We start from the raw sequence: 97,445 nt of genomic DNA on the forward strand, positions 1-97,445 counted from the left end.
TTCTCGTCGGTCGCGGGCGTACCCACCTCGCTGGGTTTGCGCAGTTTCACCAGTGTGGAGTTCGCGGGTCCGCTGGAGCCGGCGCTGGGGCTGCTGCGCGCGGTCGTGGGCCAGCTGGCGACCTTCCACGCCCCGGACGAGCTGCGGATCGCCGTGCTCGCGGCCGGGGCGGCCCGCGACGAATGGGACTGGGTGAAGTGGCTGCCGCACAACGCGCACCCGACGCGGCAGGACGCCTGCGGCATGGTGCGGTTGTTCTCCGACGACCACGACGAGCTCATGGAGTTGCTCGGCCCGGAGGTCACCGACCGGGGCGACCACGACCGCGGCGCCCGGCCGACCGCATTGGAACCGCTGGTGGTGATCGTCGCCAATCGCGCCGAGATTCCCGACGGTTCGCGCCTGCTCGGCGTCGGACTGCGCAACGTGGTCCTGCTGGACGCCACCGGGCAACTCCCCGGCGGACCCAAGACGTTGCGGCTCACCATCTCCGACGACGAGGTGGAATTCCCCGCCGGTGACTCGGTCGGCCGCGCCACCCGGGACAACCTGGCCGTCGCGCAAGCGGAAGCGCTGGCCCGCATCCTCGCCCCGAAGCGGACCAGCGGCACCCTGGAAGTGGTGGACGAGCCGCTGACCTCGGACTTCGAGCTGACCACGCTGCTCGGCATCCGCGACGCCCGCGGCTTCGACGTCGCCGCGCTCTGGCGCCCCCGGCAAACCCAGCGCGCCCGCATGTCGGTGCCGATCGGCGTCACCGAGGACGGCGAGGTCATCGAGCTGGACCTCAAGGAGTCCGCCCAGGGCGGCATGGGACCGCACGGCCTGATCATCGGTGCCACCGGGTCGGGCAAGAGCGAGTTGCTGCGTACGCTCGTCTGCGCCCTCGCCGCCACCCACTCGTCCGAGATCCTCAACCTGGTGCTGGTCGACTTCAAGGGCGGCGCGACCTTCCTCGGCATGGACAAGCTGCCGCACACCTCAGCGGTCATCACCAACCTGGCCGACGAGCTGCCCCTGGTCGACCGCATGCAGGACGCGCTCAACGGCGAGATGAACCGCCGTCAGGAACTGCTACGCGCCAGTGGATACGCCTCCCTGTTCGAGTACGAGAAGGCCCGCGGCGCCGGCGCGCAGCTCGTGCCGTTCCCGGTGCTGCTGGTGATCGTGGACGAGTTCAGCGAGCTGCTGTCCAGCAAGGCCGAGTTCATGGACCTGTTCGTCTCGATCGGCCGGCTGGGCCGCAGCCTCGGCGTGCACCTGCTGCTCGCCTCGCAGCGCCTGGACGAGGGCCGGATCAGCCGGGTCGAGGGCCACCTGTCCTACCGGATCGGTCTGCGCACCTTCTCGTCGATGGAATCGCGGGCCGTCATCGGCGTCGGCGCGGCGTACGAGCTGCCGTCCGAGCCGGGCAACGGCTACCTGAAGATCGACATGACGAACCTGGTGCGGTTCAAGAGCGCCTACGTGTCCGGCCCGTACAGCCGGCCGGCGGTGGCCGGCAGCGCGGAAGAACAGCGCCGCGCGCTGGCCGAGATCGTGCCGTTCACCACCCGAACCGTCGACGGCACCGACGTGGACCGGGGGGCGGAGCAGCAGCCGGGAGCCGCGCCCGCGGAACCGGCCGAGGAAGCCGCGGACGCCACCCCGCCCAACCTGATGGACGTCCTCATCGACCGGCTGGTGGACGCCGGCCCGCCGGCCCGCCAGGTCTGGCTGCCGCCGCTGGGGGAGGCGCTGACCCTGGACACCCTGCTGCCCAGCGTCGTGCCCGACCCGGAGCTCGGCGTCACCGTCGCGAACCCCCGGCTGCGGGGTGGGCTCAAGGTGCCCGTCGGCGTGGTCGACCGGCCGTACGACCAGAGCCGGGAGCTGCTGACCGTCAACCTTGCCGGGGCGGACGGGCACGTGGGCATCGCCGGTGCGCCACAGAGCGGCAAGTCCACTTTGCTGCGTACCCTCGTGCTCTCCTTGGCTTTGACCCACACACCGCGTGAGGTGCAGTTCTACGGTCTCGACTTCGGTGGCGGCGGCATCATGTCGGTGGCCGGGCTGCCGCACGTCGGCTCGATCGCCAACCGGATGGAGCACGACCGGGTGGTTCGCACCATCGAAGAGGTGCGGCAGGTCATGGAATATCGCGAGGCGATGTTCAGCGAGCACGCCATCGACTCCATCGGCACCTATTTCGCCGCCTGCGGTCGGGGCGCGATCGAGGACCCGCACGGCCACGTCTTCCTGCTGGTGGACGGCTGGTTCACGCTGAAGCAGGACTTCGCCGACCTGGAACCGCGGGTCTCCGAGATCGCCGCGCGCGGCCTGTCCTTCGGCATCCACCTCGTCATCACCGCCACCCGTTGGTCGGAGATCCGGACGTCGCTGCGGGACCTGCTCGGCACCAAGCTCGAGCTGCGGCTGGGCGACGCCATGGAGTCCGAGGTGGGCTCCCGCAAGGCGTCCGGCGTGCCGAACCAGTCCGGCCGCGGCATGACCGCCGAAGCCCTGCACTTCCTCGCCGCCCTGCCCCGGCTCGACGGCATCGACAGCACCGACGACCTGGGCGAGGTGACGAAGTCACTGGCCGAGGAGATTCGGACGTTCTGGCCCGGCGACCCGGCGCCGCCCGTACGGATGCTGCCGGCCCGCCTCGCCATCGAGGAGCTGCCGCCGCCGGCCGAGCCGTTCAAGGTCTGCCTCGGCCGGGACGAGCAGCGGCTCGCCGAGGTGTGGCACGACTTCCGGGCGACCCCGCACCTGATCGTCATGGGCGACAACGAGACCGGCAAGACGAACCTGCTCCGGCTCATCATGCACGGTGTCACCCAGCGCTACCGTCCGAACGAGGCGAAGATCGTGGTCGGCGACTCGCGCCGCGACCTGGACAGCGCCGTCGACCCGGCGTACCGGGCGGGCTACGGCATCACCTCGGACGCCCTGTACGAACTGGCCGCTCAGGGGCAAGTGTCGCTGAAGGGCCGGGTGCCCGGGCCGGACATCAGCTCCGACCGGCTGCGCCGCCGCGACTGGTGGACCGGTCCGGAACTGTTCGTCGTCGTCGACGACTACGAACTGCTGGCCCGCGGCCCGGGGCAGTCGTCGGCGTTGGAGCCGCTGCTGCCGCTGCTCTCCCAGGGCGCCCACATCGGACTGCACGTCATCATCGCCCGCAGCACCGCGGGCGCGATGCGGGCGATGATGGACCCGGTCATCCGCCGCATCTGGGAGTTGGGCAACCCCGGCCTGCTCTTCTCCTATCCCAAGGACGAAGGCCGCTTCCTGGGCGACGCGCCGCCCCGGCGGCTGCCGCCCGGCCGGGCCCAGCTCGTGACCCGCCGCAGCGTCCGGCTTGTGCAGACCGGCGCTGTCACCCTCGCAGACCATGGAGGTGGGTCATGACCACCGCGATCAGTGACGACCTCTGCCGGATCACGGTGAATGGCCCGGACAAGCGGGTGGACCTGGTGGTCCCCTCGTCGACCACCGTCGCCGCCCTGCTGCCGGTCCTGCTCTGGCACACCGTCGAGCTCAACGCCTCCGACGGGCACCGGCCGGACGGCTCCTGGGTCCTGCAGCGGCTGGGCGGGAAGCCGTTCGACCCGAGCGGCACCCCGGAATCGCTCGACTGGCTGGAGGGCGAGGAGTTCCACCTGCGGCCGGCGGCCGAGCCGCTGCCCGACCTCGACTTCGACGACATCTCCGACGGCATCGCCACGACAGTCAACCAGCGTCCCGACCGTTGGCAGCCGCACTACCGGCGTTACCTGTTCCTCGCCCTGGCACAGCTCGCTCTCGCGCTGCTGACCGGCGTCGTGGTCGGTGGGTTCACCGGGGGAGCACTGGCCGGGGTCGGGTTCGGCTTCGCGGCGGCCTTCGCCCTGGCCGCGGTCGTGTTCGGTCGGCAGCTCGGCGACGCGGGGCTGCCGTTCGTGTTCGCCACCTCCGCGTACGGCTGTGCCGCCGTGGTCGCTCTCACCCTGGCTGACGGGGTTTCCGGGGCGCCGCAACTGCGGGAACAGGGCATCGCCCTGGCGGCGGTGGCCGGAATCGCCGTGGCGCTTCCGTTGGTCGTGGTGCAGCGGTTGTGGGTGCGGGCCATGCCGTACCCGGTGCTGCTCGGCCTGCTGGTCCTCGCCGTCGAGACCGTCGTGATCAGCTGGCTGCACCGGACCTTCGAGCTCTCCTGGCCGGGTGCCGCCGGCCTCGCGGCAAGCGCACTCTTCGGCCTCATCGTGTACGCGCCGAAGATCGTCCTGCGGTCGGCGCACCTGCGTGGCCCGCAGCTGCCGAAGACCGGTGAAGAGCTCCAGTTCGACATCGAGCCGCACGAGGCGCAACACCTGCACCGCCGTGCCGACGAAGCGGACCGCTACCTCAGCGTCGCTACGGTCACCTCCGCCCTCGTCCTGGTCTTCCTGTTCCGGCTGGCGATGACCGAACCCGGCTGGGCCGGCTGGGTGTTCGTGCTGGTGGTCTCCGGCGCGCTGCTGCTGCGCGCACGGGTCTTCGTCGGTGTGTGGCAGCGGGTCTCGCTGACCCTCGCCGGGTCGGCCGGCCTGGTGCTCGTCATCTCCTCGTGGGCACGCGCGGCCTCACCCGGCTGGCTGGTGGTCGTGCTGTGCGGGCTCGCCCTGCTCGTCGCAGCGTTTGTCATGGCCGCACTGCGGCCCTGGCCGCGGCGGCTGCTGCCGGTCTGGGAGTTCACCGCCACAGTCCTCGACGTCGCCACCGGCCTGGCGGTGCTCCCGCTGGCCCTGCAACTGATCCATGCGTACGCGTGGGCGCGCGGCTTGGCAGGCTGAGCCGTGCAGACTCAACGCGACCACGTCCACGCCCACCAGTTCCTGATGGGCAGGATGAGCAACGCCCTCGTCCTCGGCGACCCGGACACGGTGGAGAACCCGTTCAGCCGCGCGGTCACCGGCCTGCTCGCCGGCATCCTCATCGCGATCCTGGTGGTGGCGGGCTTCGGCATCTACGGCTGGCTGGTGCCCGGTGGCAGCAAGGCCTGGCAGCAGAAGGACGCGATCGTCGTCGAGAAGGAGAGCGGCACCGCGTACGTGTACCTCGACGGCGCGCTGCACCCCACGATGAACATGGCTTCCGCCCGGCTGATCCAGGGCGCCGGCGCCAAGATTCAGCTCACCGCCCGGCGGTCGATCCAGGACGTGCCGCGCGGCGGTCTGATCGGCATCCCCGGCGCGCCGCAGGTCCTCCCCGACGCAAAGGCGATGCTCTCGGGTCCGTGGTTGACCTGCCCGGACGCCACCGGCACCAAGTTCGGCATCAACCTCGACGCGCGCGCCCCGGCCGACCCGTTCACCGACGACCGGTTCGCGATGGTCGCTGCCGGCGGGTCTTCGTACCTGATCTGGCGCGGGCGGCGGCACCAGCTCACCGACCAGGCCGCACCCGCCGCATTGGGGCTGGCGAACGTCGTGCCCGTTCCCGTACCGCCGGTGTGGCTCAACCTGTTGCCCGAGGGCGAGCCGGTGCGGGCGCCGCAGCTCGACGGTGCCGGGCAGGCCGGTGCCACGATCGCCGGGAAGCGCCGTACCGTAGGCACCCTGTTCCGGCAGCCCGTCGCCGGCGGCGCCGAGCAGTTGTTCGTCCTCCGCCAGGACGGCCTGTCGCCGATCAACGCGACACAGTTCGCCTTCGTGCAGGCCGATCGCGGCGATCCAGCTGTCGACCTCGTCGCGGCCGACGTCGTAGCGGCACCCCGATCCACCGACCGGTCGCTGCAGAACCTGCTACCGGATCTGGCCGCGGCCCGCTGGGAGGACCCGCGCGGCCGGGCGTTGTGCCAGCGTCAGCGGCCCACCGGCCCCGAGACCCTGGCCGCGACCCTCGTCTTCACCGGGATGGAACACGCCGCGCGCAAGGCCGACGGCACCGCACGGGTCCGCGTGCCACCCGGGTCGGCGCTGGTCGCCTACCCGGTGCCGCTGGCCCAGCCGGGCCAGATCCCGGACCCCTATCTCATCTCGGACGCGGGCCTGCGGCATCTCCTGCCCAAGGGCGAAGCGCTCGGAGCTCTCGGCATCGGCGGGGACCGGCTCCCCATGCCCGAAAGTGTGCTGACGGCGATCGGCAGCGGACCAGATCTTTATCGCGATGCGGTCGTCGTGGCCGGAAATGGAGGCTGACATGAGCGAGGGAATGCGGTGGCCCCGGCGCCGCGGCGGAGACTCCGCCATCATTCGCCACACGGTCGGCAACGCCGTCGTGCTCCGCGCCCGCTCGCGGATCAGCCCGGAGGCGCGTGACATCGCCCTCGCGGTGCAGGAAGACGCCAAGAACGACATCGTCCTGCTCGATCTGCAGGGCGAAATCCCGATGGGCCTGTGGGAATCGGTCGCCGCCGAGCTGCGCCGCCGCCGCCGCGGCATCCGCCTCGTCGTCTGCGGGCAACGGCAGGAAACCGCGGCGTTGGCGGGGCAATGGCTGTCAGACCGCTTGCACCGTACGGTCATCGCCCCGTACGGCCACCTCTGGCAGGGCGTCGCCGGCTCGCTGTTCGTGCACGCCACCGACGGCGGCGGCTGGGTTCGGCACCGGCCGGGCAAACCGCCCGCGCTGGAGGCCAAACGGTTCCCGCAACCCGAATGGGACCTGGCCGTCACCGCCCCCCGGCCAACCAGCTCGGTCGGCGTGGCGGAACCCCTGCCCGGCGGCGTCTGGATCCACGACACCGAGGACAGCCCGACCGTCCAGCAGTACTGGCGCTGGCTCGCCGCGGCCGTACCCTGCCAGCCGCGCGCACTGTCCATCGTGCTGGGCTGCCCCGGCACGGCGCCGCTGTCCCTCGACGACGTGGCCCGCTTCTGGCGCGAACTCGACGACGACGGCCGTCGCTACGCCCGCTTCATTCACTTCGGCCCGATCGCACTGCCCAAGGGCGACGCACTCGGCCAAGCCCTCGCCGACACGCTGCGCTCCCGCGTCGTCTGCTTCGGCGGCCTACCCGTCGGCGAACCCGAGCACCCCGACATGTACACGGTGGAGGCCACGGGCACGTTGGGCTGGCAGGTGTTCGCACGGGAACTCGCCTACGAGCCCCGCGAGAAGCCCACGTCCACCGCCACCACCCCGCAGGTCCTCAGCCACCAGGCCCCACCGGTCCTCGGCGAACCGGTCGGCCCGATGACCTACTGGTACGCCCCCGACGCGGTCGTCGAGGTGATCCAGGCCGGCCTGTGGATGCGACCCGCCACCGAACCCAAAACCGCCGATTCCGTACGCGCGGTCAAAGCCCGCCCCGACCGCAACACCTTCGTCTTCGACGACTCCACCGAGCACCTCGCCCAACGCATGCGCGACCTCGCCGAAGACGCCATCGCCCGCCTCGACCCCGCCACCCGCCAGCGCAGCCTCCTCTGCGCGGCCTCCCAGCTCGCCAACGGCACCCCCATCAGCACCACCGCCGGCTCCACCCTCGCCGACGACCTCGCCCCCGCCGCCGTCGTGGCTACCCTGCAGGAACAGACGGCCGCCATGCCCGTCCTCGGCTACACCCCGCCCCCGGCAACCTCGATCGCCACCCCCGTCGCCAGCAACGCGATCGACGCCCCGGTGGCCTCAGCTCTGCCCGCAGCGACCTTTTCGACCTTGGCTCTCCCTGTTTCGGTAGCAGCTGCCCCCGCTGCGCCCGAGGATCGCGAGCAGCTCGCTCCGACCGAGCTCCTTTCCTCCAGCGTGCTGCCGCATTTCCCCGCCGTCGACACGGCGCTGGTGGAAACTCCGGAGGTCGCGGAGGTCGCGGAGGTCGCGGAGGTCGCGGAGGTCGCGGAGGTCGCGGAGGTCGCGGAGGTCGCGGAGGTCGCGGAGGTCGCGGAGGTCGCCGCCGACGGAGCCCCGGCCACTCCCAACACCACGCCGCCCCCTCCCGTCGCTCCACCAACCGCACCCACGGAGCCTTCGCTTTCCGCCCTTTCCTACCTTTCACCGTCCCCGCCGTCCCCGTCGGCTCTCCCACCCGCGACGTCCTCTCTGGTCGCTGCCGAATCCTCCGTCTCCGACAAATCACCCATCCCGCCGTCTCCGCCCACGCAGCCGTCTCCGCCCACGCAGCCGGCGATCCCGCCCGCCGTGTCGGTTCCCTCGGTGCAGAGCCCCTCCGTCGCGGCCCCCACGCAGCCTCAGGAGATGTCAGCCACCGAGCCCGCCGCGCCCACCCAGCCGGCTAAGCCCACCGAGTCCGCTTCGCGCTCCGCACCCACTCCGGCCGTCAAGAAGACTGGACCGCGCCTGCAGCCGACCCCGGACGCTTCAGCGTCGGCGGTGCCGTCCGGTAAGGCGCTCGATGAGGAGCGCGCCTGGATGCGGCGCAGCCTGAGTCGGGAGTTTGACGTCGTCGCGAGCTCGATCGCCCGGGTGTTGTCGCAGCATCCCGGCATGCAGGGTGGCCCGGGCCGGGCGACCGACGAGATCGTGAATGACTCGGTGGCGGTTCGGCTTTACCTGACGGCGAAGGGCGCCGCGATCGATGACGGGCTGCGGTCGGGTGCGAAGGGGCCGCATGTGCCGTTTGCTCGGTGCGTCGCGGCCGGGCTGGGCCTGCTGCCGTCGCACCGGGGGGCGACTGTTTTCGCGGTGACTCCGACGAAGGACCAGTGGGAGCTGTTGAAGCGCCGCCGACTGCTCACGGAGTGGGGTTTCCTCGGCGCGCTGACCGGCCCGTCCGCCGACCTGACCGGTACGGCCGACGTGCTGTTGTGGTCGATGACGGCCCGGCGTTCCCGGCTGCTGGAACCTGAGGGGGAGGACCGCGCGGAGGACCGGGTGCTGTTCACGCCGGGCACCAGTTTCAAGGTGTTGGAGCTGGTGGAGCCCGAGCGCAACGGGGGCCGGGCGCAGATTCTGCTGCGCGAGCTGGCCTCGAACGAGATCGATGCTGAGGGCCGGGTCGCTACCGACCGGGCGTCGCTCGACGAGCTGGCTGCGGCTTCGCTGCGCAGGTCGGCGGAGCGGTGGGCTGCGACGGCGCCGGCCGCGCGGGTGGGTTCTTCGGCGGCGCTGCGCTTCGGCGCACTGCCGGGCCTGGTGTAGACGGCGGGGAGGCGCAGATGAATCGGCAGGTTTTGGTGGTGGCGCATGGCCGCCCGGGTGCGTACGGCACCATCGCGGCTGCGCTCGCCCAGGCGGTTGACGGTGCCACGATCACGGTCGGCCCCGGCCGGTACGAGGAGAGTCTGGTCCTCGACAAGCGGGTCACGATCGTGGCGGAAGAGGATCTGGGCTCCGCCGTGGTGCACGTGCAGAGCGGCAGTGTGTTGACTGTCGGTGGGCCGGGGGCGCAACTGCGCGGCCTTGAGCTGTCCAGCGCCGACGCCGACCTCGCCGCGATTGACATTCACCGCGGCCAGTTGGCGTTGGACGCCTGCCGGGTGTCGGGCGCTTCGTGGGCGACGGTGTTGGCCCGGCTGAGTGGTTCGGTGGCGATGCGGGACTGCGAGGTGGGCAGCAGCTCCGGGGCGGGTGTGGTGGTGATCGGCGCCCAGCCCAGCAGTGTGGAGGACACGTCTTTCCGGGAGATTGCCGGCTCGGCGGTGCTGGTTGGTGACTCTGGCGTGCTGACCATGCGCCGGTGCCAGGTGCACGAGCCGGCGGCGAATGCGATCTGCGTCAACGGCCAGGGCAGCTGTGTGGTCGAGGACTGCGAGATCGTCGGCGCGGGCAAGCCGGCCCTGGCTACCGAGCAGAGTGGTGTTCTGGAGGTGCGCCGCACGACCGTACGCGACAGCCGTAACGTTGACCTGTTTCTGCGCGGAACCGGCGCACTGTCCTTTTCGGATTGTTCTTTCTCGGGGGCCGCCGTGCAGTCGGCGCACATCGCCGAGCAGGCCGCCCCGGTGCTGAGCCGTTGCACGTTCGCCGGTGCCGAGCACGTCGGCGTGCACGTCACCGACGAGGCGGCGCCGCGGCTGCTCGGCTGCACGGTGGAAGGGTCTCCGTTGGGGGTCCGGGTGGACGGGGCCGCGCATGCCACGTTCGAGGATGTGACCGTACGCGGGACAACGACGCGGATTGCCCTCGTAGCCGGCACCGCGACGGCGGGTTTTGCGGGTTTGCGGGCGTCCGCGCCCGCGGGTTCCGGGATCCGGGCCGAGGGTGCGGGTCGGTTGGACATCGCGGATCTGCGGTTGACCGTGGCCGCGGCGCCCGCTTTCGAGCTGGAAGGTGACGCCGAAGCGACCGTGAGCACCGCCGTGATCGACACGACAGCGGAGGCGGGGGTCACGGTTGCGGGCTCGTCGCACGCGTCGATGAGTGGCGTGACCTTGCGCGGCGGCGGCATGCTCGTTTCTGCCACCGCGGTGGTTCGGGACAGTGAGATCAGCGGGGCGCCTGCCGCCGGAATTCGGGTGACCGGTTCGGGCAGGCTTACTGCCACTCAGTGCCGGGTCCGCGAATCCCACGGGTACGGCGTCCACGTCGAGAGCGGCGCCCACGCCACGTTGCGCCAGTGCGAGCTGCTGCACAACGGCGACGAGGGCGTCCACGCGGACAGTCCCGACGCGGTGCAGCAGACCGACTGCGTGGTGCAGGCGGAGCGCAGTGCCCCAGCGCCCGCTCCGGTTCCCGCTGCGCTGCCGGAGGTGGAGCGGCCCGACGATCAGGACGGCGACGACGCGGCCGGTGACATCAGCGGCACCCTGGCGGAGCTGCATTCGCTCATCGGTCTGAACGGCGTGAAGAAGGAAGTCACCGGCCTCGTCAATCTCATCAAGATGTCCCAGCGGCGGCAGCGGATGGGTCTGCCGATGCCCCCGATGAGCCGACACCTGGTCTTCGCCGGCCCACCCGGCACGGGTAAGACCACGGTGGCCCGCCTGTACGGCTCGGTTCTCGCCGAGCTGGGCATCCTGTCCAAGGGCCACATGATCGAGGCCGCCCGCGCGGACCTCGTCGGCCAGTACATCGGTTCGACGGCGATCAAGACGACCGAGCTGGTCACGAAGGCTCTCGGTGGCGTGCTGTTCATCGATGAGGCGTACACGTTGACCGCGTCGACGGGTGGCTCCGGGCCGGACTTCGGGCAGGAAGCCGTTGACGCGCTGATGAAGATGATGGAAGACCACCGCGACGAGCTGGTCGTGATCGTCGCCGGGTATTCGGGGTTGATGGAGAAGTTCCTGGCGTCCAACCCCGGTCTGGCGTCCCGGTTCACCCGCACCATCGAGTTCCCCAATTACAGCGTCGACGAACTGGTCACCATCACCTCGAACCTGTGCCGCAAGCACTACTACGAGCTGACCGACGACGCGTTGCAGAACCTGGTCCATTATTTCGAGCGGGTGCCGAAGGACGACACGTTCGGCAACGGTCGGGTCGCCCGCAAACTGTTCGAGGCGATGGTGAACAATCAGGCCTCCCGGCTCGCCCTGTCCCGCCCGGCCCGCGACACGGAACTCAACCGGCTGACCGGCGCGGACCTGTCCGGCGAGCTCGCCCAACTCGACGCCCTACCCACCCCGGCCGCGGCCGGGGTGGGCAACGCCACCGACCCGGCCGCGGCGCTGACCGCAAGCCGTGCGTGGTCCCGGCTCGCGGACACGGTGGGCACCGACCAGTTCCGGCAATCCATGGGTACGGCCGTTCTCGAGCTCGCCGCGGCCCGGTCCTCCCGGCGCCCGGTCGGCCGTGCCGGCAACGCCATCCTGACCGGCCGCCGCGGCACCGGGCGCCGACACTTCGCCCACCTCTACGCGCAGGCGCTCGCCGAGCTCGACGTCCTCCCGACCGGCCACGTCACGTACGCCCGTCTTACCGAGGAGCTGTGCCCGCAATGGCCCGGCCAAGGCCGCATCCTGGCCCGCCAAGCCGTCCACGACGCTGCGGGCGGCCTGCTGATCCTGAACTGCGACGGCGCCGAGGACAGCCGGGGCGACCTCGCCGAAGGCCTCCCGGAAGCCCTCGCCGAGGCACCCGCCGACCTGGTCATCGTCCTGACCGGCGACCACGCCGCCATCAACGAGGTCCTGACCGCCGCCCCGAGCCTGGCCGCCCACTTCCCGCACCGCTGGGACCTGCCGGACTATTCGGCGCCGGACCTTGCCGAGCTGGCGCTCCGCCACCTGCTGCGCCGCGGCCATGAGGTTCCCGACGAGGTCCGCGCGGCCATCCGGGCACGGGTCACCCAGCTTCCCGACCGTACGGTCGCCGCCGCCCACCGCCTCGCCGCCCACCTCGCCCGGACGGCTTCGGCCCGTACCTTGACCATGGCCGACCTGGGCGAGGACGCCGCCGAAGCCCGCGGAGGCCTCGCCGCCGTCGGCTGAGCCCGGCCGCCCGGCGAAGAGACGGCCGGGCTCAGCAGACCTACCGCCGTACGGTGATGGGCAGGGTCAGGGTGTGCGCGACGATGCGGTCGTCGTGCACCGTGCGCCCGATCGCGATGAGCGTGTGCTTTCCGAGCAGCCCGGCGGGGATCCGGACTGTGGCGGACATCATGCCCTGCTCGTCGGCCTTGGCCGTGGCGAGCAGTTTGCGGCCGGGGTAGACGGCGATGCCGACCTCGGAGTTCGGGCTGAACCCGGAGCCCACCACCGTCGTGCGCCGCTTGGTGTCCGTGAAGGTGGTGCCGTTGCTACTGGTCAACGGGCTGCCGGCGGGCACCGCGGCGGGCAGCACCCAGACGACGCGTGTCGCGCCCTGCGATGCGAAGTCGCCCCACTGAGTCGGACCTGATTCGGGGTGCTTCGGCGTGAAGTCGTGCCAACCCAGATCGTCGGCGCTGACCACAACCCGGAACATGCCCCGGGAGTCGGTGCGGTACGGCCCCATTTCCGCGCCCTTGCCGTCGCGCCGCATCGAGTGCCACCACACTCTGATGTCGCGGCCCGCGAGCGCCCGGCCGTTCTTGCCGGTCAGCTTGCCGGTGAGCGTGATGGGCTTTCCGGCGATCGCGACGGCGGGCAGGGCGGAGGTGAAGGTGAGCTTTGTGGCGGCGCACGGCCCGCTGTCCAGCGCGAACCTGCTGGTCGCGGGATTCCAGGACCGGTTGACGGCAGCTCTTGCGGCACCGGTGAACTTCACCGCGCTTGTCGTCTCGAATCCGGCGACGCTGCCGCTGAGGCTGGTCCGCTTGACGGTGGCGGTGCTGCCGTTCGCGCGCCGGGCCGCGATCGAGGCCGGAGCGTTGCGGCCTGCCGCCGGTCCCACGCCGTCGATCGAGAACTGCCACGTCTTTCCGGTGGTGCAGGAGGCCTGTTCGCCGCTGACGGTGGTGGTGACTGTCTTCGTGTATTCGTCAGGGATGACGGAGTCGAGGAACGCCGCGGCCTTGGTCACCTGGTCGGTGCTGGCATAGCTGGTGTGCGGGCAGGCGCCCGGCTGCCAGTTGGCGGCGGTGCAGGCGGCGAACGCGTACAGGTTGATGCCGCCGCCGGGTCCGAAGGTCTGACAGACCGGATCGCCGGGCAGGCAGTAGCTTCCGGTGCGCGGCTTCAGCATCGCGGGGACCGAGCGCGCGGCCGGGTCGATGACGGTTGCTGCGCCCTGCCAGATCGCGGTCTCCAGCTTGTGGTCCCGCACGATTTCCGCCTGCGGCTCGAATTCCGGGTCACCGAAAAACGTCACCCCGGCAACCCTTTCGAGTACGCCCGGACTCCCCTGCGCAAGCTTCCACAGCGCCTTGTGCAGCACCCATGCGCCCTGCGAGTAACCGCTGAAGACGTAGTGCACGCGTGCATTGCAGGCTGCTTCTACTCGTGCGATCTCCTTCTCGACGGCCGCGGCACCAGCGGTCACGCTCGCCAGATACTTCGGCCCGTCATTGGTGAGATCGCTGGGCACGGCATCGGCCGGATAGATCACCGAGTCGAGTGCCACCCGCTGGTACGGCTTAGCCGCGACCAGACCTTGATACAGCGCAAAGTTGGTCTGCCCCACCCCGTAGAAGGTGGCGGCGTCCTGATAGGACGAGGCGCTCTGCCATCCGCCAGCGCCGGTGCCTTGCGGCGCTTCGCTGGAACCTCGGGCGGCCACCACCATGATGTCCGGGCAGCTGTCGCCGTGCACCGCGAATTCTTCGGCGGCCAGGGCTGGTTCTCCGGCTAACGCAACAACGGGCGTGGCAACGCCGACGAGCAGCGCCGCCAGAAAGCGCGCGGAATGGTATCGGAATGAAATCACAGATCGCATTCTCTACTTGACACTCCGCGGTTCTCCGGCACCACAAGGACCAAGTCGCCCACCGGATCGGCCCGTACTGCCGCCGTTTCGACCGACCCTGAACTGCTGATGCCTGCCGGCAACACTTCGACCCTCGTCGCTGCGCGGCGATTCGGGTCGGGCAGAATCGGCGCGCGATCATGCGACGGGGAGGCTTCGCCGATGAGTTACGACGCGTTCATCTCCTACAGCCATGCCGCTGACGGGGCGCTGGCCCCGGCCGTGCAGCGCGGTCTGCAGCGTCTGGCACGGCCCTGGCATCGGCGCCGGGCGCTGGAGGTCTTCCGGGACCAGACGGGCCTCGGGGTGAGCCCCGCATTGTGGACCTCGATCCGGACAGCACTCGACGGGTCGCGCTACTTCGTGTTGATGGCGTGCCCGGAGGCGGCCGAGTCGCCCTGGGTCAACCAGGAGATCGAGCACTGGTTGGCGCGAAACCCGGTGGATCGGCTGCTGCCGGTGGTGACGTCCGGGGGATGGGTGTGGGATGCCGCCCGCAACGACTTCGACGGGGATCGGTCGACGGCGGTGCCGCCGGCGCTGCGGGGTGTGTTTCAGGAGGAGCCGCGGCACCTCGACTTGCGGTGGGCCCGGTCAGAGAACGAGCTGGACCTGCGCCATACCCGTTTTCGTGACGCGGTGGCCGAGCTGGCCGCCACCATGCACGGGATGAGCAAGGAGGATCTGGACAGCGAGGACGTGGCACGCCACCGCCGGATGGTCCGGATGCGGCGCGGCGTGCTCACGGTGGTCGGCATGCTGCTGGTGCTGGCCGGTGCCACGGGTTCGCTCGCGATGCGCAACGCGCGTGAGGCAGCCACGTCGGCGACGGAGGCGGCACGCCAGCAGCAGCTGGCGGAGCAACAGCGTGGGGCCGCGTCGGTTTCCGCCGCCGAAGCGCACCGCCAACGGCAGATTGCCGCAACCGAACAGCAGCGTGCCCAGGAGGCTGCGGCGGAGGCCCGAAAACGGCAGGGCGAGGCGGCAAAGGCGGCCGCCGACACCCGGGCGCAACGTCTGATCGCCGACCAGCAGGAAGCCCGGGCCAACCGGGCGGCCACCGACGCCGAGGGGCAACGGTCACTGGCCGCCGGGGAGCAGCGTAAGGCCACGCAAGCCGGTGCCGAGGCGCGTAAGCAACGCGAAGCCGCTGACCAGCAACAAGCCCGCGCCGATGGCGCGATGGCTGAGGCCGAGCGGCAGCGCTCGCTGGCCGCCGAGGAGCAGCGCAAGGCGAAAGAGGCCGCCGCCGAGGCGCGCAAGCAACGCGAATCTGCCGATCAACAGCAGGCCCGCGCCGATGGTGCCACGGCTGAGGCCGAGCGGCAGCGGTCGCTGGCCGCCGAGGAGCAGCGCAAGGCAAAGGAGGCCGCCGCCGAGGCACGCAAGCAGGAACAGGCCGCCGCTGCGCAGCAGCGGATCGCCATGGGTCGGCGGCTGATCGGCCAGGCGGACGCCGCCCGGCAGAACGACCCGCGTACGGCGGTCATGCTCAGCCTCGCTGCTCTGCAGGTCTATCCGGGTGCGCAGGCCGAGGCTGGCCTGGTCGGCATCTTGGCTGCTACCCGCTATCGGGACACCATCCCCAGCAACCCTGGCGACGCCGAGGAAAATCGATCGAGAGTTGCCACTTTCAGTGCCGACGGCCGCCTGTTGGCCGTCGGAAGTACACGAATGGTTCAGCTGTGGGACCTGAGCGGTGGCCCCGTCTCGCTGGGATTGATCACGAACCCCGTCGACGATGAAAGCTTCGAGGACGCCGCACGCAGCATCGACCCTGAAGATCTGGCACTCTCCGGCGACGCAACGCTGCTGGCCGCCGGCAGCGGGGACGGCACCGTGGGGCTGTTCGACATCAGCAACCCACAGCATCCGCGCTTTCTGTCCAAGCTTTTCGACAACCGTGCTGACCTGCTGTTCGGAGCCACCCGGATCAGGGTCGCGCTGAGCGCCGACGGTCACACCCTGGCCAGCGCGTTCCACGGATCCACCATGGTGTACGACCTGACCGATCGTGAGCGCCCCCGTCTGGTGTCCCGAGTGACCGACGGAGACCTCGGCACCTACGACATGGCCCTCAGTGCCGACGGGCGCACCATGGTGACCAGCAGTGAATGGGGCACGAAGGTGTGGGACCTGACGGACCGTGGCAACCCCAGCCCGGTGGCCCAGCTGAGCAGTCTCCAGGGTTTGCCGGCGCGGGTCTCGCTGAGCGCGGACGGGAACTTGCTCGCCGTCGCACAGAAGCCGAGCTTTCTCGCACTCGTGGATCTCAGAGACCGAAGCAACCCCCAGGTGGCCGCTCAGATCCAGCATGGCAACGCGGAGGTGCACCAGCTCGCGCTCAGTGCTGACGGGCGCACCCTCGCCGCGAACTTCCGGGATCAGACCCTGCAGGTGTGGGACGTGACCCAAGTCAGCGAGCCGCTGCACCTTGCCGAGTTCAAGGTCGACTACGAACGCGTCAGATCGATCGGCATCAGTGCCGATGGTCGGACCCTGGCCTTGAACGACAGCAGTGATGATCTGCAGCTGTGGGACATATCCGGCCGGTCCAGCCCGCGCCAGGTCGCTCGGGTCGCCGACCACCCCTCCGCGGTAGCCGAGGTTGCCATCAGCGCCGGCGGGCGGATCCTCGTCGTGGCGGGAGATGGCGGGGAGGCGCAGGTGTGGGATCTGTCCCCGTCCGCTGGTCCCCGTTTGCTCGGCCGTCCGGAGTTGCCCGAAGACGTGGAGCTCACCTCGGTCGCGCTCAGTGCTGACGGGCGCACTGTCGCCATCGGCATGGCCGACAGCGTATGGCTGTGGGATACGGCCGACCTCTCCGGTGCGGGCACGGTCGTCGCTACGTCGAACGACCATTCCGTGATGGAAGCCGTGGCGTTCGGCAACGACGGACGGCTGCTCGCGGTTGCCGACAGCGAGGGGATAGTCGACCTGTGGGACACGTCCGACCGGCAGGCACCGCGCCGGCAGTCTCGATTCAGAGGCAACCGCGGCGGGTGGCTTAACGACGGGCAGGCGATGTCCTTGAGCGCAGACGGGCAGACACTCGCCATCAACGACGGCTCGCAGACCGCACTGTGGGACCTGACCCGGCCCGCAGAGCCGCGAATGACGTCAATGTTCGACAACGTGTTGGATTACAACGGTCGCGTCGTGCTGAGTGCCGACGGCCGGACCCTCGTCACCGCCGACCACACCGGGCTGGTGCAGGTGTGGGATACCGCCGACCGGCACAGCCCACGCCGGATCGCCCAGTTCGTCGGTGACCCCGACTCGTGGTGGTCGTTGGCTCTCAGCCCGGATGGGCGGACCATCGCCAGCGATGGGCCGGGCGGCGCCATCCAGTTGTGGGACCTCACGGATCGCAGCGATCCCCGTCGTTTGGTTCGCATCGACGGTAAGGCAGCTGGACGGTCCCCGATCGTCTTCTCCCCGGACGGGAACAGTCTGGTCGCGCTGACCGGCACCAACGGGATGTCCGTGGGTGTGTGGGACCTGGCGCCCCTCAACGATCTCCGGACCCATGCGCTTGCACGTGCCTGCGCTATCACCGGTGGCGGCCCTTCTCAGGGCGACTGGGCGCGTTACGTGCCGGACCTGCCGTACGAAAAAGCCTGTCAGCCGAAATGACCCTGGACCGCCAGGATCAGGCGGGGTCGCTCGCCGGGTCGGGCGTGAAGATTTCCTCGATGGTCAGGCCGAAGACGCCGGCGAGGGTGAAGGCTAGGGGGAGGCTGGGGTCGTACCGTTCGGTCTCGATGGCGTTGATGGCCTGCCGGGAGACCTGGCACCGGTCGGCGAGGTCGGCCTGGCTCCATCGGCGGGCGGCCCGCAGCTCGCGGAGTCGGTTTTTCATCGGTGCAGGCGGGTGCGCAGGTCGGCGAGCACCTGCCACACGGCTATTCCGCCGAGGATGATCGGCTGTGCGAGCTGGTGGAGGTGCACCAGACCGGCGGCGTCGAGCACGGTCGCCAGTTGCAGTCCGACCAGGACGGCCGCGAAGGCGACGGCCATGCTTTCCAGTTGGATTTTCCGCAGGTATTCGTCGGCGCGCTGGAACGCGCGCACCAGCACCCACGCCACGGCGAGCGTGAATCCGACGGTGACCGCAATCCACCAGGACTTCTGGGTGGCGCTCGGGTCTGGATCGCTGCCGAGTGCCAATGCCACGCAGCCGAGCACCGCCACGGGCAGTCCGTCGATGAGGACCGCGCGGCGGGCGGAGCGCGCCAGCTGATCCTCCTGCACCTGTTTCATCATGCCTCGAAGGTAAGGTAGGCATTCCATATGGTCAAGTGTCCTTGACATGATGGAAGGCGAACCTTACATTTCTTCGCATGGTGCATCTGACGCGACGTTCGTTGTTCGGCGCCGCTGCGGCAGCCGCTATCACCGCCGCCGGGCCGCCCTCAGCCGCGGCTTCGCGGGCACCACGAAAATCGCCGGCATCTGCTGCCCGCCTCACCCTGCCCGCGCCAACCGGGCCGCATCCCATCGGTACGGTCTCGGTGCACCTCGTCGACCCCGCGCGGCCTGATCCGTGGCACGGCAACCGCCGGCCCCGTGAGCTCATGGTTCAGCTCTGGTATCCCGCCCGCGGCGCACCAGGCCACCCCGTTGCGCCTTGGCTTTCACCTGCTGCCGTCCCCCATTTCGAGCAGGCACAAGGCATTCCGGCCGGCGCGCTACTCCTGCCGGACACGCATGCCCGGATGGGCGCGCCGGTGGACCGCGGTCGATGCGGCCGACCCCTCCTGCTGTATTCGCCTGGCCTGCACAGCAACCGCAGCCTCGGCACGATCGTGGTAGAGGATCTGGCTAGTCACGGCTACCTCGTCGCGGCCGTGGACCACACATACGACGCCGACCAGGTCGCATTCCCCGGCGGAGGCGTTGCCACATACGCACTTCCCGCCGTCGACGACGCCACGATTGCCGAGGCGCTCGCCGTACGCACCGCCGACATCCGCTTTGTCCTGCATCGACTCGTTTCCCTCAACGCCGGGCACAACCCCGATGCGGCACGGCGGCGACTCCCTGCCACCCTGACCGGCGCGTTTTCCCTGTCCCAGATCGGCATCCTCGGTTACTCCCTCGGCGGCGCCACCGCCGCTGCGGCCATGCGCGCCGACCCACGCCTGCGGGCCGGCATCAACCTGGACGGTAGTTTTCCCGCGCCCGCAGCTCGAGGCACCGGCCGGCCCTTCCTGCTCTTCGGAAGTGACCCCGGACCGGGACCCGGTGACCCGAGCTGGGACCAGTTCTGGGCCCGGCAGCACGGTTGGAAACGCGAGCTCGCCCTCCTCGGCACCACGCACACCTCCTTCACCGACCTGGAAATACTCTTGCCCCAGGCCGCACCGATCCTTGGCCTGACACCCGACCAGGTCACCCAGGCGATCGGCACCCTTGACCCGCGCCGTGCAATCCACGCGCAACGCGACTACGTACGTGCGTTCTTCGATCTGCACCTACGCCGCCGCGACACCCGCCTGCTCGGGCGGCCGTCGTCCCGCTATCCGCAGATCCGGTTTCTGCGCTGAACAGACCGCAAGGCACCAGCGCTGTGATCGGGTGGAGGCCATCAAGCACTGCGCGCCGGCATACGGGGCGGCGGTAGGGGTATGCCGGGCCGATCTGGTCGGGCACGATGACGGGCATGCCAGTCACCGTTGTCACTCGCGTCCGGGCCGCGCCGGAAGTCGTGTGGGACCTCGTCGCCGACGTCACCCGCATGGGCCAGTGGAGTCCGGAAACCACCCGCTGCCGCTGGCTTACCGAACCGCCCGGTCCGCACGAGGGCGCCCGGTTCGCCGGCACGAATGCTTTCCGAGGACGGCGCTGGCGCACCGAGTGCACCGTGGTGGCGGCCGACCGGGGCCGTGAGTTCAGCTTCGACGTGATTGGTGGCGGTTTCCTCGCCGTTTCCCGCTGGACGTACGCCTTCCGTGCGGTGGACGGCGGCTGTGAGGTGACCGAAACGTACGTGGACCGCCGCGGACTGGCGCTCAAACTTTTCGGCATCCTGGCCCTGGGCATCAAGGACCGGGACGCCCATAACCGGCGCACGATGACCGAGACGCTGGACCGGCTTCGCGCCGCGGCGGAGGCGCAGGTAGGGCGTCCGCCGCAGATCTGAGGCTTCCGGTCGGATGGGCCGCGGCGCACCAACGGGCGGTGAACCACCGCGAGTCGTGCGAGGTCGTGACCTTGGTCACTCTAGGTGTCATGCGATGGCGGCCACCGGGCTGGGTTCGATTCGGCTGCGGTGGAGTCCACGGCGGCAAACTTCGCGGGATCGGTTGCGGCGGGGCAAAGGTGGGATGTTCGCCGTCTTCAGTCCCAGGTAACCGGCCCCGGTCAAGCAGCTTCCGGCAGAATGCCGTAAATCGGACGGACGGTTCGAGGTGGACGAGTTGCTTCCTAAATTCCGGAACAAGACCCCAAAATTCGCACATCGACAATCATGGACGTACGGTGCTAATCTCGGCGCCGACTGAGTCGAGGTTGGCCGGCGAATTGGTCACAGCATGAATCTCCACGATCACTCATTGCCCACCTTGGTGCGGCAATCCTCGGCGCCTACCTGAGCGGTAAGGCGGCCTGACGATCACCGGGTAGATACAGACCTGGTCTTCACGTAACATGACCGGGCCTTCGGGCGGTGGTAGGCGCGATATTCAGGAATAGATGGCTAGACGGGGGGTCAGCGGCTATGACACCAGCGCAGAAGCGTTCTTCGATGACCGGCGTCACGGGCGGGATCCGCCTTTTCCAGGCTTCGGCCGGCGAGCTTTACCGCACGTCTGCGCACTGCGTCATCGCATGAGCCAGGCTCAGCGAATCCTGAAGAACGCGGCCGCGTTGTACGTGGCCGAAATCCTCGCGCGGGCGATGTTGCTCATTCAGATCGTTCTCGTCGCCCGAATGCTCGGCAGCACGGAGTTCGGTAAACAGGCGTTGGTGCTGTCCGTCCTGGCCATCGCCGGCAATGTGACGGACTTTGGTTTCAGTACGCTTGGCGTCAAATTGATCGCAGCCGAGCCGCACGAGATCAACCGCATCGGATCGGCGATGCTGACGATTAAAGTCGCGGTGGGTTTCCTCACCAGCGCCGTCATCATCGCGGTCGTGCTGGTGGCCCGAATGCCGGCTGATCTCACCTGGATGTTCATCTTCAGTGCGCTCACCTTGATCTCGACGGCGTACACGACGAGCATGTCCTCGATCTATCGAGGACGCGAGATCATGCAGTACGACGCGTACGGCCGGATCGGTCTCGCCTTCCTGACCACCGCCTCGGGGGCGTTGCTGCTGGTCTGGGGCAAGGGCATCGTCGCCATTGTCGCGATGACGTCGGCGCTGACCGTGGTCAACGCGCTGTACATGAAGTCGATAAACAGCCGGCGCAAGCTGTTTCAGTTCCAACTGCCGGAGTCGGTGCAGCAGTGCAACCAACTCGCGAAGCAGGCGCTGCCCTTCGTGTCGCTGGCGGTGCTCATCGCCATCAGTTATCGGGTCGACACCCTGATTCTCGGACTCTTCGAGTCGACCACCGTAGTGGGTGAGTATTCGGCGGCGTACCGGATTTTCGAGCTCTTTCTGATTGTGCCGGCCATCTTTGCTGGCGTGCTGTTGCCGGCGACGTCCGCGCGGCTGCATTCGGACGAGGCTTCGGCGCAGACCCTGACCATGACGGCGCTCAGATATTTCCTCTATCTGAGTTTGCCCCTCGCGGTCGGACTGTCCATGTTGTCCGAGCCGATCATCGACCTGGTCTACGGCGACGAATATCCGGGCAGTGTCGTTGTCCTGCAGCTGATGAGCTTCACCGTCATTCCTACGTTCATCGGGCACCTCACTGCCAATTTGTTCCATGCCAGTAAGCGGCCGCAGCGCTACACGTATATCGCGTTGTTCAGTGTGTTCTTCAACATCTTCTTCAGTTTCCTGCTGATCCCGATGTTCGGCATGGTCGGCGCGGCGGTTACCAGTGTCGCTACCCAATCCATCGTCGTGGTCATTGGCACTTATCTGATCAATCGTCACATTATTGCGCTCCCCTTCTGGCAAGACATGTGGCGTCCGGCAATTGCAAGCGCGGTCATGGCGGCCGGCATCTACCTGTACCAGAGCATCTGGCTCATCCCTGGCTACGTACTTATCTATCTGGTCGTCCTGTATGCCGTGCGTGGATTCTCCGAGCGTGACCTGGAGATGGTGCGCTCGGCGCTGCATGCGCGCCGTAAGGGGGCAGTAGCGAAATGACTGTCCCTGTTCGAGGCGTTGTCCGCCGCACGCAACGAAGTGACGCTCCCGAGTCCAGGACCGCAATGTCCGGTAGTCAGCCGATTCTCGGCGCGGCACCGGTCAGGCTGCCAGCCATGACAAGATTGAGACTGCAGTGGTGAAGATAGTGCGAGAGCTGGTATCTGCGTTTCCCACCTCGGGGCTTCGCTGTTCGGCGATCATCTCGAACGTTCTGTTCATGGCCGGTCTGGTGCTGACTGCCGTGATCATGTCCTGGGACCGGGTCCCGCAGTTCGAGTCGCAGGCTCCCTTCGTCTCGTTGGTCGACACCCGTGGACTGGCGCCGCAAGAGCTGATCGCCTGCCTTCTGCTGGTCCAGCGCGGATTTGTCCTGGCCTGGGATCGCTTCCGTAAGCGGGGTGGGACGTGGCCGAACGCTGGGCTTTTCGCGGCGTTCGCCCTGCCGGGTGTCGCGGCGGGCATCGCAACCTTGACCGCATACAACTTCACCGTCGCAGTGATGTCATCGCTGGTTTTCTGCTTCGCGCTCGCGCGGGGCTGGATGGTGGCACAGTACATTCGCGAACACGAACTGAAGCTGTTCGAGAACATCATTCTGTGGTTGCTCGTCCTGATGGTCGTGTTCGGCTACGCCCAGTTCCTCGGGGACGTCTTCGGTGTGTCCCAACGGTGGACGCAGCTTCTGCCGCAGTACAACAGCACCACGGGCGCTTTCCCGTTCCCCAGAGTGCAGTCGTTCGCGCTCGAGCCGTTGTACCTGGGTCACTGGATGTTCCTGCCGCTCGGCATCCTGCTGACCCGCTACTGGCGCACCAGGAAAGCGTCGGCCTTCGAGCAGATCCTGCTGGTGTCCACACTGGGGATCTTCCTGCTCACGCTGTCTCGCGGTGCGATTCTCGGTCTGTTGGTGACGCTTCCCGTGCTGATCATCGCCGGCCGGTCCTGGCGCCCCGTGCTGTACCTCGCACGCAGCGGAGCCCTCGCGCTGGTGATTGTCGCCGGGATGCTCTTCCTCACCCACACCGTGCAGGAGGCCCGCGCGCCGGAAGCGGCGAGCCCGCCGCCCAGCTCGCCGTCCGCTCCGGCCGCGTCTTCCGGCCCGACCGAGGCGCCCCCGCCGAAACCGGATGTGGTCGGCAAGTTCACCGGGCATGCCATCGACCTGAACGACGGCTCCGCCCAGACTCGGTACGAACTCTGGCCCGACACCCTTCGCATGTTCATCGACCACCCACTGACCGGCATCGGCCCGAACAACACCCGGCTTCTGCTGCATGACGGCAGCGCAACCGCCTCGCCCAGTGAGGCGAACAAGTTGCAGCCGGTGAACAACGACTATCTGGCCTACCTCAGCGAGCTGGGGCTGGTCGGCGTGCTCCTGGCACTTCCGCTGCTCTGGCTGGTGCTGCGCGCGATGTGGGGTGTCGCGCGCGCTCGACTCGACCACCCGGCGAGTCCTTATGCGTTCGCCGTGGTGGGCATGGCCGTCGAGGCCAACAACTTCCAGTCGTTCGCGCTGTTGCGCACCTGGGTGGTCGTCGGCCTGCTCCTCGCCGGCGCGCGGATCATGAGCGAGCGGCAGGCTCAGGCCGAATCCTCGGAAGAATTGGCAGACACCGTGGTGCTCCGGACGGATTCGGTGGGTGCGAAGACCCCATGAAGATCGTGATCGACGGGCGAATGCTGTCCTGGACCGGCATCGGCCGGTACACCCAGGCGCTGCTCGAGGGGCTGGAGGCGATCGACCAGTCCAACGACTACGTCGTGCTGATGCGCCGCGCAGACTGGGCGAAGTGGGAGCCGCAGCAGAGCAACTTCCGCCGGGTCGAGTGCAACATCGAGCCGTACTCCTTGGCGGAGCAAACCACCCTGCCGAGGGTGCTTCGCGGCCTTGCTCCCGATGTCGTTCACCTCGTCACACCCAATGCGGCAGCCCGTTACCGAGGCCGCAAAGTGGTGACGGTCCATGACCTGACCCTGCTTGATTTCGACACCAGCCGGGGGTCGCTGAGTCGACGCCTCGCCGCAAAGCTCAAGCGCTTCCCGTTCCGGCTGATCTTGCTGATGCAGGTGGCGACGGCCACGCGCATCGTGACCGTCAGCGGCTATGTGCGCGAACAACTCGTCAAGCGCTTCCGCATCGAACGCACCAAGATCTCGGCGATCTGGAACGCCGCCGACTCCGCGGACCTGACGCAGGCTGCGGAAGAAAGCGTCCCTGGGCTGGCAAAGTCGGACTCGGTGCTGCTGTATGTGGGGAACTACTACCCGTACAAGAATGTCCGGGTGCTGATCGAGGCACTGTCTGTTGTGGTGCAGACCCGGCCGGACGTGAAGGTGGTCCTGGCTGGCAAGGCCGACGAGTTCAAGGACGACCTGCTCGCGCTGGCGGAGAAGCTGCACGTCGCCGACCGCATCATCCTGCCGGGGTTCGTCACCGATGGGCAACTGACCTGGCTGTATCGGAACTCCTCGATGTATGTCTACCCCTCGTTGTCCGAAGGGTTCGGCCTGCAGGGCCTGGAGGCCATGGCGCAGGGATTGCCGGTGCTGTCCTCGACGGCGACGTGTCTGCCCGAGGTGTACGGGGACGCCGCCCTGTACTTCGACCCGCACCGGTCCGAGGACCTGGCGCAGAAGATTGTCGACCTGCTGGAGCGCCCGGAGCTGTCGACCGAGCTGGTGGCTAAGGGGCGCGAACGCCTGGCGATGTTTTCCTGGCGGGCAACAGCAGAAGCAACGCATCAGGCGTACCTGAGCGCTCAGCAGTAGGCGTCGCACTTCAACTGATTCGACAGGGAGGACAGGCAATGGCGCCACCTATGCGGGTTTTTATCGATGGAACGCCCCTCTTCCGGCAGCGTACGGGCGTAGGGCAATACACCATGCACCTGGTCGAAGCCCTCTTCCGCGTCGATGAGGACCATCGGTACACGATCTTTTCGTTCGCCCTCCTCGGCCGAGGGGCGAAGCGCAGGCCGATCCCGGAAACTCCCCGCGTCGCCTACCGCTTCATGCGGTACATGCACCTGAAAGTGTTCAACGCGATCGTCCGGAAGCTGACGGCTCCACCCATCGATCTCATGCTGGGAAGTCGACCGGACCTGTTCTTCTTCCCCGATTTCGTGCGCTTCCCGCTGCCGCTGGGCAGCCGGGCGATCGCCGTGGTGCACGACCTTTCCTTCGTGCTGCACCCCGAACACGTAGCCGACCGGAATCGCAAGTACCTGACGCGGTACGTGCCCCGGACGATTGACAAATGCCAGCACATCGTCACGCCTTCGGAGAATTCCAAGAAAGAGATCGTGGAATTCTACGGAACCGACCCGGACCGGATCTCGGTCGTCAGCCCCGCGCTCGACCACACGTTTTTCTATCCGCGGGCCGACACTGAGATCGAGGCGGTGAGCAAGAAGTACGGCATCACGAAGCCGTACGTGCTGTACACCGGAACGCTGGAGCCGCGTAAGAACATCAAGAGCATCCTGGCGGCGTACGCGCAGTTGCCGCCGGAGGTGCGCGATTCGTTCTCCATGGTGCTCGCCGGCGGCAAGGGCTGGCTGGACCGCGAGATCAAGGACCAGCTCGAAGCCCTCCGTCACCTGGACATCATCACGACCGGATATGTCCCGGACGAGGATCTCCCGGCCCTGTACAGCGGTGCTGCTCTCTTTGTGTACCCGTCGCTGTACGAGGGCTTCGGGATGCCGCCGCTGGAGGCGATGGCCTGCAACACGCCGGTGATCGTGGCAGACAACTCCTCGCTTCCCGAGGTGGTCGGTGACGCGGGAATCCTCGTCGACGCCCACGACTCGGCGGCGCTCGGGCTGCACATGGAGAAGGTCCTTGGTGACCCTGCGCTGGCCGATGAGTTGCGCCGCAAGGGGCTCGAGCGGGCAAAGCTGCACACGTGGGAGAACAGCGCTCGGCGACTGCTGGACATCATCAACGAGGTCGGGGCTCGCCCGTAGGTGCGCCTAGGCTTTCGCGTCTCGACGGGAGCGGGTCCGGCCACGCAGCGAGCGCCAAGCCAGCCGGACCAGGTTCGCGATGAAGATGGCCCCCATGGCGCGGCTACGAGGTAGGCAGCCCAGGCGTGCCCTTCGGTGCGCCAGCTGTGGTACGCCTGCACCGCCAGGTAGCTGGCGATGACGTAGTACAGCGCCTCGGCCGGGGCGCCGCGCCACCATGGTCCACGGTGGACCGGCTCGTGCTCGGCCAGGCTGCGGGCGTACACCGCGACCGGACCGAATTCCTGTTCCGGTGTGGTTCCAGCGGCATCCAGGTGAGCCCGCGCCTCGCGGACCAGGTCCGCGGCCCGGCGAGACGGCAGGTCGTGGCGACCGATCAGCCGACGCCGTGGTCCGCGAGGGCGATCCTGGTGGTCAGCTCCCAGCGCTCGAACGGTTCTGTCATGGCTTTACCTCCCCGGTCCAGCCCGGTGGATCAAGCAGCCGGGCGAACGCCGTCACGAATTCCTGCCAAGTCTGGACGACCGCCGGCTGCGGTATGGTGCTCTCGGCACGCTCCCGTGCCGAACCTCCTCCCGGGCGCCCACGCCGCCCGGCACCGCGGAGGCAAAGGGGTGTCCGGCCTCGGGAGAGCAACCGTCTGTCGCTGAAACACACTGACGGTCATGTGCACCGCCGCCGCGTGGGAGTCGCGGCGTGCGCGTGACCGGACAGGACAGCGATGACCGAGCAGAAGCACCTCAAGGCCCGCATCCGCGCACGGATGGCCCGCACCGGCGAACGGTACGCCGCCGCGCGTCGGCACGTCGTCGGCGACACCGCAAAGCCGCACACCGACAACGGCTGGGCGCTGCGCGGCGGGCGGCACCCCGAGACCGCCGCAGTGTCACACGTGCTCGCCGACCACGGCGTCGAGCTGTCCGAGGCCATGGTCCTCGGCATCGGCGGCGGCCTCGGCGCCGGATACATCCTCTGGGAGTTCGCCGCACACGACACCACCCACTTGACGCTGGGCTTCCGGCGTCGGTGGAACTACCTCGACTGGACCGATCAAGCCCTGGACCGACTCGGCGCCCGCTACCGGGTGCACACCACGTCGGGCGCAAAGGGCGCGGCGGCCGCGCTGCATGACGCGCTAGCGGCTGGTGAGCGAGCGATCGTCGTCCCGGACTGGTACCTGGTCGGCTACTGGCAGCTGCCCGCACACCTGGAAGCACACGGCGGCCACGCGGTGGTCGCCTATGCGGCGACAGATGCAGGGGTACGCATCGACGACCGCAACACCCGGCCACTGACCGTCGCCGCCGACGTGCTGCACCGGGCTCGAGCGCGCGTCGTCTCGTACCGAAACAAGCTCGTCGTTGTGGAAGCCGCCACCGCGCCGGAACAGCTTGCCGACCTGGTCCGCGCCGGGGTCCGGGAATGCGCTGAGCACCTCGGCGGCACCTCGACGTCGTTCGCGCTGCCCGCCTGGCAGAAATGGGCGAAGATGCTCACCGACCGGCGCAATGCGAAAGGCTGGCCGACCGTGTTCGCCGACGGTCGCGGGCTCACCACCGCGCTGTTCACGGTGTGGGAAGAGGTGGAACCGGTCGGCATGAGCGGCGGACACCTCCGCGACATGTACGCGGACTTTCTCGACGAAGCCGTGCCGCTGCTCGGCGAGCGCGCGGCGCAAGCTGCGGAGGCATTCCGTGCCGCCGGCCGGTGCTGGCACGCGTTCGCTGAGGCCGCACTGCCCGCCGACGTCCCGGAATACGCCCGCTTGCGTGCGTTGGCCGCGGCGGTAGCTGAGGGTGTTGCATTGGGTGATGACGGCGCAGCGGGCCGCGCCGAGGCGGCAACCGAGTTGTGGCAGCACCGGTCCGAATTGGACCGCAAGCCACCGGTGGCGCCGGATCTGGGTATCCTGGCGGACCGGTTACGAGCAGTGCACGCCGCAGAAACCGAAGCGGTGCAGGTGTTGCGGGCAGTGTGAGCGTCGCCACGACGCGCGCCTCCCTAGCCGGCCGGGTCAACCGAGACACACCGCGCTATTCGCCATCAGCGGCATCGCCGGATGATGTTGAAGCCGCCTGGTGAGGTATCTTGGCCCGGCTCAAACCGCCGCCCATCGACTTAGGGGAGTCAACGGATGTCTGGTTCTGTCCGTAACCGGGACGTCCGACTCGATATCCAAGTCTTGCGGGCCTTCGCCGTCGGCGTGGTGGTGTGCGCTCATTTGTGGCCGCATGGGAAGCTGGCCGGCGGTTTCGTCGGAGTCGACATCTTCTTCGTCATCTCCGGCTTCCTCATCACCTCACACCTGGTGGAGCACGTCCCGACGAACGTCCGCGACCTGGTGGACTTCTGGGGCCGGCGGGTACGGCGGTTGTTGCCGGCGTCGTTGACCGTTCTCGCGGCGACGACCGTGGCGGCCTGGGTATGGCTCCCAGAGGCGCTGTGGTCGACCACCGCGCGGCAGGTGCGGTCGGCCGCCACCTACTGGATCAACTGGCATCTGGCCGGCGACTCCGTCGACTATTTCGCGGCCAACAACCAGGCGACCCCGGTGCAGCACTACTGGTCGCTTGCCGTGGAAGAACAGTTCTACGTGGTGTGGCCGCTGCTTCTGCTGGCTCTGACCTACCTAGGGTGGCGGCTCCGCGATCGACGTTGGCTGTACTTCGTGGGTCTGCTCGTGGTGGTCGCTGTGTCTCTGTGGTGGTCGATCACCTACACGCGCAGCACCCCGGCCGCCGCCTACTTCGTGTCCACCACCCGAGTCTGGGAACTGGGCAGCGGCGGACTGCTGGCCGTCGCCTACCCGGTGGTCGCGCGGTTGCTGGCAACGACGTGGGGTGAACGGGCCAGGACGCCGATCGCGTACGCCGGTTGGCTACTGATGGGCGCTGCGGTGCTCCGCTTCTCCGAGACCACGGCGATCCCGGGTTGGCGGGCAGCTGTACCCGTCGCGGGCGTCCTGTTGGTGATCGCGGCGAACGCTTCCCTGGACTGGTATCCGGTGGGTGCGCTGCAGTGGCTCGGCGACCATTCCTACTCGGTCTATCTGTGGCATTGGCCGCTTCTGCTCATCGTGCCGGCGGCCACGCAGTCTTCCCGAGGCTGGAAGGAAGACCTGGCAATCATCGTCGGTACGCTGGTACTTGCGGTCCTCACGAAGCGCTACATCGAAGATCCCGTCCGAACCCTCGCGTGGTGGCGCCGTCGGGTGCCGACGTATGCGTTCGGCGCCGCAGGCATGGCGGTCGTCTTCGGCTTGGCGGGAACCTGGAGTGTCGTAGAAAACCGTCGCCAGGACGCCTACCAGGCTCAGCTCGCCGCGAAGCTCGCCGGCGCGGACAAATGCTTCGGAGCGCCGGCCCTCGCTCCCGGCGCCAACTGTGGTCGTTCGCTCACGGGTGAGTTCGTCCCGCGCAGCTCCACCTGGCAGGTCGGCGCCCTTTCCGAAGACAAGCCGGGACTCCACGGTCAGGCCTGCACCGCCACCGAGCACGAATGGCCGGTCACCCGGTGCGACGCCGGTGACCCGTCCTCGCCGGTGAAGGTGGTTCTGACAGGCAACTCCCATGCGCTGCAATGGCTCGAGGCGCTGTCGAACATCGCGGAGACCGAACGCTGGCACCTCATCACCTACTACGCCACCGGCTGCCCCTTCGCGTCCTGGCCCCGGACCTCGTTCATGCCCAAGTTCGCCCCCTGCGCCGACTGGGAAGAGAAGGTCATCAGCACCGTCGTCCAGCTGAAACCGACCCTGGTGGTCACCTCCAACCTCGGTTACCGGTTCCAATACAACGGCTGGTTCAAGCCGGAAAACACCACCTCGACGGTCGACGCCTACCTTGGCGCCTACCGCCGATTGAACGAAGCCGGCATCCGGACTCTGGTCATCAAGGACGCCCCGGCCGCCACCGGCGGGGATAAATCCGACACCGCCAAGTTCCCCAACGCCGACCCGATCCGCTGCCTCGAAGCCAACCCCGACAACTACGAGCCATGCTCCGCACCGCGATCGGAATGGGAATACGAGGACCCGGCCGTCGAGGCCGCGAAGAAACTCACGTCCCCGACCATCACCTCGGTCGACCTCAACAACCACATCTGCGGCCCCGACGTGTGCGACGCCGTCGTCGGAGGCATCCGGGTACGCCAGGATCACTCCCACCTCACCGCAACGTACGTCCACACTCTGATTCCCTACCTGCGCCCGGCACTCGTCGAAGCAGTCCGGACGAGCAAGCCACGGCCCAGCTGAATCCTGCCGCGCCGATCGTCAAGACGGCAGAGCACGACCCGGCTGCCGCAAGCGGGCCACGATGGCCGGTCGCCCCTGGCCGGGATCGCCTCGACCCCAGCGCCCACCCGCTCCCGTGAGCAGGTGGGCGCAGTCGTTCCGGCTCCCTGTTCCGAACGCCGACGCGCGGACCGCCATGTGATCACGTCTCGCTTAGGAGGCCGGGCGGAGGTCTCAGGCGCCGCGGTGAGGTGCCGATTGATGACGGCTGCAGCCGACCGTGAGGGAGGGTGGAAAATGCACAGGCACCTCATCAAGGCGGGTCTCTTCGTCGGGACCGTCGCCGCCGCTGCCGGAGTTGCCACCCCGGCCATGGCATCGAATGTCAGGCAGCAGGTCTGCGCGTTCAGCGACAACGGCATGCATACCGGGTGTACCGAGTTCATCGTCAGCGATTACGGACGCAAGAGTGGCGGCCTCGACGTGTCGTCCTTCACCAGCATGAGCGCCGGTGGGGACGAGGCATCATGTGTGGCACGGATCGTCGACATCAGGAGAAACAAGATCGTCAAGCGGCTTCCGACCGAGTACAGCGAGTACGCGAACAACTACACCGCTTGGGACAGGTCGGTGGTCCTGAAGAACGGCACGTACAAGGTTCGGGTCGTCTGCCACATCGAGACGTACTACGGCCCTGAGGTCATGGTCATGACCAGCCGGGCGCTCCGGGTCTCCCGCTGATCGGCGAGCCGGGCGAACGGGTCCGGCTCGATAACGTCCCGCGTGTGCCGGGGGTGTCAACGTCTCCAGGGCACGCATGGATCAGGCAATCGTCCACCATGGACGACAAAAGCCCCGTCCTGACGTGAAACGCCTGGTCGGGGCCTTGATCGTTGGTGCGCCGCGTAGGACTTGAACCTACAACCCGCGGATTAAGAGTCCGCTGCTGGTTGTGCCGCCCGGTGCGTTGCTGTGCCATTCTGTGTCGGAACCTGCGGCTTTATGGCAATGCCAGATTGGGTCTGCTGCACCGATAGGTGACATCTGAGATGGCTTGCCTCGACGGCGAGCTGGGAGGATGTTGCTGTGCCCAAGCCCTACCCTCAAGAGTTCCGCGATGATGTCGTGCGGGTTGCTCGTGACCGTGAGCCCGGTGTGTCGGTCGAGCAGATCGCCAAGGACTTCGGGGTCCACCCGATGACGTTGTTCAAGTGGCTGCGCCAGGCCGACACCGACGACGGCGCCCGGCCGGGTGTGACTGGTAGTGAGTCGGATGAGTTGCGGGAACTGCGACGTCGGAACAAGTTGTTGGAGCAGGAGAACGAGGTCCTGCGCCGGGCCGCCGCCTACTTGTCGCAGGCAAACCTGCCGGGAAAGGGCTCTACCCGCTCGTGAGCGAGCTGGCCGCCGACGGGATACCTGTCACGGTCACGTGCCGGGTGTTGAAGATCGCTCGTCAGCCTTACTACCGGTGGCTGGCCCGCCCGGTCACGGCCGCTGAACTGGTTGAGGCCTACCGGGCACACGCTCTGGTCAACGCCCACCGCGACGATCCGGAGTTCGGATACCGGTTCCTGGTCGATGAAGCCCGCGCCGCCGGGCAGCCGGAGGCGGAGCGGACCGCGTGGCGGATCTGCTCCGGCAACGGCTGGTGGAGTGTGTTCGGCAAGAAACGTCGCGGCAAAGGCGGCAAGGTGGGTCCGCCGGTGCACGACGACCTGGTGCGCCGAGACTTCACCGCCGACCGACCGAACCGCCTGTGGCTGGCCGACATCACCGAACACCGCACCGGCGAAGGCAAGCTCTACCTATGCGCGATCAAGGATGTCTGGTCGAACCGGATCGTCGGCTACTCGATCGACTCGCGGATGAAGTCCCGCTTGGCCGTGACCGCGCTGAACAACGCGGCCGACAGACGAGGCGACCTAACCGGATGCATACTCCACACCGACCGCGGATCTCAATTTCGAAGCCGGAAACTCGTCCAGGCTCTCGACCGGCACCGGATGGTCGGATCGATGGGCCGGGTCGGCGCCGCCGGCGACAACGCTGCCATGGAATCGTTCTTCGGCCTGCTACAGAACAACGTCCTGAACCGACGCACCTGGACCACCCGTAACCAGCTCCGGATTGCGATCGTGACCTGGATCGAACGGACCTACCACCGACCCGGCGACAACGATCACTGGACCGGTTGACCCCGGTACAGTTCGAAACCATCATGGCCCCACCGGCCAGTCAGGCCGCGTGACTTGACCTGTCACCTACTGGTGCAGCAGACCCGGGCGACCAAATCCTTACCTGGCACCGCGGCACGGACGCGTTTACCCTGAGTCTGCAAGATCTCGCCGTCTGCAGCCCGGACTGCCGCCTTCACCTCGGACGGCGATTCGCCCTCCACATAATCATAGGTGAGCTTGCCTTTGTCGCGCGCAGGTGTGGCGGCTTTAGCGAACCGCTTGTCGCCGATTGCCGGTAGCAGACCGATGTCGAGTGCCCGTGGCACGTCGGTCTGTACGTAATCAGGCCACTTGGCCGAAGCGTCGGCCGGATCAGCCAAGGCGGGCGATGCTCCGGCCAACACTCCGGTCGCGGCGAGAGTGGCAGCAAATAGCGCTGTCACCGTCCCCCGTGTCGATCTCAAGAATCCTCCCCAGGATTATGGCGGTCCGGCTCACGCCGTAACCACGATCCGGGCCGAGCCGCTCGAAAACGACACGAACCGGATAGGAAATATTCGTTCATGAAAGCAGTTACGCCGAGGGAGATGTAAATCCATCAGGGTCGACAGCGAGCTGGTAGAGAAACTGCGACGTCGACATCGGATAGGTCCGGTGGTATCGCAACGAAGCATCGAGCGCCACCACAGGCCAATGCCATGGATCCCCGTCAGGCGTCTGTGCCCAACATAGGTATCCACCATCGTCGAGCCGACCCCAAAGAATTAGTCCTTGACTCTCCGGATAAACGGTGCCGGAGGGCCCCCTACACACCTTTCGCTCAGCCTTCACCGTCTTGGCAAAGGCAGCAGACTCTTCGAAGAAATCGTGCGCACTCCCGTCTGGGGCCAACATCCGAACAGGCCCAAGCCGGACGGCACCATAAAGCTCCAAGATCTTGCAAAAATCTCCGGGCAAGGCCCGCTGGGCCTTCTTTATGAAGGCTTTGCGGTCGAAATCAGCGAGTGGCTCCACCTCGATGCGCCCGCCAAGGTCCGCGACGGGACGGGCCATTTGACTGAGCACCTCCACAGACAGCCCGTCGAGCCAGTAGGCGGAGTTTGGCGCCGATGTCTCGATCGGGGCACGCTCACCTTCCAAGGCCGTGAAGTGCGGTGGCTGTACTGCCCGTGTCACATAACTCAGCTCACTGATCGCTGCGGGTTCGGATAGCAGTGCGATCAAGAATTCCAATGTCGGCAATGCATGGGTGGGCCAGGTGTCGCGACTCGAGCTGCAGATAACAGTCGGCCACGTGTCGGGGTCGCCCTCGCCGGGCCGCCAGCAAAGGGTGTAGTCAAAGCCGACCGTCGCCCAAGGCACCAGGCCGCCGGGCGCTGGGTAAACGGAAACCGGCATCGGCTGCGTTTCGGCCCAGTCGCGCACTATACGCGCATATCCGGCAAGCTCTTTACGAAAATCCGCGACCTCCGCCGAACCTGCGGGATGCAAGACCTTGAGAAAAGTCTGAAATTCGCCGGGCGGAAATGCCTCCACCAACGCTCGGAAGCTCGCAGGAATTTTCGACCTGACTCCGTTCTCGACATCGCCCCAATCAATCGGACTGACTGCGTATCGCATACCCAGAAGCGCCTGAAGGCGTCGAACGTCGCCTGAATTCATTTCTGTTCTCGATTCTTGCTGTTGTCCCGAGCCGGATTAGCGGTCTTGGCGAAACGCTTGTCGCCGGTTGCCGGCAGCAGGCCAATGTCGAGCGCCCGAGGTACATCAGGCTGCACATAGTCAGGCCGTGTCGCCGAAGCGTCGGCCGGATCCGCCGAGGCGAGCGTGGCACCGGCCACGATCCCGGTCGTGGCGAGAATATGGCAGCAAGGAGCGCTGCCAACGTCTCCCGTGTCGAAATCAAGAAATCCTCCCCAGGATTGTGACGATCTGGCTCGCGCCGGCGAAATCTCGGTCCGAGCCCGTGCTGAGTCGCTCGGAAGCGCGGCGCGAATCAGGACAGAAGTATCAATGAAGGTGACGCAATCTCTCTGGCGTTCCGCGAAGTGCCTATTTACGAAGATGGCTGCGAGCCGTCCCGGGACCTAGCGGGATAGTGCCGGCACGGACGATTTCAGCAGTTCGGTGAAAGCATGATCCTGCTTTCCCGTCAGTCCCGCTTACGCCGAGGGCAACTCGACTCCGTCAGGGTTGATGGCAAGCTCGTAGAGAAACTGCGAGGTTGACATCGGGTAAGTCACGTGGTGCCGCAACGAAGCGTCGAGCGCTACCACCGGCCACTGCCGCGAACGCCCGCCGGGTGTCTGCGCCCAGCAAAGGTAGCCGCCATTGTCGAGCCGGCCCCATAGGATCAGGCCCTGACTCTCCGGATGAACAGTTCCGAGTGGGCCCCTGCCAGCCTTTCGTTCAGCCTTGACCCGCTTTGCCAGGGCAGTAGATTCGGCAAAGAAGTCGTGTTCGCTTCCATCGGGCGCCGACACCCGGGCAGGTCCGATCCGGGCAGCGCCGTAGAGTTCCAGAATCTTGCAGAAGTCATCGGGCAGTGTCCGGCGGACCTTTTCCAGGAAGGCATAGCGGTCGAAGTCCGCGAGCGGCGCAGCCTCGATGTGTCCGCTGAGTTCCGCGACAGGCCGGGCCAGTTGGTGGAGATCCTCCATCAGTAGCCCGTCGAGCCAGTGGGCATAGCCAGGTAACGATGTATCGATCGGCGCCCGCTCGCCATCCAACGCCGTAAAGTGTGGTGGCTGCACGGCCTCTGTCACGTAACTCAGTTCACTGATTGTCGCCGGTTCGGACAGCAGCGCGATCAGGAATTCTTGTGTCGTCATCTCGTAGACGGGCCACGGACCCCGGCCGGCACTGCAGATAACCGTCGGCCATGTGTCCGGCTCACCCTCGCCGGGCCGCCAGCAAAGGGTGTAGTCGAAGCCAACTGTCGCCCACGGCACCAGACCGCGGGCTGCTGGATAGACAGAAATTGGCGCAGGCTGCGCCTGAGCCCAGTCGCGCACTATCTGCGCATATTCCGCGACCTCTGCGCGAAAGTCCGCAACTTTCCTCGAACCCGTCGGGTGCAGGACCTTGAAAAAAGTCTGATACTCGCCAGGCGGAAAGGACTCCGCCAATTCCCGATAGCTTGCGGGAAATTTCGACTGAAGTTCTTCTTCAACGGCGCTCCAGTCAATCGGGCTAGCTGCATACTGCAAACCGAGAAGCTTTTGAAGACGCCGAATGGTTCTTGTATTCATTTTCTGTTCTCAATCCTTGCCGTAATAGCACCACGATTGGCGGCGACGATGATTCGAACATGCGTCGGAACAGGATTGTTCCCCGGATCATTGTTCTTGAACTCCGGCACCACGCGATAGTAGACGTCCTGCCCTTCCTCGACCCATGCCTGCACGACCTTCTCCACGCCGTGCCACATTGCACTGGAATTTACCTTGTTCTGATAGAGCGCGACGATGTTGCGCCCATCCGAGCCGCTACCACCCAGCTCTTTGGCGATGAGATGACCCCGAGCCATTCCCTTGCCTGACTCAAAGCCCTCTGGGGTGAAGGTCGCATCGGTGCCGCCGCCCGGGAGTGCACCGGGATAGCAAGCCTCCGCACCAGATGCGACATCCTCCTCCATATCGAAATAGCGGATCATCTTCGCGCCGTTGTTCAAGCAGCTCCGGCGCTTGTGGTCGTAGTCGGCCTGATTCGGATCGTTGATTCCCGCATGAACCACGAGGCGTGGATTGTTCCAGACCACTCTCCCACCGTCGAGGATGAACTGGATGAGGTGCGTCGGCACGCCCGGGACCGCGTGTGTGGTCGAGCCGGCTCCCGCTGTCATCGAGGGTCCGGCGTCGACGTGGGTCGTGTCCGGGCGATCGACGCGGATGGCGGGTACGCGAGGCTTGACTTGAGTCCCCGGTGCTGGGGGAGCGTCGCGGACGATGAGCGGCGGGATCCACGCCGGTGGAGGTGGCGGCGGGGCGGGGCGGTAGATGCCTGAACCACCGCCAGGGCCCTTGCCCGCCGGGCCCGAAGACGTGCCGGTGCCCCGACCTGGTCCACGTGGCGGCTGGTTGCCGCGGCCGGTGGTTCTACCTGGCCTTACACCGGTGGGTCCACTTGGCTTGGCACGTGTGGGCGGATTCCTGGGTTTTGCACTGGCCTTACCCCTTTTGGCCGCGCCAATGATTTTTTTGACCAGGGCACCAGTTCTTTTCCCGAAGGCGGAACTGGATTCGCCATCTCTCGGGCAATATTCCTTTGCGCCAGCTTTGCACCAATTCTTGCCGTGGCAGAGCTTGTGTCCCGGTTCCCTTTGCCCGAACGGTGTAGCACACATCTGTGAGGGGCCCGCTGGGTCGCCGTCCTCAATGATGATTTCCCAGGCGAACACGGCCGGAGAGAGCACCTGAGAGACCTTGGCGACCCTCCTCGCCCATTTGGGAACGATGGGTGGCGGCGGAGGCGGGGCAGAGACGTATCGAGGAGTTGTCGGCGGGCGGAGTCTTACCCGGTTGTCGCCGGGCAGAACTAGCTGGGTCTTCCGCTTCCGGTGCCGAGGTCGACGAGGTGGCCGGTGGGGTCGGTGTAGGCGACCGGGTTGCCGTTGCCATCGGCGTATCGGTTGGCGTTCCCGTCTGCGCCGGCGTAGCCCGGCGCGGATCGCGCGGGAGCTGTAGCCCTTGTCGGCGATGACGTGATCCGGGCGGGTTCGTGCCCGTCCCGGGCCGCGGCGTTCGACGTTGATCGCGTCCAAGACGTGGGTGAAGCGGGTGCAGTCGTTGACGTTGCCTGCGGTGATCACGAACGCTAACGCTCGTCCGGCGCCGTCGCAGGCGAGGTGAATCTTGGTGGTCAGTCCGCCTCGGGATCGTCCGATGGCGTGATCCGATACGTCCGTTTCCGGTCGCCCCCTTTAGCGGCCCCTGCGGCGTGCTGATGCGCCCGCACGATGGTGGAGTCCACGCTGACCAGCCAGTCGATGTCTCCGGTGGCGTCCGCGTCAGCGTGGACGCCGGCGAGCATCCGGGTGAAGGTGCCGTCCAGCGCCCATCTGCGGAACCGGGTGTAGACCGCCTTCCACGAGCCGTAACGGACTGGCACATCGCGCCATGGCGCACCCGAGCGGATCTTCCACACGATGCCGTTCATGAACCGGCGGTCGTCCTCTCGGGGACGACCGCCGGTCTGTGTCGAGGGTAGGTGTCGTGACAGCGAGTCCCACTCGGCATCGGTCAGTTCGTAGCGGCGGATCACGCGTCAGATCATGTCGGCCATCGATCGTTTGAAGACACTGCCTAGCGGCTAATGGCGATCCGTGCCCCGGCGTGTCGAAAGGTCTAGAGCGCACATGGATCACACAATCGTCCACAAGGGACATGAAAAAGGCTCTGGTCAGGCGTAAAATGCCTGATCAGAGCCTTGATTAACTGTGCGCCGCGTAGGACTTGAACCTACAACCCGCGGATTAAGAGTCCGCTGCTCTGCCAGTTGAGCTAGCGGCGCTCGGTGGCAACGGAGAAACATTAACACGGCCCGCGGCGTCCCTGAAATCGGCCCCACCCGCAAGATCGTCGTGGGCGAGCCTTATCCACAGGGACCCCCTGGAGCCCTTCCGGTAGGGCAGGATGACCCCGCAGAACGTGAGAACGGAACTGAGGATGGTCGGGATGCGGCGCTCGCTGCTGATGGTCGTGTCGTTGCTGGTCACGGCGCCTGTGGCGCTGGCCGGGTGTGGGGATGATGCGGGTCGCGCGGCGGAGGCTTCCGGGGTGGCTTCGGCCGTTCCGTCCGTTTCGCCGAAGGCGGTGCCGGTGGCCGGGACGCCCACCGAAAACGCCTCGCTGCGGCTGACGCCCGCCACCGGCACGAAGGGCTTGCCGGTCAGCACTGAGATCGGGTTCACACTCGCCGGCAGCAAGATCAGCACGGTCGCCCTGAAGGACGACCAGGGCAAGGCCGTCGCGGGCAGGCTGCGCGAGGACGGTTCGGCCTGGGTGCCGGACAAACCCCTCAAGAACCTCCGGGGGTACGTCGCCACGGTCACCGCCATCGACGCCGCCGGCCAGTCGCGCACCGAAACCACCTCCTTCCGTACGGCCGCAGCGGGCGGGCAGGAAACCGGCACCGGGCTGTACCTCTTCGACGACAACACGTACGGGGTGGCGATGCCGGTGGTGGTCGAGTTCAACCCGGGCATCAAGAAGAAGGATCGTGCCGGCGTACAGAAGCGGATGTTTGTGCAGAGTGCCCCGATGCAGCCCGGCGCCTGGTCGTGGACCTCGAGTGGCACCCAGGCCTACTACCGGCCGCCGAAATTCTGGCAGCCCGGAACCCGGCTGACCGTGCGCATCGCGGTCGGCGGGCTGCCGACCGGCGGCGGCCGGCACGGTGACCAGGACCGGTCCGCCTCGGTGGAGATCGGCCGCAGCCTGGTCATGCAGGTGGACAACAAGACCAAGCAGATGACGGTGGTGCGAGACGGCAAGACCGTGAAAACGCTGCCGGTCAGCCTGGGTCGCAAGAAGTACCCGTCCTCCAGCGGCACCATGGTCGTCATGGAGAAGAAACGCAGCACCGTCTTCGACACCCGCGACGAGTTCCCGGCCGGCGAGGGCTACCGGGTCGACATCGAGTACGCCCAACGCCTGACCTGGTCCGGCCAGTACATCCACTCGGCACCCTGGTCCGCCGGCGACCAGGGCCGGCGCAACGTGTCGCACGGCTGCGTGAACGTTTCGCAAGCAAACGCGAAATGGCTGTTCGACCGTACGCTCATCGGCGATCCGATCACCATCCGCGGCACGCAGGACAAGCTCTCCTACGGCAACGGCTGGACGCCATGGGACGTGAGCTGGGCCGAGTTCGTCAAGGGCAGCGCCCTCCCCGTCCCCACAGAGCTGGCACAGGCCACCCAAGACTGACCCGTGCGGAGGGTCCGCAGGGCTGTCCGGCTCGCCTGCATTGAGGCCAGCAGCCTCGCCGGTTACCGGGATGGGCAACACGGGGTCGTGCCCGGGTGGGCTCGACACCGAGGTGGGCGCCCTCCTCTACGCCACCCCTACCGCGGGTCCGCGGCCTCGCCTGAGGTCCGCGGCCTCGTTGGGCTGAGCGCCGCGGCTTTGCCTGGCTGAGGTCCGCAGCGGCCCAAGCGCTGCGGCCTTGCCTGGCTGAGGTCCGCAGCGGTCCTGGAGGGCGTGGTTCGCAGGGCGTCGCCCGGGCGGGAATTGGGTGGATTCGTCTGGGCTGGTGGACCTAGTGCAGGTATAGCGGCACGATTGCGGGAGGAGTCCCGGGGAACACATCACCGATGACGGTCGCCGGGGCGACGATGCGGTGAGGGGATCATGAGACTTCGCGGAGGGCGCAGGAGCGGGGAGCTCAACGGCAGCGGGCAGGGCGGTGTAAGGCCCACAACGAGCCGGTGGCTGGCCGGCTGTGTTGTCGCGTTAGTGCTGGTCAGTGCCGGTTGCAGCGGCGACGACAAGACTCCGGGCGGCAGGGACGGGTCCGGGGCGCCGCAGGCCGACAAGAGCACCGTGGCGGTCACTGCACCTGCCGCCGAGGCTACGGATGTCGCCGCCAGCACCGACGTCACGTACACCTCGGAGGACCCGGCGAACACTTCCGTCGAGCTCAAGGCCGCGGACGGTGAAGCCGTGCAGGGCACCATCGACAAGGACGTCAAGGTATTCCGGCCGTTGCAGGCGCTGACCTGGGGCATGAAGTACACCGTCACGGTCACCGGCACCGCCTCAGGTGACAAGAGCGGCACAGCGACCAGTTCCTTCACTGTGATGAAGAAGCCGGCAAAGCAGGTCCGGGTGATGAGCTTCCTCGGCGACGACCAAACCGTCGGGGTCGGCATGCCGCTGATCGTCAGATTCGGCCGGGACATCCCAGAGGACTACCGCGCGGACGTGGAGCGCCGGATGACCGTCACCGCGACCCCGGCGCAGGAGGGAACCTGGCACTGGACCAGCCCCACCGAGGTGCACTACCGGCCCAAAGAGTTCTGGGAGCCCCGCACGGAAATCTCCTATCGGGTTCCGCTCGCCGGCGTGCCCCTGGACGACGGCTGGTACGGCCGCTCCGACCTGACCGTCAACGTCACAATCGGCCGGTCTTTCGTCATGACCGTGGACAACAAGACCAAGCAGATGACCGTCAAGCAGGACGGCGAAGTGGTCAAGACCATCCCCGTCAGCCTGGGCCAGAAGAAGTACCCCTCATCGAGCGGCACGATGGTGGTCATCGAGAAGAAGCGCAAGACCGTCTTCGACACCCTGGACGAATTCCCCGAGGGCGAGGGCTACCGGGTGAACATCGACTACGCCCAGCGGCTCACCTGGAGCGGCCAGTTCATCCACGCCGCACCCTGGTCAGACGGCGAGCAGGGCCGCAGGAACGTCTCCCACGGCTGCGTCAACGTCTCCATGGCGATGGGCAAATGGCTCTTCGAGCAAACCCTGATGGGCGACCCCATCACGGTGAGCGGCACCGAGGACAAGCTCGACAACGGCAACGGCTGGACCGACTGGAACATGAGCTGGGACGACTACCGCAAAGGCAGCGCCCTGAGCTAACGGTCGAGCATCCCAGCCTTGACGTCACTGACCAGCGCGGCCCACTCACTCGGGCCGAAGACCAGCACCGGCCCGGCCGGGTTCTTCGAGTCCCGGACCGCGACGACGCCCGACAGGTTGCGGGCCACCTCAACACAGTCGCCAGAGCCACCGCCCGAGCTGCGTGTGCTCTTGAGCCACCTGGCTTCACTAAGGTCCAGCTCGAGCACCTCCTCCGCTTACAACTTGTCACGCACCGATGCGATTAACTCCATCGAGTGTACTGGCGACTCGGCGATCGCCCGGAGGTGGTCGAAGGTGCGGGTGTGCCTCTTCACGTCGGCGGCCTGTTCGATGGACATATCTCCCGCGGCGCTCTCACTCCACGCGAACGGTGGGTGACTGACCTCGGGGAAGAGCATGATCGTGAAGGCACCGTTGAGCCCGGGATGCCATGTCACGGTCGAACGCATCACCTGAAGAGTCACCCGGTTGCCGGAGTTGAGCAATCGGGACAGTTGTCCTCGCATAACCTCCGTGCCGCCGATGGCCCGATGGAGCAGGGATTCGTCGAGGATGGCCCACAGGTTTACTTCGCCGTCGCGGAGCCGTTCTTGGCGAGCGACACGCGCTTCGACCAGACGGTCCGTGGACTCCTCGGTTCGTGGTTCCAGATCAGAGCTGAAGAGGGCACGCGCATACTCCGGTGTCTGCAACAGTCCGGGAACGATCGCCCATGACCACTGGAGCAGTTCCGCTGCATCCGCTTCGAGGGCCATGTAGGACGGCAGCATGTTGGTAATGGTGTCTCGGTAGTCGACCCACCAGCCTCGTTCGCGCGCCGCCCTGCCGAGCCGGGTGAACTGTGTGCGGCTCGCCTCCTCGGTCACCCCATACAGGTCGAGGAGGCGTAGCAGATCCGGGCGGGTCACCGGCGAGACGCCGTTCTCGATTCGCGTCACCTTGGATTGCGACCAGCCAAGACGGGTCGCCACTTCGTCCGCCGACAACTTAAGTGTGTTGCGGAGACGGCGTAATTCCAGCCCGAGTTGACGTCCGCGCATGGTTACGGGTTGCTTCGCCATGGCGTCATTCTCCGGCCTACGGCTCGATCGGGCAACGTGCGGTCTGGCACTTGAGTCGATCTCGTGCATGATGCACGATCGAAGCTCAACCATGCGACGTTGGTGAAAGGTGGCACGATGCTGGCCTCCGTTGTTGCTGCGTTAGTGATCGGCTTTCTGGCCGGGTTGTGGTCGTTCAAGATCAGAACCCGCTGGTGTCCCCGATGTGGCGCCACCACGGCACCGCATCCGCCAGCGCTCGGCGGAGGTGGACGTCATGCCTGACGGGCGTCCGGCATTGCCGCAGCGGGTTGCCGGGACCAACCTGCCGCCAGCTGCTTACCGGGCGGTCGGCACAGCGAAGGTGCCGAACCTGCCGGACGCCCGCTGGGAGCTGGACGAGCGGACACTGATGGTCCTGCTCAACGCGCTTCGGCGCTGGCAAGTGATCGAACGCCGGTGAGGCCCGAGATCGGCAGGATCTACCAGGTGGCCGATCGGGACTACAAGTTTGGTTCGGGTCCACTCCTGGTCCGCGTCAGCCAGATCATCAGCGAGTGCGACTTCGGCACCGGCGACGTGGTCGAGATCTGGTGGGACGTGGAGGCGACGGTCAAAGTGCCGAACCGGGCGGGCGTGGCATATCCGCGGCGACTCTATCTGCGCGACGTCGCTGTCCGGCAATGACTCAGCCGGCGATCTCCAGCCCGGAGTCGGAGCAGACGGAGACGAGTTCGGCCGCGGCGGCGCTGACCGCGGCGATCAGGTCCGGTTCGTCGTCGCTGCCCTGTGCCTTGACGGCCAGCTCGTAGGCCTGCTGCAGGCGGGTGGCCGCGTCCGCGACCGGGGCGTCAGCTGTAGTGGTGGCCGCGCTGACGCCGGTGACCACGCCGGGCTGCATGAGGTTTCCTTCCCGGACGGCCACGGCGATCTTTCCGCAGGCCAGCGACCCCGGCGGCTCATCCGCCACGGGCGGGGAACTGGGTGGCACACCGGTGGCGGCGGAGGGCGCCGGAGTCGGGGCAGCGGTCGGCGAGGTGCAGCCGGCCAGCAGCGCCAGCAGGGCGCACATCAGTGCTGATCGCGACACATCTCTGACGGTAGGCGCTGGCCGGGCCGCCCGGCCGAAAACGGTCAGACCACCGTCGCGTGGGCCAGCCGGGATCCGGCTAGACCACGCTTGCGTGGGCGGCGAGGATTCGCCAGCCGTGCTCGTCGTCGCGAATCCAGGTGCGGGTGTAGCGCATCCGAGCCGTGAAGGGCACGCCGTTGATGCTGCCGCTCAGGCTGCCCAGAAACCAGGTCACCCCGGTATCGCCCGCTACGACGAGATCCAGTTCGTCCTCGTGCAGCGAGTTGATGACCTGGGTGCCGGTGCGATGGACACGCAGGTCGTCGTCCTTGCGGTAGGTCTTGCCGTCCGGCCCGGTGAAGATCAGCCGGTCGTCGAGCAACCGGTCCAGCGCCGCTACGTCGGAGGAAAGCTGAGCGGCTTGGAGCTGCCGCTCGGCCGCGCGCAGCTCCTCACGAGCGTCGCGAGGAGCGGTGCCCGGCGGGGCGGTGCCCGGCGGGGCAGTGCCTGTAGGGGCGGTGCCCGGCGGGGCAGTGCCTGTAGGGGCGGTGCCCCGCGGAGCGGTGTCCTGCGGGGCGGTGTCTGTAGGTGCGGTGCCCGTAGGGACGGTGCCCAGCGGGGCAGTGCCTGTAGGGGCGGTGTCCTGCGGGGCGGTGTGCGGCTGGGCGGGATCAGGGATGGCGGGCATGGGTCGAGGCTATTTGGGCTGGATGAGCCAATGCCAGGCTCGGCGCAACCCGTCGGCCACGGAGCTGTCGTCCGACGAAGCGTCCTCGCTCGGTTCGGGCAGCTGAGCGGCGGGCACCGCGACGATCACGCCGTGCTCGAAGATGCCGTCGACCTGGGCGGCTGCGGCGAAGCGGTGCCCGGCTGTCGTCTCCAGGACGAGGCCTTGGAAGATTTCGTCCTTGTCGTCGGCGAGGACGTGCGCGACCTTGCCCGCCGGGTCACCCGCGCGGTCGTAGGCCGGGGTGCCGTCGGTGAGGACGAGAAAGGACTGCGGGGCGCCGAGGTCTTCGGGCGCGGTGTCGGTGTCCGGCATGGCACCGGACGTACCCCGGGGGGCGTCCGAGTAATCAGTCTGCCGGGGGGAGGACAGCGACCTCGCGGTAGAACCGGTCGATCGTGCGTACGGTCGATTCGAAGTCTTCGAGGTCGAACGGCTTGGTCACGTACGCGTTGGCGCGGTGTTGGTAGCTGGCCTGGATGTCGCCGTCGGCGCCAGAGGTGGTCAGGATGACCACCGGGATGGCTTTGAGGCGGTCGTCGGTCTTGATGGCGGCGAGGGTCTCGCGGCCGTCCATGCGGGGCATGTTGAGGTCGAGCAGGATCAGGTCGGGCCGGTGGGCGTCCGCGTACGGCTCGACGCGCCGCAGGTAGTCGAGGGCTTCGCGGCCGTCGGCGACCCGGTTGACCGTGGTGTGGGTGTCCGAGCCTTCCAGGGCTTCCGAAATCATGAAGGCGTCGGCGTCGTCGTCGTCCACGACGAGGATCTCGAGACTGCGCACCGTGCCCCCTTGTTTGCGGTGCGGCAAGCATAGGGGTCGGCCGGACCGGAATACCACCTGGCCTCGGTATGAATTACGGGTGTCGGGTCAGGCCGCGTCGGGGAACCAGCCGCGGACCGTCGTGGGGGTGACGTCTCGGCCGGTTGCTCGGGCGCCGGCCCAGTTCACTCCGACGAGCAGGCCGTCGCGGTCCAGGCCGGGCAGCCAGCTGTGCAGCCAGTCAGCCAGGTCGATCTCCACGACTTCGAAGCCTTGGTATGCCGCGACGCCGGCGGCGATCCGGTCGGCGCGGGAGCGTTTGGACCAGAACGGCATGGCGCCGTGCGGGGCGGGGAAGCCGCCGGCGTCGCGGACCGACCAGATGCGCCCTTCGGTGGGCACCTCCCGGCGGAACGCCGCCGCGTGCGCTGCGCTGAGCGACATTGCCGTCGCCTTTCCGTGAATGACATTGCTGTCTCCATGGTGGCCCGTGGGTGCGTTCGGGGTCTTTTGAACGGCCGAAACAGTCGTAGGGTCGCCACCATGGAGATCAGAGATGCGACCGATGCGGATTGGCCGGCGATCTACCCGTTCTTCTCGGCGATTGTCGAGGCGGGGGAGACGTACGCCTTTCCGCTCGGCCTGACGAGTGACGAGGCAAAAGGGTGGTGGATGGAATCCGCCCCGGGGCGCACCGTGGTCGCGGTGGCGGATGGTGTGGTGTGGGGTTCCGCAAAGATGGGGCCGAATCGGCCGGGCCGGGGTGCGCATATCGGCACCGGCAGTTTCATGGTCGATCCCGCAGCTCAGGGGCGGGGCGTCGGCCGGGCGCTGGCGGGTGAGGTCATCGAGTGGTCCCGGGCGGCGGGCTTCGCCGGTATTCAGTTCAATGCGGTTGTCGAGACGAATCGTGGCGCCGTACACCTGTGGAGGTCTTTGGGGTTCGAGGTCTTGGCGACGGTGCCGGAAGCGTTTGACTCGGCCGCGCATGGCCGGGTCGGGCTACACGTTATGTACAAAAAACTGTAAAGACGTCACGTGCGTCCGTTTTCAGCCCTAACGTCGGGCTCAAGCGGTCGGATGCTCATTCGGTCGCACAGCCAGAAGGAGAACGGCATGAGCAAGATGCGGCGCGTAGCGACGATGGTGGCGGCGGCAGCGGTGGCCGCGGGCCTGGGCACGGTGGCGACGGGTGCGCCCGCCGCGGCGTCCAGCGGTCCGCGCCCGGTGGCCAAGTGGCTCAGCGCCGTCGAGGCGGGCGAGCCGACCTGGGTGAACATCCACTGGACGACCGACACGAAGATCTGCGACGCGCAGGTGTGGGTCAAGGGCAACAACACGGTCGACATCGAGTACCCGAGCACGACGATGAAGTACACGTCGTTCTCCCGCGACGACATGCTGAAGCCGTGGGAGAAGGACCGGACCGCGTTCGAGGTGACCGCGAACCAGACGAAGGCCGGCACCCGGCAGCTCGAGGCGACCCTGATCTACACGAACTGCAAGAGCGACAAGGCCAAGGTCAAGAGCTTCAAGCTGTACCTGCCGGTCCTCGTGGACGACGACTACCAGTACTGACGCAGGATTACGCGCGGCCGGCGGGGGCGGCCGGCCGCGCGTAGGTCTTCCTGCCTACCGGGCGGCCATGATCAGCGCGGCCGGATCGGTGCACACCATCCGCAGGGCCTGAGCCACCACGGTCGGGTCGTACGTCGAGGCGTGGAACGTGGCTTCGAGGTGCAGCACACCGCCCATCTCCGAGGTGGTCAGCGTGATTCCCTCGGGGCCGTTCAGGGTCGGCACGCTCTGGTTCACCCGCCCGGCGGCGTCGGCCGCCCAGGGCAGGTCGCCCAGCACGTCGTGCCGGCCCTGGTTGCTGAAGGTCAGCCGCGGCTGCGGGGCCGCCGGCGCCTCGCTCGGGTACGGGTCCGGCATGCCCGGCGCCCCGGTCAGCAGGATCTTGCCCTCGCGCAGCAGCATCATCGTCAGGATCCGGCCGGTCGCCAGCTCCGCCTTCAGCGTCGTGTGGATCGCCTGCGGGTCGGTCAGGCTGGCCGGCGCCAGGTACGGCCCCATGCAGAAGTTGCTGTCGATGCTGACGCCCTTGTCGACGTAGCGCCGCGCGTCCGCCAGGAACGTGCCGCCGCGCATGTCCGGGTTCAGGCCCAGGTCCTGCAACGCCGCGGTGAACGCCGCGAAGGTGATCGCCGAGGTGGTGACGCCGGGGGCGTGCTCGTCGCGCCACACCCGCATCTTGCCCAGCACGTCGGCCGAGCGGGCCGTCTCGACGGTCAGGCTCGCGGTCCACGGCTGCATGGCGCTCTGCTCCGGGTGCGGCGGCTTGGCGAAGCTCAGGCCTTCCTTCCACCGACCCGGCTTGGTGCCGAACTGCTTCCACCAGGCCTTCGGCAGCGCCGAGCGGTGGCGCACCGAGGGCGCGATCTCCGCGGCGCGCTGCTCGCCGGCCGCGCGGATCAGCTCGCGCAGCAGGGTGTTCACCGGGCCGGCGTCGCCGTAGGCGTGCGACACCTTCATCGCCACGTACCCGCCGCCGGCCAGGATCCGCACCGGGTGGTGGGCGCGCTGCTCGGACTGCAGCTCCCGGGTCATCGCGTCGAAGTCCACCGGTCCGGCGCCGAGGTCGGTCACCGCGTCCTGCACGTACGCGGCGAAGGCGCTCGCGTCCATGTGCAGCCAGCGGGAGCCGCTGCGGTCGAGGCGGGACACCGCCCGGTGCGTCGGGTCGGCGGCGTGCAGGCCGACCAGCGCGGCGCGCAGGCGCTCGGCGGTCACCCCGGTCAGCGGCCCGACCGTGCGGATGTACTCCAGCGGCAGCCAGGCACGCTCGTGCAGGGTCAGGGTGGTGCTCGACATGATGTTTTCTCCTTCGGGGACTGCCTTGGCGAAGACGACGCGCAGCACGGTCGGGGCGACCAGGACGGTCTCCACCGCCATCACCACGGCCACCCAGGTGACCAGCTCGGTGAGGCTGCCGCGGGTGCCGCCGTACCAGGCGGCGGCGATCTCGGCGACCCCGGCGAACACGGCGAAGATGCCCGCGCCGCGGACCGTGCCCTGCACCCGGGAGATCGCCAGGAAGAAGTGGTGGAAGACGAACGGGACGTAGGTCAGCGCCAGGATCGCCAGCGCTGTACCGGCGGTCTCCGCGTAGCTCTCGCCGAACACCGACATGATCGGCTTGGCGGCGAACACGACCACCAGGGAGACGGGCAGGCCGCCGCCGAGGCAGATCAGCAGGCCCATCCGGACCTTGGCGCGCAGGGCGGCCTTGTCACCGCTGGCCACCGCGAACAACGTCAGGGCGACGTTGCCCGGCACCATCGCGAGGAACGACAGCACCATGAACGCGGTGTAGAAAGCGGCGTTGTCCTTGGCTGACAGGACGGCGGTGACGACCAGCGGCAGCGCCGCCCGGGGCAGGTACGTGGCCAGGTTCAGCAGGTTGTGGTCGAACGTCGACCGGCCCCGGCCGCGCAGCAGCGAGGCGCGCGGGCGTACGGAATCGATCATGCCCTTCTTGTGCAGTGCCCGGCCCAGGATCGCGACCGACAGCACCGCGCCGGCGACCCAGGTCAGCAGCAGCTCGCTGCCAGTCAGGGTGATCGGCAGCAGGGCGACCGCACCGAGCAGCACCAGCTTGATGATCGAGAACCAGGCATTGCGCATGAGCTGCATCGGCCCCTGCAGCAGGCCGACCAGGGCCTCGTCCAGGACCAGCGTCATCGCGTTGAGCGCGATGCCGAAGACCAGCAGCACCGTGGCGGGCGTGTTGCCCAGCGCGTCCCGCAGGCCCGGCAGCGCCAGGTGGGCGAGCGCGACGTAGACCAGACCGCCCACCGTCGCGGCGCTGCCGGCGACCAGCAGGCAGGTGGAGATCAGCTCCCACTTGCGGCCTTTCAGGCCGGGCAGGTCCGAGATCAGCATGGTGCCCATGCCGAACATCCCGATCGTGCCGATCAGGGTCATCGCGGACACCGCCGCGGACGCCTGGCCCACCGCGTCCTGCGGCGCGGTCCGGGCGGCAAGCCACCAGTACGCGAAGCCGAACAGCGAGGTGAGCGCGGTCGTCGCCATCAACGACCCGGCGTTCACGAACAGGTCGAGGTGCCCGCGCAGCATGGTCACGAGCCCGCTGCGGCCCGGCCCCTCGGAAGAAGGATCAAGGCTCTCCGGTACGGCCTCGGTTACCGTGCTCTGCACTGCTACCGCCCCCAGTCGCAGTTTGATTGATCAAGCCGCAACGGTAGTTACTAACCGTGTTCGTCGACCACGGCGAAGTGGGGCAAATGCGAGCTGCCGTCCGGAGTGGAGAGGGGACCGAACGGACGAGGCGGTGGGACGCCTGTGACCTGGGACTATTCGCCGCGTACCGGGGATGGGGGCAGATCCCGGCCGGCGCGGGCCGAGGTGGTCAACGCTGCGATGAGTACGGTCTTACCGTCCGTATAAGCCTGGCCCGGGCCGAATCGGGCCATCAGCTCTTTCTTGCGAGTTGCATACCGTTCCCGGGCAGCCGGGTCGGCTCGCAGCAGGTCCCGCAGCAGCCGTTCCGGCCGGTCAGCCCAGGTCGAGGCGGGCACGATGTGCAGCAGGTACGCCGTGCTGTCGTAGTCCTCGCGGCGATAGCGCAACTCGTCCGGCTCGCGCTCCAGTCGGTTTCGGTAACCCAGCGTGGCTAGCGCGGCCTCATCGATCTCGTCCAGGTCGGCTGCGGCGGCCAGCAGGTCGATCTCTGGCCGGGCGGGCAACCCCGGCACGGCGGTGCTGCCGACATGCTCGATCGCGGCGAACAGGGGCGCCAGCGTCCCGCACGCCAGCCGGCCCAGCTCGGCCCAGCGGACGTCCGGCTCCGGAAGCGTCACAACCAGCCCACCTTCTTGAATCTGCGGTACAGCGTCAGCGACGCGGCGAGCATCACGAGGATGACGGCGGGGTAGCCGTACTCCCAGTCCAGCCCCGGCATGTGCGCAAAGTTCATGCCGTAGATGCCGGCGATCGCCGTCTGCACGGCGGCGATGGCGGCCCAGGACGCGATCTTGCGCATGTCATTGTTCTGGTCCACGGAGACCTGCGCCAGCCGAGCCTGCAGAATCGAGTTCAGCAGGTCGTCGAAGCCCGCGACCCGTTCCACGGCCCGAGCGAGGTGACCCCGTACGTCCACAAGGTACGGATACACCGCCTCCGGCACCACCCCACGGTCCAGAAGCCGGTGCAACGGCTCCTGCAGCGGCAGAACGGCCCGCTTGAACTCCACCATTTCCCGCTTCAGCTGATAGATGTGGCCGATCTGGGGCGATCTGTCCGCGGTGAACGCCACCGCCTCCAGCGCCTCCAGGTCGTGCTCCACATGCCCGGCGACCTCCAGATACAGATCGACCATCCGGTCACACACCGCGTGGGCCACCGCCCACGGACCCGCCGCCAGCAGCGTCGGCCGAGCTTCGAGATCCTTCCGTACGCTGCGCAGCGCACCCGCCGCCCCATGCCGCACCGTGATCACGAAGTCCGCCCCGAGTAGCACCGTCACGTCCCCGGTGTCGACCACCTCGGAGGATTCGGTCAGCTCCTCGTGCTCCACGTAACGTGCGGTCCGCAGCACCAGCCGGGTCACGTCCCCGATCACCTCCGCGGCGGGCCGGTGCCCCGGGTCGGCGGCCTGGGCAGCGGTCAGCTCGTGCAGGCCGAACACCTCGGCGACGGCGGCCATCGTGGCCTCGTTGGGCTCGTGCAACCCCAGCCACACGAAGGCGCCCCGGTGCCGCCGCGCGATGCGAGCGGCCTCGACATAGTGGGTGACACCCGGCCGCCGCCGCCCACCCTGGTAGACCGCGCAGTCCACCACGGCGTCCGGGTTGCGCTGCCGCTGCCGCGGCACGGCCGGCTCCGGACGGCTCAATCCCTCGATGATCCGCCCCAGCGTCCGCGGAATCAGGTACGGCTCCCGCCGCCAGCCGAACATGTCGCCCCACCTGCCCGTCGTCCGATGATCCGCACCGACGTTATCCGGCGGAAGCTCACCGGGGACGCACCGCACGCCCGGCGAGGATTAAGGTCACCTTCTGTCCGCAAACCGGGGGAGGCTGGAGTCATGGCGAACACGAGCGCGCGGATGCTTCGACTCCTGTCTTTGTTGCAAACCCACCGCTACTGGCCCGGCACCGAACTCGCCGACCGCCTCGAGGTCAGCCCCCGCACGCTGCGCCGCGACGTCGACCGGCTGCGCGAGCTCGGCTACCCGGTGGACGCCGCCCGCGGGGTCGCCGGGGGATACCAGCTGCAGGCGGGCGCCGCGGTCCCACCGCTGCTGCTCGACGACGAAGAAGCGGTCGCCATCGCGGTCGGCCTCCGGACGGCCGCCGCGGGCGCCGTCGCGGGGTTCGAGGAGACTTCCGTACGCGCCCTCGCCAAGGTCATCCAGCTGCTGCCACCCCGCCTGCGCCGCCGCATCGACGCTCTCCAGGCAGCCACCACTCCGGCAGTTCCCGGCGGGGGCCCGGTCCTCGACCCGACCACCCTGACCACGATCGCCCTGGCCTGCCGCGGCGAAGAGCGACTTCGCTTCGGCTACTCGAGGCGCGACGGTGACCACAGCAACCGCCACGTCGAGCCACACCGCCTCGTCTCCCTCGGCCGTCGTTGGTACCTCATCGCCTGGGACCTCGACCGCGCCGACTGGCGCAGCTTCCGCGTCGACCGCCTTGCCACACCGGAGCCGACCGGCGCCCGCTTCCGCCCCCGGGACATCCCCGGCGGCGATCCGGCCGCCTGGCTGCAGGGCCGCCTCGCGTCCACCACGGCCCGGTACGAGGTGGCGGTGCTGATCAACGCATCGGCCGAGACCGTCCGCCGGCAGGTCGGCCACTGGGCGACCGTCGAACCGCTCCTGCCGGGCGAATGGCGGAAGCCAAGCTGTCGCATGCGCATGAGCGTCGACGATCTGGGCTGGCCGGTCATGGTCCTCGGCGTCCTGGGCGCCGAGTTCATCGTCGAATCTCCGCCCGAGCTGGCTGCCCGAGCCCGGGAAGCCGCCGAGACGCTCCTCCGCGGAGCCGCACCCCCGGCCGCATAGTGGAGTCGAGGAACTGCCGCTCCAGGGCAGGGTGTGGCAGACGCGGCTGCTTTACCGGGCAGGGTTGGAAGGCGCGGATCGGCGCCCCCGTGGCGCCGATCCGCATAGGGAAACCTTATCGGGACCCTCCGACATTTTCCCGCAGATAAGTCCACAGTGGTGCCCTGAGCTGCGAAAGCTGTGGTGACGCACGGCATACTGCAGACCCGGGTCAATGGGCGAGCTCCGAGGGAGCCCTTCGGAGGGCTACCAGCGGCGGGGCTGGCCGGCGCGGTCGCGGACGGTGGCCCAGACCAGTTTGCCGCCGGTGGTGGGCAGGGCGCCCCAAGCGGTGGAGTCGGCGTGCACCACGCGCAGGCCGCGGCCACGTTCGTCGAGCGGAAGGCCGGCCTGGACCGGGGCTAGGGCGAGGATGCGGGGGAGTTCCGGGCTGCGGTCGCGTACGGCGATGTGCAGCGAGGTGCCGCGGCGGGAGACGGCCACGTCGATGGCGGTGCCGGCGTGCTCGACCGCGTTGGTCACCAATTCCGATACGACCGCGCGGGCCGGTAGCAACAGCGCGGACATGTTCCAGTCCTGGCAGGCGGCGCCGATGAGGTCGCGGGCTGCGCCGGGGGATGACGGGGCCGGCGGGAGGCTCTGCCGGACGATGTCGCCCGGTGCACAGTCGCCGGTCAGCGCCGCGTGGGCGGCCGCCAACGTGGGGTGGACGGGCAGGTCACCAGCGCGGCTGGGTGGGGACCCGGGTGGCAGACAGACCGCGATGCGGGCGGCCGGCACAGCGACCGCGGTGGCGCGTACGGCACCGAGCCAGGTGGGCGCGCCCACCGGTCCGGGGTCCTCGACGCGGCTGAGGTCGACCACGATGCCTGCCGGGTGCGCGGCGAGGCATTTCCGCAGCGTCCGGGACACGGCGGGGTGCAATGCCGCTGCCCAGGTCCCGCGGATGGCGACGTCGATGACCGCTCCGTCCGGGTCCGAGGTGACGCTGAAGTGCTCATCACCCGGATCGAACAGATACGGGGGTTGCTCCTGCATGGGACGGCCTTTCCGCCACGGGGTACTGGCGAGTCTTCGGCCCGGACGCCGTCGGGGCAACGGGGGAGTCACCCGAACGGGCTCGCCCGTTCAGCGCTGATCACCGATGTGGCCCGCCGCTTCGCCCACCTTGTCCGACGTGTCCCAGCCGCCACCCGAAATCTGAAAGAGGGTTTAGAGTTTCGGCCGGAAGAGATGAGGTGCGCTGGTGCTCAAAGAACTAGGCGAGGTGATTCCCGCCCCGGCCAACGTGCAGCCGGTCGCGGCCGCACATTTCACCATCGATGCGGGTACGGCGATCAGCGCAGCACCCGGCACGGAGCGAGTCGCGACCTACCTGGCCGAGCTGCTGCGCCCCGCCACGGGGTTCGACCTGCCGGTGACCCCGGCGGGCGGTCCCGACGCTCTGCCGGGAATTGTCGGTCTGTGGCTCGACGAGTCGCTTGGCGCGGAGGAGTACCGGCTGGAGATCTCCGGCACCGGGGTGACGCTGACCGGTGGTACGCCCGCAGGGTTGTTCTACGCCGTGCAGACGCTGCGCCAACTGCTCCCCGCCGACATCTTCGCGACCACGCCGCAGTCGGTCCGGTGGACGCTGCCCGGCGGCACGATCGTCGACCGGCCCCGTTTCGCCTACCGCGGCGCGATGCTGGACGTGGCCCGCCACTTCTTCACCGTGGCCGAGGTGAAGTCCTACCTCGACACGCTGGTCCAGTTCAAAATTAATCACCTGCACCTGCATCTCACCGACGACCAGGGTTGGCGCCTCGAGATCCAGAGTCGGCCCGCGCTCACCGCACTCAGCGGCGGCCCCGGAACCGGGGTGGACGGTGCCGGCCCCGGCTTCTACACCGCCGCCGACTACGCGGAACTCGTCGCGTACGCGGAAAGCCGGTTTGTCAGTGTTGTTCCCGAAATCGACATGCCGGGGCACGTGAACGCCGCTCAGGTCGCCTATCCGGAACTGACCGTCGACGGTGTCGCCCCGGCGCCGCGCACGGACACCAAGGTCGGCTACAGCTCGCTTGTGGCGGACAAGGAGGAGACCTACGCCTTCGTCGACGACGTGCTCCGCGAGGTCGCCGCCCTGACCCCCGGCCCCTACCTGCACATCGGCGGCGACGAGGCCCAGGCCACCTCGGCCGCCGAGTACCGGACCTTCATCGAGCGGGTTCTTCCGCTGGTCGCAAAGTACGGCAAGAGTCCGATCGGCTGGCACGAGATGGCCGCGGTCGACCTGCCCCCGGGCGCCATCACCCAGTACTGGCGCACAGAGTCCGCTGACGCCGGCACCGCCCGAGCCGCGGCAAACGGGGGCAAGGTGCTCATGTCCCCGGCAGACCGTGCCTATCTCGATATGAAGTACACGGCCAAGACTCCGCTCGGGTTGGACTGGGCCGGTGTCGTCGACGTCGAACGGGCGTACTCGTGGGATCCGGCCGACCGACTCCCCGGCGTCGGCGAGGACGCGCTTCTCGGCGTCGAAGCGCCGCTGTGGTCCGAGACCCTGCGCAGCCTGACCGACGTCCAGACCATGGCCTTCCCGCGGCTGCCCGCCATCGCCGAGGTTGGCTGGTCTCCTCGGCAGAGCCGGGACTGGGATTCGTTCCGGTGCCGGCTCGCCGGCTACGGCCCCCGCTGGGACATTCAGGGCGTTGCCTACCACCGCTCCGCGGACGTGCCCTGGCATTAGGAATGGTCTAGCTCCGGACACCGCCTACTCTTGCCGGGTGCGAAAGCAGGTGTGGGTCTCGGTCGCGGGCCTGGGCGGGTTCCTGGTGGTCGCGGCGGCGCAGCTCGCGCTCGTCGTCGTGCCGGTCATGCTGGTGCTCACGATGCTGCCCGGCGCGGCGGCGCTGCGGATCGGCCTGCCCATGTGCATCGCCACGGTGGGCGTCATGGCGTACGCGACCTGGCGAGCGCTCCACCTGCGCCGCCCCGAACCCATCGGCATTCCCGTCAGCCGGTCAGATGCGCCCGCCCTCTGGGCACTGCTCGACGCCGCCGCCACGGTGGCCGAAACCCGAGTGCCCGACCGGCTGATGATCGTGGCAGACGCGGCGGTCAAGGTCATCGAACGCACTCGGCTGCTCGGGCTCGCCGGTGGCAGCCGAGACCTCTACCTAGGGCTGCCGCTGCTGCAAGCCTGGGACATCGCGGCGCTGAAGGCTGCCGTCGCGCACGAGATCGGCCACTACTCACCCCGACTCGGGCGGCTCGCCCCCGTCGCCTACCGAGGACGAATCGCGGTCGGCCGGGTGGTGCCGCGCATCCCGCGGCGCAATCCAGCGGGTCCTCTGCTGCGGGCGTACGCGCGCTTCTATCGGCGCATCGACGCACCTTTCAGCGCGGCACAAGAGCTGCAAGCCGACCGCATCGCGGCCGAGTACGCGGGCGCGGACGCCGCGGCGTCCGTGCTGCGCGACCTGCCGGCGTTGGACGGAGTGTTACGGATCTTCCACGCCGAGTATCTCGGGCCGGGTTGGCAGGCCGGGCACGTGCCGGACGACATCTTCGGTGGGTTCCTGCGGGTGCTGGCGGCGCGCGCGGAGGACGTGGCGACGCTGCGGGCCAGGGAGCCGGCGACCCCTTCCACCTGGGACACCCACCCGGCGCGTGCGGTGCGGCTTGCCGCGCTGGCGAGTGTGCCGCCTGCCTCCGCCTCGGCTGCACCGGCCCTATCCGTCTCGGATGCTCCGGCCGTCTCCGAATCTGCTGCTCCGGCCGTCTCCGAATCTGCTGCTCCGGCCGTCCCCGAATCTGCTGCTCCGGCTCTCTCCGGTTTGGCCGCCCTGGCGGAGACCGGTGCGGTGTCTCCAGGCGCTTCGGCGACCTCGATGGCGGCTGCCCCGGGCTCTCCGGCCGGTTCCTCGGCGGTTTCTGTCGGCGCTTCCGATCTTTCGCAGGCTGCCCCAGACCCCTCGCAGACCGACTCCGACGCAGCTCCTGCGGCATCTGACGCGCCTGAGCTCATCCCTGATCTTCCCGGCCTGGGGAAGGCGTTGCAGACCGTCGCCTTCCCGCCGCAGGGGCGCACCACCGTGGGCTGGGACGATTTTTTCGGTGCCGCTCGGATCGTGGAGATGGAACGGGAAGCCGACGCCGCGCTGACCACGCTGTCCCGGGCGGTGGGCAGCCCGGTCGGCACCGCCGCCGACGTGTTGGATCTCGCGGGCGACGGGCGGTTGCACACGCTCGCCGAGTCGGTCTTCCCCGGAATGACCGCCGCGGAGACCTCGGCGCGGATCGGCGACCTGGTCACGCTCCTGCTGGCCCTCGCAGCGTTGCGCAGCGGCGTGGCCCGGTGGCGGCACAGCTGGACCGGCACCGCCGAGCTGGTCACCGCTAGCGGACACCCGCTCAACCTCGGAGAGCTCACCGCCCTGGCGATCGCCCCGCCGACCGTCGCAACCGCCCGGGACCGGCTCGCCGAACTCGGTATCGACGTCGCTGCCCCGGCCGAGCCCAGTGCGACCCCCCGGGCCGAAGTCGTCGGGGGCGTCGTCAATCTGCTCGTCGATGGCACACGAACGGACGTTCTGGTGGTCGACACCGGACTCTTTCTCGTACCGGGACTGCCGCGGTCACAGAACGGCACCGCGAAGCGCAGGCTCGCCGAATTCGCCGCTGCCGACCACCCGCGGCGGGCGGTGCTGGTGCCTCAGTGCCGGTTCGTGGCGTACGCGGACGTGGCCGGAGCCACCCAGGTCAAACGGCGAAGCTGGGACCTGCGGTTGCGGGACGGCGAGACGTTGAGCGTGCGTACGGCCCTGGACTCCGATGCGCTGCCCGGCGGCTGGACGGCGCTCGACGACGCAGTGGCCTTCCTGGCGCGGACGCGCTGATCTGTCAGGCGTCGATACGGCGCGGGTGCCGTCGGCGGAGATAGATCGTTACCGAGACGAGGGCCACACGAGATTGTGCTCGGCGGGAGTGAACTACAAAGCTGTTCTCTGCGTGTTCATCCGTAGACGGTCGTATGTCCGACCGAGCGGTGAGCAAGCTGGTACCCCGGCGGCACACTGGTGAGCGGTGACATCTGCTTACCGCTTGCGAAAACGGGTAGTGGGGCGGCACGCGGATCGGCGATGATCATCAGAACAGGGGGGAGTGGCGTGATGGAACGGGGACCCATGGCGCTCTTCGGGGCCATCGTTGCACTGGGCCTCGGCCCGGCGATGTGGCTGGGAGCGCAGTTCGGCGAGGCAACGGTGACACCGCCACGCCAGCCATCGATCATCACGCAGCAGAACGACGTGACCGGACCCGAAGGCGGTTCCGGGGCCGGCGACTCCCCGGAGGAAAAAGCCCGGGTCGTCCGCAGCGAACCGCGATCGAACCCGGAGCCGCTGACTCCGCGGACGAAGCCGGCTGCTGAGAAGACCTCGCCGTCGACGCCTTCTCCCTCGGCCTCGTCGGAGAAGAGCACGCCGCCTACCGAGTCAACGACACCGCCGGTCGAGAAACCCGAGGAGCCGGCCACGCCGCCGTCGGGCGCCACCACCGAACCGGGCACGCCGCCTACCGGCGACAACCCCGGCGGACCGGTTCTGCCGCCAGTGCCGCCGATCACCGAGCAGGAATTGCCCTCCGGAACTGGCACCGACAAGATCGCTGAGGTAGTCGCTCCGGCGAACCTGCAGGGCTGAACTGGTGGTCCGGACGGTGGCGACCGCCCGGACCGAGCACGTCAGCAGGGACTACAGTCCAAGAATCCGGTTGAGGATGTCGCGGTAACCCCGTAGCTGCACCCGCAGCGCTTCGGTGTCGTCGCTGTCGCCACCCAACTCCTCCTTGCGGGCCCGCAGACTCGCGGTCAGCGTCTCCACGGCCTCGTCGACGAGAGTGGCGGCTTCGCTGGTCGCCTCCTTCGGGCTGTCCACGAAGCGAAGCTGCACCTCCCGCCACCGCTCCTGAAGCGCCTGCGCCTCGTCCGCAGCGAAGAACACGTCGGTTGGCCGCTCCGTCTCAGCCCTCGCGGCGATGGCCGCCACTCCCGGGGAGGGGGCGGCCGTTGCCGCGCCAGCGGTGTTCGCCTGTGGGGCGCTCGTTGCGTCGGCGGTGTTCGCCTGTGGGGCGCTCGTTGCGTCGGAGCCTGAGCCCGCGATGGGTGCGCCCGCGCTGTCCGTGCCCAAAGTCTCCGTCCCCGTCGCTTCCGCATCCGGGGCGCCCCCGCCCGTCGCGCCTGTGTTCGCGGCGGTCAGCTCCGAGGCCTTCTCGGCGTCAGGAGTCGGCCCGTGCACATCCCGCGCTTCGGGCGCGCGCTCTTCAAGTCGCGGATCAGCCGTCCCGTCCGGCAATTCGCGCTCAGGCGTCGCGGCGTACTCATCAGAATCGATTCGCTCCTCGCTGAGATAGCTGCTCTCGTCCGCGCCGGGCGTGGCACGGCCGTGTGAGCTTGCGGGGCCGATGGTGTCCGCACTGTCATCACCGGAGCCGAACTGGTGGTCGCGGGTGACTCGGTCCTCGGCGCCGACCCGGGTAACGGAGATGTCGCGGTCGCTGGTGCCCGCGTGGTCGTCGAGCGGGACATCCACGATGTCCTTGTCTGCATCGTCGCGGTCCACGGCAGACGTGTGGCTCGTGTAAGTCGTGGTGTTGGTCCTGGAAGGAGACTCATTCCCGGCCATGTCCTCGGCGGCCTCGGACGGCGACGATCCGCCGAACGGGCGCGGCGTGGCTCCCGGCTGGTGGAGCTCGGTGCGGTCCGGATCGGCTCCGGCCCGGGTGTCGTCGGCGGTGGCGTCGGACCACGGGGAGGGCGGACGCTGGCCGGGTACCGCCACCGGCTCCGACTGCACCCGTTCGGGCCGGTCGTCGTGGGCCTGCTCGTCGGCGGACTCGCGGGCGTCGTTGGAGAAGAAACGCATCGTCGCACTCCTCAGCGGCTCGTGGCGTCGGGACGGTGGCCCGCGACGTCGCTGTCGTGGTCATTGATCTTCTGGGACGGCAGCTTCGGCTCGGACGCCGGGGCGGCGGCACCTTCCGTACGGACGGGGTTCTCGCCGAGCAGATCGGCGAAGAGCGCGCGGTAGTGGACCAGCGCCTGACGCAGGTCCTCAGTGTCAGCTTCGCTGTTCTTGCTGCGTTCGCTGATGGCGTGGGCGTCGCGGTAGTGCTCCAGCGTCCGGGCGTGGTCGACCGACAGCGTCGCCAACTGCTCGTCGTACTCGCCGGTGGGGTAGCCGCGCTCGGCGATCAGCCGGGTCACCAGCTCGTCGGCGGTGGCGACGGCGTGCTCAGGCGCGTCCACGAACTGGATCTGCACCTCTTCCCAGGCGACGGAGTACCGGGCTTTGTTCTCTGCGGACAGCGGGATGAGTTCGAGCTGGGCGTGCCGCCTGCGGCGCTCCTCGAGCTCGCGTTCGCCGGCAGCGCGGCTGTCGGCATCGGCGACCACTCGGTCGTACTCGGGTCCGAAGGTGTTCTGTAGGTTCTTGCGACGTCCGGCGCGGACGCTGTAGACGACGGCGGCGGCGACCAGCAGGGCCAGGACGATGAGAATGATCACGAGTGTGGGGGACATCGGCCTCCTCCTTCTTCCGCGCCTGGTATTCCCACCCCGCGGGGGTCGTCAATCCGGTTCGGGCCCAGCGACCTGAAAACCCCCGGACTTATCCACAGGTGAACTGGCTCGGTGCGACGCCATTCCGTATTCTGCCGGAGGCGCGCAGCTCATCGATGGTCATTGACTCCTCAAGCGGTGATCCGGCTGGGCGGCGCTCGAGGACGTACAGGAGTCTGATGAGAACCCGCAGTTGGTCGATCCGCGTGAAGATCGTCGCGATGGTCGCGGTGCCACTCGTGGCACTGCTGGCGTTGTGGGTCTTCGCCACGGCGATCACCGCCGGCCCCGCACTGTCCCTGCTGTCGGCGCGCACGTTGCTCGACACAGTGGGCAACCCCGGCGAAGTCCTGATGGGGGAGGTCCAGCGGGAACGCAAGATCTCCGTCCAGTTCCTTGCCGACCCGAAGGCGTCGCCAGGCCCCCTGGACGCGCAGCGGGCCGCCACCGACCGCGCCGCGGACGAGTTCCGGCGAAAGGCCGGCAGCGCCGAGGCCCGCCGGGCAGCCAGTGCCACGTTGGAATCCCGCATCCAGCAGGTGTACACCGATCTGGACGGGCTGACCACAGCTCGCGACTACATTGACCGCCGCGAGGTCGACGTGGTGGGTGCGCAGAACCTCTACAACAGCATCGTGGACAGCGGCTTCCAGATGTTCGCCGCTACCGCCTCCTTCAACGATGAGCGCGTCGACCGGGAGATTCGCGCCCTGACGACCGTCGGCCGCGGCCAGGAACACCTCAGCCGCATCGATTCCTTGCTCACCGGGGCGCACGCGGCCGGGAAGTTCACCGAGCAGAGCCGCGCCGAGCTCGTGCAGGCGATCGGCACCTCCCGGTTCCTCTTCGCACAGGGCATCACCGACCTGCCCGAACGCGACCGCGTCGCCTGGCAGCGGCTCAGTCGGGGCGCCGCCTTCAACCGGCTGCAGGAGCTGCAAGACCAGCTCATGTCCACGAGCCGGGCCGACGCGCCGTCGCCGGTCGGGTCCGACACGTGGCAGCCCGCCTTCGACTCCACCGCACAGCAGCTACGCGCCTTCGAAATCAACGCGACCGACTCGCTCGCCGAAGACGTCCGGCCGGTCGCCACCGGCATTCTGCTGCGGCTGGGTCTCGCCGGAGTCCTCGGCCTGGTGGCCGTCATCGCCACTGTCCTCGTCTCGCTGCGGGTCGGCCGCTCGATCGTGGGCCGCCTGGTCCGACTGCGCCGCGAAGCCCTCCAGGTGGCGGAGGATCGACTGCCCGCAGTGGTCAAGCGCCTGCAACGCGGCGAGGCCGTCGACGTCGAGCAGGAAACACCACCCTTGGAGTACGGCCGGGACGAGATCGGCGAGGTGGCACGCGCCTTCAACGAGGTGCAGCGTACGGCGGTGCAGTCGGCGATCGAGGAGGCCAACGTCCGGCGCGGCATCAACGAGGTCTTCCTCAACATCGCCCGGCGCAGTCAGACGCTGCTGCACCGCCAGCTGGCGCTCCTCGACAAGATGGAACGGCGCGAAACCGGCCCCGACGAGCTCGAAGACCTGTACCGCGTGGACCATCTCGCGACCCGCATGCGCCGCCATGCCGAAGACCTGGTGATCCTGGCCGGCGCCGCCCCGGGCCGCGGCTGGCGCAACCCCGTCCCGATGATCGACGTGGTCCGCGGCGCGATCAGCGAGGTCGAGGACTACAAGCGGGTCCACATCGTCGCCATCGCCCCGTCGGCGGTGCTCGGCCGCGCCGTTGGCGACGTCATCCACCTGCTGGCCGAGCTGCTCGAGAATGCCGCTGCTTTCTCGCCGCCGCAGACTCAGGTGGAGGTAGTCGGCCAAGCCCTGCCCAATGGCTATGCCGTGGAGATCGAGGATCGTGGCCTGGGCATGTCCGCCGAAGCGATCGCCGAGGCCAACCGCAAGCTGGTCGAACCCCCGGAGTTCGACCCGGCCAACAGCGCAAGACTCGGCCTCTTCGTGGTAGCCCAGCTCGCCGCCCGCCAAGGCCTGCGCGTCTCGCTCCGCCCCAGCTCCTACGGCGGCGTGACCGCGATCGTCCTCATCCCCGACGACCTGGTCACCACCGTTCCACCCGGTTCCCTCGCCCTGCCCGCCCCGACGCCCGGCTCTCTGCCGGCCCTAGCCCCTGGCTCCCAGCCCGGTCTCGCCGCGCTCCCCGCCGGCCCGAAGGCAGGGAACGGCATCGCCGCGCAGGCTGCCCTCGGCCACGACATTGCCGGGTACGGCTCCACGGAACACGCCGGTGCTGGGCCGGCCGTCGCTGACCAGGCGATTGCCGGGCAGAGCTTCGCCGGCAGACGTGCGGCGGATCAACCGACTGCGGAGCACTTCACCGCCGACCACGTTGCTCCGGAAGCGGTGATCGCGGACGAGGCCTGGGCGCCGCCCATGCACGGCAATCCGGTCGCACAACCGGTGGTGGAGAGGCCAACACCGGAGAAGACCGGCCCCGCTCCCAGCGCCGCGATATCCGGGCTGACCCCGGACGGCCTGGTTCGGCGTCGCCGTACCGGCCCACGACGCCGACCACACGGGCCCGTCGAACCGCCCGCCCACCTGCCGCCCAACCAGACGTCCCCTGCGGCACTGTCCCCGCCGCCCTTCCGCATCCCCGCCCAGCGGGCACCTTCCGACCCGATCCCCCCTGCGCCCATCCCCCCCGTACACGGGCAGTCCACACCGATGCCGCCTGACACGGTGGCGCCCACATCGGTGCCGCCCGAGGTTGTGCCGCCCGCATCGGTGCCGCCTGACGCTGTACCGCCCGCATCGGTGCTGCCCGAGGTTGTGCCGCCCGCGGATATTCCGCTCGAGCCCGTGCCGCCTGCGCGTATGCCGTCGGAGGAGGGGATGCCGGCGCCCGTGCTGCCGACGTCTGCGCTGCCTGACACCGGGGCGCCTGCACCCACTGTGGAAGAGGGGTTGCCGCGCCGGGTGCGGCAGGCGAACCTGGTTCCCCAGCTCCGAGAGCCGGCGGCCGAGCGGGCGGAGCCCACCACCGTGCGGTCGCCGGAAGAAGTGCGGAGCCTGATGAGTGCCCTCCAACGCGGCACGAAGCGGGGTCGTCAGGAAGCGGCAGCACTGCTCCACGACACCTCGGAATCAGCGGCAAGTGAGGGCGCCGACGCAAGCGGTGAGCAAGATCTTTCGACAAGTGACAAAGAGCGGACGGCAGGGCAGCCCGCGTGGTCCGAGGCGGCTACCGTCACGTTCCCGGCCGTGCCGGGCGATGTGGACGGCAGCGGCGACCGCGAAGACAGCGCTGCTGACGGGAAACACCAGAACCACCGGCTGGATAAGGACGCATAAGTGGCACAGAGGACTAACCAGAGCGCCAATCTCACCTGGCTTCTCGACGAACTGGTCGAGCGGGTGCCGTCGGCGCGGCAGGCGGTGGTGCTCTCCGCCGACGGGCTCCTGCTCGGCGCATCGGCCGGCATGACCCGGGAGGATGCCGAGCACCTGTCGGCGATGGCTGCCGGGTTCCAGAGCCTCGCCAAGGGCGCGAGCCGGCATTTCGCCGCCGGGCCCGTACGCCAGACCGTGGTCGAGATGGAAGACGCCTTCCTCTTCGTCACCGCGGCCGGCCAGGGTGCCTGCCTCGCCGTCGTGGCGGACAGTGAGGCGGATCTCGGGCTCATCGCGTACGAGATGGCGATGCTGGTCACCCGGGTCGGGCAGACGATGGACGCACCGGAGCGGTTCCCCAGATCCGATGCCCGCTGATCACGACTGGCTGGATTCCGACGCGGGACCGGTCGTCCGGCCGTACGCGATGACCCAGGGCCGGGTGGCACCCGCCGGCGACGAGTTTGACCTGGTCGCCTTCGTGGTCGCCACCGTTGCTGGCACTGCCCCGGCCCCCGGGCTGCCGCCAGAGCATCTCGCCCTCGTCGGCGCGGCGTGGGAGCCCACGTCCGTCGTGGAACTAGCCTCCAAACTGGACCTCTCGATCGGAGTCGTCCGGGTGCTGCTGGGTGATCTACGCTCAGCCGGACTCATCTCGCTCTACGAGCCTCCCGCGGCCTCCCAGCCGCATGACGTCGACGTACTCAAGGCGGTTGTCAATGGACTCCGTGCGCTCTGACCCGGCCGGCGCGCGTTCGCGTATTCCGGTCGCGCTCAAGATCCTCATCGCCGGCGGCTTCGGTGCGGGCAAGACCACCATGGTCGGCTCGGTGAGCGAAATCCGGCCGTTGCAGACCGAGGAAGTGCTCACCGGCGCTGACGGTGCCGACGACACCTCCGGCGTGGAAGGCAAGCGGACCACCACGGTGACGATGGACTTCGGCCGCATCACCATCACCGATGACCTGCAGCTCTATCTGTTCGGCACCCCGGGACAGGACCGCTTCTGGTTTCTCTGGGACGAGCTCTCCCAGGGCGCCCTGGGTGCGGTGGTGTTGGCCGACACGCGCCGGCTGGCGGACTGCTTCCCGTCGATCGACTATTTCGAGCAGCGTGGCACACCGTTCGTGGTGGCGGTGAACTGCTTCGACGAGCGACGGTTCGGCACGGACGCGGTGGCGCGCGCCCTCGACCTCGACGCGGACGTCCCGGTGGTGGAGTTCGACGCCCGCGAGCCGCTCGCCGCCCGAAACGTCCTCATCGAGCTGGTGGAGTACGTCGCCCGCCGCCAGCTTGCCTCCGCCGGGTCGCGTTAGCCCCGCGCTGACGATTCGCCGCCCTATGTGGCGGCGGTCGCGTGTGTGGGCCGCGGTCCGCGCGCCCGTCGCTTTTGTGTGGTGGGATCGGGGTATGGGTGCGAACGGCGAATTCGTGTTCCTTGGTTGTTACACCGGTGAGAGCGGCGGCGCGGGCGAAGGGATCGTGCTGCTGCGGCGGGACGGGCGGACCGGCTCGCTGGCCCGGCTGGGGGTTGCTGCCCGTACGCCGTCGCCGTCGTTCTTGGCGCGCCATCCGACGTTGCCGGTGTTGTACGCGGCCAACGAGCTGGACGCAGGCACGGTCAGCGCCTTCGCGGTCGCGGCCGACGGATCGTTGACTCCGCTGGCGGTGCAGTCCACCGGCGGCTCGGCTCCGTGCCACCTGGCTGTGTCGGGCGATGCGCGGCACCTCCTGGTCGCGAACTACGCCAGCGGGGACGTGGCGGTCCATCCGCTGGCTGCGGACGGAGTGCCGGGTGAGCGATCCGACCTGCTGAATCTCGACGGCAAGGGCCCGGTGCCGGACCGTCAGGACGGTCCGCATGCACACATGGTGGCGCCCGATCCGTTCGGCGCGGATGTCCTGGTGTGTGATCTTGGTTCGGATACCGTGTGGCACACCCGGCTGGATGCGATCTCGGGCCGGTTGTCGCTGGTGGGTCCGGCGCTGCGGGCGGTGTCCGGTACCGGTCCGCGGCATCTGCTGCGGATGCGCGACGGTGCGCTGCTGCTGGTTGGTGAGTTGGCTGGGGATGTGAGCTGGTTTCGGCCGGGGGGCAGTGGCGCCTGGGAGCGGCACGGGGGCCACCCGACGAGCGGTGCGGCGAAGAATCAGCCTTCGGACTTGGTCGCGGGGCGCGATGGCCGGTTCGTGTACATCGCTAACCGAGGACCCGACACCGTGTCGGTCTTCGCCTGGGAACCGCACGGCGGCACGCTTGTGGCTGAGGTGTCGACGGATGGTGCGTGGCCCCGACATCTGGCGCTCATGGCCGATCACCTGTACGTAGCAAATGAACGTTCACATTCGGTAACAATGTTTCGAGTCGATCCCGACTCCGGCATTCCTGAGGCGCACGGCGAACCGGTTTCCAGCGGTAGTCCGACTTGCCTGTTGCGCTGGACGCCCACCGCTGCGGCGTAAAGGATTTGCCGGCCGGTGCCGGACACTGCCGGAGTGTCGTGATCTTCGGCGGATAAACGGCAAGGCTGGCGGGGGTGTAGCCACACACGGGTACGACAACATCACGCTCAGTTAATTGAGTATGCGGAATTTCCAATCCGAGTAAGTTTCGTCCGAACGTATATGGCATTCGGCTCGGCAGATGCGCAGTATGGAGCGCGTGTCAGGCCGCCATCGCAGAAATTTCACGCTCAGAGGAGCCGGCGTCGTCGCTTCCGCGATGGCGATCGTCGTGGTGCTCGCCGGAACGTGGCTGGGCTATCGAAGCCTCACCGACAAGGATTGTTCCGGCGAGGTCAAGCTCAATGTCGCCGCCGCGACCGAGCTCACCCCCGCCGTGGAACGAGCCGCGCAGCAGTGGACCGCCGACGGAGGCGCCGTCAACGGCACCTGCGTTGCCGTAACGGTCACGGGCGTCAGCTCTCCGACAATGGCCTCGACGATCGCGGCCAAACACGGCGTCACGCTGACCGGCCTCGGCGCGGCCGGTAAGTCCGGCACGGTGCCGGACGTCTGGATCGCCGACTCCTCCACCTGGCTGATGCGCCTGCGCTCGGAGGCCTCCGGCTTCCAGCCGACCGACGGCAAGTCGGTCGCCAGCAGTCCCGTGGTCGTCGCCATGCCAGAGGCGGCTGCGAAGGAAGTCGGCTGGCCAGACCGCCAGCTCGGCTGGAGCGACCTGTCCAAGAAGATCACCACCGGGACCTCGCTGCGGACCGGGATCGTCGACCCCACTCGCGACGCGGCCGGGCTGGCCGGTCTGCTCGCCCTCGGCCAGGCCGCCGGCACCGGCGCGGAAGCCAAGGCCCAGCAGGTCGGGGTGCTCCGAGCGCTGGCCGCCGGAAGCTCATCGCTGCGCGAGGACCTGCTGCAGAAGTTCCCCGCCTCGAGCAACCCGGCTGACCTGGCCGGCAGCCTCAGCGCGGCGCCGCTTTCCGAAGAGGACGTCATCGCGTACAACGCGAACAAGCCGGAGATGCCGCTGGCCGCGCTCTACCTTGACCCGAAGCCGCCGGCGCTGGACTACCCGTTCCTGGTGATGCCCGAGGTCGACCTCACCAAGGCCGGTGCCGCTACTGGCCTGCGCCAGGCGCTGGAGCAGCCCAGCTTCAAGAACGAACTAGCCAAGGTAGGCCTCCGGTCGGCGGACGGCACCGTGGGCGCCGACTTCGCTGCACCGCTCGGCGCCACGCCGCCCACCGGCGGCTCCGCGGCACCGTCCAGTGGCACCGAGGGCACCGCCGCGGCCGGTCTCGACGCTGCCTCGATCAACCGAGTGTTGGGCAGCTGGGCGGCCATCACGCTGCCCGGCCGGGTGCTCGCCGTCTTCGACGTGTCGGGTTCCATGAAGACCAAGGTCCCCTCCGCGAACAACGTCGACCGTGCCACGCTGATGCGGGCCGCGGCCGTGCAAGGCCTCACCCTCTTCGACGACAAGTGGGCGGTCGGCACCTGGGTGTTCTCCACCCAGATGGACGGCGACAAGCCGTACAAGGAGATCGTGCCGATCACGCCGCTGACCTCGGGACGGAGCCGGCTCCAGGAGTCGATCAACCAGGTCGTGCCGAAGGAAGGCGGCAACACCGGCCTCTACGACACGGCGCTGGCCGCGTACAAGTCGGTGCAAGACACGTGGGTGGCCGGCCGGGTCAACTCGGTGCTGCTGTTCACCGACGGCAAGAACGAGAACGCGGATGGCATCTCGCGAGACACGCTGATCGCCGAGCTCAAGAAGCTGGCCGACCCCAAGCGGCCGGTGCGCATGGTGATCATCGGCATCGGCACGGGCGTTGACGCTGACGAGCTTCAGGCCATCACGGCGGCCACCAGCGCCGGCGGCGTCTTCATCGCCCCGGACCCGGCCAAGATCTCCGAGATCTTCCTCGAAGCGATCTCCTCGCGCTCCGGAGCCCGCTGAGCCCTGACGACGGCGAAGCTGAGCTGACTGCGGAAGGACCGCCTCACCCGATCCGGGATGGGGCGGTCCTTCAGTGTCCGGGACCGGTCCAGTCCAGGCAGACGGCGACCGCATCGTCCTCAAGGTCGCTGCTGACGAAGGCCCGCAGGTCGCCTAGCAACGACCGCACCGCCTGCAGCGGGGCAAGTGCTCCGGTCCGCCGCACAAAGCGGTGCAGCGCCGCGTCGCCATATCGTCCGGCCTCGCCGCCGGCCTCGGCGACCCCGTCGCTGACGATCAACAGGCGGTCGCCGGCAGTCAGTCGCCGGGTGCGCTGCTCGTAGTCCGAAGACTCGAACATGCCGAGCGGGAACTGTGCGTCCAGCGGCTGCTCCAGGACCTCGCCCACACGCAGCACCATCATCCGAGGCGAGCCGCTGTCGACCGTGGTCAGCTCACCGGTGGTGAGGTCCAGCTCGAGCAGCATCGCCTCCACGTGTGCCTCGCCGCGGTGCTGGGCGAAGATCGCCTGGTCGGCGAGGGCGGCCTGATCGGCGAGCGCGAGCCCGGCGCGCCGGGCGTTGCGCAGCGCGTTGATGGCCAGCGAGGTCAGCAAGGCGGCGCCGACGCCTTCGCCCATGCCGTTCAGCACGGTGATGAAGAGGCGGCCGTCATGCTCGGCCCAGTCGAAGCCGTCGCCGCGGACCGCGTACGCCGGTTCGAGCTGGCCGGACAGGCTGAACTCCGGTCCCACCCGGGACCGCCCGGGCAGGAGCTCCCACTGCATCTCCGCGGCCAGGGTCAGCCGACGGGTTCGGGCAGCCACCGTGTACCGGTCGGTGCCCGCGCCGGCAGCCTGCAGCTCGTGGCCCAGCAAGGTCGCGATCTCGGCGAGCTCGGCCCGCTCCAGCTCGGCCGAGGGCAGGGGCGAGAGCCGCAGCACGCCCATCCGCTCGCCCCGGGCGGTCACCGGCAGATAGCCGGTCCGGCCAGCCGTGACCTCGGCCTGGTGGTCGTAACACCGCCAGGCCGGGTCGCCCGGACGCGTGACCGGCGGGCCGCCGAACAGGGGCAGCAGAGCCGCCAGTCGGTAGTCGACGAGCAGCAGTTCGAGGTCGCCATCGCCGTACTCTTTGGCTACGGCCTCGGCTAGACACTCCACGACCCGGTCGGCGGGCGCGTCCGCCAGTGCGCGTCGTACGGCATTCAGCCGCTCAGACACGCTTTCACCCCCTCGAAAGGTGCATCGTACGGGTAGTCTCTGCTGCACCATGGGCGAACACCATGGGCCGGATGGGCCACTCCACGCCGCGGCTGTCGACGACGCCGCGCCTGCTTTGCTGGCCGCCTGGGATGCGGCTCGGGAGCGGGCCACTCCGCGGCTGTCCTGGCCTCAGCTCAACGCCCTGCTGGTGGTGGAGCGGCAGGAGGGCGTGAATCTGCGCGGGCTGGCCGGCGAGCTCAACATGATTCTGTCGTCGGCGAGTCGGCTGTGTGATCGCCTCGTGGCTTCCGGCATGGTCGAGCGGGTGCCGGGGCAGGTTGACCGCCGGGAGATTGCGCTCTATCTGACACCTTCGTCGCGGCAGTTGCTCGACGATCTGCGCCGGACTCGGCGCGAGATTCTCGGTGAGGTGCTGGACCGGATGAGCCCGTCGAGCCGTGCGGCTCTGATTCGCGGCCTGACGGAATTCAGCGCTGCCGCCGCGAGTGCCGAGGTGGGTTCGCGCATCCGGACGGCGTGAGTCGCCACTCCGTGCAATGACCGGGATACTTCGGGGAGAGATTCACAGGCTTCGTTCCCGTGGAGGTTGCCGTGCCGCTCCAGCCCACTCCCGATGACAAGTTCTCCTTCGGCCTGTGGACCGTCGGTTGGCCGGCCCGCGACCCGTTCGGCGACGCTACCCGGGAGCCGCTCGACCCGGTGGAGGCGGTGCACAAGCTCGCTGAGCTGGGGGCGTACGGAATAACTTTCCATGACGACGACCTGGTGCCGTTCGGGTCCGGCGCGCCGACGCGCGACGGGATCATCGCGGGTTTCCGCAAGGCGCTCGACGAGACCGGCATGGTGGTGCCGATGGTGACCACCAACCTCTTCACCCATCCGGCGTTCAAGGACGGCGGGTTCACCAGCAATGATCGGGGCGTCCGTCGGTTCGCGTTGCGTAAGGTCCTGCGCAACATGGATCTTGCGGCCGAGCTGGGTGCGCGGACCTTGGTGCTGTGGGGCGGTCGGGAGGGCGCCGAGTACGACGCCGCGAAAGACGTCCACGCGGCGCTGGACCGCTACCGCGAGGCGCTGAACCTGCTGGCGCAGTATTCCGAGGATCAGGGCTACGGCCTGCGGTTCGCGATCGAGCCCAAACCGAACGAGCCACGCGGCGACATCCTGCTGCCCACGGCGGGGCACGCGCTCGCTTTCGTGCAGGAGTTGGCGCGGCCGGAGTTGTTCGGCATCAATCCTGAGGTCGGCCACGAGCAGATGTCGAACCTGAACTTCGCGCACGGCATCGCCCAGGCGCTGTGGCACGGCAAGCTGTTCCATATCGACCTCAACGGCCAGCACGGCCCCAAGTTCGACCAGGATCTCGTGTTCGGGCACGGCGACCTGCTCAATGCGTTTGCGCTGGTGGACCTGTTGGAGCACGGCGCGCCGGGCGGTGGCCCGCGCTATGACGGGCCGCGGCACTTCGATTACAAGCCGTCGCGCACCGAGGACAGCATCGGGGTCTGGGCTTCGGCCGAGGCGAACATGCGGATGTACCTGTTGCTCAAGGAACGCGCACGGGCCTTCCGGGCGGACCCGGCGGTGCAGGAGGCGCTGGCCGAGTCCGGAGTGCTCGACCTTGCCACTCCCACCCTCGGGCCGGGGGAGACCTACGGGGACCTGCTGGCCGACCGGACGGCCTTCGAGGAGTTCGACGCCGATGCGGCCGGGCGGCGCGGGTACGGCTTCGTCCGGCTGCACCAGCTCGCCATCGACCACGTCATGCAGGCGTGAGGGCCGCCGTGACCCTCGTAGCCGGGATCGACAGCTCCACCCAGTCGTGCAAGGTGGTCATCCGGGACGCGGAGACCGGCGAGCTGGTTCGGCAGGGCCGGGCGAGCCACCCCGAGGGCACCGAGGTGCATCCCGACGCCTGGTGGGCCGCCCTGCGCCGGGCCATCGCGGACGCGGGTGGCCTCGACGACGTGTCTGCGGCCTCGGTGGCCGGGCAGCAGCACGGCATGGTGGTGTTGGACGAGCGTGGCAGGGTCGTCCGGCCGGCCCTGCTGTGGAACGACACTCGCAGCGCCGCGGCCGCCGCCGAGCTGATCGAGGACCTGGGCGGCGGCGCGGCTGGCCGGCGCGCCTGGGTCGATGCGGTGGGCGTTGTCCCGGTCGCCAGCTTCACGCTCACCAAGCTGCGCTGGTTGGCCCGGCACGAGCCCCGGCACGCCCAGCGGGTTGCCGCGGTCTGCCTGCCGCATGACTGGCTGACCTGGAAGTTGTCCGGTGCGCAGAGCCTGGACACGCTGTGCACCGACCGAAGTGACGCCAGCGGCACCCTCTACTGGTCTGCCGTCACCGGCAACTATCGCCCCGACCTGTTGGAGCTCGGCTTCGGCCGGCGCATCCGTACGCCCGAGGTGCTCGGTCCCACCGGGGTGGCGGGACGGCTGCCCTCCGGTGCTCCGCTGGGGCCGGGCGCCGGTGACAACGCGGCCGCGGCGCTCGGCACCGGCGCGTTGCCGGGGGATGTCGTCATCTCCATCGGCACCTCGGGCACGGTCTTCGTCTCGTCGGATGTGGCGCCGGAGGACCCGAGCGGGACGGTGGCCGGGTTCGCGGACACCACCGGGCGGTTTCTGCCGATCGTGGTGACGCTGAACGCGGCCCGGGTGTTGGACGCGGCTGCTCGGCTGCTCGGCGTTGACCACCCGGAGCTGTCCCGCCTCGCGCTGACCGCTCCGGCGGGGGCGGACGGGCTGGTGCTGGTGCCCTACCTGGAGGGGGAACGCACCCCGGACCGACCCGATGCCACCGGGGCGATCCACGGTCTCACGCTGCGCACGTCGGACCCCGCGCACCTGGCACGCGCTGCCGTCGAGGGCATGCTGTGCGCGCTCGCTGACGGGCTGGACGCCCTGGTGGCGCACGGCGCCGCGGCCCGCCGGGTGGTGCTCGTCGGTGGGGGAGCACGCAGCGAGGCCGTCCGCCGGATCGCGCCCGCACTGTTCGGGATGCCGGTGCTGGTCCCCCCGCCCGGCGAGTATGTGGCCGATGGTGCTGCCCGCCAGGCCGCCTGGGTCATAGCGGGTGGCGCGACGCCGCCCGCGTGGTCGGCCGACCCACCCGAGGTATACGAGGACAGCAACGCCCCCGTGATCCGCGAGCAGTACGCCGCGGCCCGCGACAGGGTCGTCGACCGGACCGCCCGCTAACCTTCTGCCGTGACCAAGGGCGGATCGGCGCACCGCGCGTACAGCGTGGTGGTCTTCGTCGTGCTCGCCTCCCTGGACAACGTTGCCATCGGCCTGGTGCCGCCGCTGTACGGCAGCATCGGCACGGACTTCGGCGTCGGCGAGGGCCACATCGCGCTGGCTACCACGGTGATGTTCCTGATCAGCGCGGTCGCGGCGGTCGGCTGGGCGTACGCCGGCGACCGCACCGACCGCAAGCCGGTCCTCGTCATCGGCACCGCGATCTGGGTGGCTGGCACGGCCTGGTCCGGTCTGGCCGGCGGCTATGTCTCGTTCCTGCTGTCGCAGGTGCTGGCGGCGATCGGCCTGGGTGCTGTCGCGAGCGTCAGTTTCTCCGTGGTCAGCGACCTGATCTCGCCGCGCCGCCGGGGCCTGGTGATGAGCTTCTGGGGGCTTGCGCAGGGCGTCGGCACGCTCGCCGGGACGATGGTCGGCGGCCTGCTCGGCGCGCAGGAGTGGCGGCGGCCGTTCCTCGTGGTCGCGGTTGCGGGTGTGGTGGCGGGGCTGCTCTACCTGTTCACCTACAACGTGCCGCGGGGTGACAGTCAGCCTGAGCTACGCGGCGTCGACTACGACGAGCGGATCCACCACGACCACCTGCCCCGGATTCTGGCGCGGCGCACCAACATCTGGTTGATCTTGCAGGGGTTGTCGGCGCAGATCGCGTTCGGCTCGCTGGTGTGGCTGCCGGTGCTGTTCCGGGCGCGCGCCGAGGACCAGGGCTATTCCACCGCCACAGCGATCGTGGTGGGCAGCGTCTTCGCCAGCCTCTTCCAGCTCGGCGGCGCCCTATCGATCATCGGCGGCCTGGTGGGGGATCGGCTCCAGCGTCGTACGCCGCGGGGCCGGGCGCTCGTGGCCGCGGTGGGCGTGCTGGCCGCCGTACCCTTCTATGTGGTGTTGTATTTCGTGCCGTTCACGATTTCCGTGCCGGACGGCGGCAGCACCGGCGCGGTGATCCGGGCCATCCTGACCGGGGTCGTCACCGAGCCGTCAGTGGGCCTCAGCCTCGCGACAGCGGTCTTCGCCCTGGCCCTGACCTCGGCGAATTCGCCCAACTGGTTTGCGCTGATCGCCGACGTGAACCCGCCCGAGCACCGCGGCACCGTCTACAGCCTGGGCAACCTGTGCAACGGCGTGGGCCGGGCTGGCGGCAACGCGCTGGTCGGGGTCGCCTTCCGCGGCCTGTCCGGGGCCTTCCCGCCGCCGCTGAACTACGCGGTGGGCCTGGCCGCGTTCCAGTTCTTCTTCATCCCGACCGGGATCATGTATTGGCTGGCGAGCCGGACGGTGGCCGGGGACATGGCGGAGACCCATGCGGCCCTGGCCACCTACGCCGATCACGAGCTGGCGGTCGAGAACACCCCGGTCAGCCCTGCGCCCAGACCGTGACGTCCTGCGGCACCCGGCCGTCGCCGGTCAGCGGCTCGCTGGTGAGCAGCACCCGGGCACCCAGCGGCAGCTCGGCCGGTGCGGCACCGAAGTTGGTCAGGACGATCAGCTCGCCGTTGCGGAACGCGCAGACGTCGGCGGGCGTGTCCAGCCAGCTCAGCGTCCCCGTGCCCAGCGCATGCTCGGCGCGCAGCCGCAACGCCGAACGGTAAAGCTCGTACGTCGAGCCGGCCACGTCGCGCTGCCGGTCCAGGGCGTACTCGGCCCAGGAGACGGGTTGCGGGAGCCAGCTCGCGTCGGCGGGGCCGAAGCCGTACGAGGGGGCGTCGGCCTCCCACGGGATCGGCACCCGGCAGCCGTCCCGCCCCCGTTCGGTGTGCCCGGACCGTTCCCACGCCGGATCCTGTCGGAGTTCATCCGGGATAGCCGTGTGCTCCGGCAGCCCCAGCTCCTCGCCCTGATACAGGTACGCCGACCCGGGTAGCGCGAGCATCTGCAGCGAGGCTGCCCGCGCCCGGCGCAGCCCCAGCGGCGCGTCCGGCTGCGGGTCGTCCGCCCCGATGCCATGCGGGCGGGGCTGTCCGACTTCGAAGCCTAAGCGGGTCGCGTGCCGGACGACATCGTGGTTGGACAGCACCCAGGTGGTCGGTGCGCCGACGGCCAGGTTGGCCGCCATCGTCTTGTCGATCACCCGGCGCAGCGGGTCGGCCGCCCACGGGGTGTCGAGATACTCGAAGTTGAACGCCTGATGCATTTCGTCCGGCCGGACGTAGTGCGCGAGTCGTTCCGCCGGCTGCACCCAGGCCTCCGCGACGAGGATCCGATCCCCTTCGTACGCGTCCAGCACCGCACGCCACTGCCGGTAGATCTCGTGCACCCCGTCCTGATCCCACATCGGCGGCGGCGGGGCTCCCGGCGGGGCCAGGCCGCCGAGGATGAGCTGGTCGGCGTACTCGTAGTCGGCGAGCTCGGCGTCTTTGATCAGGCCGTGGGCGACGTCGACCCGGAAACCGTCGACGCCCCGGTCCAGCCAGAACCGCAGGATCGCCTCGAATTCGGCCCGGACGGCGGCATTACCCCAGTTGAGATCAGGCTGGGACACGTCGAACAGGTGCAGGTACCACTGACCGTCGGGCACGCGTTCCCAGGCCGGTCCGCCGAAGACGCTCTGCCAACCGTTCGGCGGTTCGCTGCCGTTCGGCCCGCGCCCGTCGCGGAAGAGGTAGCGCTCACGCTCGGGGCTGCCGGGCGCGGCGGCCAGCGCGGCCCGAAACCACTCGTGCTCGAAGGAAGTGTGGTTGGGCACGAGGTCGACGAGGACGCGCAGGCCCTGCGACCGGGCTTCCGCGATCAGCTTGTCGGCGTCGGCGAGGTCACCGAAGCGTGGGTCGACCGAGCGGTAGTCGGCGACGTCGTAACCGGCGTCGTGCTGCGGCGACGGATAGAACGGTGACAGCCACACCGCGTCCACCCCGAGGGCGCGCAGGTCGCTCAGCCGTGCAGTGATGCCGGGCAGGTCACCCATGCCGTCGCCGTCGCCGTCGGCGAAGGAGCGCGGATAGATCTGGTAGATGACGGCGTCGCGCCACCAGTCAGTGGGGGATGGCATGCCCTTCAGGCTATCCGTCCAGGATGGCGGCGAAACGTTCCTCGGCGAGGTCGAGCTGGTCCAGGATGTGGTCCTTGGCGGCCGGCGACAGCGGCGTGTCCGCGCGTGCGACCAGCTCCCGCAGCTTCGGCACCAGCGGGCGGTACTTCGTTGCCGAGCTGCGCGCCTTGTCGTACGTGGTGTGCACGACCCCCACCCCGTTGTCGGTGAAGTCGCTGACCTTGATGACCCGCGCCCACGGGTCGTGTTCGAGGCTGGCCACCACGTGTGAGCGGTACTGCTCGTGGCGGTCCCGGCCCGGGTCGAACTCCGGATTGGTCACCGAGCCGACCAACTGGGCCACCCGCGGGCTGTAGCGCTGGCCCAGCTCGGCCAGCGCGGCCTCGGTCAGTTCCTTGTAACTCAGGTCGGCGGACAGCCCGGCCAGTTCGGCGGGATGATCCTCGACAGCGTCGTGCAGCAGGGCCGCGGTCAGCACATCCACGTCCCGGATCCCGTAGTAGCGCAGGATCCGGATCGCGACCCGCAGCAGATGGTTCAGGTACGGCTCACGGACCCGTCGGTCCTCGGCGTGCAGCCGGGAGGCCAGCTCGAGCGCGTCCTCGAGTTGACCACGGTCGTCATCGGGCAGCGCGGCGATCTCGAGGCGGAACCGGTCCCGCAGGCCCGCCTCGCCGTAGATCTCGGTGATCGCGTGCAACGGCATCGAGAGCAACATCTCTTGCGCCATCCGAACAGGTATACCGGACTGCGGCGCCCCGTGGGCCGGTGTCAGGAGGGAACTTCGGCCAGCGGCTCCTCGGCGACCGCCGGGCGCGGCGGTACGGGCCGCGGCGACGGACGGCTGCCGGGCGTACGCCGCATGGCCGACAGCGACGCCTGCTTGAGCGACCACGAGTGAGCGTGGCTTTCGGCGTGTACGCCGCGCTTGGGGATGCCGGCGCCGTCGGTGAACTCTTCCTCGGTCATGGCTTGCAGGGCGCTGAGGGCGACGCCGAGGATGGTGGCCGCGCTGACCAGCGTGATGGGCACGATCATGAGCAGCGGCCGGATGCCGGTCGCCTGGGTCACCGGGGCGTCGCTGAGCTCCACGCCCATGGCGGCCATGCCGGTGTAGTGCATGCCGCACACCGCGACGGCCATGATGCCGGCGGCGCCCAGCATCGGCGCCCATCCCTTGACCGAGACGGTGAACCACAGCGCGGTGGTGGCAGCGACAACGGCGATGATGGCCGAGGCGATGACCATCGGCAGGCGATAGTGGATGGTGCCGGTGACGTGCAGGCCGGCCATGCCGGTGTAGTGCATCGCCAGCACGCCGGCGCCGGTGAGCACCCCGGCCGCGACGACCCGCGGCAGGCTGCGCCGGCCGTGCCCGACCACCATCAGGCCGAAGCCGACCGCGAGGACGGCCAGCCCCAGGCTGGCCATGGTGAGCACGGGGCTGTACCGGACCGGGCTCTGCGGGACGTCGAAGCCCAGCATCGCGGTGAAGTGCATGAGCCAGATGGCGGCGCCGCCGATCGAGAACGCGGCGATGATCAGCCATCGGGTGCGCCGGCCGCGGGTCCGCGCCGACCGGGCCCGGCCGGTGGACAGCAGGCCCAGAAAGGAACCCAGCATCGCCACGAGGAAAGCGGCGATCGGGTTGAACGCACCGTAGGTGAAGTGATGGACGTCGGCCACAGCCGGACACCTCGCGAGGATCGGGGGGATCGATTCGCAGAGATTGAGCCATGAGTCCGATCTACGACATCGCACTTCGTGTGCGGGTCACTACATAGTGAACCGGGGCCACCGTGTGGCTGCCTGCGAGAGACAACCACACGGCAGCCCCGGTGCGGGGAGTCTGCCGGTGGGATGTGGGGGATTAACTGCTGAAGATGCTCACGCCGCCGGGGCCGACGAGCAGGCCGACGACAATGAGGACGATGCCCCAGAGGAGCTGCCGCCGGAAGAGCGCGAGAACGCCGGCGACCACGAGTACGACTGCGAGAATCCAGAGCAAAAGTTCCATGGTCAGCTGATACCCGAGTGGTCAGAATCGAAAACCTGTCCACACACGAGCAAGGCCGCCACCCCGGAGGGCAGCGGCCTTGGTGGATGAATCGGGATCAGGCGGACACCAGCTCGGCGTCTACGTTGTCCGACAGCAGCTGGTAGACGTTGTAGGCCTGCTTGATCACGGCGTGGGCGACGTTGCGGACCGGGACGCCGCCGGGCGTACGGCCTCGCTCCGAGCCGTGGTGCGCGTGCCCGTGCAGGGCCAGCGCGGTCGGCGCCGAGTCGATGGCCTGTCCCAGCAGGTACGACCCCAGGAACGGGTAGATCTCCAACGGCTCGCCGACCAATGTCTCCGGCACTGGGGCGTAGTGCGTGAGCGCCACCAGTGCGTCGCACTCGGTGCTGCGCAGGGCAGCTCCCAGCTTTTCGGCGACGGCCTCGGTGGTGCCCACGAAAGCCTTCATCTCGCGCTCGCCGAACGAGCTGGCGCACGCCCCGGCGAACCCGCCACCGAAGCCCTTCGCGCCGGCGACGCCGAGCCGGTGACCGTTGATCTCCAGCACCGTGCTGTCACCCTCGAGGACGATGATCCCGGCGTCGGTGAGCACCTGGCTGAGCTCGGCCTCCTGGTCGCTCTGGTGGTCGTGGTTGCCGAGCACGACCACGACCGGCACGGCCAGGTTGCCGAACTCGGTCGCCATGCACTTTGCCTCGTCGACCGTGCCGTGCCGGGTGAGGTCCCCGGCGATCAGCAGTGCGTCGGCGACGTCCGGCAGTTGTTCCAGGGCGGGCCGGTAACGCCCGACCACGTCCTTGTCCACGTGGACGTCGCCCACTGCGGCGATCCGGATCATGAAATCTCCTCCACCTCGCTGGGCGCCGCGGCGCGCACGATGCCGATGTCGCAGGCGATCTCCACGTCCGGGAACCGGGTGGTGATCTGGCGGCAGATCTCGTCACGGCGCTGGGTGCTTTCGACCTCGCCGCCAAGGACGAGCAGATGCTCCCGCCGGTGCAGGGTGATGCCCTGCTCGGCAACTTCGCCGGTCTCGGTCAGGAGGCGCTGGATCTCCGCCTCCAGGTATTCGTCGATGTGTGTTGTCATCTCATCCCCCCACGGTGAGCTGTGCACTTCTCGGCTCCGGTACCACCTCGAGGCGGTCCAGCAGCGTCAGGAACGCCTCCGCATACGGCGATTTCGCGGTCTCCGCGCGCACCCGGTCCCAGTCGATCTGTTCGCGCAAAGAGCGGGCCACGGGCAGGCCGGTAGCGAAGTCGCAGTAGTGCTGGGTGTAGCTGAGCAGTTTGTGCATCATCAGCTGGGTCGCCGACAGCACGGGCATGTTGATCGCCTCGACCGGGCGCATCACCGTGTCGCGCAGGGTGGCGTCGGTCACCGGCGTCTCGACCGGGCGGTAGATCAGGTCCACCATCCGCCCCTCGTCGTAGACCTTGACCAGCCAGTCCTCGGGCGGCTGCTCCACCTCGAAGCCCACCGCGGACAGCTCGGCGAGTGCCCGTTCCTTGTCCGGTTCGCGGATGAGGAAGTCGACGTCGTGGTCGCTGGAGTGCCCACCGTGGGCGTACACGGCGAAGCTGCCACCGAGGGCGAACGGGATCTCGGCCTGCTTCAGCACGGAGGCCACCCGCTTGAGCGTGGTGACCAGGCCCTCGTCCACCCGATACGGCATGGCGCCTCCCTGTGTCGTCCGATGTCCGTTTCCCGACGGACCGACTACCCCGCACGGCCACCCTTGTAACGCGAGGCGCACCCTGCCCAAACGGCAAATTCCACTGCTTAGCCCTATTTTGTACGCCCGGAGCGGGCCCTCGCCGAGGAACGGTGCGTGACATTGCCGGCTACCCTCGGTGGGTATGGTCCCCGGCCCAGCCCTCGTGACTGACTGTTTCTCCGGTCATGCCCTTCTGGCCCTTGCTGCGCTGCGGTGCAGTCGGTCATGACATCCGCGTCCGCCCATCGACCCCGGACCATCGCCCTAGTCGGCATTGACGGGTCCGGAAAGACCACCCAGGCACACCTGCTGGCGACCGCGTTGGCCGCTCAGGGCCTCCCGGCGAGCTACCGCCGCAACGCCGGCGGCCGTCGCTGGTTCGGTCGACTGGCCGCCGTCCTGGGCCGGCGTGACGGCGAGCACCTGCTCGGTCGCAAGGCCATGCTGTTCGTGGAATCGGTCCTACGCTGGTTGGCGATCTTGCGCACTCTGCTGCGCCGCCGCCTGACCGGCGAAATCGCCGTCATGGACCGGTACGCCGTCTGCCAGTACGCGAGCATCCGCGCCCATGCCAAGACCCCCCGGCCGGAGCGCCTGAATCGCGCCGAGCGTCGCGCCCGCCTCGCCTATCGCGTTTTTCCCCGGCCGGAGGTGACATTTCTCTTGGCCGTCGACCCGGCGGTGGCGTATGACCGGATCGAACGCCGAGGCTATGACCACGAGGAAATGTCATATCTCCGGGCGGCTGCTGCGGCCTACCGGGCATTGCCGGAGCATGCCGATTTCGTCGTGATCGATGCCAATGGCTCACCCGAGCAGGTGCAGGCATCGATGCTGGCCCACCTGAGTGCGTTGGCCCCCGCCCGGCGGTTCGCGCCGACTCCGCGCCTCGCGCTCGTGCACGCCCGAGCTGCGCTGGTCGCCGTGGCAACCCTGGCGGCCGCGGCGACGGCACTCACGCTCCAGCTGGCCGAGGTTTTCTGAGCCACTTCCGGCTGTGTTCTCCGTCACTAACTGTGTGGTTGGTCGGGGCAGCGGAAACGACGGAAGGAAGCGATGGTCGCCCATGCGAGGGTCACCCGGATGGGCTAGTGATCTGCGGCGCGATGTGCCGCATGGTGGCAGAGGCTCCCGGGTCCCAGCGGCCCGGGAATCTTCGCCGTGGCGTTTGCATCAAGTCTGGGCGGCAACCTGTCGATGCTGGACGTGAACCCATCCGGCTACCGGGCCGTACTGGGTAGTGACGACCGTCGCAAGGCAATCCGTGACGGCGGTCGCTGTGCCGGACGAGGGGCTGATGGTGTCATGTTTGGGGCGAAGCGGATGGGTCGACGGACACATCCGACGCCGCACTCGGCTCCGAATGCCTTCCGAGAGAGCCCTCTTCAGTAAGTGTCCAACCGGCTCTCAGCTGGCGCTCAGGCATTCGTGTCACTTTCGACTCACCAGCCGGAATCAGTACAGGGCGCCACTTGTTGTGTGAGGTGCCAGTACCGCAATGCACGAACTGCGGACGTTACGGGGAGGGCCGATGGACGCAGGAATTGCCCGTAACAGGGTTAGTGAAGGCAATGAGGGGACCGTGGGCAACGTGGAGAAGAACACCGTGATGCGGACGGACGAAGTCGCCGAGGAGCGCGACCTCGTCGGCGTCTACCTGCACGAGATCTCCCGGACGCCGCTTCTGGACGCCGCCAGGGAGGTCGACCTCTCCAAGGCAATCGAGGCCGGCCTCTATGCCGAGCACCTGCTCGAGAGCGGTGAAGTCCGTCGCGGCGTAAGCCGGGAAGAACTGGAACGACTCGTCGCCGAAGGCAGCCGGGCCAAGGACCTGTTCATCCGGGCCAACCTGCGCCTGGTCGTCTCGATCGCACGCCGGTACGTGCGCTCGGGCATGCCGATGCTCGACCTCATCCAGGAGGGCAACACCGGCCTGGTCCGCGCCGTGGAGAAGTTCGACTACGAGCGCGGCTACAAGTTCTCGACGTACGCGACGTGGTGGATCCGTCAGGCCATCAGCCGGGCGATCGCGCAGCAGGAGCGCACCGTGCGCCTGCCCGTGCACCTCGTCGAAGACGTCAACCGGATGCGCAACGTCACCCGCCAGCTCGTTCGCGAGCTCGGCGCCGACCCGGAGCCGGCGCAGGTCGCTGCCGCCCTGGGCGTGACGGTGGAACGCGTGACCGAGCTCACCCGCTGGGCCCAGGACACCGTATCCCTGGACACCCCGGTCGGTGACGACGGTGACACCAACCTCGGCGACCTGGTCGCCGACAGCGACGCCCCGTCGCCGGAGGAGATCGTGCTGACCGCCCTCGAGCGGCAGCGCATCGAGGGACTGCTCAACCACCTCGATGACCGGTCGGCCGGCATCATGCGGGCCCGCTACGGCCTCGAGGACGGCCGGGAGCACTCGCTGACCGAGGTGGCCTCGCGCTTCTCGCTGTCCCGGGAGCGCATCCGCCAGCTCGAGATTCAGGCGCTGGGTCGCCTCCGCGAGCTGGCCCGCGCCGAGGGCCTCCAGGCCGCGTAAGCATCGCAAGCGCGAACGTCGAAGGCCGGTGCCCCGCAGGGGGCGCCGGCCTTCCGCGTTGTGACGTCAACCGACGCCTGCCCCCACTCTTGTCATGCGAAAGGCCGGCACTCCGCCGACCTTCCTCGCCGCCATACGCGAAGGCCGGCACTCCGCCGACCTTCCTCGCCGCCACACGCGGAAGGCCGGCACTCCCCGAAGGGAACGCCGGCCTTCGCGTTGACGCCGGTGAAAGATGACGCCCGATGAATCAGGGTCGTCCGAAGCCGTACGGCGGCATGATGTCGATCGACACCTTGCTGACCGGCTCGCCGGGCACCGAGGCGTGGATGATCTGGTTGCCGCCGACATAGATGCCGACGTGCGCGAGACCGCGGTAGAACACCAGGTCGCCCGGCTGGAGCTGGGCTCTGCTGACTCGGCTGGTCTCGCTGAACTGCGCGGCGGCGTTGTGCGACATCCCCCTGCCGGCCGCACCCCAGGCTGCCGAGGTTAGGCCCGAGCAGTCGTACGAGCCGGGACCGCCGGCGCCGAACACGTACGGCTTGCCGATCTGGGCGAAGGCGAAGCTCACCGCCACGCCCGCCTTACCGGAGACCGACGGCACCTTGCCCGTGTACGCCGAGCCGGCGTTCGTGGCAGTGCCGTAGGCCGCGGTGCGCATCTCGTACAGCTTGTCGAGATCGCCTTCGATCTTCTTCTTGCGCGCGGCGAGCTCTTTGATTTCCGCCGCTTGCTTGTCCTGCGTCGTCTTCAGCGCGGCCTGACGATCGCTGAAGGTCTGCGTCGTAGCCGTGTAGTTGCTGATGTCGCGCTGCCGGCTGCGGGACAACTGCTCGAGAATGGACATGCGATCCATCAGGGCATCGCCGCCCTCGAGCATGACGTTCATGGTGCCCATCTTGCCGGTCTTGTACGCCGACGCGGCGATTGCCGACATCTGCGTACCGGCGACCTGCAGGGCTTCCTTCGCGGGCTTGAGTGACGCGGCGAGCTTCACTTCCTCGGCCTTCGTCTTCTTCAGGCTGATCCGCATCTTGTTGTACGACTCGACAACGTCCTCGAGCTGGTGGGACGCCTTTTCGATCTTCTTGGTGAGTTCGTTCTTGGAGGGCGCCGCGTGCGCGGGGGCCGGGGCGACGGTGCTGGTGACCGCGATCGCCAGGGCGGCGACCACCAGAGCGCGAAGCCTCGTGCGGGCGTGTGGCAACGGAACGTGGCCTTTCTTCCGCTGTGCCGCCTACCGGGTTAGCTGACGGATTCGGGCGGGAAGAAGGCCCTACCGCGCGAACGCGGATTCACCCCAGGTTCTCGGTGGTTCCCCGGTTCTTCGTGGCGGTCGCGAGGGTTCCGGGGGGATCGGGAACATCGCTTCCACCGTCGAGGACTCGGCGGCGATGGCCGGCGCCACGGGCGGGTTTGTGGCTGCGGACCGGACCAACCGCATCAACTTATCGGCGATCCGGATTAACACAAGAGGCGGGGGAGTGACCTGCGCCAATCATCACGAATTTCGGAATGTTCCGAATAACTGAACGCTATCCCGCCGATTCGCAGCGTTACTTTCGCTATTTCTCCGCCAACACAGGCTCGGCGGCGACCGCCGGCGCAACCCACCTGCGGGTGACAATGTGCTCGGCCCAGAAGGAAAACACGGGGATGGTGCCGGCGAGCATCACGAGCAGCATCCGCTTGGGCGCCCAGCCCACCCGCCGGCTCAGATCGAACGTGGCAACCAGGTAGAGCATGTAGAGAAAGCCGTGGACCGGGCTGACCGCGGCTACCAGGCTCCCGTCGTGGCCGATGTATTTCATCGGCATGGCCACCAACATGAGCACGACGAGGACCACGCCGACGATCCAGGCGATGATCCGGTAGCGGGTGAGGGCTCCCTGCACGATCCACGTCCTTCTTACTTGATGCCGCTCTTGGGTCCGGGGTAGTCGCTCGGCCGGGCCCCGGGGTGGGCGCCGAGCCAGGCGAGATAGTCGTTGTAGGCCTCGAGCTCGGGGTCGGCAGCGGCAACAGCTTGCCTGCTCACGGCGCGCACCGGACGACGCACCGTCACTGGTGCGGCCGGGTCGGGAGTCGCGCTTTCTTCTTCCGTACGCGAAGAAGCGGGGTTTCGGGTCTTCAATTCCTGCTGCACTTCGCGGAACCATAAAAAGCCGACGAATAACGCGAAAAGCGGCCACTCAAAGGTGTAACCCCAGCTGAGCTTGTTCCCCCCGCTGGCCCGGGTGAACTGCCACCAGCCCAGGCCCAGGAAACCGACGATGAGCACGAGCGCGACCACGTGGCGCGCAATCCACGCCGGGGTCCACAGCGCTCTCATGCGTCGAGGGTACCGGCAGGTTTCGTCGGGCCCTGAAGGTGCTACCGCCGGGTTTGGCGATCAGGCGCACGGGCAACCCTGCAAGCACCGAGAGAGGGAGAGATCATGAGTGACTCCGAGGTCGGCGACCGCGTCGGCACCGAGCAGGGCATCGACCCGGCAGGGCTCGCCGACGACGACCTGATCCGCGAGCTCGGCAGTCTGCACCGCACCCGGCTAGCGACCCTGCGACACGGTCCCGAGGCCGCACTTGCCAACCACTTACGCCGTACGGCGGAGCTGGAGACCGAGTATCTGGCCCGGCATCCAGGCCGCGAGGTCGATCCGCACCGGCTGACCCAGGACTTCTGAGAGGAACCGGATGACCTCCTCGGTGCGCGCCCGGCTCGACAACCTGCGTCGGCAGTACGCCCCCCACGAGCACCGCCCGCTGGATGGATATGCGGCGATGATGGGCGCATTCGGCATCCTGGCGGGCACTCTCGGCGTCGCGGCGAAGGTCACCGGCCGCCCGGTGCCGGAGCGGCCGGCGGTCGCCGACATCGTGTTGATCTCGATCGCCACGCACAAGCTGAGCCGCCTGATCGCCAAGGACTCGATCACCAGCCCGCTGCGCGCGCCCTTCACGCGGTACGCCGAACCAGGCGGCAGCGGCGAGGTCAACGAGGAGGTACGCGACCAGGGCAGCAGCATCCGGCACTCGCTGGGCGAGTTGGTCAGTTGTCCGTTCTGCCTGGCCGTCTGGATCGCTACCGGCCTGACCAGCGGTCTGGTCTTCGCCCCGAAGCTCACCCGGCTCGCTGCCACGGTGTTCACCGCGACGGCTGCTTCAGATTTTCTGCAAATGGCTTACTCGGCCGCCAAGGAAGCTGCCGGCGACGCCTGACCCAGCCGCTTTCACTGTGGTCCAGGTCACATAGCCTTCAGGAATCGCCGCGGCCGGTCGAAGGTTAGGACCAGATGCCGGTGTGCCCAGTGTCCCCGGGCCTCACCCTTAGCCTTCGCGGAATACCGTTCGGCTGGAGCCGCGTTGAGCCTTCCGCCGCGAGGCGACCTGCACACCGGCATCCTTCTTCCGCCGCCCTCGGCCCCGTGCCGGGGGCGGCTTTTTCTATCTGCCAGCCGGAATATGTGGCGGCGTCCCGCGTGGGCGCCGTTCGCGTTTGGTGTCGGATTTCGGCATCCGCCGTCCGGGATTCCTTACCCGCATCGTTTTTGCGGCCGCAATTCTCGGGTACCGCTCGAAGCATGACTGACGATCGGGTGCAACGGCGCGCCGCTGACCTGCTGCCAGAGGAACGCGCCGCAGGCAGCGCCGACCCGCGGGCCCAGGCGGAGGCGATCCTGGCCGACTCGGACGAGCGTGAAGACACGCTGGCGGCCCCGCCGGGCACATTCTTAGAACACCGCGCATCGGCGCAGACGGTTACGCCCGTGGACGGCACCCGTTAGTGGACACCACTTTCGTGTTTCCGGACTCGCATGGCAATATCGGGCAAATGTCTGCCCCGGAACGGAGCACCGAGCGGCGTTCGGCGTCGCGCCGCACCATGCCGGCGACCGCCGCCACTTCGCCCGATCAAGGCGCGCTCGGCACTCGGGAGCAGTCCCGCGACAGCGCTGCGGCTGGCTCGCTGACCACCCCAGCCGACTCTGCCGCTTGTCCGGCGCCGGGTGGTTCCGCCGCGAGCCGTGCGCCTAGAAACGGACCGTCCGACAACCGTGCCCCGCAAGGCGGCCCGACCGTGAATCGCGCGCCACATGGTGGGCTAGGAGAGGGTATGGCAACCAACGCCGGCGTAGGTCGGGCTGAGGGCCCGCAGGCCGCAACGGACGACCCCCGAAGCCGTACGGCGGGCCAGCGTCGCCGTAAGCGCCGCGGCGGCCGTCGCAGCGGCCCTAACGCGCGCCAACCTGTCCGCCCGGTGCCCGGGAGATCCGAGCGCATCCGTGCCACGCGGGACCGCGTCGAAGGTGGCCGCTCGGTACGGGTCAGCGACAGTCGTCCGGCGCCCCATTCCGTCGAGGTGGCCGGCCTGCTGCAGGAGCTCTCTGCGCTGATGCTCAGTGCCGACGACGTGCCGCAGGCACTCAATCGCCTGGCAACCTTCACCGCAGGGGCAGTGCCAGGAACACTGCGCTGCTCAGTGGCGCTGATCGGCGAGGGTGGCCCGCCGACCCTGGCCGCCTCCGGTCCGCGGGCGCAGGCTCTCGACGACCTGCAACACGCCACCGGCGACGGCCCCGGGTTGGCGGCGGCCCGGACCCGCACGGTTGTCACCATCCCTGACCTGCCCGCCGATGAGCGCTGGCCTGACCTGGCCCGCTGTGCACGCCAAGAGGGCGTCGGCGCCGTCGCGGCGATCCCGCTCGACCTGCGCCGTTCGGCAGTGGGAGCGGTGACGCTGTTCGCCGGCCGACGCGGCATCGAGCCCGAGGCGCTCCTCACCGCTATGGCCGTGGTCGGCCAGGCTGAGCTGTTACTTGCTGAGGTTCACCGCCGCGCGGGCCAGTGCGCTGCCGCTGCCGTCGACCGCGCTGCCGGCGTCATCATCGCCCAGCGTGGCTGCGGCGTCCGCGAGGCGTACGACGTCCTCCGCGACACGTCGCAGCGACTCGGCCTGCCCCGCGAGGAAGTCGCCGAACGTCTCATCGCCGCAGCTGCGCGCAACGCCTGAGGCCTGCCCCTGATTCTTTCCGCCGGAGGGGCACCGCAGCGGTCCGGCCGTGGTGCGTGCGCCCGACCGAACCGCTGCGTGGATCCCCACAACTGGTGGTGAGTGATCGCCGCTACTTGGTGACGCTCTGCACGACCTCGAATTCCAGCAAGCTTGCGCCGGTGGCAACGGGGCGGCTGCGCTCGCCGGCGTGCGCTGCCCGGCCACTGCCTGCCGACCAGGCCTGGAAGTCCTCTTCGGAGGACCAGCGGGTGACGACGAAATAGCGCGTCTCGCCGGCAACCGGGCGGAGCAGGTCGAAGGACAGGAAGCCGGGGGCGTTTTCCACGGCGCCCTGCCGAGCGGCGAAGCGCTTCTCGAGTTCGGGTCCGGCGCCCTCGGGCACTTCGATCGCGTTGATCTTTACGACAGCCATGCCCGTTACGCTACCGCCGAACCGGACATGGAGAAGGTGCACGAGCGCGCACCCGACGCTCGTGCACCTTCTCGGTGTCAGTGCGCGGCTGCCGAGGCTGCGGCGTCGTCCGCTCGCTGTTGTTGGGCCGAGCGCTGGGACAACGGAATCTCGGGCAGGAAGAAGACGATGACGAGGCCGACCAGCATGACCGCCAGGGCCAGCAGGTAGACGACCTGGATGCCGTCAGCGAAGCCGACCTTGAACGGATGGGCAAGAGCGGCCGGGAGCTTGCTGATGAACGACGTGTCGCTCAGATCGCCGCCGCCGGCTGCGGCCGGAGCCTGGATGCCCACGTCCAGGTAGGCATCGCGGATCTTCGAGGGCAGCACGTTGAACAGCACCGAGAGGAACACGGCGGTGCCGAGCGTGCCGCCCATGGAGCGGAAGAACGTCACCGAACTGGTCGCCACGCCGATCTCCCGCGGTGACACCGCATTCTGCACCGCGGTGATCATCGGCTGCATGTTGCCGCCCAGGCCGAGACCCATCACAACCATGATCAGCATGACTTTCCAGAGAGCCGTGTCCGCGCCGATCGTGGCGAACAAGCCCAGCGCCGTAGCCATCAGGATGCTGCCGATGATCGGGAAGATGCGGTAACGGCCGGTGCGGGCGATGAGCTGGCCCGAGGCGATCGAGCCGGCCATGATGCCGACCACGAACGGGATCATCTGCAGGCCGGCGACCGTGGGTGAACTGCCCTTGACGATCTGCAGGTAGAGCGGCACGGTCATGAGCCCGCCGAACATCGCCATGCCCAGGATCGTGCTGGAGATCGAGCCCACCGCGACCGTGCGGTTGCGGAACAGCCGCAGCGGCAGCAATGCCTCGTCCTTGTACGCCCGCTCAGCCAGCACGAAGGCCACGATGCCCACGCCGCCGATCACGTAGCAGGCGATAGCGCGGCGCGAGTCCCAGCCCCAGTCCCGGCCCTGTTCGGCGACGGTCAGCAGCGGCACAAGACCGACGATGAGGGCGAGAGCGCCCGGCCAGTCGATGCGGTGGTCGGTGCGGTGGTGGGGCAGGTGCAGCACTCGGGCGACCACGACCATGGCCGCGATGCCGATCGGGACGTTGAGGTAGAAGACCCAGCGCCAGCCGTCGATCCAGAGGATCTCGTCGGCTCCGGCGAAGAAGCCGCCGAGGATCGGGCCGATGACACTGGCGGTGCCGAAGACCGCGAGGAAGAAGCCTTGGTACTTGGCGCGCTCGCGGGGCGGCACGATGTCACCGATGATCGCCAGGGCCAGCGACATGAGGCCGCCGGCGCCGATGCCCTGGATGGCGCGGAAGGCAGCCAGCTCGTACATGCTCTGGGAGAGGCCGCACAGGATCGAGCCGACGATGAAGATGCCGATGGCGAACAGGAAGAACGGTCGACGCCCGTAGATGTCGGAAAGCTTGCCGTAGAGCGGCGTGGAGATCGTCGAGGTGATGAGGAACGCCGTGGTTGCCCAGGCTTGCAGGTTGAACCCGTTGAGGTCGTCGGCGATCGTCCGGGTGGCGGTCGCCATGATGGTCTGGTCGAGAGCCGCGAGGAACATGCCCATCATCAGGCCGGCCAGCACCGTGAGGATCTGGCGATGGGTGAATTCCCCGGTGGGCTCGGCGCCTTTCGCGCCTGACCCGGCCGCCGCCGCAGCGGTGGTGCTGGATTTGGTCACGTGCTCTCCCGTGCTGATCCGGCTGGGTCGGTGCGCAAGTGCGCCTCGACGGAGCTGTTGAATTCTTCGAAGAGGCCGGCGAACGCGCGGACGCGCTCGGGCGGCCAATCGCTCAACGTCTCGCTGAGCAGGGCGTGCCGCGCCTTGTGCAGGCGCGTGCAGGCCGATCGACCGGAGTCGGTGACGGCCAGCCGCGACGCGCGTCCGTCGGCGGGGTCGGCCTCCCGTCGGGCGAGGCCGGCCTTGACCAGCTGCGCTGCCTGCCGGCTGATCGTGGAGGTGTCGGCGCCTTTGACCTCGGCGAGGTCGGTGACCCGCAGGGGACCCAGGTGGTTCAGCGGGAACAGCAGCATGAGGGCCGAGAACTCGGCGCCGAGGTCTCCGGTGTTGAGCATGCTCTTGGCGCGTGCCCCGAGACGGAAGAACCGCTGAAGTTCGTCGGCCAGCCGTCCGGTGGCGTCGTCGCCGTCTGCCTCCGCCATTCACACCTCCCCGCCAAGATGTGTGCAGCCTACAACTTGTTGGCTGATGCAGGTATTGTGTTCCGCATCTCCCATACCGCTGTGACCAGCGATTCTGTTTCCTCCAGCGCCGCCGGCACCGGCACCGTGTACTCCGCCCGAGGGACGAAGAGCCGTCCGGGGAAGTACCCCCTTCCGGGGTCCCCAACCAGGATCAACGCACCCGCTGCCGCGGACTTGCGCAGGGCGGCGGTCATCCGGTCGGCGACCGTGCGGGTGTAGAAGACGTCTCCGGCCAGCACGACGTCTGTCGGACCGGCCTCGGAGACGTCCGCCGCGCGGGCTCGGACGGTCACCCCGTTGGCCTCGGCGTTGCGCTGGGCCGCCTCGGCCGCCGCGGGATCGAGATCAAGGGCTTCGACGCTCGCGGCGCCGGCCCGGGCTGCCGCGATCGCCGCGACGCCTGAGCCGGTGGCAACGTCCAGGACCCGCTTGCCCGCGACGAGCTCCGGGTGGTCCAGGACGTAGCGGGTGAGGGCCTGGCCGCCGGCCCACACGAAGGCCCAGAACGGCGGCGGGGCATCGCTGGAGAATTCGCCGCCGGCCGCGTCGAATAAGCCGCCGCCGGCGAGGTGCAGAGAGATCTCCGGAGCCATGGGTACGGGTAAAAGCTGCGTATGCACCCCGGAATTCTCGGGTCCGGAGCGACAGGGGGCGGGTGCTTTTCCCCGTACTGTGGATAACGGTTGGTGATTTGTGGGGGTTTAGCGTGGGATCAGGGCGTGACCGTGGCGTGTCTCACCAGGCTCAGCGGGCGCCAGACTCGCCGCGGCCTTGTCCATGATCGCTTGGGCCTGCTCCGACGCGGGGTCGAGGCCGAGCGCCTGTGCCGCCAGAGAGTGCGCTGTCTGGGCATCGCCGATCGCGGCCGCGTGGCCGGCCGCTTCCAGGAGAGCGGACATAACCCGTACGCGGTAACGCTCGCGGGCGTCGGCGGCCCAGCCCGGCTGCTCGACGTCCTCCAGGAGCGGACGGGCGGCCACATGCGCGGCCGCGGTCAGCGGGCGCAGCGCACGGCGCGACGACCGGCCGGACGCGGCGGCAACCAGTTCCTCGAAGCGGGCGACATCAACGCGTACTTGCTCGGCCACCAATGCGTAGCCGCCACCGGCCGTCGTGATGATCGAGTCGTGGGCGGCGGCGTCCGGATCCAGCCGCTGGCGTAGCAGCGACAGATGACCCTCCATCGTGTCCTCATGCGCGGCCGGCGGGCGGCCATTCCACAACAGCTCCACCAGCTCGTCCTTGCGCAGCGCGCCGTGCAGCGCGAGAAGTGCCAGAATCTGCTGGGGCTCGGCGCCGCCGAGGTCGTCGCCGGAGAGACGCACACCCCGCGTGCGGACCTCTAGGCGACCGAAGAGCTGGATCTCGTACATGAGATAACACCCTGGCCGGGGGACGGTCGTGCGACAAGCCACCGCCGCGGTGGAGAGCACCCCGAAAGCGAGGGGTGGGTTCCGCCGAAGATACGAGTTTCGCCCGACCGCTCGGCCTCATCCGCCCGGCGGCCGGTCACCGCGGTCGGCTTGGCTCGGATGTGCTGTCAGACTGTTGGTACGCCTTGGCTACGAGACACCGGCACATAGACTTCCAGCGCTGACGGATCAGGAGGCGTGAATGGTGAGCGAGGCGATCACGGTGCTCGTGGTGGACGGGCATCAGACGTTCGCCGAGCTGCTCGGTGTAGCGCTGGCCGGGCAGCCGGAGCTGCGTTACGTGGGTCATGCGCGGACAGGCGAACAGGCGATCCGCATGGTCCAGGAGCTGCGTCCGCACGTGGTGCTGCTGGATCCGGACCTTCCGGACGCGGATGGGATCGCCATCGCGGAGTTGTTGCGGCATCGCTTGCCGGACACGCGTTTCGTGATCCTCACGGCCAACAACGAATCCGCTCTGGTCGGACGCGCGACCGCGGCCGGAGCGTCCGGCTTCCTGTCGAAGAACGGTCCGCTCGGCGATGTGATGAACGCGATTCGCACCGCGCACGGCGGCGGGATGACCGTATCGACCGACATTCTTGCCCGACTGCTGCGCAGCACCGCCCCGGTGGTGGGTCCGCGCGCCGGTGGGCTCACTGCGCGTGAGCATGAGGTGCTGGTGCTGATGGGCTCCGGCCTCGACCCGCGGGCTATCGCTCGGCGGCTCGGCATCAGCGTGCACACGTGCCGTGGCTATGTGAAAGCGGTGCTGGGCAAGCTCGGCGCCCACAGCCAGCTGGAGGCGGTCGCGGTAGCCACCCGGCGCGGATTGCTGCGCCCCGATGGGCATCACGCAGAGTAGTTCACTCTCTCACTCATCCGCGCCGCCTTGGAATCCGTACCTCTCCGCGGAGCGCCCTTGAATCGGGTAGGGCGCCGCGGGTGGGAGGGCTTCGCGTGGAACGTGTGCTGGGCGATGCGTCCGATGTGTCCCGAACGCTGGGGAGTCTGCCCGCCAACTCGGGAGCTGACTGGGCTAATCGGGACAGAAGGGCGCTGAACCAGCGTTCCGGAGTCGACCCGGCCCACCGGCGACCGGCCGCGGATGGCGCGCTCCGCGATCAGTGGGAGGACAGCATGACCGACACCGGAAGCTGGAATGCTTTCGCCGCACCCACGGGGGGCGGTCGCCCGTCCGCTCCCGCGCCGGGTGGTGGTCACCCTGTCGTGCCTGCTCAAGGCGGCTCGTTCGGACCTGCTCAAGGCGGCTCGTTCGGACCTGCTCAAGGCGGCTCGTTCGGATCTGCTCAAGGCGGCTCGTTCGGATCTGCTCAAGGCGGCTCGTTCGGACCTGCTCAAGGCGGCTCGTTCGGATCGCCGGCAGCCACCTACCCGGCGCCTGCCTCCTCTCCGGGGTCTGCCTCCTCTCCGGGGTCTGCCTCCTCTCCGGGGTCTGCCTCCTACTCGGCACCCGCCTCCTATCCGGGGCCTGCTGAGGATCCGTGGCCGGACGGTCCCGCTGGCGCTTGGCCGGGTGGGTCCGCTGGCCCGTGGCTGAACGACCCGCAGCCTGGCCGGCCCATCGAGCCGCAGGTCGGACCTTCTGCCGGCCCGCAGTCGGGCGGTTACCAGCCGTTGCCTGCGAGCGGACACCAGCCGGGAGACGGCGGGGAGCGGGGCAGGCGGGAGCACCAGCCTGCGCCGAAGTTCGGGCCCGCGCCGCCCGCCACCGGTGGCCGGGCGACATTCGGCGTCACCGCGGGTCCGATCAGCGGCCATTGGCGCGACGGCGACCAGGACAACGATGGTCCGGTCGCGCCGCGTGGCCGCACGACCCCCGCGCCTGTCGCCGACGATGCGGCGCCGTTGTCTTCCACAGCTCACCTCGCACGTCCGAAGGCCGACTCGGCTTCCGTGCCGGGCTCGCAAAGCTCTTCCGTGCCGGGCTTGCAAAGCTCTTCCGTGCCGGGCTCGCATAGCTCTTCCGTGCCGGGCTCGCATAGCTCTTCCGTGCCGGGCTCGCATAGCTCTTCCGTGCCGGGCTCGCATAGCTCTTCCGCATTCGGGTCGCAAGGCTCTTCCGTGGCGAGGTCACACGGCGCAACGCCGTTCGAGGCTGCGCAGGGCGGGTCGCTGGGTGGGCCGATTCCGATGGATACGCCGGTCTCTGCCCAGGCATATCAGCGATTGTCTGACTTGTCGCCCACGGTGACTTCCGGCACCGGTGAATGGTTCGATGCCGCACAGCCGGCGCGATCGGTCTCGGCCGCATCGGTGCTCGATCGGTCCCGGAACCCGCACACTGGACCGTCCGCACCGGACCTGGATCAGCACATCGGTGATCTCATCGACGGCCCCGGCCGCGAGATCCGGCCGCACCGCGCCCTCAAGCACCCGACCGGGGCGACAACGACGATCACGGGCCCGGGTGGACCGCCGCGCCGCAGCCGAGCCGTCATGATCGCCGGTACGGCGCTCACCGCTGCAGTGCTGGTCGGCGGCACTGTCGCCGGCGTCACCTACTTCGCCGACGGCGGCAAGGACACCACCTCCGTGCTCGAGCTGGGCGTCGTCGGCAAGAACTCGCCGCGTACGGTCAGCGCGCTCACCGAAGGTCGGACCCAGGCGACGTTCGAGCTGACCAGCGCGGCGACCCGGGTCACGGTGCGCAGCGAGGACCTGGGCGACAACCTGTACCGGATGACCACCGCGGACGACTCCGGCGTGTTGCCCCGGGCAGCGGTCGAGCGGGACACCGTACGGTTGGCGCTCGAACCGGACAGCGACGGCGGCGCGCGGGCCGTGGAAATCGTGCTCTCCGCGAAGGTGACGTGGACGCTGCGTTTCGCTGATGTTGTCGACGAGCAGAATGTCGACCTGACCGGCGGCCGGATCGCGGGCATCGACGTCGCGGGCGGCGCGCGGCGGGCGGAGATCCAACTGCCTGCGGCGACCGGCACCGTGCCGGTGAAGTTCGCGGGCGAGGTGGACGAGCTAGCCATGTCCGCGCCGGCCGGAAACCCGGTCCGCGTGCAGGTGAAGGGCGGCGTGGGCACGGTCTCCGCCGGCGCCAAGACGCTACGCGACGTGCCCCCCGGCTCCACGCTCACGCCGAAAGACTGGTCGCGCGGTAACCGCTACGACGTCGAGGCAGCCTCCCGGGTGACCCTCTTGTCGATCAACTCCGCCCCGTAGGGCCACCCGGATCCGCGTTATTCGCTGAGCAGCACTCCGGGGTTCAGCAGCCCGGCCGGATCAAGCGCGGCCTTGATCCGGCGCATCGCTGCCACCTCCGACTCCGATCGGGACAGCGGCAGCCAGCGGGCCTTCGCCCGGCCGACCCCGTGCTCGGAGCTGATGCTGCCCCGGCGCGAGGCGACGAGCCGCAGCACCGCGTCGGTGACGTCCTCGGCCTGATCGCCCGCGCCGAGCACGTTGACGTGCAGGTTGCCCTCGCCGAGATGCCCGAAGATGATCGGTCGGGCGGCGGGCGCGGCTCCCGCAACCGCGCCGGGCAGGTCGGCGACCAGCCCGGCTAGTTCGCGCAGCGGCACGGAAACATCCAGCTTCACGGGTACGCCGGCGGCGCTGATCGCCTCCGTGTGCGTTTCCCGGTACGCCCAGAGCTTCGCCACACCGGTCACGTCGGAAGCCACCGTCGCGTCCCGCACGGACTCGCACTCGCCCAGCACCTCGAGCAGATCGTCCGTGGGATCCGTCCGCGCCGCACACTCCAGCACCACGTACGCCGGGTGCGGCTCGGTGAACGGGGCAGCGAGGTTGCCGTGCGTGCGTACCAATTCGAGGCCCTCGGCGAGGAACAGCTCGGCCGCTGCCAGCGCCGGAAGCCCGGCCCGCGCCGCGGCGAGCACGTCGAGCGCGCCCGGCACGCCGTCGACCGCGACCAGCGCGACGGCGCGAGCGGGTAGCAGCGGGACAAGGCGCAACCGGACCTTCGTCACGATCGCCAGGGTGCCCTCGCTGCCGGCGAGCAGCTGCGCGAGGTCGTACCCCGTGTTGTCTTTGGCGAGGCCGACCAGCCGGCTCACCACGCTGCCGTCCGCGAGGACGGCCTCGATGCCCGTCACCTGCTCGCGCATGCTGCCGTAGCGGACCACCCGGATGCCGCCCGCGTTGGTCGCGACCAGGCCGCCGATCGTGGCGGCCGAGCGCGCCGCGAGGTCCACACCCACGTCGAGGCCATGCGGCCGGGCGTGCTGCTGGAGACGTTCCAGCGTGACGCCCGCGCCCACGGTCACCTGTGCTTCGAGCACGTCCACCTCGTCGAGCGAGGTCAGGCGGCCGAGACTGAGCAGCACCTCGCCGCCGGCCGGGACGCCCCCACCCACCAGGCCGGTGTTGCCGCCCTGCACCGTGAGAGCCACGCCCGCATCCGCGCAGGCGCGCACCACCGCGGCGACCTCGGCGGTGTTGGCGGGCCGCACCACGCACCGGGCCTGGCCGGTGAAACGGCGGGTCCAGTCGGTCTCGTACTGGGCTTTCAGGTCGCCGTCGACCAGCACGTGCCGGTCACCGACGACCCCGCGCAGAATGTCCTCGAGGTCGCTCACGACAGCACCCTGAGCCGGACCGTCTGGCTCATGCCGCGCAGCTTGTCGAGCACGTCGGCGCTGTACTCGCCGCTGATGTCGGTGATCAGGTAGCCGTACTCGCCGCGGGTGCTGAGCAGTTGACCTTCGACGTTGACCTGGTGCTCGGCAAGGATGCTGTTGACCTGGGCCAGGACGCCGGGCATGTTGACGTGCACGTGCACGGTGCGGCTCATCTCCGGCTGCGCCGGCAGAGCGACGCTGGGCAGGTTGACGCTCAGCGTGGTGTTGCCCTCACGCACGAAGTGCGCGAGTTTGTTCGCCACGAAGTCGCCGATGTCGGCCTGAGCCTCCTCGGTGGACCCCCCGATGTGCGGGGTCAGGATGACGTTCGGCAGGCCGCGCAGCTCGGAAACGAACTCGTCGCCGCGGCCCTTCGGCTCCGTCGGGAACACGTCCACCGCGGCGCCGGACAGGTGGCCGTTGACCAGGGCGTCCCGCAGGGCCAGGTGGTCGACCACGATGCCGCGGGAGAGATTGAGGAAGATCGCCCCCGGCCGCATCCGGGCGAACTGCTCCGCACCGAAGAACCCGGCGTTGCCCGGCCGGCCGTCGACGTGCAGTGTGACCACGTCCGTGGTGGCGAGCAACTCGTCGAGGGAGCTGCACCGCTGGGCGTTGCCGAGCGCGAGCTTGTCGGCAGTGTCGAAGAAGGACACGTGCATGCCGAGGTTCTCCGCGAGCACGGAGAGCTGGGTGCCGATGTTGCCGTACCCGACGATGCCGAGCCGGCGGCCGCGGACCTCGTGGCTGCCGTTGGCGGCCTTGTCCCAGACGCCGGCGTGCATGAGCTCGTTCTTCTCGGTGAGCCGCCGGGTGATCGCGATGATCTCGGCCAGCGCCAGCTCGACCACCGACCGGGTGTTGGAGAACGGCGCGTTGAAGACGGCAATGCCGGCCCGGGAGGCGGCGCTGAGCTCGATCTGATCGGTGCCGATGCAGAACGCGCCGATGGCGACCAGACTGTCCGCAGCGTCCAGCACTTTGGCGCTGACCTGCGTTTTCGAGCGGATGCCCAGGAGATGCACGCCCGGAATGCGCTCGAGCAGCTCGGTCTCGTCGAGGGCGTTGCGCAGGGACTCGACCTGGAAGCCCTCCGTCTCGAGCCGGGACACGGCGTCCGGGTGAATGCTCTCGAGCAGCAGAACTCGCACCTTGGCTTGGTCGATCATCACTTTCCGTTTCGTGTCAGGGATCGATCGCCCGGGCCGCCACGCCGAAGCCCAGTTCACAGACGTCCCAGCCTAGTGCGCCGGAACGTCGGGGCCGGGGACGGTGTGTCCCGGGTCCCACCAGCCGGTCGCTCGTTCGTGACCTTGCCGCGGCCGGGGTTGCGCTGGTCAACTCGGCTCTGCGCGCCGGCCGCCCACCGCAAGGCTGGCAAGAACCTGACAGTCCGGGCCGCCTCGCCAAAAATGTCACACCCCCGCGGCAGGATGCCCCCATGCCTGCGAAGGGACCCGAGAAGAGATGAACGCACCGGCCATCGAGACCACCGGTCTCGTGAAGGTCTTCGGAGACAACCGAGCTGTGGACGGCGTCGACCTGACCGTCCCGCAAGGCACGGTGTATGGCCTGCTCGGCCCCAACGGCGCAGGCAAGACGACGGTGGTGCGCATGCTGGCCACCCTGCTGCGCCCCGACGGCGGCCAGGCCCGCATCTTCGGGCATGACGTGGTCCGGGAAGCCGACGCCGTTCGCAGCCGGGTCAGCCTCACCGGACAGTATGCGTCGGTCGACGAGGACCTCACCGGCACCGAGAACCTCGTGCTGCTCGCCCGCCTACTGGGCCACGCCAAGCCGGCCGCCCGCGCTCGTGCCGCCCAGCTGCTCGAGGCGTTCGGGCTCACCGAGGCGGCTGACCGCCAGGTGAAGAAGTATTCCGGCGGCATGCGCCGGCGCATCGACATCGCCGCCAGCATTCTCAACACCCCCGACCTGCTGTTCCTGGACGAGCCGACCACCGGCCTCGACCCCCGCAGCCGCAATCAGGTGTGGGACATCATCCGGGTGGTGGTGGCGAACGGCACGACAGTCCTGCTCACCACCCAGTACCTGGACGAGGCCGACCGGCTCGCGGGACGGATCGCCGTGATCGACCACGGGAAAGTGATCGCGGAGGGTACGCCCGGCTCGCTCAAGGCGTCGATCGGCGAGGGGACCGTGCACGTGCGGCTGCGCGACGCTGCCCAGCGCCCGGAGGCCGAGCGGCTGCTGGCCGGAGTGCTGGGCACCACCGTGCAGGCTGAAGCCGATCCGGTCGCCCTCACGGCCCGCGCGGGCGCGGGCGGCACGGAAAACGGCGCCGCCGAGCTGGCGTCCAAGGCGCTCGCCGCGCTGGCCGGTGCCGGCATCGTGGTCGACGACTTCTCCCTCGGCCAGCCCAGCCTGGACGAGGTCTTCCTGGCCCTCACCGACAAGCCCGCGGCCGCTGCCGATTCGTCGCTCACCGAGGAGGTGACCGCATGACACCCCCTGTGTCAACCTCACGCCGCTTGAGCGAGCGGCGGGGAGGTGGTGAACCGCGAGGCTCCGCCGTGTTTGGCGGGGTCGTAGGG

The 97,445-nt window shown here is 68.7% G+C and carries 84 protein-coding genes, 1 tRNA gene, 2 pseudogenes and 1 riboswitch (1 of these 88 cut by a window edge); of the genes and pseudogenes, 45 read left to right on the forward strand and 42 right to left on the reverse strand.

Translation table 11 applies throughout. The features are described from left to right. The 5 genes in view from eccCa to ACIA1L_RS10500 are tightly spaced (at most 17 nt apart) and all read left to right on the forward strand, a layout consistent with a single transcriptional unit that may run on beyond the window. Window positions 1-3,396 carry the 3' portion of a type VII secretion protein EccCa gene (gene eccCa / locus ACIA1L_RS10480; protein ID WP_396072363.1) on the forward strand. Its footprint begins 588 nt before the window's first position, so 3,396 of the gene's 3,984 nt are visible here — the last part of the coding sequence; its start codon lies beyond the left edge, outside the window; the stop codon is at window positions 3,394-3,396. Then, window positions 3,393-4,799, forward strand: coding sequence for a type VII secretion integral membrane protein EccD (eccD, locus tag ACIA1L_RS10485; RefSeq protein ID WP_396072364.1), 1,407 nt, complete (start codon window positions 3,393-3,395; stop codon window positions 4,797-4,799). Before eccCa ends, eccD begins: the two co-directional genes overlap by 4 nt. Window positions 4,800-4,802: 3 nt before the next feature. Beyond that, window positions 4,803-6,146 carry a type VII secretion protein EccB gene (gene eccB, locus ACIA1L_RS10490; protein ID WP_396072365.1) on the forward strand — a complete coding sequence of 448 codons (1,344 nt, stop codon included), beginning with the start codon at window positions 4,803-4,805 and terminating at the stop codon, window positions 6,144-6,146. Window position 6,147: 1 nt separating this feature from the next. Continuing rightward, on the forward strand, window positions 6,148-9,048 hold the full coding sequence (locus ACIA1L_RS10495) for a hypothetical protein (RefSeq protein WP_396072366.1): 2,901 nt from the start codon (window positions 6,148-6,150) through the stop codon (window positions 9,046-9,048). Between the two features lie 17 nt (window positions 9,049-9,065). Then, on the forward strand, window positions 9,066-12,281 hold the full coding sequence (locus ACIA1L_RS10500) for a right-handed parallel beta-helix repeat-containing protein (protein WP_396072367.1): 3,216 nt from the start codon (window positions 9,066-9,068) through the stop codon (window positions 12,279-12,281). 40 nt (window positions 12,282-12,321) lie between these two features. On the opposite strand, the gene ACIA1L_RS10505 is transcribed toward ACIA1L_RS10500, so the two are convergent. Next, entirely contained in the window at window positions 12,322-14,136 is a 1,815-nt protein-coding gene (locus ACIA1L_RS10505; protein WP_396072368.1) for a cutinase family protein, read from the reverse strand. Between the two features lie 201 nt (window positions 14,137-14,337). Here ACIA1L_RS10505 and ACIA1L_RS10510 point away from each other — a divergent pair, with 201 nt between their 5' ends. After that, window positions 14,338-17,811, forward strand: a complete 3,474-nt coding sequence (locus ACIA1L_RS10510; protein WP_396072369.1) for a TIR domain-containing protein — start codon at window positions 14,338-14,340, stop codon at window positions 17,809-17,811. A gap of 16 nt (window positions 17,812-17,827) precedes the next feature. Here the strand turns inward: ACIA1L_RS10510 and ACIA1L_RS10515 are convergent, their stop codons facing one another. Together ACIA1L_RS10515 and ACIA1L_RS10520 are read right to left on the reverse strand one after the other, a co-directional pair. After that, complete coding sequence (locus tag ACIA1L_RS10515; RefSeq protein ID WP_396072370.1) at window positions 17,828-18,037, reverse strand: helix-turn-helix transcriptional regulator; 210 nt, start codon at window positions 18,035-18,037, stop codon at window positions 17,828-17,830. Further along, window positions 18,034-18,441, reverse strand: coding sequence for a hypothetical protein (locus ACIA1L_RS10520; RefSeq protein ID WP_396072371.1), 408 nt, complete (start codon window positions 18,439-18,441; stop codon window positions 18,034-18,036). Before ACIA1L_RS10520 ends, ACIA1L_RS10515 begins: the two co-directional genes overlap by 4 nt. A gap of 77 nt (window positions 18,442-18,518) precedes the next feature. On the opposite strand from ACIA1L_RS10520, the gene ACIA1L_RS10525 reads away from it, so the two are divergent. The 10 genes and pseudogenes from ACIA1L_RS10525 (at window position 18,519) to ACIA1L_RS10570 (ending at window position 32,908) form a co-directional block, all read left to right on the forward strand. Continuing rightward, on the forward strand, window positions 18,519-19,724 hold the full coding sequence (locus ACIA1L_RS10525) for an alpha/beta hydrolase family protein (RefSeq protein WP_396072372.1): 1,206 nt from the start codon (window positions 18,519-18,521) through the stop codon (window positions 19,722-19,724). Between the two features lie 116 nt (window positions 19,725-19,840). Continuing rightward, complete coding sequence (locus ACIA1L_RS10530; RefSeq protein WP_396072373.1) at window positions 19,841-20,320, forward strand: SRPBCC family protein; 480 nt, start codon at window positions 19,841-19,843, stop codon at window positions 20,318-20,320. A 551-nt stretch (window positions 20,321-20,871) separates the two neighbouring features. After that, a complete protein-coding gene (locus tag ACIA1L_RS10535) occupies window positions 20,872-22,449 on the forward strand; it encodes a flippase (protein ID WP_396072374.1) in 1,578 nt (525 codons plus the stop codon). A gap of 220 nt (window positions 22,450-22,669) precedes the next feature. After that, entirely contained in the window at window positions 22,670-24,112 is a 1,443-nt protein-coding gene (locus ACIA1L_RS10540; protein WP_396072375.1) for an O-antigen ligase family protein, read from the forward strand. Continuing rightward, entirely contained in the window at window positions 24,109-25,224 is a 1,116-nt protein-coding gene (locus tag ACIA1L_RS10545) for a glycosyltransferase family 4 protein (RefSeq protein ID WP_396072376.1), read from the forward strand. Before ACIA1L_RS10540 ends, ACIA1L_RS10545 begins: the two co-directional genes overlap by 4 nt. A gap of 50 nt (window positions 25,225-25,274) precedes the next feature. Next, complete coding sequence (locus ACIA1L_RS10550) at window positions 25,275-26,423, forward strand: glycosyltransferase family 4 protein (RefSeq protein ID WP_396072377.1); 1,149 nt, start codon at window positions 25,275-25,277, stop codon at window positions 26,421-26,423. Window positions 26,424-27,144: 721 nt separating this feature from the next. Further along, window positions 27,145-28,401, forward strand: coding sequence for a BtrH N-terminal domain-containing protein (locus ACIA1L_RS10555; protein ID WP_396072378.1), 1,257 nt, complete (start codon window positions 27,145-27,147; stop codon window positions 28,399-28,401). Window positions 28,402-28,557: 156 nt separating this feature from the next. Continuing rightward, entirely contained in the window at window positions 28,558-30,678 is a 2,121-nt protein-coding gene (locus ACIA1L_RS10560; RefSeq protein WP_396072379.1) for an acyltransferase family protein, read from the forward strand. 276 nt (window positions 30,679-30,954) lie between these two features. After that, window positions 30,955-31,398 (forward strand): hypothetical protein, encoded by a 444-nt coding sequence (locus ACIA1L_RS10565; RefSeq protein ID WP_396072380.1) that lies wholly within the window; start codon window positions 30,955-30,957, stop codon window positions 31,396-31,398. 345 nt (window positions 31,399-31,743) lie between these two features. Then, window positions 31,744-32,908: pseudogene (locus tag ACIA1L_RS10570) on the forward strand (IS3 family transposase). 9 nt (window positions 32,909-32,917) lie between these two features. On the opposite strand, the gene ACIA1L_RS10575 reads toward ACIA1L_RS10570, so the two are convergent. The 8 genes and pseudogenes from ACIA1L_RS10575 to ACIA1L_RS10610 form a co-directional block, all read right to left on the reverse strand. Beyond that, window positions 32,918-33,217: a hypothetical protein gene (locus ACIA1L_RS10575; protein ID WP_396072381.1), complete on the reverse strand. Its 300-nt coding sequence runs from the start codon at window positions 33,215-33,217 to the stop codon at window positions 32,918-32,920. 193 nt (window positions 33,218-33,410) lie between these two features. Beyond that, window positions 33,411-34,376, reverse strand: a complete 966-nt coding sequence (locus ACIA1L_RS10580; protein WP_396072382.1) for a hypothetical protein — start codon at window positions 34,374-34,376, stop codon at window positions 33,411-33,413. Window positions 34,377-34,495: 119 nt separating this feature from the next. Beyond that, a complete protein-coding gene (locus ACIA1L_RS10585; protein WP_396072383.1) occupies window positions 34,496-34,678 on the reverse strand; it encodes a hypothetical protein in 183 nt (60 codons plus the stop codon). A gap of 321 nt (window positions 34,679-34,999) precedes the next feature. Further along, complete coding sequence (locus ACIA1L_RS10590) at window positions 35,000-36,088, reverse strand: SMI1/KNR4 family protein (protein WP_396072384.1); 1,089 nt, start codon at window positions 36,086-36,088, stop codon at window positions 35,000-35,002. Beyond that, window positions 36,085-36,639, reverse strand: coding sequence for a DNA/RNA non-specific endonuclease (locus ACIA1L_RS10595; protein WP_396072385.1), 555 nt, complete (start codon window positions 36,637-36,639; stop codon window positions 36,085-36,087). The genes ACIA1L_RS10590 and ACIA1L_RS10595 overlap by 4 nt, the downstream gene beginning before the upstream one ends. A gap of 855 nt (window positions 36,640-37,494) precedes the next feature. Next, window positions 37,495-37,722: pseudogene (locus tag ACIA1L_RS10600) on the reverse strand (transposase); the annotation flags it as partial. Further along, window positions 37,698-38,099 carry an IS5 family transposase gene (locus tag ACIA1L_RS10605; RefSeq protein ID WP_396072386.1) on the reverse strand — a complete coding sequence of 134 codons (402 nt, stop codon included), beginning with the start codon at window positions 38,097-38,099 and terminating at the stop codon, window positions 37,698-37,700. The pseudogene ACIA1L_RS10600 and the gene ACIA1L_RS10605, both read right to left, overlap by 25 nt. A gap of 176 nt (window positions 38,100-38,275) precedes the next feature. After that, window positions 38,276-38,348 (reverse strand) — tRNA-Lys (locus tag ACIA1L_RS10610). Between the two features lie 155 nt (window positions 38,349-38,503). Between ACIA1L_RS10610 and ACIA1L_RS10615 the strand changes: the two genes are divergently transcribed. Together ACIA1L_RS10615 and ACIA1L_RS10620 are read left to right on the forward strand one after the other, a co-directional pair. Then, window positions 38,504-39,766 (forward strand): Ig-like domain-containing protein, encoded by a 1,263-nt coding sequence (locus tag ACIA1L_RS10615; RefSeq protein WP_396072387.1) that lies wholly within the window; start codon window positions 38,504-38,506, stop codon window positions 39,764-39,766. A gap of 504 nt (window positions 39,767-40,270) precedes the next feature. Next, window positions 40,271-41,428, forward strand: a complete 1,158-nt coding sequence (locus tag ACIA1L_RS10620; protein ID WP_396072470.1) for an Ig-like domain-containing protein — start codon at window positions 40,271-40,273, stop codon at window positions 41,426-41,428. Here the strand turns inward: ACIA1L_RS10620 and ACIA1L_RS10625 are convergent. After that, the gene (locus ACIA1L_RS10625) at window positions 41,425-41,628 is read right to left on the reverse strand and encodes a DUF397 domain-containing protein (RefSeq protein WP_396072471.1); all 204 of its coding nucleotides are present in this window, start codon (window positions 41,626-41,628) and stop codon (window positions 41,425-41,427) included. The two genes, ACIA1L_RS10620 and ACIA1L_RS10625, sit on opposite strands and share 4 nt — an antisense overlap. A gap of 18 nt (window positions 41,629-41,646) precedes the next feature. Beyond that, window positions 41,647-42,492, reverse strand: coding sequence for a helix-turn-helix domain-containing protein (locus ACIA1L_RS10630; RefSeq protein WP_396072388.1), 846 nt, complete (start codon window positions 42,490-42,492; stop codon window positions 41,647-41,649). Between the two features lie 256 nt (window positions 42,493-42,748). Here ACIA1L_RS10630 and ACIA1L_RS10635 point away from each other — a divergent pair, with 256 nt between their 5' ends. Then, complete coding sequence (locus ACIA1L_RS10635) at window positions 42,749-42,934, forward strand: hypothetical protein (RefSeq protein ID WP_396072389.1); 186 nt, start codon at window positions 42,749-42,751, stop codon at window positions 42,932-42,934. After that, window positions 42,931-43,158, forward strand: a complete 228-nt coding sequence (locus ACIA1L_RS10640) for a hypothetical protein (RefSeq protein ID WP_396072390.1) — start codon at window positions 42,931-42,933, stop codon at window positions 43,156-43,158. Before ACIA1L_RS10635 ends, ACIA1L_RS10640 begins: the two co-directional genes overlap by 4 nt. A gap of 1 nt (window position 43,159) precedes the next feature. On the opposite strand, the gene ACIA1L_RS10645 is transcribed toward ACIA1L_RS10640, so the two are convergent. The 5 genes from ACIA1L_RS10645 to ACIA1L_RS10665 form a co-directional block, all read right to left on the reverse strand. Next, on the reverse strand, window positions 43,160-43,561 hold the full coding sequence (locus ACIA1L_RS10645; RefSeq protein WP_396072391.1) for a hypothetical protein: 402 nt from the start codon (window positions 43,559-43,561) through the stop codon (window positions 43,160-43,162). Window positions 43,562-43,640: 79 nt separating this feature from the next. Then, on the reverse strand, window positions 43,641-44,231 hold the full coding sequence (locus tag ACIA1L_RS10650; RefSeq protein WP_396072392.1) for a DUF4440 domain-containing protein: 591 nt from the start codon (window positions 44,229-44,231) through the stop codon (window positions 43,641-43,643). Window positions 44,232-44,240: 9 nt separating this feature from the next. Then, on the reverse strand, window positions 44,241-44,585 hold the full coding sequence (locus ACIA1L_RS10655; RefSeq protein WP_396072393.1) for a hypothetical protein: 345 nt from the start codon (window positions 44,583-44,585) through the stop codon (window positions 44,241-44,243). 34 nt (window positions 44,586-44,619) lie between these two features. Then, window positions 44,620-45,051 (reverse strand): response regulator, encoded by a 432-nt coding sequence (locus tag ACIA1L_RS10660; RefSeq protein WP_396072394.1) that lies wholly within the window; start codon window positions 45,049-45,051, stop codon window positions 44,620-44,622. 87 nt (window positions 45,052-45,138) lie between these two features. After that, complete coding sequence (locus ACIA1L_RS10665; protein WP_396072395.1) at window positions 45,139-45,474, reverse strand: DUF2750 domain-containing protein; 336 nt, start codon at window positions 45,472-45,474, stop codon at window positions 45,139-45,141. Between the two features lie 99 nt (window positions 45,475-45,573). On the opposite strand from ACIA1L_RS10665, the gene ACIA1L_RS10670 reads away from it, so the two are divergent. Both ACIA1L_RS10670 and ACIA1L_RS10675 read left to right on the forward strand, forming a co-directional pair. Continuing rightward, window positions 45,574-46,059 (forward strand): GNAT family N-acetyltransferase, encoded by a 486-nt coding sequence (locus tag ACIA1L_RS10670; RefSeq protein ID WP_396072396.1) that lies wholly within the window; start codon window positions 45,574-45,576, stop codon window positions 46,057-46,059. A gap of 87 nt (window positions 46,060-46,146) precedes the next feature. Then, window positions 46,147-46,608, forward strand: coding sequence for a hypothetical protein (locus ACIA1L_RS10675; RefSeq protein ID WP_396072397.1), 462 nt, complete (start codon window positions 46,147-46,149; stop codon window positions 46,606-46,608). Window positions 46,609-46,662: 54 nt separating this feature from the next. Here ACIA1L_RS10675 and ACIA1L_RS10680 read toward each other — a convergent pair whose 3' ends face one another. The 3 genes from ACIA1L_RS10680 to ACIA1L_RS10690 form a co-directional block, all read right to left on the reverse strand. Further along, window positions 46,663-49,251 carry a lipopolysaccharide biosynthesis protein gene (locus ACIA1L_RS10680; protein WP_396072398.1) on the reverse strand — a complete coding sequence of 863 codons (2,589 nt, stop codon included), beginning with the start codon at window positions 49,249-49,251 and terminating at the stop codon, window positions 46,663-46,665. A 155-nt stretch (window positions 49,252-49,406) separates the two neighbouring features. Beyond that, the gene (locus ACIA1L_RS10685) at window positions 49,407-49,913 is read right to left on the reverse strand and encodes a GrpB family protein (RefSeq protein ID WP_396072399.1); all 507 of its coding nucleotides are present in this window, start codon (window positions 49,911-49,913) and stop codon (window positions 49,407-49,409) included. Beyond that, entirely contained in the window at window positions 49,910-51,010 is a 1,101-nt protein-coding gene (locus ACIA1L_RS10690; RefSeq protein WP_396072400.1) for a magnesium and cobalt transport protein CorA, read from the reverse strand. The genes ACIA1L_RS10685 and ACIA1L_RS10690 overlap by 4 nt, the downstream gene beginning before the upstream one ends. A 129-nt stretch (window positions 51,011-51,139) precedes the next feature. Here ACIA1L_RS10690 and ACIA1L_RS10695 point away from each other — a divergent pair, with 129 nt between their 5' ends. Further along, entirely contained in the window at window positions 51,140-52,120 is a 981-nt protein-coding gene (locus ACIA1L_RS10695) for a helix-turn-helix transcriptional regulator (RefSeq protein ID WP_396072401.1), read from the forward strand. Between the two features lie 246 nt (window positions 52,121-52,366). On the opposite strand, the gene ACIA1L_RS10700 is transcribed toward ACIA1L_RS10695, so the two are convergent. Continuing rightward, window positions 52,367-53,158 carry an ATP-binding protein gene (locus ACIA1L_RS10700; RefSeq protein WP_396072402.1) on the reverse strand — a complete coding sequence of 264 codons (792 nt, stop codon included), beginning with the start codon at window positions 53,156-53,158 and terminating at the stop codon, window positions 52,367-52,369. 208 nt (window positions 53,159-53,366) lie between these two features. Here ACIA1L_RS10700 and ACIA1L_RS10705 point away from each other — a divergent pair, with 208 nt between their 5' ends. The 3 genes from ACIA1L_RS10705 (at window position 53,367) to ACIA1L_RS10715 (ending at window position 57,807) form a co-directional block, all read left to right on the forward strand. Continuing rightward, on the forward strand, window positions 53,367-54,851 hold the full coding sequence (locus tag ACIA1L_RS10705; RefSeq protein WP_396072403.1) for a beta-N-acetylhexosaminidase: 1,485 nt from the start codon (window positions 53,367-53,369) through the stop codon (window positions 54,849-54,851). A 37-nt stretch (window positions 54,852-54,888) separates the two neighbouring features. Then, on the forward strand, window positions 54,889-57,003 hold the full coding sequence (locus tag ACIA1L_RS10710) for a M48 family metalloprotease (RefSeq protein WP_396072404.1): 2,115 nt from the start codon (window positions 54,889-54,891) through the stop codon (window positions 57,001-57,003). Between the two features lie 273 nt (window positions 57,004-57,276). Next, on the forward strand, window positions 57,277-57,807 hold the full coding sequence (locus ACIA1L_RS10715; RefSeq protein ID WP_396072405.1) for a hypothetical protein: 531 nt from the start codon (window positions 57,277-57,279) through the stop codon (window positions 57,805-57,807). A 51-nt stretch (window positions 57,808-57,858) separates the two neighbouring features. Here ACIA1L_RS10715 and ACIA1L_RS10720 read toward each other — a convergent pair whose 3' ends face one another. Together ACIA1L_RS10720 and ACIA1L_RS10725 are read right to left on the reverse strand one after the other, a co-directional pair. Beyond that, window positions 57,859-59,028 (reverse strand): hypothetical protein, encoded by a 1,170-nt coding sequence (locus tag ACIA1L_RS10720; RefSeq protein ID WP_396072406.1) that lies wholly within the window; start codon window positions 59,026-59,028, stop codon window positions 57,859-57,861. Between the two features lie 11 nt (window positions 59,029-59,039). Continuing rightward, window positions 59,040-59,684: a hypothetical protein gene (locus ACIA1L_RS10725; RefSeq protein ID WP_396072407.1), complete on the reverse strand. Its 645-nt coding sequence runs from the start codon at window positions 59,682-59,684 to the stop codon at window positions 59,040-59,042. Window positions 59,685-59,902: 218 nt separating this feature from the next. On the opposite strand from ACIA1L_RS10725, the gene ACIA1L_RS10730 reads away from it, so the two are divergent. From ACIA1L_RS10730 to ACIA1L_RS10755, 6 genes are all read left to right on the forward strand, one after another. Continuing rightward, the gene (locus ACIA1L_RS10730; protein WP_396072408.1) at window positions 59,903-63,031 is read left to right on the forward strand and encodes a nitrate- and nitrite sensing domain-containing protein; all 3,129 of its coding nucleotides are present in this window, start codon (window positions 59,903-59,905) and stop codon (window positions 63,029-63,031) included. Next, window positions 63,032-63,448, forward strand: a complete 417-nt coding sequence (locus ACIA1L_RS10735) for a roadblock/LC7 domain-containing protein (protein WP_396072409.1) — start codon at window positions 63,032-63,034, stop codon at window positions 63,446-63,448. It begins immediately after the preceding gene. After that, complete coding sequence (locus ACIA1L_RS10740; protein ID WP_396072410.1) at window positions 63,438-63,809, forward strand: DUF742 domain-containing protein; 372 nt, start codon at window positions 63,438-63,440, stop codon at window positions 63,807-63,809. Before ACIA1L_RS10735 ends, ACIA1L_RS10740 begins: the two co-directional genes overlap by 11 nt. After that, window positions 63,790-64,386: a GTP-binding protein gene (locus ACIA1L_RS10745; RefSeq protein WP_396072411.1), complete on the forward strand. Its 597-nt coding sequence runs from the start codon at window positions 63,790-63,792 to the stop codon at window positions 64,384-64,386. The genes ACIA1L_RS10740 and ACIA1L_RS10745 overlap by 20 nt, the downstream gene beginning before the upstream one ends. Before the next feature lie 94 nt (window positions 64,387-64,480). Further along, complete coding sequence (locus ACIA1L_RS10750; RefSeq protein WP_396072412.1) at window positions 64,481-65,533, forward strand: lactonase family protein; 1,053 nt, start codon at window positions 64,481-64,483, stop codon at window positions 65,531-65,533. Window positions 65,534-65,792: 259 nt separating this feature from the next. Then, complete coding sequence (locus ACIA1L_RS10755) at window positions 65,793-67,490, forward strand: substrate-binding domain-containing protein (RefSeq protein WP_396072413.1); 1,698 nt, start codon at window positions 65,793-65,795, stop codon at window positions 67,488-67,490. Between the two features lie 70 nt (window positions 67,491-67,560). Here the strand turns inward: ACIA1L_RS10755 and ACIA1L_RS10760 are convergent, their stop codons facing one another. Further along, window positions 67,561-68,691 (reverse strand): PP2C family protein-serine/threonine phosphatase, encoded by a 1,131-nt coding sequence (locus ACIA1L_RS10760; RefSeq protein WP_396072414.1) that lies wholly within the window; start codon window positions 68,689-68,691, stop codon window positions 67,561-67,563. 49 nt (window positions 68,692-68,740) lie between these two features. Here ACIA1L_RS10760 and ACIA1L_RS10765 point away from each other — a divergent pair, with 49 nt between their 5' ends. The 4 genes from ACIA1L_RS10765 to ACIA1L_RS10780 all read left to right on the forward strand — a co-directional run bounded on the left by ACIA1L_RS10765 (window position 68,741) and on the right by ACIA1L_RS10780 (window position 73,325). Further along, a complete protein-coding gene (locus tag ACIA1L_RS10765; RefSeq protein WP_396072415.1) occupies window positions 68,741-69,214 on the forward strand; it encodes a MarR family winged helix-turn-helix transcriptional regulator in 474 nt (157 codons plus the stop codon). Window positions 69,215-69,285: 71 nt separating this feature from the next. Further along, complete coding sequence (gene xylA, locus ACIA1L_RS10770; RefSeq protein ID WP_396072416.1) at window positions 69,286-70,470, forward strand: xylose isomerase; 1,185 nt, start codon at window positions 69,286-69,288, stop codon at window positions 70,468-70,470. Window positions 70,471-70,478: 8 nt separating this feature from the next. After that, complete coding sequence (gene xylB, locus ACIA1L_RS10775) at window positions 70,479-71,894, forward strand: xylulokinase (protein ID WP_396072472.1); 1,416 nt, start codon at window positions 70,479-70,481, stop codon at window positions 71,892-71,894. Window positions 71,895-71,903: 9 nt separating this feature from the next. Continuing rightward, window positions 71,904-73,325, forward strand: a complete 1,422-nt coding sequence (locus tag ACIA1L_RS10780) for an MFS transporter (RefSeq protein WP_396072417.1) — start codon at window positions 71,904-71,906, stop codon at window positions 73,323-73,325. On the opposite strand, the gene ACIA1L_RS10785 is transcribed toward ACIA1L_RS10780, so the two are convergent. The 7 genes from ACIA1L_RS10785 to ACIA1L_RS10815 form a co-directional block, all read right to left on the reverse strand. Beyond that, complete coding sequence (locus tag ACIA1L_RS10785) at window positions 73,303-74,934, reverse strand: alpha-amylase family glycosyl hydrolase (RefSeq protein ID WP_396072418.1); 1,632 nt, start codon at window positions 74,932-74,934, stop codon at window positions 73,303-73,305. The genes ACIA1L_RS10780 and ACIA1L_RS10785 overlap by 23 nt on opposite strands. 10 nt (window positions 74,935-74,944) lie before the next feature. After that, the gene (locus ACIA1L_RS10790) at window positions 74,945-75,664 is read right to left on the reverse strand and encodes an HD domain-containing protein (RefSeq protein WP_396072419.1); all 720 of its coding nucleotides are present in this window, start codon (window positions 75,662-75,664) and stop codon (window positions 74,945-74,947) included. A 41-nt stretch (window positions 75,665-75,705) separates the two neighbouring features. Then, entirely contained in the window at window positions 75,706-76,620 is a 915-nt protein-coding gene (locus ACIA1L_RS10795) for an MHYT domain-containing protein (protein WP_396072420.1), read from the reverse strand. Window positions 76,621-76,804: 184 nt separating this feature from the next. Beyond that, window positions 76,805-76,951 carry a GPGG-motif small membrane protein gene (locus ACIA1L_RS10800; protein ID WP_396072421.1) on the reverse strand — a complete coding sequence of 49 codons (147 nt, stop codon included), beginning with the start codon at window positions 76,949-76,951 and terminating at the stop codon, window positions 76,805-76,807. Window positions 76,952-77,048: 97 nt separating this feature from the next. Beyond that, window positions 77,049-77,792: a metallophosphoesterase gene (locus tag ACIA1L_RS10805; protein ID WP_396072422.1), complete on the reverse strand. Its 744-nt coding sequence runs from the start codon at window positions 77,790-77,792 to the stop codon at window positions 77,049-77,051. Then, the gene (locus tag ACIA1L_RS10810) at window positions 77,789-78,043 is read right to left on the reverse strand and encodes a hypothetical protein (RefSeq protein WP_396072423.1); all 255 of its coding nucleotides are present in this window, start codon (window positions 78,041-78,043) and stop codon (window positions 77,789-77,791) included. The genes ACIA1L_RS10805 and ACIA1L_RS10810 overlap by 4 nt, the downstream gene beginning before the upstream one ends. A gap of 1 nt (window position 78,044) precedes the next feature. Further along, window positions 78,045-78,629 carry a nucleotidyltransferase family protein gene (locus ACIA1L_RS10815; RefSeq protein WP_396072424.1) on the reverse strand — a complete coding sequence of 195 codons (585 nt, stop codon included), beginning with the start codon at window positions 78,627-78,629 and terminating at the stop codon, window positions 78,045-78,047. 267 nt (window positions 78,630-78,896) lie between these two features. Here ACIA1L_RS10815 and ACIA1L_RS10820 point away from each other — a divergent pair, with 267 nt between their 5' ends. Both ACIA1L_RS10820 and ACIA1L_RS10825 read left to right on the forward strand, forming a co-directional pair. Further along, window positions 78,897-79,655, forward strand: coding sequence for a thymidylate kinase (locus tag ACIA1L_RS10820; protein WP_396072425.1), 759 nt, complete (start codon window positions 78,897-78,899; stop codon window positions 79,653-79,655). 547 nt (window positions 79,656-80,202) lie between these two features. Further along, the gene (locus tag ACIA1L_RS10825) at window positions 80,203-81,204 is read left to right on the forward strand and encodes an RNA polymerase sigma factor RpoD/SigA (RefSeq protein WP_396072426.1); all 1,002 of its coding nucleotides are present in this window, start codon (window positions 80,203-80,205) and stop codon (window positions 81,202-81,204) included. 250 nt (window positions 81,205-81,454) lie between these two features. Here ACIA1L_RS10825 and ACIA1L_RS10830 read toward each other — a convergent pair whose 3' ends face one another. The 3 genes from ACIA1L_RS10830 to ACIA1L_RS10840 all read right to left on the reverse strand — a co-directional run bounded on the left by ACIA1L_RS10830 (window position 81,455) and on the right by ACIA1L_RS10840 (window position 83,539). Continuing rightward, window positions 81,455-82,381 (reverse strand): NlpC/P60 family protein, encoded by a 927-nt coding sequence (locus ACIA1L_RS10830; protein WP_396072427.1) that lies wholly within the window; start codon window positions 82,379-82,381, stop codon window positions 81,455-81,457. A 45-nt stretch (window positions 82,382-82,426) separates the two neighbouring features. Continuing rightward, window positions 82,427-82,552, reverse strand: a riboswitch (cyclic di-AMP (ydaO/yuaA leader). Window positions 82,553-82,772: 220 nt separating this feature from the next. Next, window positions 82,773-83,102, reverse strand: coding sequence for a DUF3817 domain-containing protein (locus ACIA1L_RS10835; RefSeq protein WP_396072428.1), 330 nt, complete (start codon window positions 83,100-83,102; stop codon window positions 82,773-82,775). Between the two features lie 14 nt (window positions 83,103-83,116). Further along, a complete protein-coding gene (locus tag ACIA1L_RS10840) occupies window positions 83,117-83,539 on the reverse strand; it encodes a hypothetical protein (RefSeq protein WP_396072429.1) in 423 nt (140 codons plus the stop codon). Between the two features lie 105 nt (window positions 83,540-83,644). On the opposite strand from ACIA1L_RS10840, the gene ACIA1L_RS10845 reads away from it, so the two are divergent. From ACIA1L_RS10845 to ACIA1L_RS10860, 4 genes are all read left to right on the forward strand, one after another. Then, the gene (locus ACIA1L_RS10845; RefSeq protein WP_396072430.1) at window positions 83,645-83,890 is read left to right on the forward strand and encodes a DUF6158 family protein; all 246 of its coding nucleotides are present in this window, start codon (window positions 83,645-83,647) and stop codon (window positions 83,888-83,890) included. A 10-nt stretch (window positions 83,891-83,900) separates the two neighbouring features. Next, the gene (locus ACIA1L_RS10850; protein WP_396072431.1) at window positions 83,901-84,425 is read left to right on the forward strand and encodes a DUF1360 domain-containing protein; all 525 of its coding nucleotides are present in this window, start codon (window positions 83,901-83,903) and stop codon (window positions 84,423-84,425) included. A gap of 362 nt (window positions 84,426-84,787) precedes the next feature. After that, window positions 84,788-84,991: a hypothetical protein gene (locus tag ACIA1L_RS10855; RefSeq protein WP_396072432.1), complete on the forward strand. Its 204-nt coding sequence runs from the start codon at window positions 84,788-84,790 to the stop codon at window positions 84,989-84,991. A 473-nt stretch (window positions 84,992-85,464) separates the two neighbouring features. Next, the gene (locus tag ACIA1L_RS10860) at window positions 85,465-86,217 is read left to right on the forward strand and encodes a GAF and ANTAR domain-containing protein (RefSeq protein WP_396072433.1); all 753 of its coding nucleotides are present in this window, start codon (window positions 85,465-85,467) and stop codon (window positions 86,215-86,217) included. Window positions 86,218-86,329: 112 nt separating this feature from the next. Here ACIA1L_RS10860 and ACIA1L_RS10865 read toward each other — a convergent pair whose 3' ends face one another. From ACIA1L_RS10865 to ACIA1L_RS10885, 5 genes are all read right to left on the reverse strand, one after another. Then, entirely contained in the window at window positions 86,330-86,632 is a 303-nt protein-coding gene (locus ACIA1L_RS10865; RefSeq protein ID WP_396072434.1) for an antibiotic biosynthesis monooxygenase family protein, read from the reverse strand. Window positions 86,633-86,709: 77 nt separating this feature from the next. Beyond that, the gene (locus ACIA1L_RS10870) at window positions 86,710-88,338 is read right to left on the reverse strand and encodes an MDR family MFS transporter (protein ID WP_396072435.1); all 1,629 of its coding nucleotides are present in this window, start codon (window positions 88,336-88,338) and stop codon (window positions 86,710-86,712) included. Further along, window positions 88,335-88,820, reverse strand: a complete 486-nt coding sequence (locus ACIA1L_RS10875; RefSeq protein WP_396072436.1) for a MarR family winged helix-turn-helix transcriptional regulator — start codon at window positions 88,818-88,820, stop codon at window positions 88,335-88,337. Before ACIA1L_RS10875 ends, ACIA1L_RS10870 begins: the two co-directional genes overlap by 4 nt. A 29-nt stretch (window positions 88,821-88,849) precedes the next feature. Beyond that, window positions 88,850-89,455, reverse strand: coding sequence for a class I SAM-dependent methyltransferase (locus ACIA1L_RS10880; protein ID WP_396072473.1), 606 nt, complete (start codon window positions 89,453-89,455; stop codon window positions 88,850-88,852). 108 nt (window positions 89,456-89,563) lie between these two features. Next, the gene (locus tag ACIA1L_RS10885) at window positions 89,564-90,235 is read right to left on the reverse strand and encodes a winged helix-turn-helix domain-containing protein (protein ID WP_396072437.1); all 672 of its coding nucleotides are present in this window, start codon (window positions 90,233-90,235) and stop codon (window positions 89,564-89,566) included. Between the two features lie 241 nt (window positions 90,236-90,476). Here ACIA1L_RS10885 and ACIA1L_RS10890 point away from each other — a divergent pair, with 241 nt between their 5' ends. After that, window positions 90,477-91,139: a response regulator gene (locus ACIA1L_RS10890; protein ID WP_396072438.1), complete on the forward strand. Its 663-nt coding sequence runs from the start codon at window positions 90,477-90,479 to the stop codon at window positions 91,137-91,139. 1,325 nt (window positions 91,140-92,464) lie between these two features. After that, window positions 92,465-93,472 carry a hypothetical protein gene (locus ACIA1L_RS10895; RefSeq protein ID WP_396072439.1) on the forward strand — a complete coding sequence of 336 codons (1,008 nt, stop codon included), beginning with the start codon at window positions 92,465-92,467 and terminating at the stop codon, window positions 93,470-93,472. 17 nt (window positions 93,473-93,489) lie between these two features. Here ACIA1L_RS10895 and ACIA1L_RS10900 read toward each other — a convergent pair whose 3' ends face one another. Next, window positions 93,490-94,848, reverse strand: a complete 1,359-nt coding sequence (locus ACIA1L_RS10900; protein ID WP_396072440.1) for an FAD-binding oxidoreductase — start codon at window positions 94,846-94,848, stop codon at window positions 93,490-93,492. Next, the gene (gene serA, locus ACIA1L_RS10905; RefSeq protein WP_396072441.1) at window positions 94,845-96,059 is read right to left on the reverse strand and encodes a phosphoglycerate dehydrogenase; all 1,215 of its coding nucleotides are present in this window, start codon (window positions 96,057-96,059) and stop codon (window positions 94,845-94,847) included. The genes ACIA1L_RS10900 and serA overlap by 4 nt, the downstream gene beginning before the upstream one ends. Window positions 96,060-96,357: 298 nt before the next feature. Here serA and ACIA1L_RS10910 point away from each other — a divergent pair, with 298 nt between their 5' ends. Further along, entirely contained in the window at window positions 96,358-97,356 is a 999-nt protein-coding gene (locus ACIA1L_RS10910) for an ATP-binding cassette domain-containing protein (protein WP_396072442.1), read from the forward strand. Window positions 97,357-97,445: the final 89 nt, after the last annotated feature.

Source organism: Actinoplanes sp. NPDC051859, assembly GCF_044452725.1.
GTDB lineage: Bacteria > Actinomycetota > Actinomycetes > Mycobacteriales > Micromonosporaceae > Actinoplanes.

Bases quoted from the DNA above. Each gene is read 5' to 3' on its own strand.
- ACIA1L_RS10740 (WP_396072410.1), top strand. From the start codon at position 63,438: ATGCCCGCTGATCACGACTGGCTGGATTCCGACGCGGGACCGGTCGTC.
- ACIA1L_RS10650 (WP_396072392.1), bottom strand. From the start codon at position 44,231: ATGCCCGCCATCCCTGATCCCGCCCAGCCGCACACCGCCCCGCAGGAC.
- ACIA1L_RS10510 (WP_396072369.1), top strand. From the start codon at position 14,338: ATGAGTTACGACGCGTTCATCTCCTACAGCCATGCCGCTGACGGGGCG.
- ACIA1L_RS10675 (WP_396072397.1), top strand. From the start codon at position 46,147: ATGAGCAAGATGCGGCGCGTAGCGACGATGGTGGCGGCGGCAGCGGTG.
- eccD (WP_396072364.1), top strand. From the start codon at position 3,393: ATGACCACCGCGATCAGTGACGACCTCTGCCGGATCACGGTGAATGGC.
- ACIA1L_RS10665 (WP_396072395.1), bottom strand. From the start codon at position 45,474: ATGTCGCTCAGCGCAGCGCACGCGGCGGCGTTCCGCCGGGAGGTGCCC.
- ACIA1L_RS10690 (WP_396072400.1), bottom strand. From the start codon at position 51,010: ATGTTCGGCTGGCGGCGGGAGCCGTACCTGATTCCGCGGACGCTGGGG.
- ACIA1L_RS10815 (WP_396072424.1), bottom strand. From the start codon at position 78,629: ATGCCGTATCGGGTGGACGAGGGCCTGGTCACCACGCTCAAGCGGGTG.
- ACIA1L_RS10500 (WP_396072367.1), top strand. From the start codon at position 9,066: ATGAATCGGCAGGTTTTGGTGGTGGCGCATGGCCGCCCGGGTGCGTAC.
- ACIA1L_RS10715 (WP_396072405.1), top strand. From the start codon at position 57,277: ATGGAACGGGGACCCATGGCGCTCTTCGGGGCCATCGTTGCACTGGGC.
- ACIA1L_RS10820 (WP_396072425.1), top strand. From the start codon at position 78,897: ATGACATCCGCGTCCGCCCATCGACCCCGGACCATCGCCCTAGTCGGC.
- ACIA1L_RS10655 (WP_396072393.1), bottom strand. From the start codon at position 44,585: ATGCCGGACACCGACACCGCGCCCGAAGACCTCGGCGCCCCGCAGTCC.
- serA (WP_396072441.1), bottom strand. From the start codon at position 96,059: ATGATCGACCAAGCCAAGGTGCGAGTTCTGCTGCTCGAGAGCATTCAC.
- ACIA1L_RS10700 (WP_396072402.1), bottom strand. From the start codon at position 53,158: ATGCAGGAGCAACCCCCGTATCTGTTCGATCCGGGTGATGAGCACTTC.
- ACIA1L_RS10785 (WP_396072418.1), bottom strand. From the start codon at position 74,934: ATGCCATCCCCCACTGACTGGTGGCGCGACGCCGTCATCTACCAGATC.
- ACIA1L_RS10670 (WP_396072396.1), top strand. From the start codon at position 45,574: ATGGAGATCAGAGATGCGACCGATGCGGATTGGCCGGCGATCTACCCG.
- ACIA1L_RS10565 (WP_396072380.1), top strand. From the start codon at position 30,955: ATGCACAGGCACCTCATCAAGGCGGGTCTCTTCGTCGGGACCGTCGCC.
- ACIA1L_RS10540 (WP_396072375.1), top strand. From the start codon at position 22,670: ATGGCCGGTCTGGTGCTGACTGCCGTGATCATGTCCTGGGACCGGGTC.
- ACIA1L_RS10720 (WP_396072406.1), bottom strand. From the start codon at position 59,028: ATGCGTTTCTTCTCCAACGACGCCCGCGAGTCCGCCGACGAGCAGGCC.
- ACIA1L_RS10885 (WP_396072437.1), bottom strand. From the start codon at position 90,235: ATGTACGAGATCCAGCTCTTCGGTCGCCTAGAGGTCCGCACGCGGGGT.
- ACIA1L_RS10880 (WP_396072473.1), bottom strand. From the start codon at position 89,455: ATGGCTCCGGAGATCTCTCTGCACCTCGCCGGCGGCGGCTTATTCGAC.
- ACIA1L_RS10515 (WP_396072370.1), bottom strand. From the start codon at position 18,037: ATGAAAAACCGACTCCGCGAGCTGCGGGCCGCCCGCCGATGGAGCCAG.
- ACIA1L_RS10790 (WP_396072419.1), bottom strand. From the start codon at position 75,664: ATGGCGCAAGAGATGTTGCTCTCGATGCCGTTGCACGCGATCACCGAG.
- ACIA1L_RS10520 (WP_396072371.1), bottom strand. From the start codon at position 18,441: ATGATGAAACAGGTGCAGGAGGATCAGCTGGCGCGCTCCGCCCGCCGC.
- ACIA1L_RS10695 (WP_396072401.1), top strand. From the start codon at position 51,140: ATGGCGAACACGAGCGCGCGGATGCTTCGACTCCTGTCTTTGTTGCAA.
- ACIA1L_RS10890 (WP_396072438.1), top strand. From the start codon at position 90,477: ATGGTGAGCGAGGCGATCACGGTGCTCGTGGTGGACGGGCATCAGACG.
- ACIA1L_RS10535 (WP_396072374.1), top strand. From the start codon at position 20,872: ATGGCTAGACGGGGGGTCAGCGGCTATGACACCAGCGCAGAAGCGTTC.
- ACIA1L_RS10495 (WP_396072366.1), top strand. From the start codon at position 6,148: ATGAGCGAGGGAATGCGGTGGCCCCGGCGCCGCGGCGGAGACTCCGCC.
- ACIA1L_RS10910 (WP_396072442.1), top strand. From the start codon at position 96,358: ATGAACGCACCGGCCATCGAGACCACCGGTCTCGTGAAGGTCTTCGGA.
- ACIA1L_RS10550 (WP_396072377.1), top strand. From the start codon at position 25,275: ATGCGGGTTTTTATCGATGGAACGCCCCTCTTCCGGCAGCGTACGGGC.
- ACIA1L_RS10750 (WP_396072412.1), top strand. From the start codon at position 64,481: ATGGGTGCGAACGGCGAATTCGTGTTCCTTGGTTGTTACACCGGTGAG.
- ACIA1L_RS10560 (WP_396072379.1), top strand. From the start codon at position 28,558: ATGTCTGGTTCTGTCCGTAACCGGGACGTCCGACTCGATATCCAAGTC.
- ACIA1L_RS10745 (WP_396072411.1), top strand. From the start codon at position 63,790: ATGGACTCCGTGCGCTCTGACCCGGCCGGCGCGCGTTCGCGTATTCCG.
- ACIA1L_RS10615 (WP_396072387.1), top strand. From the start codon at position 38,504: ATGGTCGGGATGCGGCGCTCGCTGCTGATGGTCGTGTCGTTGCTGGTC.
- ACIA1L_RS10730 (WP_396072408.1), top strand. From the start codon at position 59,903: ATGAGAACCCGCAGTTGGTCGATCCGCGTGAAGATCGTCGCGATGGTC.
- ACIA1L_RS10840 (WP_396072429.1), bottom strand. From the start codon at position 83,539: ATGAGAGCGCTGTGGACCCCGGCGTGGATTGCGCGCCACGTGGTCGCG.
- ACIA1L_RS10810 (WP_396072423.1), bottom strand. From the start codon at position 78,043: ATGACAACACACATCGACGAATACCTGGAGGCGGAGATCCAGCGCCTC.
- ACIA1L_RS10725 (WP_396072407.1), bottom strand. From the start codon at position 59,684: ATGTCCCCCACACTCGTGATCATTCTCATCGTCCTGGCCCTGCTGGTC.
- ACIA1L_RS10525 (WP_396072372.1), top strand. From the start codon at position 18,519: ATGGTGCATCTGACGCGACGTTCGTTGTTCGGCGCCGCTGCGGCAGCC.
- ACIA1L_RS10635 (WP_396072389.1), top strand. From the start codon at position 42,749: ATGCCTGACGGGCGTCCGGCATTGCCGCAGCGGGTTGCCGGGACCAAC.
- ACIA1L_RS10555 (WP_396072378.1), top strand. From the start codon at position 27,145: ATGACCGAGCAGAAGCACCTCAAGGCCCGCATCCGCGCACGGATGGCC.
- ACIA1L_RS10800 (WP_396072421.1), bottom strand. From the start codon at position 76,951: ATGGAACTTTTGCTCTGGATTCTCGCAGTCGTACTCGTGGTCGCCGGC.
- ACIA1L_RS10825 (WP_396072426.1), top strand. From the start codon at position 80,203: ATGGACGCAGGAATTGCCCGTAACAGGGTTAGTGAAGGCAATGAGGGG.
- ACIA1L_RS10765 (WP_396072415.1), top strand. From the start codon at position 68,741: ATGGGCGAACACCATGGGCCGGATGGGCCACTCCACGCCGCGGCTGTC.
- ACIA1L_RS10855 (WP_396072432.1), top strand. From the start codon at position 84,788: ATGACTGACGATCGGGTGCAACGGCGCGCCGCTGACCTGCTGCCAGAG.
- ACIA1L_RS10805 (WP_396072422.1), bottom strand. From the start codon at position 77,792: ATGATCCGGATCGCCGCAGTGGGCGACGTCCACGTGGACAAGGACGTG.
- ACIA1L_RS10545 (WP_396072376.1), top strand. From the start codon at position 24,109: ATGAAGATCGTGATCGACGGGCGAATGCTGTCCTGGACCGGCATCGGC.
- ACIA1L_RS10590 (WP_396072384.1), bottom strand. From the start codon at position 36,088: ATGAATACAAGAACCATTCGGCGTCTTCAAAAGCTTCTCGGTTTGCAG.
- ACIA1L_RS10755 (WP_396072413.1), top strand. From the start codon at position 65,793: ATGGCGATCGTCGTGGTGCTCGCCGGAACGTGGCTGGGCTATCGAAGC.
- ACIA1L_RS10630 (WP_396072388.1), bottom strand. From the start codon at position 42,492: ATGGCGAAGCAACCCGTAACCATGCGCGGACGTCAACTCGGGCTGGAA.
- ACIA1L_RS10875 (WP_396072436.1), bottom strand. From the start codon at position 88,820: ATGGCGGAGGCAGACGGCGACGACGCCACCGGACGGCTGGCCGACGAA.
- ACIA1L_RS10530 (WP_396072373.1), top strand. From the start codon at position 19,841: ATGCCAGTCACCGTTGTCACTCGCGTCCGGGCCGCGCCGGAAGTCGTG.
- ACIA1L_RS10845 (WP_396072430.1), top strand. From the start codon at position 83,645: ATGAGTGACTCCGAGGTCGGCGACCGCGTCGGCACCGAGCAGGGCATC.
- ACIA1L_RS10865 (WP_396072434.1), bottom strand. From the start codon at position 86,632: ATGGCTGTCGTAAAGATCAACGCGATCGAAGTGCCCGAGGGCGCCGGA.
- ACIA1L_RS10850 (WP_396072431.1), top strand. From the start codon at position 83,901: ATGACCTCCTCGGTGCGCGCCCGGCTCGACAACCTGCGTCGGCAGTAC.